Annotated in this window: 84 protein-coding genes and 2 pseudogenes (2 of these 86 only partly in view); 21 read left to right on the forward strand and 65 right to left on the reverse strand. The window is 64.4% G+C overall.

Features of this window, described 5'->3' with window-relative positions; all coding sequences use genetic code 11:
- On the reverse strand, nucleotides 1–675 hold the 5' portion of the coding sequence (locus HAV22_RS01635) for a benzoate/H(+) symporter BenE family transporter (protein WP_166855816.1). The gene continues 603 nt to the left of window position 1, outside the view; only the first 675 of its 1,278 coding nucleotides appear in the window; the start codon lies at nucleotides 673–675; the stop codon falls past the left edge of the window.
- Nucleotides 676–831: 156 nt separating this feature from the next.
- Entirely contained in the window at nucleotides 832–1,320 is a 489-nt protein-coding gene (locus HAV22_RS01640; protein WP_166855818.1) for a MarR family winged helix-turn-helix transcriptional regulator, read from the reverse strand.
- 110 nt (nucleotides 1,321–1,430) lie between these two features.
- On the opposite strand from HAV22_RS01640, the gene HAV22_RS01645 reads away from it, so the two are divergent.
- Both HAV22_RS01645 and HAV22_RS01650 read left to right on the forward strand, forming a co-directional pair.
- On the forward strand, nucleotides 1,431–2,474 hold the full coding sequence (locus tag HAV22_RS01645; protein WP_166855820.1) for a Rieske 2Fe-2S domain-containing protein: 1,044 nt from the start codon (nucleotides 1,431–1,433) through the stop codon (nucleotides 2,472–2,474).
- Complete coding sequence (locus tag HAV22_RS01650; protein WP_166855822.1) at nucleotides 2,471–3,424, forward strand: PDR/VanB family oxidoreductase; 954 nt, start codon at nucleotides 2,471–2,473, stop codon at nucleotides 3,422–3,424. The genes HAV22_RS01645 and HAV22_RS01650 overlap by 4 nt, the downstream gene beginning before the upstream one ends.
- 39 nt (nucleotides 3,425–3,463) lie before the next feature.
- On the opposite strand, the gene HAV22_RS01655 is transcribed toward HAV22_RS01650, so the two are convergent.
- The 24 genes from HAV22_RS01655 to HAV22_RS01770 form a co-directional block, all read right to left on the reverse strand.
- Nucleotides 3,464–4,441, reverse strand: coding sequence for a fumarylacetoacetate hydrolase family protein (locus HAV22_RS01655; RefSeq protein WP_166855824.1), 978 nt, complete (start codon nucleotides 4,439–4,441; stop codon nucleotides 3,464–3,466).
- A gap of 10 nt (nucleotides 4,442–4,451) precedes the next feature.
- Entirely contained in the window at nucleotides 4,452–5,264 is an 813-nt protein-coding gene (locus HAV22_RS01660) for a cyclase family protein (protein WP_166855826.1), read from the reverse strand.
- 9 nt (nucleotides 5,265–5,273) lie between these two features.
- Nucleotides 5,274–6,404 carry an FAD-dependent oxidoreductase gene (locus HAV22_RS01665; RefSeq protein ID WP_166855827.1) on the reverse strand — a complete coding sequence of 377 codons (1,131 nt, stop codon included), beginning with the start codon at nucleotides 6,402–6,404 and terminating at the stop codon, nucleotides 5,274–5,276.
- Nucleotide 6,405: 1 nt separating this feature from the next.
- On the reverse strand, nucleotides 6,406–6,735 hold the full coding sequence (locus HAV22_RS01670; RefSeq protein WP_166855829.1) for a Rieske (2Fe-2S) protein: 330 nt from the start codon (nucleotides 6,733–6,735) through the stop codon (nucleotides 6,406–6,408).
- Between the two features lies 1 nt (nucleotide 6,736).
- Complete coding sequence (locus tag HAV22_RS01675; protein ID WP_166855831.1) at nucleotides 6,737–7,714, reverse strand: VOC family protein; 978 nt, start codon at nucleotides 7,712–7,714, stop codon at nucleotides 6,737–6,739.
- A 25-nt stretch (nucleotides 7,715–7,739) separates the two neighbouring features.
- Nucleotides 7,740–8,900, reverse strand: a complete 1,161-nt coding sequence (locus tag HAV22_RS01680; protein WP_166855833.1) for an alpha/beta hydrolase family protein — start codon at nucleotides 8,898–8,900, stop codon at nucleotides 7,740–7,742.
- A 17-nt stretch (nucleotides 8,901–8,917) separates the two neighbouring features.
- Complete coding sequence (locus HAV22_RS01685; protein WP_166855835.1) at nucleotides 8,918–11,152, reverse strand: TonB-dependent receptor; 2,235 nt, start codon at nucleotides 11,150–11,152, stop codon at nucleotides 8,918–8,920.
- Nucleotides 11,153–11,391: 239 nt separating this feature from the next.
- A complete protein-coding gene (locus HAV22_RS01690; RefSeq protein ID WP_166855837.1) occupies nucleotides 11,392–12,537 on the reverse strand; it encodes a Gfo/Idh/MocA family protein in 1,146 nt (381 codons plus the stop codon).
- Nucleotides 12,534–13,604: a sugar phosphate isomerase/epimerase family protein gene (locus HAV22_RS01695; RefSeq protein ID WP_166855839.1), complete on the reverse strand. Its 1,071-nt coding sequence runs from the start codon at nucleotides 13,602–13,604 to the stop codon at nucleotides 12,534–12,536. The genes HAV22_RS01690 and HAV22_RS01695 overlap by 4 nt, the downstream gene beginning before the upstream one ends.
- Nucleotides 13,605–13,613: 9 nt before the next feature.
- Nucleotides 13,614–13,994: a C-glycoside deglycosidase beta subunit domain-containing protein gene (locus tag HAV22_RS01700; protein WP_166855841.1), complete on the reverse strand. Its 381-nt coding sequence runs from the start codon at nucleotides 13,992–13,994 to the stop codon at nucleotides 13,614–13,616.
- A gap of 12 nt (nucleotides 13,995–14,006) precedes the next feature.
- Nucleotides 14,007–14,996, reverse strand: coding sequence for a sugar phosphate isomerase/epimerase family protein (locus HAV22_RS01705; protein ID WP_166855843.1), 990 nt, complete (start codon nucleotides 14,994–14,996; stop codon nucleotides 14,007–14,009).
- Nucleotides 14,997–15,032: 36 nt separating this feature from the next.
- On the reverse strand, nucleotides 15,033–16,241 hold the full coding sequence (locus HAV22_RS01710; protein WP_166855845.1) for an MFS transporter: 1,209 nt from the start codon (nucleotides 16,239–16,241) through the stop codon (nucleotides 15,033–15,035).
- A gap of 170 nt (nucleotides 16,242–16,411) precedes the next feature.
- Nucleotides 16,412–17,857 (reverse strand): MFS transporter, encoded by a 1,446-nt coding sequence (locus HAV22_RS01715; RefSeq protein WP_166855847.1) that lies wholly within the window; start codon nucleotides 17,855–17,857, stop codon nucleotides 16,412–16,414.
- A gap of 19 nt (nucleotides 17,858–17,876) precedes the next feature.
- Nucleotides 17,877–18,788, reverse strand: a complete 912-nt coding sequence (locus tag HAV22_RS01720; protein WP_166855849.1) for a LysR family transcriptional regulator — start codon at nucleotides 18,786–18,788, stop codon at nucleotides 17,877–17,879.
- A 16-nt stretch (nucleotides 18,789–18,804) separates the two neighbouring features.
- Entirely contained in the window at nucleotides 18,805–19,575 is a 771-nt protein-coding gene (locus HAV22_RS01725) for a TIM barrel protein (protein WP_166855851.1), read from the reverse strand.
- Between the two features lie 19 nt (nucleotides 19,576–19,594).
- On the reverse strand, nucleotides 19,595–20,818 hold the full coding sequence (locus HAV22_RS01730; protein WP_166855853.1) for an MFS transporter: 1,224 nt from the start codon (nucleotides 20,816–20,818) through the stop codon (nucleotides 19,595–19,597).
- A 19-nt stretch (nucleotides 20,819–20,837) separates the two neighbouring features.
- Nucleotides 20,838–21,806 (reverse strand): sugar phosphate isomerase/epimerase family protein, encoded by a 969-nt coding sequence (locus tag HAV22_RS01735; protein ID WP_166855855.1) that lies wholly within the window; start codon nucleotides 21,804–21,806, stop codon nucleotides 20,838–20,840.
- Nucleotides 21,807–21,820: 14 nt separating this feature from the next.
- Nucleotides 21,821–22,765: a sugar phosphate isomerase/epimerase family protein gene (locus HAV22_RS01740; protein ID WP_229421007.1), complete on the reverse strand. Its 945-nt coding sequence runs from the start codon at nucleotides 22,763–22,765 to the stop codon at nucleotides 21,821–21,823.
- 64 nt (nucleotides 22,766–22,829) lie between these two features.
- A complete protein-coding gene (locus HAV22_RS01745) occupies nucleotides 22,830–23,477 on the reverse strand; it encodes a TetR/AcrR family transcriptional regulator (RefSeq protein ID WP_166855857.1) in 648 nt (215 codons plus the stop codon).
- 49 nt (nucleotides 23,478–23,526) lie between these two features.
- On the reverse strand, nucleotides 23,527–25,221 hold the full coding sequence (locus tag HAV22_RS01750) for a GMC oxidoreductase (protein ID WP_166855859.1): 1,695 nt from the start codon (nucleotides 25,219–25,221) through the stop codon (nucleotides 23,527–23,529).
- Between the two features lie 20 nt (nucleotides 25,222–25,241).
- A complete protein-coding gene (locus tag HAV22_RS01755; RefSeq protein WP_166855861.1) occupies nucleotides 25,242–25,868 on the reverse strand; it encodes a gluconate 2-dehydrogenase subunit 3 family protein in 627 nt (208 codons plus the stop codon).
- Between the two features lie 49 nt (nucleotides 25,869–25,917).
- A complete protein-coding gene (locus HAV22_RS01760; RefSeq protein ID WP_166855863.1) occupies nucleotides 25,918–26,538 on the reverse strand; it encodes an NADPH-dependent FMN reductase in 621 nt (206 codons plus the stop codon).
- A 13-nt stretch (nucleotides 26,539–26,551) separates the two neighbouring features.
- On the reverse strand, nucleotides 26,552–28,933 hold the full coding sequence (locus HAV22_RS01765; protein ID WP_166855865.1) for a beta-glucosidase: 2,382 nt from the start codon (nucleotides 28,931–28,933) through the stop codon (nucleotides 26,552–26,554).
- On the reverse strand, nucleotides 28,930–30,024 hold the full coding sequence (locus HAV22_RS01770) for an LLM class flavin-dependent oxidoreductase (protein ID WP_166855868.1): 1,095 nt from the start codon (nucleotides 30,022–30,024) through the stop codon (nucleotides 28,930–28,932). The genes HAV22_RS01765 and HAV22_RS01770 overlap by 4 nt, the downstream gene beginning before the upstream one ends.
- A gap of 457 nt (nucleotides 30,025–30,481) precedes the next feature.
- Between HAV22_RS01770 and HAV22_RS01775 the strand changes: the two genes are divergently transcribed.
- The 4 genes from HAV22_RS01775 to HAV22_RS01790 all read left to right on the forward strand — a co-directional run bounded on the left by HAV22_RS01775 (nucleotide 30,482) and on the right by HAV22_RS01790 (nucleotide 34,853).
- A complete protein-coding gene (locus HAV22_RS01775) occupies nucleotides 30,482–31,216 on the forward strand; it encodes a GntR family transcriptional regulator (protein ID WP_166855870.1) in 735 nt (244 codons plus the stop codon).
- A gap of 94 nt (nucleotides 31,217–31,310) precedes the next feature.
- Complete coding sequence (locus tag HAV22_RS01780) at nucleotides 31,311–32,618, forward strand: MFS transporter (RefSeq protein WP_208296010.1); 1,308 nt, start codon at nucleotides 31,311–31,313, stop codon at nucleotides 32,616–32,618.
- Nucleotides 32,619–32,667: 49 nt separating this feature from the next.
- Nucleotides 32,668–33,948, forward strand: a complete 1,281-nt coding sequence (locus HAV22_RS01785; protein ID WP_166855872.1) for an MFS transporter — start codon at nucleotides 32,668–32,670, stop codon at nucleotides 33,946–33,948.
- The gene (locus tag HAV22_RS01790) at nucleotides 33,945–34,853 is read left to right on the forward strand and encodes an amidohydrolase family protein (protein WP_166855874.1); all 909 of its coding nucleotides are present in this window, start codon (nucleotides 33,945–33,947) and stop codon (nucleotides 34,851–34,853) included. Before HAV22_RS01785 ends, HAV22_RS01790 begins: the two co-directional genes overlap by 4 nt.
- Nucleotides 34,854–35,021: 168 nt before the next feature.
- On the opposite strand, the gene HAV22_RS01795 is transcribed toward HAV22_RS01790, so the two are convergent.
- The 8 genes from HAV22_RS01795 to HAV22_RS01830 all read right to left on the reverse strand — a co-directional run bounded on the left by HAV22_RS01795 (nucleotide 35,022) and on the right by HAV22_RS01830 (nucleotide 43,623).
- Nucleotides 35,022–36,437, reverse strand: coding sequence for an efflux transporter outer membrane subunit (locus HAV22_RS01795; protein WP_166855876.1), 1,416 nt, complete (start codon nucleotides 36,435–36,437; stop codon nucleotides 35,022–35,024).
- 9 nt (nucleotides 36,438–36,446) lie between these two features.
- Nucleotides 36,447–37,652, reverse strand: coding sequence for an efflux RND transporter periplasmic adaptor subunit (locus HAV22_RS01800; protein WP_229421008.1), 1,206 nt, complete (start codon nucleotides 37,650–37,652; stop codon nucleotides 36,447–36,449).
- 360 nt (nucleotides 37,653–38,012) lie between these two features.
- Nucleotides 38,013–39,326: an MFS transporter gene (locus HAV22_RS01805; protein WP_229421009.1), complete on the reverse strand. Its 1,314-nt coding sequence runs from the start codon at nucleotides 39,324–39,326 to the stop codon at nucleotides 38,013–38,015.
- Nucleotides 39,327–39,393: 67 nt separating this feature from the next.
- Nucleotides 39,394–40,530 (reverse strand): porin, encoded by a 1,137-nt coding sequence (locus HAV22_RS01810; protein WP_166855882.1) that lies wholly within the window; start codon nucleotides 40,528–40,530, stop codon nucleotides 39,394–39,396.
- A 46-nt stretch (nucleotides 40,531–40,576) separates the two neighbouring features.
- Nucleotides 40,577–41,026, reverse strand: coding sequence for a type II 3-dehydroquinate dehydratase (gene aroQ, locus HAV22_RS01815; RefSeq protein ID WP_166855884.1), 450 nt, complete (start codon nucleotides 41,024–41,026; stop codon nucleotides 40,577–40,579).
- On the reverse strand, nucleotides 41,023–41,907 hold the full coding sequence (locus tag HAV22_RS01820; protein ID WP_166855886.1) for a sugar phosphate isomerase/epimerase family protein: 885 nt from the start codon (nucleotides 41,905–41,907) through the stop codon (nucleotides 41,023–41,025). The genes aroQ and HAV22_RS01820 overlap by 4 nt, the downstream gene beginning before the upstream one ends.
- Nucleotides 41,904–42,749, reverse strand: a complete 846-nt coding sequence (locus HAV22_RS01825) for a shikimate dehydrogenase family protein (RefSeq protein WP_166855889.1) — start codon at nucleotides 42,747–42,749, stop codon at nucleotides 41,904–41,906. Before HAV22_RS01825 ends, HAV22_RS01820 begins: the two co-directional genes overlap by 4 nt.
- The gene (locus HAV22_RS01830; protein WP_166855891.1) at nucleotides 42,742–43,623 is read right to left on the reverse strand and encodes a 4-hydroxyphenylpyruvate dioxygenase; all 882 of its coding nucleotides are present in this window, start codon (nucleotides 43,621–43,623) and stop codon (nucleotides 42,742–42,744) included. Before HAV22_RS01830 ends, HAV22_RS01825 begins: the two co-directional genes overlap by 8 nt.
- Before the next feature lie 133 nt (nucleotides 43,624–43,756).
- Between HAV22_RS01830 and HAV22_RS01835 the strand changes: the two genes are divergently transcribed.
- Nucleotides 43,757–44,539 (forward strand): IclR family transcriptional regulator domain-containing protein, encoded by a 783-nt coding sequence (locus HAV22_RS01835; protein ID WP_166855893.1) that lies wholly within the window; start codon nucleotides 43,757–43,759, stop codon nucleotides 44,537–44,539.
- 866 nt (nucleotides 44,540–45,405) lie between these two features.
- Here the strand turns inward: HAV22_RS01835 and HAV22_RS01840 are convergent.
- Nucleotides 45,406–46,314 carry a LysR family transcriptional regulator gene (locus tag HAV22_RS01840; protein WP_166855895.1) on the reverse strand — a complete coding sequence of 303 codons (909 nt, stop codon included), beginning with the start codon at nucleotides 46,312–46,314 and terminating at the stop codon, nucleotides 45,406–45,408.
- A 126-nt stretch (nucleotides 46,315–46,440) separates the two neighbouring features.
- Here HAV22_RS01840 and HAV22_RS01845 point away from each other — a divergent pair, with 126 nt between their 5' ends.
- The 3 genes from HAV22_RS01845 to HAV22_RS01855 all read left to right on the forward strand — a co-directional run bounded on the left by HAV22_RS01845 (nucleotide 46,441) and on the right by HAV22_RS01855 (nucleotide 48,985).
- Entirely contained in the window at nucleotides 46,441–47,193 is a 753-nt protein-coding gene (locus HAV22_RS01845; protein ID WP_166855897.1) for an SDR family oxidoreductase, read from the forward strand.
- A gap of 183 nt (nucleotides 47,194–47,376) precedes the next feature.
- Entirely contained in the window at nucleotides 47,377–48,054 is a 678-nt protein-coding gene (locus HAV22_RS01850) for a glutathione S-transferase family protein (protein WP_208296011.1), read from the forward strand.
- Between the two features lie 88 nt (nucleotides 48,055–48,142).
- A complete protein-coding gene (locus HAV22_RS01855; RefSeq protein WP_166856361.1) occupies nucleotides 48,143–48,985 on the forward strand; it encodes a LysR substrate-binding domain-containing protein in 843 nt (280 codons plus the stop codon).
- A gap of 801 nt (nucleotides 48,986–49,786) precedes the next feature.
- Here HAV22_RS01855 and galA read toward each other — a convergent pair.
- Both galA and HAV22_RS01865 read right to left on the reverse strand, forming a co-directional pair.
- Complete coding sequence (galA, locus tag HAV22_RS01860; RefSeq protein ID WP_166855899.1) at nucleotides 49,787–52,264, reverse strand: beta-galactosidase GalA; 2,478 nt, start codon at nucleotides 52,262–52,264, stop codon at nucleotides 49,787–49,789.
- A 47-nt stretch (nucleotides 52,265–52,311) separates the two neighbouring features.
- Nucleotides 52,312–53,805 (reverse strand): family 43 glycosylhydrolase, encoded by a 1,494-nt coding sequence (locus HAV22_RS01865; RefSeq protein WP_166855900.1) that lies wholly within the window; start codon nucleotides 53,803–53,805, stop codon nucleotides 52,312–52,314.
- Nucleotides 53,806–54,078: 273 nt separating this feature from the next.
- Here HAV22_RS01865 and HAV22_RS01870 point away from each other — a divergent pair, with 273 nt between their 5' ends.
- Nucleotides 54,079–55,101, forward strand: coding sequence for a LacI family DNA-binding transcriptional regulator (locus HAV22_RS01870; protein WP_166855902.1), 1,023 nt, complete (start codon nucleotides 54,079–54,081; stop codon nucleotides 55,099–55,101).
- Between the two features lie 16 nt (nucleotides 55,102–55,117).
- Here HAV22_RS01870 and HAV22_RS01875 read toward each other — a convergent pair whose 3' ends face one another.
- The 6 genes and pseudogenes from HAV22_RS01875 to HAV22_RS01900 form a co-directional block, all read right to left on the reverse strand.
- Complete coding sequence (locus tag HAV22_RS01875; protein WP_166855905.1) at nucleotides 55,118–57,742, reverse strand: TonB-dependent receptor; 2,625 nt, start codon at nucleotides 57,740–57,742, stop codon at nucleotides 55,118–55,120.
- A gap of 287 nt (nucleotides 57,743–58,029) precedes the next feature.
- The gene (locus HAV22_RS01880; RefSeq protein WP_166855907.1) at nucleotides 58,030–59,130 is read right to left on the reverse strand and encodes an arabinan endo-1,5-alpha-L-arabinosidase; all 1,101 of its coding nucleotides are present in this window, start codon (nucleotides 59,128–59,130) and stop codon (nucleotides 58,030–58,032) included.
- 309 nt (nucleotides 59,131–59,439) lie between these two features.
- The gene (locus HAV22_RS01885; RefSeq protein ID WP_166855909.1) at nucleotides 59,440–61,737 is read right to left on the reverse strand and encodes an ATP-binding protein; all 2,298 of its coding nucleotides are present in this window, start codon (nucleotides 61,735–61,737) and stop codon (nucleotides 59,440–59,442) included.
- A 99-nt stretch (nucleotides 61,738–61,836) separates the two neighbouring features.
- Nucleotides 61,837–64,125 carry an ATP-binding protein gene (locus tag HAV22_RS01890; protein WP_166855911.1) on the reverse strand — a complete coding sequence of 763 codons (2,289 nt, stop codon included), beginning with the start codon at nucleotides 64,123–64,125 and terminating at the stop codon, nucleotides 61,837–61,839.
- A 338-nt stretch (nucleotides 64,126–64,463) separates the two neighbouring features.
- Nucleotides 64,464–64,645: pseudogene (locus tag HAV22_RS01895) on the reverse strand (IS110 family transposase); the annotation flags it as partial.
- A 447-nt stretch (nucleotides 64,646–65,092) separates the two neighbouring features.
- On the reverse strand, nucleotides 65,093–66,019 hold the full coding sequence (locus tag HAV22_RS01900) for a LysR family transcriptional regulator (RefSeq protein WP_166855913.1): 927 nt from the start codon (nucleotides 66,017–66,019) through the stop codon (nucleotides 65,093–65,095).
- A gap of 137 nt (nucleotides 66,020–66,156) precedes the next feature.
- On the opposite strand from HAV22_RS01900, the gene HAV22_RS01905 reads away from it, so the two are divergent.
- The 7 genes from HAV22_RS01905 (at nucleotide 66,157) to HAV22_RS01935 (ending at nucleotide 72,701) form a co-directional block, all read left to right on the forward strand.
- Nucleotides 66,157–67,473 (forward strand): cation:dicarboxylate symporter family transporter, encoded by a 1,317-nt coding sequence (locus HAV22_RS01905; protein WP_166855915.1) that lies wholly within the window; start codon nucleotides 66,157–66,159, stop codon nucleotides 67,471–67,473.
- 31 nt (nucleotides 67,474–67,504) lie between these two features.
- Nucleotides 67,505–68,065, forward strand: a complete 561-nt coding sequence (locus HAV22_RS01910; protein WP_166855917.1) for a carboxymuconolactone decarboxylase family protein — start codon at nucleotides 67,505–67,507, stop codon at nucleotides 68,063–68,065.
- A 10-nt stretch (nucleotides 68,066–68,075) separates the two neighbouring features.
- Nucleotides 68,076–68,903 carry an SDR family NAD(P)-dependent oxidoreductase gene (locus tag HAV22_RS01915; protein WP_166855919.1) on the forward strand — a complete coding sequence of 276 codons (828 nt, stop codon included), beginning with the start codon at nucleotides 68,076–68,078 and terminating at the stop codon, nucleotides 68,901–68,903.
- Nucleotides 68,903–69,727: an amidohydrolase family protein gene (locus tag HAV22_RS01920; protein ID WP_166855921.1), complete on the forward strand. Its 825-nt coding sequence runs from the start codon at nucleotides 68,903–68,905 to the stop codon at nucleotides 69,725–69,727. The genes HAV22_RS01915 and HAV22_RS01920 overlap by 1 nt, the downstream gene beginning before the upstream one ends.
- A gap of 111 nt (nucleotides 69,728–69,838) precedes the next feature.
- Entirely contained in the window at nucleotides 69,839–70,633 is a 795-nt protein-coding gene (locus HAV22_RS01925) for a substrate-binding domain-containing protein (RefSeq protein WP_166855923.1), read from the forward strand.
- 31 nt (nucleotides 70,634–70,664) lie between these two features.
- The gene (locus HAV22_RS01930; RefSeq protein ID WP_166855926.1) at nucleotides 70,665–71,552 is read left to right on the forward strand and encodes an alpha/beta fold hydrolase; all 888 of its coding nucleotides are present in this window, start codon (nucleotides 70,665–70,667) and stop codon (nucleotides 71,550–71,552) included.
- A gap of 81 nt (nucleotides 71,553–71,633) precedes the next feature.
- Nucleotides 71,634–72,701, forward strand: a complete 1,068-nt coding sequence (locus HAV22_RS01935; protein WP_166855928.1) for a porin — start codon at nucleotides 71,634–71,636, stop codon at nucleotides 72,699–72,701.
- A gap of 535 nt (nucleotides 72,702–73,236) precedes the next feature.
- Here the strand turns inward: HAV22_RS01935 and HAV22_RS01940 are convergent.
- From HAV22_RS01940 to HAV22_RS01960, 5 genes are all read right to left on the reverse strand, one after another.
- On the reverse strand, nucleotides 73,237–74,568 hold the full coding sequence (locus HAV22_RS01940; protein ID WP_166855930.1) for an HlyD family type I secretion periplasmic adaptor subunit: 1,332 nt from the start codon (nucleotides 74,566–74,568) through the stop codon (nucleotides 73,237–73,239).
- Nucleotides 74,565–83,777 carry a putative Ig domain-containing protein gene (locus tag HAV22_RS01945; RefSeq protein ID WP_166855932.1) on the reverse strand — a complete coding sequence of 3,071 codons (9,213 nt, stop codon included), beginning with the start codon at nucleotides 83,775–83,777 and terminating at the stop codon, nucleotides 74,565–74,567. Before HAV22_RS01945 ends, HAV22_RS01940 begins: the two co-directional genes overlap by 4 nt.
- A gap of 400 nt (nucleotides 83,778–84,177) precedes the next feature.
- Nucleotides 84,178–84,903 (reverse strand): hypothetical protein, encoded by a 726-nt coding sequence (locus tag HAV22_RS01950; protein WP_166855934.1) that lies wholly within the window; start codon nucleotides 84,901–84,903, stop codon nucleotides 84,178–84,180.
- A gap of 146 nt (nucleotides 84,904–85,049) precedes the next feature.
- The gene (locus HAV22_RS01955; RefSeq protein WP_166855936.1) at nucleotides 85,050–85,766 is read right to left on the reverse strand and encodes a hypothetical protein; all 717 of its coding nucleotides are present in this window, start codon (nucleotides 85,764–85,766) and stop codon (nucleotides 85,050–85,052) included.
- The gene (locus tag HAV22_RS01960) at nucleotides 85,730–87,889 is read right to left on the reverse strand and encodes a peptidase domain-containing ABC transporter (RefSeq protein WP_166855938.1); all 2,160 of its coding nucleotides are present in this window, start codon (nucleotides 87,887–87,889) and stop codon (nucleotides 85,730–85,732) included. The genes HAV22_RS01955 and HAV22_RS01960 overlap by 37 nt, the downstream gene beginning before the upstream one ends.
- Before the next feature lie 181 nt (nucleotides 87,890–88,070).
- On the opposite strand from HAV22_RS01960, the gene HAV22_RS01965 reads away from it, so the two are divergent.
- Nucleotides 88,071–89,318, forward strand: coding sequence for a glycosyltransferase family 4 protein (locus tag HAV22_RS01965; RefSeq protein WP_166855941.1), 1,248 nt, complete (start codon nucleotides 88,071–88,073; stop codon nucleotides 89,316–89,318).
- Between the two features lie 421 nt (nucleotides 89,319–89,739).
- On the opposite strand, the gene HAV22_RS01970 is transcribed toward HAV22_RS01965, so the two are convergent.
- From HAV22_RS01970 to fliD, 10 genes are all read right to left on the reverse strand, one after another.
- The gene (locus HAV22_RS01970) at nucleotides 89,740–91,980 is read right to left on the reverse strand and encodes a TonB-dependent receptor (RefSeq protein ID WP_166855943.1); all 2,241 of its coding nucleotides are present in this window, start codon (nucleotides 91,978–91,980) and stop codon (nucleotides 89,740–89,742) included.
- A 137-nt stretch (nucleotides 91,981–92,117) separates the two neighbouring features.
- Nucleotides 92,118–93,422, reverse strand: a complete 1,305-nt coding sequence (locus HAV22_RS01975) for an ATP-binding protein (RefSeq protein WP_229421010.1) — start codon at nucleotides 93,420–93,422, stop codon at nucleotides 92,118–92,120.
- Nucleotides 93,423–93,438: 16 nt separating this feature from the next.
- Nucleotides 93,439–94,101, reverse strand: a complete 663-nt coding sequence (locus tag HAV22_RS01980) for a response regulator (protein ID WP_166855947.1) — start codon at nucleotides 94,099–94,101, stop codon at nucleotides 93,439–93,441.
- Nucleotides 94,102–94,179: 78 nt separating this feature from the next.
- A complete protein-coding gene (locus HAV22_RS01985) occupies nucleotides 94,180–95,157 on the reverse strand; it encodes an outer membrane protein assembly factor BamB family protein (RefSeq protein ID WP_166855950.1) in 978 nt (325 codons plus the stop codon).
- Between the two features lie 24 nt (nucleotides 95,158–95,181).
- A complete protein-coding gene (locus HAV22_RS01990) occupies nucleotides 95,182–98,235 on the reverse strand; it encodes an efflux RND transporter permease subunit (RefSeq protein WP_166855952.1) in 3,054 nt (1,017 codons plus the stop codon).
- Complete coding sequence (locus HAV22_RS01995; RefSeq protein WP_166855954.1) at nucleotides 98,232–99,308, reverse strand: efflux RND transporter periplasmic adaptor subunit; 1,077 nt, start codon at nucleotides 99,306–99,308, stop codon at nucleotides 98,232–98,234. Before HAV22_RS01995 ends, HAV22_RS01990 begins: the two co-directional genes overlap by 4 nt.
- A complete protein-coding gene (locus HAV22_RS02000) occupies nucleotides 99,305–100,669 on the reverse strand; it encodes a TolC family protein (RefSeq protein WP_166855956.1) in 1,365 nt (454 codons plus the stop codon). The genes HAV22_RS01995 and HAV22_RS02000 overlap by 4 nt, the downstream gene beginning before the upstream one ends.
- Before the next feature lie 256 nt (nucleotides 100,670–100,925).
- Nucleotides 100,926–102,200, reverse strand: a complete 1,275-nt coding sequence (locus HAV22_RS02005) for an extracellular catalytic domain type 1 short-chain-length polyhydroxyalkanoate depolymerase (protein WP_229421011.1) — start codon at nucleotides 102,198–102,200, stop codon at nucleotides 100,926–100,928.
- Between the two features lie 282 nt (nucleotides 102,201–102,482).
- Entirely contained in the window at nucleotides 102,483–103,604 is a 1,122-nt protein-coding gene (locus HAV22_RS02010; RefSeq protein WP_166855958.1) for a cytochrome-c peroxidase, read from the reverse strand.
- Between the two features lie 90 nt (nucleotides 103,605–103,694).
- Nucleotides 103,695–105,095, reverse strand: a complete 1,401-nt coding sequence (gene fliD, locus HAV22_RS02015) for a flagellar filament capping protein FliD (RefSeq protein WP_208296012.1) — start codon at nucleotides 105,093–105,095, stop codon at nucleotides 103,695–103,697.
- Nucleotides 105,096–105,414: 319 nt separating this feature from the next.
- Here fliD and HAV22_RS02020 point away from each other — a divergent pair.
- Nucleotides 105,415–105,663: pseudogene (locus HAV22_RS02020) on the forward strand (IS110 family transposase); the annotation flags it as partial.
- Between the two features lie 9 nt (nucleotides 105,664–105,672).
- Here the strand turns inward: HAV22_RS02020 and tnpC are convergent.
- The 4 genes from tnpC to HAV22_RS02040 all read right to left on the reverse strand — a co-directional run bounded on the left by tnpC (nucleotide 105,673) and on the right by HAV22_RS02040 (nucleotide 110,321).
- Complete coding sequence (gene tnpC / locus HAV22_RS02025; RefSeq protein ID WP_166856366.1) at nucleotides 105,673–107,292, reverse strand: IS66 family transposase; 1,620 nt, start codon at nucleotides 107,290–107,292, stop codon at nucleotides 105,673–105,675.
- Between the two features lie 7 nt (nucleotides 107,293–107,299).
- The gene (tnpB, locus tag HAV22_RS02030; protein WP_166855960.1) at nucleotides 107,300–107,683 is read right to left on the reverse strand and encodes an IS66 family insertion sequence element accessory protein TnpB; all 384 of its coding nucleotides are present in this window, start codon (nucleotides 107,681–107,683) and stop codon (nucleotides 107,300–107,302) included.
- Complete coding sequence (gene tnpA / locus HAV22_RS02035; RefSeq protein ID WP_166855962.1) at nucleotides 107,683–108,015, reverse strand: IS66 family insertion sequence element accessory protein TnpA; 333 nt, start codon at nucleotides 108,013–108,015, stop codon at nucleotides 107,683–107,685. The genes tnpB and tnpA overlap by 1 nt, the downstream gene beginning before the upstream one ends.
- 878 nt (nucleotides 108,016–108,893) lie before the next feature.
- Entirely contained in the window at nucleotides 108,894–110,321 is a 1,428-nt protein-coding gene (locus HAV22_RS02040; RefSeq protein WP_166855964.1) for an aminotransferase-like domain-containing protein, read from the reverse strand.
- Between the two features lie 173 nt (nucleotides 110,322–110,494).
- Here HAV22_RS02040 and HAV22_RS02045 point away from each other — a divergent pair, with 173 nt between their 5' ends.
- Complete coding sequence (locus tag HAV22_RS02045; protein WP_371869514.1) at nucleotides 110,495–112,807, forward strand: FdhF/YdeP family oxidoreductase; 2,313 nt, start codon at nucleotides 110,495–110,497, stop codon at nucleotides 112,805–112,807.
- On the opposite strand, the gene HAV22_RS02050 is transcribed toward HAV22_RS02045, so the two are convergent.
- The 3 genes in view from HAV22_RS02050 to acnD are tightly spaced (at most 43 nt apart) and all read right to left on the reverse strand, a layout consistent with a single transcriptional unit that may run on beyond the window.
- Nucleotides 112,794–113,441, reverse strand: coding sequence for a TetR/AcrR family transcriptional regulator (locus HAV22_RS02050; RefSeq protein ID WP_166855968.1), 648 nt, complete (start codon nucleotides 113,439–113,441; stop codon nucleotides 112,794–112,796). The genes HAV22_RS02045 and HAV22_RS02050 overlap by 14 nt on opposite strands.
- A gap of 43 nt (nucleotides 113,442–113,484) precedes the next feature.
- Nucleotides 113,485–114,636 (reverse strand): 2-methylaconitate cis-trans isomerase PrpF, encoded by a 1,152-nt coding sequence (gene prpF, locus HAV22_RS02055; protein WP_166855970.1) that lies wholly within the window; start codon nucleotides 114,634–114,636, stop codon nucleotides 113,485–113,487.
- A gap of 9 nt (nucleotides 114,637–114,645) precedes the next feature.
- Nucleotides 114,646–115,343, reverse strand: the 3' end of a protein-coding gene (gene acnD / locus HAV22_RS02060; protein ID WP_166855973.1) for a Fe/S-dependent 2-methylisocitrate dehydratase AcnD. 1,903 nt of this gene lie beyond the right edge of the window; 698 of the gene's 2,601 nt are visible here — the last part of the coding sequence; its start codon lies off the right edge, out of view; the stop codon is at nucleotides 114,646–114,648.

Consider the following 115,343-nt stretch of genomic DNA (forward strand, 5'->3'; position numbering starts at 1 on the left):
GACGCGCACGGCGGAAAAATGCGTGGCGCCCGCCAGCCACGCGATCAGCGCGCCCGCCGCCATCAGCAGCACGACGCTGTAGCGCGGCAGCAGGCGCTTGAAGACCAGGTACGCCGCGATCATCCCGAACGCCAGCACGGGCAGCGAGCCCGCGGTCTTGAAAGCGTTCATCCCGAACGGGACGAGGATGCCTGCCATCATGCCGCTGGCGATCCCCTTCGGCACGTGCGCCATCACGCGTTCCAGCGATCCGGACAGGCCGATCAGCAGAAGGATGACGGCGGCGGTCAGATAGGCGCCGACGGCCTCGTTCAGCGACAAGGCGGGGAACAGCGTGATCAGCAGAGCCGTGCCGGGCGCCGACCAGGCCGTGATGACGGGTGTGCGCAAGCGCCAGCTGAGGAAGATGCCGGCGCCGGCGGCGCCCAGCGAGATGCTCCAGACCCAGGATGCGAACATGGTGTTCGACACATGCGCCACCTGCGCCGCCTGGTAGAAGATGGCGAGCGGACCCGCAAACGAGACGAGTACCGCGAGGAATCCGGCCGCGGCCGCGGTCAGGGACCAGTCCGACCAGCCACCCTGCCCGCGTGTGCCCGCCGCCTGACCGGCGCCGGCCGCAGCCTGCGCGTCCGCGCGCGTCTCGACGGGATGTCGCTCGCCACTTGCCTGCATCTTGTCTCCACTCGTTATCGTTGTCCGGCGCGGCCGGCCTGCGGCGGTCGCCGCTCGATTGCAGAGTAGATAAGACGCGCGACGGCGTCCAACACCGATTTGGTATCTCGTCAATACCTGGCGGGTATGGGACCGGCAGGGGCCGCCAGGACCCGGCTAGGCGTCCCCGCTACCCGGACGGGCCAGCGGCACGCGGCTCTGCGCGTTGTTGCCGTCCACGAGCTTGGTCAGCAGGGCCATGAACGTGCGCCGTTCGGCGGGAGCCAGGGGCGCCAGCAGGCGGTCGCGCAGACGCTGGGCCCCCGCTTCCAGGTCCGCCAGCAGCCGCGCGCCGGCCGGCGTGATCGTCAGCGCGCGCTGGCGCCGGTTATGGGGAATCACCTGCCTCTCGAGCAGTCCCTTTTCCTCGAGGCGCACGCAGACCGTGGCACCGGTCGACGTGTCGATCGCGGCGAGGCCCGCGAGCGAGACCTGGTCGATGCCCGGGTGCTCTGCAAGACGGCTCAGGATCGCATACTGCACGGGCGTCAGTTCGGAGCCCAGTTCGTCATAGAACAGCGCCACCGAAATCTGCTGGGCGCGGCGCAGCAGGTGCCCGGGATGCTGGTGGAGGTCGAGATGCTCGGGGATGGGTGTGGTGCTCATGGGCGCGGCGTGATGTGTGAAACCGCAGTTTACTTCTTCACGCAAAAGGATGATACTTCCTCCAACATTCAGTACACTGAAGATTAACGACCGGAGACAGGAGACGAACGATGTTCCCGAAAAACGCATGGTACGTGGCATGTACGCCCGATGAAATCGCGGAGAAGCCGCTGGGTCGGCAGATCTGCGGCGAAAAAATCGTGTTCTATCGCGGCGAGAAAGGCAGGGTCGCAGCGGTCGAGGATTTTTGTCCGCACCGCGGCGCCCCGCTGTCGCTGGGCTTCGTCCGCGACGGCAACCTCGTGTGCGGCTACCACGGCCTGGAAATGGGCTGCGAAGGCAAGGCCGTCGCCATGCCCGGACAGCGCGTGCGCGGCTTTCCCTGCATCCGCAGCTATGCCGTCGAGGAGCGCCATGGTTTCGTCTGGGTCTGGCCCGGCGACAGGGAACTGGCCGACCCCGCGGCCATCCACCACCTCGAGTGGGCGGACAATCCCGAATGGGCGTATGGCGGCGGGCTGTATCACATCGGTTGCGACTACCGGCTGATGGTCGACAACCTGATGGACCTGACCCACGAGACCTATGTGCACGCGTCGAGCATCGGCCAGAAGGAGATCGACGAGGCGCCCGTGACGACGAAGGTCGAAGGCGAGCAGGTGATCACGAGCCGCTTCATGGAGAACGTCATGGCCCCGCCCTTCTGGCGCGCCGCGCTGCGCGGCAATGGCCTCGCCGACGACGTGCCGGTCGACCGCTGGCAGATCTGCCGCTTCAGCGCGCCCAGCCACGTGATGATCGAGGTGGGCGTCGCCCATGCCGGCAAGGGCGGCTACCATGCTCCCGCGGAATACAAGGCGTCGAGCATCGTCGTCGATTTCATCACCCCCGAAACCGAAACGTCGCACTGGTATTTCTGGGGCATGGCGCGCAATTTCAAGCCGCATGACGCGGCGCTCACGGAATCGATCCGCACCGGCCAGGGCAGGATCTTCAGCGAGGACCGCGCCATGCTCGAACTCCAGCAGCAGAACATCCTGCGTCATCCGCAACGCAAGCTGCTGATGCTGAACATCGACGCGGGCGGCGTACAGTCGCGCCGCATCATCGACCGCTGGCTGGCGCGCGAGCAACAGGCGGAGCGGACGGCATGAGCACCATCGACGTCATCGTCGCCGCCCGCACGCGCGAGGCCGACGGCATCTTCAGCTATGAACTGGTAAAAGCCGACGGCGGCGCCCTGCCGGCGTTCGAGGCCGGGGCCCATATCGACGTGCATCTCGGCGACCGGCTGGTGCGCCAGTACTCGCTGTGCAATCCCCCATCCGAGACGCACCGGTACGTGATCGGCGTCCTGCGCGATGCCGCGTCGCGCGGCGGCTCGCAGGCGATGCACGAGCGCGTGCAGGCGGGCACCCGGTTGGCCATCAGCGCACCGAAGAACCACTTCCCCCTCGTGCCGGCGCGGCGCACGTTGCTGCTGGCCGGCGGCATCGGCATCACGCCCCTCCTCGCGATGGCCGAGACGCTGGCCGCGCGCGACGCGGCGTTCGAGCTGCATTACTGCGCCCGCTCGGGCGCGCTGGCCGCGTTCAGGGAGCGCATCCTGGCGTCCCCTTTCGCGCGCCGCACGCATTTCCACTTCGACGACGCGCCGGGCGGGAAGCTCGATGCGGCCGCCCTGCTGGCGCAGCCGGAGGCGGACGCCCGTCTCTACGTCTGCGGCCCGGCCGGCTTCATCGAGCACGTGCTGGCGACCGCACGGGCGCAGGGTTGGGTGCAAACGCAGCTGCACGTCGAGTATTTCGCCGGCGCGGCCGTCGACACGCGTGCCGACCACGCCTTCGACGTCGAGCTGGCGTCCAGCGGCAAGGTGGTCACGGTGCCGGCCGGCCGCACGGTCATCCAGGTGCTGGCCGCGCATGGCGTCGACATCCCGTATTCGTGCGAGGAAGGCGTGTGCGGAACATGCCTGACCGGCGTCCTGGACGGCGTCCCCGACCACCGCGACATGTACCTGACCGACGAGGAACACGCGGCCAACGACCAGTTCACGCCGTGCTGCTCGCGCGCCCGGAGCGCGAAACTCGTCCTCGATCTTTGACGCGCGCGCCCTGCGCCGGTCGACCGGCGTACGCGAACCTTAGGCGCGCACGACGCGCTGCTCGATGACGCCGAACGGCGCCTCGCCCTCCGCGCCGCGTGCGCACATGCGCACCCGGTCACCGAAGCGCATGAAACCCGTGCGCGGTTCACCGTGATCGATGATCTCGATGACGCGGCGCTCCGCGATGCAGGCCGAGCCCACGGCACGGTCGGCATTCGACACGGTGCCCGAACCGACGATCGTACCCGCGCCCAGCCTGCGCGTGCGCGCCGCATGCGCGACGAGTTCGCCGAAGCCGAAGTTCATCTCGCGGCCGTTCGGACGGCCGAACGACTGGCCGTTCCACTCGACCTGCAAGTCCAGATGCACGCGGCCATCCCGCCATGCCCCGCCCAGTTCGTCCGGCGTGACGGCGACGGGCGCGAAGCTCGTCGACGGTTTCGCCTGCAGGAAGCCGAAACCGCTCTTCATTTCGCGTGGACCCAGCGCGCGCAGGCTCCAGTCGTTCAGCTGCACGACCAGGCGCACGGCGTCCAACGTCCGCGCGGGCGTCGCGCCCATCGGCACGTTGTCAACGATGACGCCGAACTCGCCTTCGAAGTCGATGCCCAGCGCCTCGTCCGGCAGCGGCACGTCGTCGTGCGGACCGAGAAAATCGTCGGAAGCGCCCTGGTACATCACCGGCACCGTCTCGAAGTCGGGGATCGGCGGCGTGTTGAACGCCCGCTCCATCAGGCGGCCGTGGTTCAGGAACGCGGACGCGTCGCACCATTGAAACGTGCGGGGCAGCGGCGCCATGCAGCGCCGCGGGTCGAAGTCGACGCTGCCCGCGGCCGCCCCCTCGTTCAGCATGTCGGACAGGCGCTGGAGCGCGGGCGCGGCGCTGTTCCAGCGCTCCAGCGCGACGAGCAGATTCGGCGCGATGGTGCCCGCATCGACGGCACGTTGCAGGTCGCGCGACACGACGACCAGCCGGCCGTCGGGCGAGCCGTCGCGATAGGTGGCAAGCTTCATCCTCGCCTCCTCAACCGCGCGGCAACGCGAGCAGCGCGTCGTCGACGATGGCCACGGCGCGCGTCCAGCCGGCCGACCCCGCGCGCACCTTGTGCGGGAAGCACGAGACGTAAAAGCCGTGGCCCGGCAGCGCTTCGAGGTTGTGCAGCTTCTCCAGGTGGCAGTAGCCGATGTCGCGGCCGGCCTTGTGGCCTTCCCAGATCAGCGACACGTCGCCCGTCTCGGCAATTTTCTTCGCCGTGTACGAAAACGGCGCGTCCCAGCTCCACGCATCGGTGCCCGTCAGCCGCACGCCCCGCTCCAGCAGATACATCGTCGCCTCGTAGCCCATGCCGCAACCGGCCGACACGTAGTCGTTGTGGCCGTAGCGGCTGCCGGCGCGCGTGTTGACCATGACGATGTCCAGCGGCTGCAGGTCGTGGCCGATGCGCTTCAGTTCCGCTTCCACGTCCGCCGCGGTGGCCACGTAACCGTCCGGGAAGTGGCGGAAGTCCAGTTTCACGCCGGGCTGGAAGCACCATTCCAGCGGCACTTCGTCGATGGTGATGGACTTTTTCTTCTCGCCCGTCTTCGCATCCATCGTCGAGTGGAAGTGGTAAGGCGCGTCCAGGTGCGTGCCGCTGTGCGTCGTCATCGTGACCCACTCCGCGGCAGCCGCTTCGCCGTCCGGATAATCCGCCGGCGTCGTGCCGGGGATCATGGCCATGAATTCGTGCAGCGTGTCCTGGTGCTTCTGGTACGTGATCTTCGGCGCCAGCGGCGGCGGATCCGACAGGGGTTCGTTTTCCAGGTAAATCGACAGGTCGATGAATTGGCGGGTCATGGTGTCTCCTCAGATGGGCGCCGCCAGCGCGGCCAGCGTCGCGCGCATGATGCGGGCATGTTCTTCCTTGTCGCCACCGGCGATCTCGATCTCGCCCAGGCGGCTCGAGTTCTGCACGACCGTGCGGCAGCGCTCCCAGCGCCGTGCCAGGTAGCGGTCCAGCGCCTGGTCGATGCTGCCGGCCTTCGACAGCTCGTCGGCCAGCACGAGCGCGTCCTCGATGCCGATGCAGGCGCCGGACGCCATGTGCGGCGTCGTCGCATGCACCGTGTCGCCGATCAGTACGACTCTTCCTTTGTACCAGGGGCTCGGCATCAAGAGGCTTTCCAGCGGGCGGTAGATGATCTGCGAATCCTCGTTCAACGCATCGCGCACGCGCTGCAGCCGCGGGTCGGGGAACGGTGCCAGCAGTGCTTTCACGCGCTGCAGGAATTCGGAGGGGTCGATGTAGTCGTTCGTCGCGCGGTCTTCCGTCACGAACAGATACATCGCGTCCTTCGACACGGGGTTCAGGCCCGGCTTGATCTTCGCTCCCAGCCACATCATCGTGCCGTCGATGTCGGCGGGACGCGGCAGCACGGCGCGCCACACGCCCTGGCCGGTGTACTGCGGCTTCGGCGCGTCCCGGAACACGGCGTCGCGCACTTTGGAATACAGGCCATCCGCGCCGATCACGAGGTCGTAGCGGCCGCCGGTACCGTCCGTGAACGTCACGTCCACGCCGCACGCATCCTGCTCGATGCGCGTGAACGTGCAGCCGAGGCGTACGTTCGCGCCGGATGCGCGCGTCGCATCGGCCAGGATGCGTGCCAGCGTCGGGCGCATGATGGCGCCGTTGCCCGGCACGTCCGGGCCGGCCAGGCGCGGCGTCGGCAGTTCCGCGACTTTCTGGCCGGTCGGGATATGGATCGCGACGCCATCCGACGCCGCCCCTTCCGCCAGATACGCGTCGATGACGCCCAGCTGCACGAGCGCGCGCATCGTCGCGCCGCCCAGGCTGATGCCGGCGCCGTACGAACGCCAGCCGGGGTCGATCTCGACCAGGTCGACGCCGATGCCGCGCTTGCGCAATTCGATGGCGGCGGCCATGCCGGAGAAGCCGCCGCCGATGATCAGAACCTTGTTGACTGGCGCTGCCATGTCATGTCTCCCGAATGTGGATCTCGTTATCGTCGACAACCAGTCCGACCGAGTGCAGGCGCTGCCCCAGGCATGGCCCGAGCGTGCAGATGCCCGTCGCGACGTCGAACTGCGCGCCGTGAGCCGCGCACACGATGCGGTCGCGCGCGGCATTCAGGTATTCGTCCTTGCGCCAGGCCATCGGCGTGCCGCCGTGGTGCGGGCAGGCGTCGCGCCAACCGAACACGCGCTCATCCTGGCGGACGACGAGCACCGTGTCCTGCCCCGTGCGCGCCGGATCGAAGCCGCGTGAATCGCCGTCCGGCAGCTCGTCGAGCCGGCAGAGGAACACGTCAGTGCCTTTCGCCGGCGCCGGCGGCACCCCGCGGCGGACCGCCCGCTCCGGGTGGTGGTCCACCCGGAGCCCACTTGTCCCGCTGCTGGAACAGGAACAGCTGCGACGCGTCCGCACTCATCGGAATGGCGCGCGCCGCCCACTGGTCGTCGTGCAGGTCCATGTCGGCATCGTACTCGACATGGCAGCCGAGCGGGCTGTTGAAGTACCAGAACCAGTTCGAGCCCATCTTGTGGCGGCCCGGCCCCCAGAACGACTGGTACCCCTTGTTCACGAAACGCGTGCCGGCCTGCAGGACTTCCGTCGGGCCGCCCATGTGGAACGTGAAGTGTTCGCAGCCTTTCATGAACGGCGGGGTCTGGATCAGGAACAGCGTGTGATGGTCGTCTGTGCCGGCGGGTTTCAGGAACGGACCGGCGCCCAGCAGGCGGTCGGTGCAGGCAAAGCCCAGCCGCTCGACGTAGAAGGCTTCCGCCTTCGCCGCATCCGGCACGAAGTAGACGACGTGCGACAGCGTGCGCGGCTTGGCGGGCGCATTCTCGTCGACGGCCGTGTGGTTGACCGGACGGTTCGGCGCACCGGGCGCGTTCACGGCTTCGGCGGGCAGGTCGAGCGGACGGCGCACCGTCACCTGGAAGCCGAGCACGAAGCCCATGTCGTCCACCGTCTCGAGGCTGCCGTCTTCCAGCGTGCGGACGTCGCGGTCGCATTGCAGTTCGGCTGCGATGGCGGCCAGCGCTGCGGCATCGGCGACGCCGTAGACCGTCTTGCGCAGCATGCTCGCCGTGCCGAGACCGGCGGGCAAGGTTGCATCGTCCTTGTGCTTAACAACGATGGCCGTGCCGTCCAGCGCCTCGAAGCGCCCGCCTTTATTGTCGACATCGACGGGGTCCAGGCCATAGTCGGTCAGGTATTGCGCGCACGCGGCGACGTCGTCCACGCCAAAGACCAGCGCGTCGGGTCCGATGATGTTCATGTGATTCTCTCTGTCGTGTCGTGGTTCAGAGGGCGGTGCGGCCGCCCAGGGTTTCGGCCACCCAGTCGGCGATGTATGCGCCGGCATTGGCCGAGTTGTCGAAGCTGGAGTGCTGCACGCCGCCTTCGCGGTCCGTGAACACCTTCAGTTCGCGTTTCGGGCTGTTGACGAGCTGTTCGTACGTGCGCTCGGCCCAGTGCAGCGGAATCTGCGAGTCCTTCTGGCCGTGCGTGACGAGGAACGGCACCTTGATGCGGTCCAGGACGCCGTCCAGGTGGACGTGTTCCGCGATCCGCATGAATTCAATCATGTCCTTCGCGCCCCACACCCAGCGCACGTGTTCCCAGTAGTGCGGCACGGGGAAGCTGCCCTCCTTCTCGACGCGCTTCTTCTGCACGTCGCGCCAGTCGTGGTTCGCGCCCCAAACGACGCCCATGGCGAAACGCGGCTCGAACGCGACGGCCCGCGGACAGAAGTAGCCGCCGAGCGACACGCCTTCCAGGCCGATGCGCTGGGAGTCCACGTCGGCGCGCGTCTCCAGCCAGTCGACGACCTTGCTGGCCCAGCGCTCGCTGTCGTAGACGGCGTGCATGCCCTGCAGGCGCAGCGCCTCGCCGGTGCCCGGCTGATCGATGACGAGCGAGGACACGCCCCGCGTCGCCAGCCACGCCGGCAAGCCCACGCGGTATTTCATCTCCTTCGTGGAGTCCAGGCCGTTGACCTGGACGAGGATCGGTGCCGGGCCATCCACGTTTTCGGCGCGTACGTACAGGCCGTAGAGATGCGCGTCGCCGTAAGGGATCTCGACGCGCTCGCAGTTCTCGCCGGTCAGCTTGACACCCCGGGCGAACACGTCGAGGAACCGGCGATACAGTTCGATCCGGCCCGGTGCACCGTGCGCCTGCAGCCGTTCCGCCGTCAGCAGGTAGATCGCAGCGCGGTTGTACTTGTCGCCGGCGGAGAAGAGGCGGCCGCGCGCCTCGTCTTCCTCGGCCAGGCCGCACAGCTTGTCGGCCATTTGCGACCACGTGTCGCGGAACGCCTTCGTGCCGACGGCGTCGGGCTGCTTCGCCGCCTCCTGCAGCGGCGCGCACATCGCTTCGATCTCGCCGATCCGGGCACCCATCTCGATCGCGAGATCGACCGACAGGTTCCAGACGTAATTGGTGGGGAAATACTTGAACATGCTCGATACCCGTGACGTCAGAAGTTGTAGCCGACACGTACGCCGTAGGTACGCGGGTCGCTGATAAAGAACCCGCCCGGCACGCGGCTCTCGATCTTGATCGTGTCCTCGATGTTGCGCACGTAGCCCTGCACGGTCCAGTGGCCCGCGCCGTCGGTCCAGGTGACCGACGCGTCCGACTTGTGCGTGGCCGGCTGGCGGTAGCGCACGTTCGCGGCCAGGTCGCTGATCAGGTACGAGCCCATGAAGTGCGTGCCGATCGTGGCCGCCACCTCGCCGCCGCTGGCGACCGCGAAGTGGTGGGTGTACGCGAGGTTCGCGGTGGAGCTCGGGGCGCGGTCGAGGTGCTGTCCCGAGTAATCGACGGTCGCGGACGGCTTGTAGTTCTTGAACTGCGCATCCGTGAGCGACAACGACCCGCGCAGCTCGCCGTCGTCGCCGACGCGGACCTTGCCTTCCAGTTCGGCGCCATCCACCTTCGAGTTCGCCGCGTTCACCGTGTACGAATCGCAGGTGCTCGGGTCGTTGGTGCGGCACGACGTCGTCGTCAGCTGCTGGTCCTTGTAGTCGTAATGGAAGACGTTGGCCGCCACCTGCAGCGTGTTGTCGAAGAAGCGGCCTTTCACGCCGGCCTCGTAGGCACGCAGCGTCTCCGGCTTGTACGAACCTGCAGCCTTGGCGCTGTTGAAGCCGCCGGCCTTGTAACCCGTCGACACGTTCGCGTACACCATCACGTTACGCATCAGGTCATGATCGAGGCCGACCTTCCAGCTCGTATTCCGGAAGCTCACGTCAGCCGTGTAAGCCTGGTCGCTGAACGTGGAGCCGGGATTCGCCGCGGCGCCGCCCAGCGGATCGTCGCCCGTCTTGCGGTCGCGGGTGCCGCGCAGGCCCAGGGTAAGGCGGGTGTCCGGACGCAGATCGTAGGTCAGCTGGCCAAATGCCGCTTTCGATTTGTTGGTGATGACGGAGTCGAACGGCTGCGTGACCGTGAAGCTGCCGAACGGCGCCGTGATGAACGTGTTGAAACTCGCGCTGCGTTCGATCGTCTCGTTGAAGTAGTACAGCCCGGCGACCCAGCGCAGCGGCCCAGTGCCCGTCGAGTTGAAGCGCAGTTCGTGCGAGATCGCATGGCTGTTACCCGACAACGGGTTGGTGAACGGGAAACCGAAGTAGACACCATTGTTCACCTGGTCCAGGTACAGGTTCATGCTGGCCAGCTGGTACGTCATGTCGACGGCGCCAATGCGCGTCTTGAATTCGCCGCGGAACGAATCTGCGCGGTTGTCGCGGTGCGCGTTCGCATCCTGCTTGAACAGCGCTGCGGCCGTGCGCTGCGTATCCGAGCCGCGGTCGACGTAGACCGGGTTCGCGATATTGTTGCCGGTGCCGGGGGGCGAGAACGGCAGGTTCTCGACCAGGGTGCCGGTAAAGAAGTTCGTGTTCGGCACGGGCGCGGGCGGGCCGCCCTGGATCTTGCTCGACTCGGCCGTGAGCAGCAGGCTCGTGTCGGCGCTGAACTTGCCGAGCAGGTGGATGCGGGCCGACTTGTCGTCCTGGCTCTCCAGCGGCACTTTGTTCGGGCCCGGGTTCAGGTAGGTGTCGTGCTTTTGCAGGTCGACGGCGGCGCGCAGGGCCCACATGGCGTTGATCGGCAGGTTGATCATGCCGTCAAGGCGGCGGGTGTTGTAGTTGCCGATGTCGACGCTCACGCTGCCTTCCAGCTTGTCCGACGGCTTGTTGGTGATCAGGTTGATGGCGCCGGCCGTCGCGTTGCGGCCGTACAGCGTGCCCTGCGGGCCGCGCAGCACTTCGATGCGGTCCAGGTCGAAGAACGCGGCCGTCTGCGCCTCGTAGCGCGGCACGTAAGCGCCGTCGATGTGGAACGCGGCGGACGGGTCGCCTTTCTCCGTCATGTCCAGGCTCGTCACGCCCCGGATCGCCACCTGCAGCATGCCGCTCTCCTTCGAGATCTCGACGTTCGGCAACATCTCGGCCATCGAGCGGGCGTCCGTCACGCCGGCTTCCTTCAGGTCTTCGCCGGACATCACGGACAGCGCGACCGGCGTCTTGCTCGCCGGCTGCGCGACCTTTTGCGCGGTGATGATCACTTCCGTGATGCCTTTCGACTTCACTGCGGGTGCGGCATCGGTTTTCGGTTCATCCGTCTGCGCCATGGCGGCGCTTGCGGCGGACAAGTAACCTGCCGCGAACAGGGATTGCGCGAGGACGGACAGCGTGGGGCTTTTCATTATGTGTCTCCAATTAATCCGGCAGTTCTGTGGGCTGCCGTGGGCTGATGTCATGCGAAAAATCTTATGTGTTTCCGGCCGTTTCCCCAATCCGATAATTTGGATTCGAGCTATCGATGCGGTGGATATACGGCCTGAGTGGCATCGACGCCGCGGCGAGCGACACGTGCCGCTGGGGCGTGCGCAACCGCCGGACGCGTCGAGCACGTCCGGTCGGAATCGCGTTACGACATGGGATATCAGTGCGCCGGCAACGGCACCCAGGCCCCTCCTTCGCACGACGACGCCTGCACCGTTTCGATGAACAGGACACCGCGCAAGCCGTCGTCGATGGTCGGGAACCAGGCCTCGCCCGGATCGGATCCGTCGCGCCGTCCCACCAAATGCCGCGCCACTTCCGCGTACAGCGCCGCGAACGCGTCGATATACCCTTCCGTATGCCCCGCCGGTACACGGCCCATGCGGCGCGCGGCCGGATGGGTGCCCGGTCCGTTCCGTTCGAGGATGCGCGTCGGCTCGCCCAGCGGCGTGTACAGCAATTCGTTCGGCTGCTGCTGGCGCCATTCGATGCCGCCGCGGCTGCCGAACACGCGGATGCGCAAATCGTTCGCGTGACCGGGTGCCACCTGGCTGGCCCACAGCATGCCGCGCGCGCCGCCGGCGTAGCGCAGCATCACCTGGACGTCGTCGTCGATGGCGCGCCCAGGGACAAAGGTGTTCAGTTGCGCGCACAGGGATTCTACCGGCTGGCCGACGATGGTATCGGCCAGATGCCACGCATGCGAGCCGATGTCGCCGATGGCGCCGCCGCCTGCACGGGCGGGGTCCGTGCGCCACGCGGCCTGCTTCTGGCCCGTCTGTTCCAGCGGTTCCGCCAGCCAGTCCTGCGCATATTCCACCTGCACGACGCGGACGTCGCCCAGTTGTCCCTCCTGCACCATCGCGCGCGCCTGGCGCACCATCGGGTACGCCGAGTAGTTGTGCGTGACGGCAAAGATCAGGCCTTTTTCGTTTGCCAGCGCCCTCAGCGCGCGCGCATCGTCGCTGTTGGTCGTCACGGGCTTGTCGCAGATGACGTGGATGCCCGCTTCCAGGAACGCGCGCGCCACGGGCGCATGCATGTGGTTCGGCGTGACGATGCTCACGACCCCGATACCGTCCCCGCGCACAGCTTCCGCGCGTGCCATCTGCGCGTAGTCGGCATAGACGCGCTCAGGGTCGAGTCCGAGCGCCGCGCCGGAGCGACGCGACGTGTCGGCATTCGACGAAAACGCGCCGGCGACGAGTTCGTACTGGTGGTCGAGCGCCGCCGCATGGCGGTGCACAGCGCCGATGAATGCGCCCTCGCCGCCGCCGACCATGCCGAGGCGGAGGCGGCCGTTCATTGCGCACCTCCCGCGATGCCCAGCAGGCGCGCGTTGCGGTCCGCGTCGCCGGCGCTGCCCGCGAAATCGTCGAACGCCTTGTCCGTGACGCGGATGATGTGGTCGCGGATGAAGCGCGCGCCCTCTTCCGCGCCCTGTTCCGGATGCTTCAGGCAGCACTCCCATTCCAGAACGGCCCAGCCGGGGAAGTCGTACTGCGCCAGCTTGCTGAAAATGGCCTTGAAATCGACCTGGCCGTCGCCCAGCGAGCGGAAGCGGCCGGCGCGCTCCGCCCACGACTGGTAGCCGGAATACACACCCTGGCGCGCATCGGGCCGGAACTCGGCATCCTTCACGTGCACGACCTTGATGCGCTCGTGGTAGCGGTCGATGAAGCCGAGATAATCCAGCTGCTGCAGCAGGAAGTGCGACGGGTCGTAGGCGATGTTCAAACGCGGATGGTAGTCGACGCGCTCCAGCAGCATCTCGAACGTGGCGCCGTCGAACAGGTCCTCGCCCGGATGCAGTTCGAACGCGAGGTCGACACCGGCGTCGTCGTACGCGTCGAGGATCGGACGCCAGCGGCGCGCCAGTTCGTCGAACGCCGTCTCGATCAGGCCCGCGGGCCGCTGCGGCCACGGGTACACGAACGGCCACGCGAGCGATCCGGGAAAGCTGATCGACGCTTTGAGTCCCAGGTTGGCGGACGCCTTCGCCGCCAGCAGCATCTGCTCCACGGCCCAGCGCTGGCGCGCGGCCGGGTTGCCGCGCAGCTCGGGCGGCGCAAAGCCGTCGAACGCCTCGTCGTACGCGGGGTGCACGGCGACCAGCTGGCCCTGCAAATGCGTGCTCAGCTCCGTAATGGCCACGCCGCTTTCCGCCGCGATGCCGGCGATCTCGTCGCAATACGTCTTGCTTTGCGCCCCGCGGGCCAGGTCGAACAGGCGGCGGTCGTTGGAGGGCACCTGCACGCCCTTGTAGCCGAGCGAGCCGGCCCAGCGCGTGATCGCCTTCCAGTCGTCGAAGGGCGCCGTGTCGCCGGCGAACTGCGCGAGGAAGATCGCGGGTCCCTTGATCGTCGTGGCCATGGCGCCTCCTTATGCGACGGCGAGTTCGGTCGTGCAGGACGTCACCGGACTCCAGGGCAGATACGAGATGCGCAACTGGACTGCGGCGGTCACGGTGTGCTTTCCGGACGCGAGGCGCCCGGGGACCGACACCTCGGCCACTTCGCCGAATTCCCAGCGGTCGTCGTAGGTCGTCTCCAGCTCGTCCAGCGTCCACGTCTTGCCGCGCACCGTGAAGCGCACGTCCTCGCGCGGCACCTTCGCGCCATCGACGGTGAGCGCGATGTCTTCCACGGCCGACAGCACCTGGCCGCGGTAGTAAGGCAGGCGCACGCCCACGTGCCAGCGGGCGCCGTCCGCTTCTTCTTCGTTATGCAGCGAATCCGGATAGATGATGTGTTTGTCGTACATGCCGCGCTCCTCTTAAACTTCGCCCAACAGGCGCTTGAACATCTCTTGCTGGCGGCGCACCTGCTCGCGCCCATCCACCTGGAATGCGTCCTCGATGTGACGCTGGCCCTCGTATTCGCTGGACAAGTGGCCGTCGTAGCCACCCTCGATCAGCACGGGGATGATTTCCTCGTACGGGATCGCCGGTTCCTTGCCTGTCTCGTCGATCTCGTAGAACTTGGCGTGGATGTGGAAGATCCACGGCATGAATTCCAGCATGCGGCGCGGGTTGCTCCAGATGTTGTGGCGCAGCGACTCGGCCATCTGCAGGTCGACCGGGTTGCCGCCCAGCTTGCGCACGTCCATGATCACGTAGTCCGGCAGCACGCGCGCCTCGTGCGCCTGCAGGATGAATTCGACGATCTTCGGCGTCGCGCCCATGCGCAGGAAGCGGTCGCGGAAGACGGGCGGGTAGTGCTTGATGTACATGCCCATGTCCGGCACGTAGCCCACGTGGTTCGAACCCGTGGCGCGGGTGATCTCGGTGTAGCGCAGGATCCACGGGTGGTCGAAGTGGAACGGCGAGTGCACCTCGATGCCCATGCGGATGTCGAGCTTTTCCGCCAGCGGCACGCAGGCGGCGACGACTTCCGGCGGCGTGTTGACGATGATGCGCACCGTCGGGCAGCCGATGCGCTTGGCGAAGTGCAGGTCGCGTTCCAGCGACGCGACCATCTCGTCGAAGTTCAGGCGGCGGTCCTTGTACAGCTTGATGTCCATGAACATGTCGTGGCACTGGGCGTACGCGCCGTGGCGGTCGAGCGAGGCGAACCAGTTGTCGATCTGCGCTTGCGGGACGTTCGGGAAGCCGGTAAAGGATTGTTCGCTGACGACTTCGATGCCGCGCGCGCCGATGCCGGCGGCGTGGGCGATGCAGTCGTCGAGTGTCATCGTGCGCAGGAAGGTCTCGTACTGATAGCTGTACAGCGAGACGCCTCGCTTGATGCGATGCTGGGTAGTCATGGGGTCCTCGGTTGCTGGCGTAAAAGGGGGTGGGTCTTACATGCCCGGCTGCGGGCGGGCGGCACGGGCTGCACGGTAATGGAGCAGGCAGGCCCCGGCGGCGCACGCCGCCGCGATCAGGCCGAACGCCAGGAAGGCGCCCTGCAGGTTGCCGACGGCGGCGCGCATCACGTTGACGACGGCCGGCGACAAGAATTGCGCGACGAAGAACGAGCTCGCCCACCAACCCATGCCGCGGCCGCGGTGCTCGAACGAGAATTTGCTTTGTGCCCAGGCGATCAACGACGGCACTATCAGGCCGTTGGCCAGCTGCTGCACGAACGCGAAGGCCAGCGCCACCTTGTAGTCCGGCGCGAGGCCGATGCCGGCAAGGCCGATCGCATAGCCGAGGAACACGAGGAAGATCTGCGTGCCGGCGCCGTAGCGCGTCGTCATCTTGAACAGGATCGCGCCCAGCGGCACGCCGATGCTCGGCAGCGCCATCGACAGGCCGATCGATTTCGGGTCGGCCACGCCGAGGTCCTTCAGCAGCACGGAGAAGTTGATCACCTGGACGTAGTAAATCGTCGACAGCAGCACGGTGACGCCGCAGACCATCAGCGCGACGGCGTATGGGAACGGCGACGTCGCGGCCTGCGCGGCGTGCGCCTGCTTGCGGCGCGGTTCCGGTTCGAACAGGAACGCGAAGCTGGCGACCAGGATCGGAATCGCGACGGCGTACACGAGGAACGGATACTGCCAGCCCTGCGCGGCGAGGAAGCCGGAACTCGCGATCGTGACGGTGCCCAGCACGGAACCGACGACGCCCTGGATCATCAGCCAGCGGTGGCGCGCCTTCTCTTCGAAATAGTCGGCGAGCAGCGTGTTCACGACCGTCAGCACGCCCGCCTCGCCGAAGCCGATCACGAAGCGGCCCGCGACGACAGTCCAGAAATTATCGATGAAGAACGGCACGAGGCCGCCGGCGCCGTAGAACGCCATCGACCACAGGAGCAGCTTGCGGCGGCCGAAGCGGTCGGCGATGGCGCCCGCGCCGGGGGCGAACAGGGCGATGCAGGCACTGGGCGCCGTGATCAGGAGGGGCACCATCAGACCGGCGTTCGGCACGTCGCGGAAGTGGCCCAGCAGGGTGGGAAGCGTGGGTGCGAGGGCGATGATCGCCATCACGGGCAGGAAGCCGGAGATCACGAGGATCCAGCCCTGGCGCCAGTCGGCCTGGCGTGGTTGGGAAAGGGTGTTGCGCATCGCGTGTCTCCTTGTCGTTGGCTGCGGCTTTTGCCACCGCATCCTGTCTAGTGCAGGAAATAGAACCAGAATTATGATATCGACTTCTTTTCGTTTCCCCAAGCGAAAAATCGCGGGTGTTGGGCGATTGTTTGGATAGCTGCTATCCACACCGTGGATACGCGGGCGGTCTACGGCCGCATCGCCTTCACGAGCCGACCAGCACTCAGCGCGCCGACGACCAGAAGGCCGAGCAGCAGCGGTATTACATGCAGATACGCGCGCTGGTAGCCCGCTGCTGCCGTCGCATCCAGGCCATGAAAGAACACGAGCCCCGCCAGCGCCACGCCGAACGCCGCCGCCACCTGCTGCACGGTCGTCAGCAGCCCCGCCGCCACCCCGGCCGACGCGACGGGCACGTCGCGCAACGTGGCAAACGACAGCTGCGGCCCGCACAGGCCCAGGCCGATGCCCATGCCGTACTGGGCCGCCAGCAGCAGCGGCCAGGACAGGTCGCCATCCAGCGCGAACGCGCACAGGATCAGACTCGTCGCAGAGACTCCAATCCCTGCCAGCAAGGTGCGCACGCCGATGCGCCGGTTCAGCCGGGGCCCCAGCAGCGTGATGCCCGTCATCGCGCCGAACGCGATCGGGGCGCAGGCGTACGCCATCTGCGAAGCCGTCAGCCCCCTGCCCGTCTGCAGCGCGAACGTCATCACGAGCAGGTAGCCCGGCATGATCGGGTTCACGCACAGGGTGCATAGCAGGCCCAGACCCACTTTGCGCAGCCGGAACAGCGCGGGGTCGACGAGGGCGTCGCCGTGGCCGGCCTGGCGTTTCAATAGATGGCGCCACGTGATCCAGCCGAGCGGCACCGCCGCCAGCAGCATCAGGACCAACGCCGGCGGCCAGTCGCGCGACGGCCCTTCGATCAGGGGCGTCAAAAGCGCGAACAGCAGGACGACGGACAGCAATGCGCCGCGCAGGTCGACGGCGACCGGATGCACTCCCCGGCCTGGCGGCAGCAGCAGCGCGCCGGCCACGAGGCTGATCACGCCCAGCGGCAGGTTGATGAGGAACGTGAGGCGCCAGCCGAGGCCCAGCCAGTTCGCGTCGATCAGCAGCCCGCCGACGATGGGCCCCAGCGCGGCCGAGAAGCCGCCCAGGAAGCCGAACACGGTGTAGACCTTGTAGCGTTCCTCGGGCGGATACATCACCTGCACGAGGGCCATTACCTGCGGCACCATCAACGCGGCACTCGCCCCCTGCAGCAGGCGCGCGACCTGCAGGCTCAGGGTGTCGGGCGCGAGGCCGCACGCGACGGACGTCGCCGTGAACGCGGCGATCCCCGTGAGGAACATGCGGCGGTAGCCGTGGCTGTCGCCGAGCCGGCCGCCGACGATCAGCAGCACCGCAAACGCCGTCGCATAGCCGGCCACGATCCACTCCAGCGCCGCCTTGGGCGCATGGAGGGTGGCGCCGATGGACGGCACGGCGACGTTGACGATGGTCGTGTCGAGCAGGTCGATCACGAACGCGAGGGCGACGGCGATCAGCGCCAGCGTGCGGCGGCGGTGGCTGTAGCTTGCTGCGGCATGGTGCGCGCTGCCCTCCGCGCTGGTAACGGCTTCGGTCATGTTGGAACTCTGGTAAGGATTAAACGTCGCGCGCGACGTCGACGAACAGGTCGCGCAGCCAGCGGATGGCCGGATCGTTGTTGCGGTGGCGGTGCCATTGCAGCGACTGCACGAGGCGCGGAATGCGCGGCGGCGGTTCCCACACCTTGATGGGCAAGGACTCTTGCGCGCGCAGCGCGATGCGGCGGTGCACGGTGGCGATGCGGTCGGTGCCGACAACGAGCGACGGCAGCCCCGTCATCGTCGGCGCCGTGACTTCCACGCGGCGCTTGACGTCGTAGCTCTCGATGAACCAGCCGTCCAGCGTCGGCAGCGGATTGGCGCTGGCGAACGTGGGGATCACGTGGCCGCACGACAGGTAGTCGTCGAACGTGAGCTTGTCCTGGATGCGGCTGTGGCCTTCCCACGTCACGCACAGGTAGTCTTCCTCGAACAGCACGGCGGACGGGTGCTCCTTGGCGAGGTATTGCGACGGGATCACGAGGAAGTCGGCGTCGCCCTGTTCCAGCACATCGGCGGGCTGGCGGTCGTACTGGTGGCGCAGGCTCACGCGCACGCCCGGCGCCTGGCGGTACAGCGCCTCCAGCAGCGGCGGCACGAGCACGGCCATCGTGTAGTCCGACACGAGGATGGTGAACGTGCGCGTCTCGGTGGCCTGGTCGAACTGGGGTTGCGTGGCGATGGTGCTGTCGATGCGCATGAGGACTTCGCGCACCGGCTCGACCAGGTCCTTCGCGCGCGGTGTCAGCACGAGCTGGCGCCCGGCACTGACGAGCAGCTCGTCGTTGAAGTAGTCGCGCAGGCGCGCGAGTGCGCTGCTCGTCGCCGACTGGCTCAGGTAGATCTTTTCCGCCGCGCGGCTGATGTTGCACTCGGTGAGGAGCGCGTTCAGCACGACCAGCAGGTTCAGGTCCAGTTTATTGAATCGCATCGCGCCCCTCGCCTCGTTACGCCAGGCCCAGCGCGCGCCGGGTCAGGGCCAGCGATTCGGCATCGTCCACGCTGGGAAAATATTCCAGGCCGATGGGGCCGTCGTAGCCTTTCGACCGCAGCACATCCATCACGGCCGGCCAGGCGATGGTGCCCGTGCCCGGCTCGTGGCGGCCCGGCGTATCGGCCACCTGCACGTGGCCCACGTAGCGCATACGGGCGCCGATGGCGCTCGCGAGGTCCTCCTTCGTCTGCGCCGCGTGGTAGACGTCGGCCAGCAGTCGCAGGCCCGGGCTGTCCACGGCCGCGACGATATCGAGGCCGCGCCCGATGGTGTCGACGAACATGCGCTGGCCGTGCAGCAGCATGTACACCGGCTCCAGCCACACCACGGTGCCTGCCGCGTGGGCCATCTCGGCGGCGCGACGCAGCACGGATACGGCGGCGTCGAACTGTTCCTGCTCCGGCACGTCCGGACGCGTGAAGCCGGAAGCCACCACCATGCCGGCGCCCTTGAAGCGCTGCGCGACGGGGATCGCGTCGGCGATCGCGGCCAGCACCTTGTCACGATCGGCCGGGTCGACGAGGCTGCAGCGGGGTTCCACGCAAAAGCTCACGAGGCGCACGCCAGTGTCATTGAGTGCGCGTTCGATCGCGTCCAGGTCTTTTTCGCGCCACAGGTGGAATTCCACACCCGGCACGCCGGCCGCGTGGGCTGCGCGGACGCGCGACGCGAGGTCGTCGTTCCCCTTCGTGAACATCCATTCGATACAAGCTGCAAATGTCATATCAATCTTTCGTAAAAAGTCAGGAAGCGGCGCGCCGCGCCGCGAGGCCGGTCACCGCCAGCGCGACTGCAGCGCACAGGCAGGTGATGCCGATGGCGGCGACGCTGGCCAGGAAGGTGCCGGCCGCGCCCTGGATCAGCGTGAGCAGCGGCGCGCTGAGGAATTGGCCGAGGAAGAACGCGCCGCCCCACAAGCCCATGCCGCGGCCACGATGTTCGAAGCGGTAGTGCGTGAGCGCCCACGCGATCAGCGCCGGCAGCAGCAGGCCGCCGCCCACCTGGCCCAGCGCGTCGAGCGGCAGGCCGACCGTCGCATTCGGCGCCCACGCCACGCCCACATAGCACGTGCCGTACAGCGCCATGCTGGTCGCCAGCCGCAAGGTGACGGACACGCCGCCCAGGCGCTTGAACAGATAGCCGCCCAGGATCGTGCCGAGGCTGGCGATGGTCACGAGCACGCTGATGCGCTCCGGCGACGCGACGCCCATGTCGCCGAAAATGCGTCCGTGCTGCACGGCCTGCACGAAGAACACCATCGAGGACAGCACGGTGACGCCGCACACGAACAGGGTCGAGCGCCACGGGAACGCCGACGGGGCGGTGCCTTGCATGGACGCGGCATGGTCGCGCTGCGGCTCCCAGCACACGAACCACGCCAGCGCGAACACGGCGAAGCCGATGAGGTACAGCAGGAACGGATAGCGCCAGTGGACGCCCGCCAGCACGCCGCCCGCCAGGATGATCGACGAGCCGATCAGCGGCGACAGCATGTTCTGGTAGCCGAGCCACTTCTCGCGCTGTGGGCCTTCGAAGTAGTCGCCCATCAGCGCATTGCCGACCGTGAGGATCGCCGCTTCCGCCACGCCGACGACTACCCTGCTCGCGACGATCAGCAGCAGGCTGTCGAACAGCAGCGGCGCAAGGCCCAGCAGCGCGAACGCGAACAGCGCGGCGAGCAGCAGGTTGCGGCGGCCGAAGCGGTCCGCCAGCATGCCCGTGAAGCCGGACGTCAGCGCCACGCACAGCGACGGCACCGTGATGATCATCGGGACGAGCAGCTGGAAATGCGGCACGTTCGAAAACTGCTGGAACAGCTGCGGCAGGCCGGGCACGAGCGCGGACAGCGCCAGCGACGGCATGTTCACGATGGCCATCAGCGCGATGCCCTGCGCGAGGCCGCCGTGGCGGCGCGGCGCCGCCGCGAGCGGAGATACTGCGGGTGTCGACATGGAAGTGGGATGCATGGCGATCCTCTCGTGACGGTCAGGCTGCGACGCGGTCCAGTACGTGCTGCTTGTACCAGCTGTTGAGCATCATCCCCGTTGCGATCGGCGCCGGGCCCTTGTCGCTTTCGACGATGATCCAGCCGGCGTAGCCCAGCTCGCGCATGGCGGCCAGCAGCGCCGGGAAGTCGACGAGGCCTGTGCCCATCTCGCCGAACCAGCGCTGGATCTGGCGCTCGCCACCCGCGGCGACCAGCGCGCGCTCGGCGTTCTGCAGCCTGTACTCGTCCAGCGTGTCGGTCGCCAGCGCATCCTTGAACTGGAAGTGCCACACGCGCTTGTGGAAGCGGCGGTACAGTGCGACGACGTCGTGACCCGCGATCGTCAGCTCGGCCGTGTCGAAACACAGGCCCACGTTGTCCGCGTCGCACAGGGACATCAGCCGCTCCAGCTCTTCGGCCGTGCGCAGCGCGGACAGCACGTCCACGTGCAGCACGGTTTTCAGGCCGAGTGCCGCCGTCATCGCGCCGACGGCGTTCCAGCAATCTGCCGCCGCCGCAATGCGCTCGGGGGTCAGGCCGCCCTCCTTCCACCACGACGGGAACGGCCGCACGACAAGGAACTCGCCTTTCAGCTCGGCCAGGAACTCGGCGTGGATCTTTGCCTGCGCAAGGATGCGCGGGCGGTCGGACGGCTGGGTGCTCATCAAACCGAAGTGCAGTTCCTCGAAACTCATCACGGTCGGGTCGAAGAACGTGGACGCGACGCGGTTGATGCCCCAGTCCTTCAGCCTCAGGCGGAAGTGGTCGGCGGAGCCGAAGTTGATGGCGATGTTTTCCGGACGCCCGATCGGGTCCCAGCGTCCGCTGCCCGCGTTGAGTTCCACGGCGTCGAAGCCGCAGGCGGCCGTCACCTTGAAGGCGCGTTCGATTTCTTCCGGGCGCGCGAAGCTCGTGAAGCCGGCCTTCCACTGGTTCAGGGCATAGCCCCATTTGATCTGTTTATGCATGGTGGTCATTCGATTCAGGCGTAGATTTTCTTGAGGACGTGCTGGATGTACCAGGCGGACAACGCGGTGCTCTCCGGGTAGTTGCCGCCGCCGACGTCGGCCTTGTCGTGCTCCACGCCGACCCAGCCCTCATAGCCGCGGTCCTTCATCGCAGCCATCATCGCGGGAAAGTCGACGAGGCCGCCGGGCACGCCCATTTCGTGGAACCAGCGCGGCGTCGTCGGCGCCATCACTTCGGCGTCGGGCTTGCGCCGGTAGTCGCCCGTCAGGTCGACGTGCAAGGTGTCCTTCATGTGGAAGCCGCCGCAGCGGTCGGCCAGCTTCAGGTACAGGTCGACCGGGTCGACGCCGGCGATCACGTGCTGCGCCGTGTCGCAGTAGAAGAACACGTAGCGCGGGTCGGTCCACTCGTAGAATTTGCGCAGCTGTTCCGCCGTGCGGATGCCGCAGAAGAACTCATGGTGGCAGCATGTCTTGACGCCATACTTCTGCGTCATCTCGCCCACACGGTTCCACAGCTCGGCGCAGGCGCGGATCTTGTCGTCCGTGACCGGCTCCACGTCGTAGTACAGGCCCGCAGGCATCACGATGAAGTTTTCCACGCCCAGGCCCTGGCTGGAGCGCATGATGTATTCCGCGTAGTTGACGATGTGGTCGTGCGTGGACCGCACGTGCGGCGCGCTCTGGCGCTCGTCGTACATCACGGCGTGGAACAGGCTCAGCACCTTGTCGATGCCCCGCGACTGCATGAACGCGCGCGCGTTCTCCAGGCTGCCGAACAGTTCGCGCAGCGGGCCCAGGTGGAAGTCGAACGTCTCGATCGCCTCGAAGCCGAGCGCCGCGACCTGCTTCAGGAAATCGTCGAAGCGCTGCACGGACGTGTATTGCGACAGCTGGCCCTGCGGCGTGTCGATGCGCCAGTGGTCCATGTAGGCCCAGCGGAGTTTGTTGGTCGTCATTTTTATAATCGTAATTCTGGTTATGTTGAGATTCAAAAAGATGGCGGCGAAAAGCCGCCGCCGTTCAGCGTTCCGGTACGAACAGCAGGTACGCCAGCATCATGTCGCTCAGGTCTTCCAGCAGTTCTTCCCAGCCGCGCGCCTCGCCCTTGCCGCCGAAGCTGTCCAGGCCGAGGAAACGGGCCTGGGTCGCATAGATCAGCAGCATGCTCGCCTCGATCGCGCGGTCCGGGTTCGGATGGCGGATCTCGGCCTTGCACGCTTCCACGAGGCGGCTGAACTTGCCGTGGTTCCCCTCAGCCGACTTCTTGCCCGCCGCGCCGATGACTTCATCGACGGCGCCGCGCAGCATGAACGAGCGCAATACGCTGGCGTTCTCCTTCAGCAGGTTGCCGAGGCTGGCCACGACCGCCGGCACGACCTCCGCGAGACCGTGCGCCTGCGCCGCGATGCGCTGGGCCTCGTCGGTGAACGCCTGGTCCAGGCGCTCGAAGAAGCGCACCTGCACGGCGCGCAGCAGCTCGTCCTTGCCGGTCACGCGGCCGTACAGCGCGCCGGTCGAGACGCCGGCCAGCTGACAGATCTCGGCCAGCGTGATCTGGTCGTAGGACCGCTCGCGCAGCAGGTCGATGGTCGCCTCGATGATTCGGTCGAACGATTGCCGGCTGCGGCCCTGCTTGGGCGCCCGGGCGTGGGCAGTTGCGCTCTCCATGGATGTCGTCGTCGTGGTCAGTGAAGGTAAAGGCGGATTCTAGCCGAAATCACAGCGCCCCCGCCTTCAGTTGCGCGACGGCGTAGTCGGCCGCGCGCGCCGTCAGGGCCATGTACGTCAGCGACGGGTTCACCGTGCCGGACGATGCCATCGCGGCGCCGTCCGTGACGAACAGGTTCGGTACGCCATGCACCTGGTTGTGCGCGTTAAGCACGGACTCCGCCGGGTCGTGGCCCATGCGTGCGCCGCCCATCTCGTGGATGGAGACGCCGGGAATCGCGCGCACGGGAATCGTCACGACGTGCTTGGCGCCGGCGGCGACGAGCATCTGCTCCGCCTGTTTGGCCGCGTCGAGCTTCATGCGCCGTTCGTTCTCGCCGTACGCCACGTCAAAGCTCAGTTGCGGCAGGCCGAAACCGCCCCGCTTGTTCTCGTTCAACGTCACGCGATTGTCCTTCTGCGGCAGCTGTTCGCAGAAGGCGCCGAGGAACGCGATCCACTTGCCGGGCCGCGCGATCTGATGCTTCATGTCGGCACCGAAGCCATCCGTCTGTGCGGCGGTATTTGTCCAGTCGTCGCGCATCGCGCCGCCCTGGTAGCCGTAGCCGCGTGTGAAGTCGGCGTCGGCATCCTGGCCGCCGATGTTGCGGAAGCGCGGCACGAGGATGCCCGTCGGACGGCGGCCGCTGTAGTTGCGATCGTCGAAACCGGGAATCTCGGCGAACGCGCCCACGCCGGCATGGTCGACGAGGTAGCGGCCCAGCACGTCGCTGTGGTTGCCGATGCCGTTCGGATGCAGCGCGCTCTTCGATTGCAGCAGGATCTGCAGCGTGCCGTACGTCGACGCGTTCAGGAAGATCACCTTCGCGCCGAAACGCAGGCGCTCGCCCGACTTCGCATCGATCACGCGCACGCCGGTCGCCTTCTTCGTCTGCGGATCGACGTCGATCGCTTCCACGACGCTGTCCGTGCGGATCGTGAGGAGGCCCGTCTTCTGCGCGGCCGGCAGCGTAGAACTGAGCGAGCTGAAATACGCGCCGAACGAACAGCCGCGGTTGCAGATGGCGCGCCGCTGGCACCGGCCGCGGCCGTCCAGCGCTTCCGTCAGGTTGGCCACGCGGCCGATCGTCACGCGCCGGTTCTGCCATTTCGCTTCGACCGTGCGCTTCAGGTGCTTTTCCAGTGCCGTCATCTCGAACGGCGGCAGGTAGTGCCCGTCGGGAAAGTTCTCCAGCCCTTCCGGCGCACCGCTCACGCCGATGAATTTTTCCACGTGCGTGTACCACGGTTCCAGGTCGGCGTAGCGGATCGGCCAGTCGTTGCCGTGGCCGTCGCGCTTGTTCTGCAAGAAGTCGTCCGGCCCCCAGCGGTAGGACTGGCGGCCCCACGTCAGCGAGCGGCCGCCCAGCACGTCGGTGCGGTGCCAGCGGAACGGTTTTACTTGTTCGTACGGGTTCTGGCGGTCGTTGATCCAGTACTGGCGGTTCGCCCAGCTGAACGCGCCGCGCTCGATCTTGCTCTGGATTTCGTATTCGCGCGCGTCCAGCGCGCGGTCCGGCAGGCCCTGCTGCGGCGCCTGCCAAGGCGGCGTGAATTCGTGCACGTAGCCCTTCTGGTGTTCGAGCGGCTTGCCCCGCTCCAGGATCAGGACCTTCAGGCCCTTCTCCGTGAGTTCCTTCGCCGCCCAGCCGCCGGTAATGCCGGAGCCGATCACGATCGCGTCGAATTCGGTCATTTGATTCATGGTTGTCCTTTTTGCTCCGATCAGATGACGTTCTGGTACGGCCACGTCTTGACGTCGACATCGCCGTCGAAGCGCCCCGGCACGGCCACGTAGCGCAGCTCCTTCGTGCTGCCGATCTCGGACGTGAAATAGCCATAGACGACGAAGTCGCGCAGGCGCAGGTAGAACGGTGCCTTCGGGTCTTCGATGCGCGCAGCCAGTTCGAACGTGCGGCCTTCGTACGGGCTCGCTGCACGCAGATCCTGCAGGATCGCGGTGGCCTGGGCCGAAGTGCAGGCGGCGAAACCGTGCCGGTAGCGCTGCTGCGCCCGTTTATCGAGGTCCGCGAGGCCGGCACGGAACTGCGCCAGTTCGTCCCCGTTCATCCAGTGTTTCGCCAGCGCGTCGATGAAATGCGGTACGCCGGCCGCGACGGCGCCCGGGGTGTCGGTGACGGGGATGATGGTGTCGGCGGCCACCGTCAGGATCTTCAGCTCGGGCTTGGTGAAGCCGGTCGGGCGTACCGCGCTAGCGCCGGCGGCTTGCAGGGCGGTCGCGGCCGACGCGCTGGACCAGGCACCCGCCGTGGCGACGCCGGCCAGCAGCGCGCCGAGCGCCGCCCTACGGGACGGGCTCGCCGGCCCGGTCCCTATCGGATGAATCTTCATGCTTGTGTCTCCGCGGGTATGGTTCTTTTTGATCAGGATAGCACAGCTTTTATAACAATAATTCTGATTTTTTATTCCGCTGCACAAACACACCAGCCGGGTTGACGACCTGCTCCGCCAGCACCCTCAGGCTGGCCGCCACCTGGGCGTCCAGGCACTGGCCCTGCGCATCGAACAGCTTCACGCCGGCGGTGTTCAAGGTCACGCCCAGCGGCGTCGGCCAACCGCGCAGCGCGTGCACGATCGAGCGCATCGCACCGAGCGTCGTGTTGCAGCCCTGCCACCCGGCAGCCGTGACGATGCAGCCGACCGGCATGCCGTCCAGGTACACGCGCTCGTCGGCGCGCAGGTCTTCCAGCAGGTCGATGGCGTTCTTGACGAGGCCCGAGACGCCGCCGTGGTAGCCCGGCGATGCGAAGATGACGGCGTCCGCGCGGCGCACCGCGTCGACGATGGCGCGCTGCGCCGGGCTGCGTTCGCGCACTTCAGGCGAGAACACGTCCAGCGTGCTGAGGGCTTCGCCGCCGAACAGCTGGGTTTCCGCGCCCAGGTCTTCGGCGTACTGCAGCGCCGTGCGCAGCGCGCTCTCCGTGCTGGAGCCCGGGCGGGTCGTGCCGCCGATGCCGACGATGAATGGACGGTCGGCGAAATGGGTATCGATGGCATTCATGATGATCTCCTGGTTAATTCGTATTGACTTGTACGGCAAGGGACAGGTCGGCGCTGGACCGGCCCACGAAGAGTTCGACGGGACCCGGCAGGTCAGTCCAGCCGTCCTGCCACGTTTGCAGTCGGCGGCGTTCGATGGCGATGCGCGCCGTGCGCGTTTCGCCCGGTTCGAGGTGGATCTTGTCGAACCCGACGAGCGTCAGCTCGGGTACCGTGCGGTACACCTGCACGACTTCCCCACCGGCGCGCATGCCGGTATTGCACACGACGACGGTCACGGTCCAGCCGTCCTCCCCCGCTTGAACTGTGGCGTCGGCGAGCGCGAACGTCGTGTAGCCGAAACCGGCGCCGAACGCCTGGCGCGGTGCGATGCCGCGCGCGGCCAGGCCGCGGTAGCCGACCCGCGTGCCCTCGCTGTAAGGCAGGTCGCCGTTCGCATCCGGCTGCAGCGACAGCGCCGGATAATCGGCATCGTCGCGGGCGATAGTGACGGGCATGCGGCCGCCCGGCTCGCGGTCGCCCGCCAGCACCTGCGCCAGCGCGCGGCCGAATTCCTCGCCCGGGTACCAGCAATGCAACACGGCTTTCGCCTGCGGCTCCCAGCGCGTGTCGAATGCGTGGCCCACGTTCGTGACGACGACCGTATTCGGATTCGCCGCGCACACCCGTTCGATGAGGTCGACCTGCTCGGCCGGCAGGCGCGTGTCGATCCGGTCCTTGCTTTCGACGCTCGCGTCCGACGTTTCGCCGACGACCAGCACCACGGCATCCGCCGCGCGGGCCGCAGCGACTGCGCGGGCCAGCATCGCCTCGTTGCTGTCCGGGCCGCGCACGCCGTACCACAGGCCCTGGCAGCGGGCGGGCGTGTAGCGCAGTTCCGCGACAACGGCCACTTCCTGGCCGGCACGCAGGTCGACGGCGACGCTGTCGGCATCGCCGCTCTTCAGGCGGCCCATCACGTCGCCGGGCGCCAGCTGTTCGTCGCGGCGGAAGACTTCCACGCCATCGACCAGAAGGCGCAGCGCGCCGGTGCCGCCGACGTAGAACCGGTGCGGCCCGTCGGCATTGGCCGTGACGACGCCGCTCGCCCGCGTGGCCGCCGCCTGCTGCAGCGCGCCGGCCGCGTGCACGCCGTGGAACCACGTCAACGAGTTGGTGTCGCGCGTCTCGCTCAGGATCGCCGTGCCGACGCAATCCGGATTGTCGAAGTAGTCGAGCGTCATGCCGCGCGTGCAGCCATCCACGTCGCGTGCGGGACGCGCGGGCATGCGGGGCAGCTTCGGCTGCGGATCGACGCCCGGCTCGTACGCGACGATCGTGTCGCCGAAACGGGCGCGCAGCGCGTCCAGCGGCAGCAGCGCATCGGGCCGCACGGCGATCTTGGCGAACGTGCCGCCCTGGAAGCATGGCGCAGTGGCGTTCGGGCCGAGCACCGCGATACGGGGATAGCGCGCGGGGTCCAGCGGCAAGATCGCGTTCTCGTTGCGCACCAGCGTAAAACCGGCGGCGGCGGCTTCGACGAGCAGCGAAGCGGCATCGCCGGGCGGCAGCGGCGCGCCCTTGTCCTTGCCGAAGCGCCGTGCCGTGCGTGCCACGCGTTGGGCGGCGTCGCGCACACGTTCGACGTCGACCTGCCCCTCCGCCACCGCGCCCGCGCTCTTCGCACCGAGGAAGCGCGCGGGGCCCGGCATCTCGAGGTCGAGGCCACCGTTCAGCGACGGCGCGGTCGAATGCGTGCCGAACCAGTCGCTCATGAACACGCCGTCGAACTTCCATTCACCTTTCGCGACGTCGCGCACGACCTTGCCGGCCTCCGCGCACCAGGCGCCGTTCACCTTGTTGTAGGCGGTGAGCATCCCGGCGCAGCCGGCTTGCGCGGCCATCTCGAACGGTGCGAGGTAGACTTCGCGCAAGGTGCGCTCGTCGACGACGGCGTTCATGGAATCGCGTGCCGTCTCGCTGTCGTTGCACACGAGGTGCTTCGCGACGGCGCCCGTGCCGACGAACTGGCAGCCCTGGATCCATGCCGCGCCGAGGCGGCCGCACAGCAGCGGGTCTTCGGAAAAATACTCGAACGCGCGCCCGGCCAGCGGGCTGCGGGCGAGGTTCAGGTTCGGCGCGAGCATCAGGTCCACCTTGCGGCGGATCGCTTCGCCGCCGACGAGACGTCCGACCCGCTGCACGAGTTCCCGGTCCCAGCTGGCGCCCAGTGCGACGGGAGCGGGCGTCAACAGCGACACGTCGCGCTCGTCCACGCGCGGGCCGGCCACGCCCATCGGGCCGTCCGCCATCGCCAGCGACGGGACGCCAGCGTGCGGGACGGTGGCCGTGGACCACATCGACACGCCCGCTGTCAGCGTCGCCATCTCATCCAGGGTCAACGTCGTATCGCTCATTGGAATGCCGGAATCACATGTTGAGCCAGCAGGCGCAGCGTCTGGTCAGCGTACGCGAGGCGCTGCTCGGTGAGCGGGCCGGTGACGGTGCCGCACAGGATGTTGCCGATGCCGACCTGCTGGTACGCGCGCAGCTTGTCGATGACGGTGGCCGGGCTGCCGTACAGGCACCACGTGGCCATCCATTCCTCCGTCAGCGCACTGCCCGTTCGGTCGCTCTTCTTATTGGCGTCGTCGGCTTCGGCCTTCGCGTTGAACGCGGCTTCGCGGTCGACGGCTTCCTGGTACGCCGTCAGGATCTCCAGCACTTCCTTGCGCGCCTGTTCGTCCGTCTCCGCGAGGTGCACGCACTGGTAGCTGTGCGTCGTCCACGACAGCGCGTCGGCAACGGTCCGCTCGTCGTGGCCGGCAGCCAGCAGCTGCTCGTGGTATTTGCCGAAGTATTTCTTCACGTGCGTGAGCGGTTCCAGGCCGCCGATCTGCGGCGGCGTGAACGCGGGGATGAAGGCGGGCCAGCCGTTCACCGCGGCGCGCGTGATGCTCGTGTCCTTCATCGCCACCGGCATCAGGCGCGCGTGTTTTTCACCGTACGGGCTGGGGGCGATACGCTGCAGCACGCGGCCCTTGTGGAAGCCGTCGAGTTCGATCGCCTCGTCTTCGATGCGCTTGTTCCACAGCGCTTCCGCCGCAGCCAGGTTTTCCTCGGCAATGCGGCCGGCATCCTTGTAGTTCACGCCGAAGCCGATCATTTCTTCCGGCGTCGTGCCGGAGCCCACGCCCACCAGCAGCTTGCCCTTCGTGAGGTGGTCAAGGATGTTGATGCGCTCGACGAAGCGGACCGGGTGATGCAGCGGCACGGTCGTCACGGAGAAGCCGAAGTGCATGTCCGGCAGCTTCGCGGCCAGGTACGAGGCGAACATGTAGCTGTCGCTGGCAATGGCCATGTAGCCGTTGAAGTGGTGGTCCGGCAGGAAGATGGCATCGAAGCCGAGGCTGCCCGCCAGGACGGCGTGCTTCTCCAGGTCGACGATCAGTTGGCGGTCGGCGTCCGGCGTCATGGTGCGGGCGTTGAGGAAGACGGAAAAGCGCATACAGGTTCCTTCTGGTTGGCGTGAAGAAGCTTGAGCGGACTCGGCTGTCCGATCCGGTCAAATCATAACGATAATTATGATTATGGTAGGCGGTAGACTTGTCGGCGTCAACCGTTTTGTCTGCCCTGTGCACGATGCGGCGTGCGTGGGACAACGGTCTTGACGTCTTGACAAGGAGACGTTGAGGTGTATGGTCGAAGCGAGTCGCTGCACGCGATCGATCCCGGCACCACCGCACCGGGCTCATGGGGCGCTTGAAAGTCCTGGCCTTGCCGGGGTAGCCCGCCGCCGCGGCCGCCCCGTGTCGCAGCCCAAGCTCAATCGATTCCTGCCCGGTTCGGAGTGGCTGGCTCTCTGTATGCGACACCCATAACGGATGGTCAGCTTCCTGTTGACGAACGTCCGCAGGCTCTGTACAGTGCAATTCAATTATTCATATATATGATTAGAGGTATTGATGAACTTCTCGTCAAAACACGATGACCGGTTGCCGCTGTACCAGCGCCTGCGCGACGAGCTCAGCGAGCGGATCGCCTCCCAGCAATGGCGCCCGGGCGAAGCAATTCCTACCGAGGCGGAACTGGTGAAGCAGTTCTCCGCCTCGATCGGCACGGTGCGCAAGGCCATCGACATGCTTGTGGCAGAAGGCACGCTCGAGCGCTTCCAAGGCCGCGGCACATTCGTGCGGCGCGCCCGCTTCGATTCGTCGCTGTTCCGCTTCTTCCGCTTCCAGAAGGATTCGGGCGAGCGCCAGGTTCCAGAGGGCCGCATCTTGCGGCGCGAAGTCGTGGAGGCGCCGTCGGCGGTGGCGTCCGCGCTGCGCATCGCGCCTGGCACCAAGGTCATCCACCTGTCGCGCCTGCGTGTGTTGGACGGCACGCCGCTGCTGGCCGAATCGATCTGGCTGCCGAGGGAAAAATTCGAGAACCTGCTGGACATCGACACGAGCGAATTCGGCGACCTGCTCTACCCGCTGTACGAAGAGCGCTGCGGCCAGGTGATCGCGTCGGCGGAGGAAGACCTGACTGCGGAAGCCGTCGACGACGTGCATGCGCGCCTGCTGCAGCTGCCGCGCGGTGCACCCGTCATCGTGGTCGAACGGCTGGCGCTCGGCTATGACAGGCAACCGCTCGAATGGCGCCGCTCGCGCGGCCCGGCCGACAAGTTCCGCTACCACGTAGAGATTCGCTGACCGGCTTTCCAGCCGCGCCGTAACGACAGAGGCCAGCCTGGCGACAGGCGGGAATGGCCCCCTTTTACCCATTCAATTCGCCCCGGAGATACACATGCATTCCACCACCCTCGAGACGGCGCCGCGCGTCGTCTCGGACCTCGAACGCCGGACCATGCGCAAGGTCGCATGGCGCCTGCTGCCGATCCTGATGATCGGCTACTTCATCGCGTTCGTCGATCGCGTCAACGTGGGATTCGCCGCGCTGCAGATGAACCATGCGATCGGCCTCAATGCCGCAGCGTTCGGGCTCGGCGGCGGCCTGTTCTATCTGACCTACGTGCTGTTCGAGATCCCGAGCAACCTGGCGATGCAAAAGGTCGGCGCGCGCCTGTGGATCGCCCGCATCATGATCAGCTGGGGCATCGTGTCGGCCTGCACCGCTTTCATCACGGGGCCGAACTCCTTCTACACGATGCGCATCCTTCTCGGCGCGGCCGAGGCGGGCTTCTTCCCCGGCGTCATCCTGTACATCACCCAATGGTTCCCGGCGGCATACCGCGCGCGCATCATCGCGATCTTTATGGTGGCGGTGCCGCTGTCGAGCTTCGTCGGCTCGCCGCTGTCGGCCGCGCTGCTGCAGCTGGACGGCCTGTTCGGCATGCAGGGGTGGCAGCTCATGTTCGTCATCGAGGCGGCGCCTGCCGTCCTGCTGGGCCTGATGGTGCCGTGGCTGCTGACCAACAAGCCGCAGCAAGCCGCCTGGCTGGACCAGGAAGAAAAGACGTGGCTCGTGCGCCAGCTCGAGAGCGAACACGCCGCCGCCGGCAAGGCGAATAAAGGCACGCATCGCCTGCGCGACATCCTGCTGAACCGCTATGTGCTGGCCGCGGCGCTGGTGTATGCCGGCGCGTCCGGCGCGAGCCAGTGCCTGTCGCTGTGGCAGCCCCAGATCATCAAGTCGTTCGGCCTGTCGACACTTGAGACCGGCCTGCTGAATTCGGTGCCGTTCGGCGTCGCCGCGCTGCTCATGCTGTGGTGGGGCAACCACTCGGACCGCACCCGCGAACGCGTCTGGCACAGCGGCATGCCGCTGGCCACCGTCGCCCTGAGCCTGACGCTGGTGCCGCTCACCCACGCGTCGCTCGCACTGACGGTCGCGCTGCTGGTGCTCGCCGTCACCGGCACCTACATCTTCAAGGGTCCGTTCTGGGCACTGGCCAGTGAATGGATGCCAGGTGCCGCCGCCGCGGCCGGCCTCGCACAGGTCAATGCGGTTGGCAACCTGGCCGGGTTCGCCGGCTCGGCCCTGCTCGGCGCCATCAAGGAAGCCACCGGCAGCTTCGCGCTGGCCCTGCTCCCGATCGCGGCCATCTCGGCGATCGGCTGCGTGACCTTGCGGCTGCTCGCCCGCAAGCGTTGACACCATCACCACGATAACGACAACGGGCACTGGCCCGACGGAGACTACAATGTTCAACTGGTACCGGGACATCACGTCCCAGGAGCGCAAGACATTCTGGGGCTGCTTCGGCGGCTGGGCGCTCGACGCGCTCGACGTGCAGATGTTCAGCCTGGCAATTCCCGTCCTGATCGCCACATTCGGACTGGACAAGACAGACGCTGGCCTCGTCAGCGGCGTGACGCTCGTGTCGTCCGCGCTCGGCGGCTGGATCATGGGAGCGGTCTCCGACCGCATCGGCCGCGTGCGTGCGCTGCAGCTGACGATCGTGTGGTTCTCGGTGTTCACCTTGCTGTCGGCATTCGCCGCGACCTTCAGCCAACTGCTCGTGCTGAAGGCGTTGCAGGGCTTCGGCTTCGGCGGCGAGTGGGCCGCCGGCGCCGTGCTGATGGCCGAAGCGATTCGGCCGGAACACCGCGGCAAAGTGATGGGCACCGTGCAGAGCGCCTGGGCCGTCGGCTGGGGCGGCGCCGTGCTGCTGTACGCCGTGGTCACGATATTGCTGCCACCGGACCTCGCATGGCGCGTCATGTTCGGCATCGGCGTCCTCCCCGCCTTCCTGATCGTCTACGTACGCCGCAACATCACCGAGCCGGCGCGCGGTCTGCTCGATCGCGCGCGGCGCGCACCCAACCAAGTGAATCCGTTCGCGATCTTCCGGCCGGACGTACTGCGCGTGACGATCGTCGGCGCGCTCGTCGGCGTCGGCGCGCACGGCGGCTACCACGCCCTCATGACCTGGCTGCCGACCTACCTGAAGACGGAGCGCCACCTGTCGGTGTTGGCGACGAGCGGCTACCTCGCCATCGTCATCATTGCATTCTGGTGCGGCTGCATCGCCAGCGCGTGGCTGATGGACCGCATCGGGCGCCGGCCGAATCTCGCACTTTTTGCCGCCTGCTGCGTCGTCACCGTGCTGGCCTACGTCTTCCTTGACCTGGGCAATACCGCGATGCTGGTCCTCGGCTTCCCGCTCGGATTCTTTGCAGCCGGTATTCCTGCGAGCCTGGGCGCCCTGTTCAACGAACTCTATCCGGGCGAGATGCGCGGCGCTGGCGTCGGCTTCTGCTACAACTTCGGGCGCATCGTGTCCGCGGGCTTTCCGATACTGGTCGGTCACATGAGCCGCGACATGTCGCTCGGCACGGCGATCGGCGTGGATGCCGGCCTCGCGTATGCGCTCGTCGTGGTGGCCGTCCTTGCGCTGCCCGAAACCCGCGGCAAGATGCTGCAGCAGGATCTATCTTCCGACACGGAGCGTGCCCCCTTGCCGGCACCCGACATCCGATGAACCGACGACAATTTCAAGCCGCGATGGCCAGCACACTGCTACCTCCTCTCCAGACAGGCTGCGCGAGTACCGCACAGCGCGACGAATCGCTCCACTTGGCGGCCGTCGACACGCACGCCCACGTCTTCCGCCGCGGGCTGACGCTTGCGCGCGAACGCCGCTACGCGCCCGACTACGACGCCCTCCTCGCCGACTACCTCGGCATGCTGGACACGAACGGTATCGCGCGCGGCGTGTTGGTGCAGCCGAGCTTCCTGGGTACCGACAACAGCTTCCTGCTCGCCGCCCTGGCGCAGCAGCCGGCACGCCTGCGCGGCATCGCGGTCGTGGCGCCGGCGACGCCGATGGCGGAACTCAGGCGGATGGACGGCCTGGGTGTCGTGGGCATTCGCCTGAACCTCGTCGGCGGCGCCGCACTTCCGGATTTCGCCGACGGGGCCTGGCGCGGCCTGCTGCGACGCGTCGCCGATCTCGGGTGGCAGGTCGAGGTGCACCGCGAGGCGGCCGACCTGCCGCGCATCCTGCCGCCGCTGCTGCAGGCCGGCGTCAATGTCGTCGTCGACCATTTCGGACGGCCGGCGCCGGCGCAAGGCGTGCGCGATCCTGGTTTCCAGTTCCTGCTCGACGCCGGCGCCAGCCGGCGCGTGTGGGTCAAACTGTCCGGCGCTTATCGCAATGGCGGTAACGAAGCCGGGCAGCAGATCGCGCTGGCGGCGACGCCGCTGTTGCGCAATGCATTCGGCCTCGATCACCTGGTGTGGGGGAGCGACTGGCCGCACACGCAATTCGAGAGCAAGGTCGACTATGCGCATGCACGCCAGGCCCTCGACGCTTCCCTGCCCGATCCCGGGGCGCGCCACGCGGTGCTGGTCGATACGCCGGCAACCCTGTTTCGCTTCACTTGACCGGACGATGTGAAAATTCGCTCAACCCGTGTCGCCGTCAACGCGCTTCGCTACCGCAACAGGATGGCTAATGGTCGCTGCTAGCGGAACCAGTGGCTCAGGAGCGTGATCGCCGAACCGGCGATCGGACCAGGCGTCAGTCCTGACTGGGCGCCCTGCCACCATTGATCAAGTTTTTGCGGCAGGCTGATTGCCTAAGCGTTGATCGTCCTTCCAACCGCCGCCGAGTGCCTTGTACAAAGACACCGTCGCCTGCAGGCGCTTCAATTTCAATTTCCCCATATCGTTCTGCACGTCCGATAACGCGCGCTGCGTATCGAGCACCGTCATCAAATCTTCGGCGCCCGACTTGTATCGGATTTCCGCCAGGTCGTACGCCTGGCGCGCCTGCTCCAGTTCGGCTGACTTCAAGCGCCGCTGCTCATCCAGGCTGCGGATCTGGCCCAGCGCCGTATCCACTTCCGACAGGGCGGCGATCACGGTCGCACGATACACCTGGACCAGTTCCTGTTTTCGCGCGATGGCGAGGTCGCGTTCCCGCTTCAGTCGGCCGCCATCGAAAATTGGCGCCATCAGCGAGGCACTGACATTGGCGAGCAGATTCGGTGCATTGAGCAGCGACAGCAAGGCGCTGCTTTGCGCGCCCATCGCCCCGGTGAGGTTAATGCTGGGGAACAAGTTCGCCCGGGCGACGGCGACGTTCGCATCGGCGGCAGCCAGGTTGGCCTCGGCGCGGCGGATATCGGGCCGGCGCGACAGGAGCTCGGACGGCAAGCCAGGCGACACCTCGGGCAAGGTAATCGTGTCCAGTCCAACCTGGCCGACGGAGAATGTCTGCGGCGTTTTACCGAGCAGGATTGCCAGCGCCGACTGCGCTTCGCGCTCCTGCTGCATTAAGTCCGGTATGTCCGATTTTTGCTGCGCCACGACGGACCGCTGGCGCGCCAGATCGAGCGTCGAGGCGGCACCCGCGCTTTGTTGTACCTCGACCAGCTTCAGGACATGTTCGGCGTTCGCGACGTGCTCGCGCGCGACGACAAGCCGGTCGTGCAACGACAACACCTGCAGATAGGTCGACACGATGCCGCTGGTGACCGTCAATGCCACGGTTTGACGGTCGAAACGATTCGCCTCGAGCGATGCTTCCGCGGATGCCACGCTCGCCTTGTTCTTGCCCCAGAAATCGACTTCGTAGGATACCTGCAACGAGCCGCCGGCGGAGGTGCTCGCGCTGCCGCTTCTGATCGGCACGGCGCGGCTGGCGTCGCTGTAGAAATTTGCAGTCGGCAGCAAAGACACGCCGGCAATGCGCGCCTCGGCCTCGGCCTGCTTCACGCGCGCCAGTGCGCCCGCGAGTTCCAGATTGCTGGACTGGCCTTCATCGACAAGATGCGTCAGTTCAGCACTACCGAACCGCTGCCACCAATTCTTGTCAGGCCACTCCGGATGGTTCGGCGGTCCAGGGACGGTCCAACCGGCAGGCAAGTCGACCTTGGGCGGCGGTTCGGCGATGGGTGCATGGCTGGCACATCCCGTCAGCACAGAGCAAGCCAACAATGTCAGCGTCAAGGCGCGGTGCGTCATCGGCGTGCCTCAGGAGCCCGATGCCATGGCGGACGTCGTGCCGGCATCCGGCGCAGGAAGCACATTCGGCACGGGGCCGACCAGCACCTTGTCGCCTGCAGCCAAGCCGGACAGGATCTGCACCTGCTGCGAATTGCGCAATCCGACCTTCACCTTGCGGGCGGCAACGTGTTGGCCGGCGTCGAGCACATTGACGTTGTACTGGCCGTCCTCGTCCTGCGCACCGAGGCCTTTCGCGGGCAGCAGCAATGTATCGCGCGCCTGCGCGACGACGAACTGGACCTGCGCACTCATGCCGCTCATCAGTTCGCGGTCCGGATTCTTGACCTCGAACAGGACAGTATAAAAGGCCTGCTTGCCCTGCTCGCCCGTGCCGTCGGCCGGGATGGGAATGACTTGGCGCAGCTTTCCCGACCAGTGTTTTCCCGGATAGCCAGGGGTCGTGAAACTCGCTGCCATGCCAGGCCGCAAGCGCGTCACATCGTCTTCCGCAACGCGCGCGGCCACCGTCATTTCCGACAGGTCGGCAATCCGGAGCAGCGGTGCGGCAGGTTGCGCGGCAGCGAGCATTTGTCCCGTGCGCGCCGCCATCGACACGACGGTGCCGGCAATCGGCGACCTTACCAGCGTTTTCTGGCGCGCTTCCTCATCGATTTTCAGTGTTGCTTCGAGTTCGTGGATCTGCGCCGTGATCGCATCGACGCGCGCGGTTGCCGATGACGCGTTCATCCGCGCCGATTCGAAGGCCTCCTCGCGGGTCGCGTTTTGCGCTTTCAACTGGGTCTGGCGCTTGAACTGAAGCTGGGCGAATTCAAGTTGCGCGCGCTGGTCGGCCAGATCCGCCTGCAGTCGGGCCATCTGGGCACGATTGCTTTCGACTTTGGCGGGTTGTTGGGTCGGCGTGATGTCGAGCAGGGCCTCGTCGACCTGGACCGTGTCACCGATGGCGACCAACACCTCTTTCACCTGTCCGCCAATCTGGGCGTACACGTCGGCCCATGTGTGGAGTTGAAGCTTGCCGGCAGAGTCGACCGTTTGCCGGATGTCGCCGCGGCGCGCGGTGACAGTGTCGAGCTTGACGGGCGCGGCTGTGGCCGCAGGCGGTGACGGTTTGGTTGCTTGCGCCAACACGGGACTGGCTCCGAGCACAGCAGCCAGAGAAAGCAGAGCCGCCGCCAGGTCGCGGGGAGACACGCGCTGGGCGCGGCTGGTCAAGGGCGATGTTCTGTCTTGTCGATCAGCAGGCATGGGACCACATCAGAAAAATTTCGAGTATACACACATTCGGGGAGCCGGCTGATCGCCTTGCAAGACTCATCCCGTCCTCCCGACGGCAGTCGACAACAACTCGGGAACTAGGATGGAGGCGAGGATGGGAGTCGGGCCCATCGTACACTGTGCGGCAACACCGCCCAAACAAGGACGTTCGGTCGCTGCATCAAAGCCGGCAACCCTGATGAACGCGGACCTCGGAGTGCAACCAGACTTGGGACGATTACGTCAGCAAGCCACTGGATGCTGACGAATACGGCGGCATTGCGCCGCCGTCAAGGATTCGCAGTTCACCGCAACAACCTAGACCTGCTTGCCCAGTTCCGCCATCGGCGTGCGGCACGTCTCGCGGCACGTGGCCACCGTCAGCGCGGCGGCGCCGGCAGCCGCGGTCACGAATGCGGCCACGGGCACCCAATTGCCGGGATCGTTGCCCTGGAGGGCGGCGCAGATCGTGGGCGCGAAGCCGGCCAGCGCGAAGCCAAGCTGGGTGCCGACGGCCATGCCGGACAGGCGCACGCGTGTGTTGAACATCTCGCCGTACAGCGCCGGCCAGACGCCGTTCGCGGCGCTGTAGACGACGCCCGACAGCAGCAGGCCGCACGCGAACACCAGCGGCATATTGGCGTGCGCGATCGCCCACAGGTACGGCCACGCCAGCAGGCCGGAACCGAGCGCGCCGGCGATGAACACAGGCTTGCGGCCGATGCGGTCCGACAGCGCCGCGAACAGCGGGATCGCGCACAGAGCGACGAGGTTCGCGCAGACCAGCAGGGTCAGCATGGCGGCGCGCGGGAGGTGCATGGTATTCACCGCATACGACAGGGTGTACACGCTGAACACGGTCGACACGACGGCGACGAGCGCCCCCAGGATCACGCGCAGCACACACGCCTTGTGGTGGCGCGCCAGCTCGACGAGCGGTCGCCGCGCGGCCTTGCCTTCCGCGGCCTGGTGCTCGAACGCGGGCGTTTCGGGTAACGTGCGTCGCACCCAGAAGCCGATCATGACGACGACCGCGGAGAGAAAGAACGGGATGCGCCAACCCCACGCCAGCAACTGCTCTTCCGGCAGCGCGGATACGGGCAGGAACACGAGCGTTGCCAGGATCAGGCCCGCCTGCGTGCCGGACAAGGTAAAACTTGTGTAGAACGCACGCTTGTCGGCGGGCGCGTGTTCAAGGGTCATCGAGTTCGCGCCGGCCTGCTCTCCCGCGGCGGACAAGCCCTGGAACATGCGCAGCACGACGAGCAAGCCAGGCGCCCACAGGCCGACCTGGTGATACGTGGGCAGGCAACCGACGAGGAACGTCGCGAGGCCCATCAGCAGCAGGGTGAGGGTCAACACCTTCTTGCGCCCGTGGCGGTCGCCGATGTGCCCCAGCAGCAGCGCACCGATCGGCCGCGTGACGTAGCCGACGCCGAACGTGGCGAAGGCGGCGATGGTGCCGGCGGCCGGGTCGAACGCCGGGAAGAAGATCTTGCCGAACACGAGGGCCGCGGCCGTCCCGTAGATGAAAAAATCGTAGTATTCGACCGCGCTGCCGATCCAGCTGGCCAGCGCGGCCTTGCGTGGAGCGGCACCGCCCGGTGCCGGCGCCGCGGTTTCGGTTGCCAAGGGCGTCGCGCCCGATTCGTTGCTTAGCGTCGTTGAAGCCATGTCGTCCTCCAGAATGTTCAAGTTATCAGAATCGGTGCAGGATGCCGAGCTGCAGGCCGGCGAGCGCACGGCCGTTGACGTCGGCGCCGGCCAGGTTGGCCGACGGCGCCGCCGAGCTGCTGAAGCGGAAGCCCGCGCGCGCCTCGTTGGCCAGCCGGCTCGCAAAGCCGTACAACGTCGTGCGCTTCGAGAGTTCGTAATAGGTGCCCGCGTTGCAGCCGGCCGCGCCGGCGCCGCCGCCGCTCGTGTCGCGCAGGCGGCCATATAGGACCCCCACCCGCAGCCTGGGCGTGACGCGAAAGTCGGCCGACAGCTGCCAGATGTTGTAGAAGCGGCGCGCGTGCGGGTCGGTGCCGGCCACGCCGTTGTTCGGCGAACCGATGTTGCTCAGGATGGACGCGGCATTCCAGCCGTTGGCGTTATTCGTCGAATTATTGCTGCGCAGGACGGCTGCGTACAGCGTGCCGCGCCCGTATTTGTAGTTCAGGTAGGCGTTGTCGTAGCGGATGGCCGTGCGCACCGTTCCCGCATCCTCGGCCCAGGCACGCAGGCCGGCATAGCCGGCGCGCCACGGACCGCCCTGCCAGTCGACCGCCAGCTGGACGACCGGATGGCGGCCACGCACGCTGACGCCGTCATTTTCCGGCAGCGCGTAATGCACGCTGCCCTGCAACCCGGCGCGGCGCACGGTCTTGAACGACACGTCGTTCTCGTAGCGCGACGGCACGCCGAACGTGTTCACCACGGAACCGAACGTCGTGCGCTCCGTGTAGTCGATGGCGCCGCCGATCAGGAAGATATCGGTATTCTGGCGGCCGAGCCGCAGTTCGCCGATGGGTGTCTCGATGCCGATCCACGCCTGGCGGTCGAACAGGCGCGTCGACTCGGCGCTGGTCCCGGTGTCGGCGTTGTGGCCCAGTTCGAGCGTGTAGCGGACCTGCCAGCCGTTGCCCAAGTCTTCGGCGCCGCGAAAGCCCAGCCGGCTGCGCAGGATCGCGCCGTCGTTCAGGCCCAGTACGTGGGCGCCGCTGTCGCTGCGGATGTAGCCGATGTACTCGTCGAAATTACCGTAGATGGTCACGCCGGAATCCGGTCCGGTGCCGGCCAGCGCCAGCGTCGGGCAAGCCGCCGCCAGGCAAGCGCACAAGGTGCTCACTTTCATGGTTGTCTCCTGATTGTCGTTATAGGTCTTGTTTTGTCGTGCGTGCTCAGGCGGCCAGCGCTGCGATCGCCAGCGCGTAGCCGCGGATGCCGAATCCCGCGATGACGCCTTCCGCGACGGGCGCAATCCACGAGTGGTGGCGGAAGTCTTCACGCGCATGCACGTTCGTGATGTGCAGCTCGATCGTACGTACCCGCGCACCCGCGATCGCGTCGCGCAGGGCGAGCGACGTGTGCGTGTGCGCGCCAGCATTCAGCACCACGCCGGCCAACCTGCCCTCGGCCTGCGCCACGCCCGCCTCGTGCAGCGCGTCGATCAGTACGCCCTCGTGGTTCGACTGGCGGAAGTCGAGATCGAAACCGTGCTGCGCGCACGTGTCCATGCAAAGGCCCCGCACGTGGTCCAGCGTGTGCGCGCCGTACACGGCCGGTTCGCGCCGGCCCAGCAGGTTCAGGTTCGGCCCGTTCAGCACCAGCACTGCCTTCCTTGTCGTCATGCCGGGACCTCCACGCATGCTGCCTGGCGCACCTGCAGGCTGCGCCGCAGCACCTGGTCGGTCACCCACTTCGCGCTCGCATGCGCGCGCCGCGCGACGAAGTCCGGCGACAGCTGCTGGTAGTCGTCGTTGAACACCTCGAAGCTGTAGTCGCCCCGGTAGCCGGCGCGCGACAGGCAGCGCAGCATGCGCGCCAGCTCGTCCGAGTGTGCGCCTTCGCCGGGGTAGACGCGCAGGTGGCGGGCCGTTTCGAGCCGCTCCTCCGGGCTGCGCAGCTCCCGCCACATGTAGTCGGAAAGCTGCACCAGCGCGATCCGGTCGCTGGGGATTTCGTCGATGCCGTCGATGTCGCCGCGGTTGGCGAGGATGTGGTACGAGTCCAGCACGACGCCGAGGTTGGCGTGGTCCGCCAGCGCGACCGCGTCCCACGACTGCGTGAACTGGTTCACGTGCCGGCCCCACGACAGCGCCTCGTAGCCGATGCGCACCCCGAGCGGCACCGCGAGCGTGGCCAGCTTGGCGAGCTGGCGCGCGATCAGGCCGATGTCGCCGCTGGCGTGGCTTGACGTGCTGGAACACACCATCAGCAGTGGCGCGCCCACGGCGCGGCAGACCTCGAGCATCTGGCGGGCGACATCGAGCTTGTACTCGTGCAGGTTCCCGTCGAGGCCCTCGTAATCGCGCATCACCTGGATGCCGGTCACGCGCTGGCCGCTCGCGCGCACCAGCTCCACGGCCGCGGCAAGGCCGCCCGGATATCCGGTCAGGTCGCGCGCCCACAGCATGATCTGCGCAAAGCCGGCCGCGCGCGATGCCGCCAGCTTGGTCGCCAGCGAGCCGCCGAGGGTAATGGTGTCCATGCCGAAGCTCGCGAGATTCATAGCACCTCCAGTGCGCGGAATGCGGATGCGGGCACGCCGGGCCAGCCGAACAGTTCCAGGTACAGCGGCGACTGCTCGATCATCATCTCCTTGCCCTTCTGGATGCGGCAGCCGCGCGCCTGCGCTTCCGCCAGCAGCCGCGTCGTCTCGATCTTCATGCCGCAATCGGCCACGATGCACGCGGCATCCACGCCGCGCAGGTCGATCGGCAGCGGGTCGTCCGTGTGCATGCCCAACGGTGTGCAGTTCACGACGACGTCGTAGCCTTCAGCGACGGGCCGTCCCAGGCCGACGACGGTGCCGGGATAGGCGGCCTGCAGCCGGGATCGCAACGCCGCCGCCTGATCCGCGCGGTTGTCGCACACGTCGAGACGTGCGATGCCACGCGCTGCCAGGGCGGCCGCGACCGCGCAGCCGACGCCGCCGCTGCCGACGACGAGCGCACGTCCCTGCTCCCAGGGAAACGCGGCGCCGCCGCACGTGCGGTCGAAGGCGCGAATGAAACCTTCGCCGTCGATCAGATCGCCGTGGACGACGCCCTCGGGCCCCTTGTAGATGGCATTGCAGGCGCCGGCCAGCGCGGCGCGCGCGCTGACGACGTCGACCGCCCCCACGCTCGCGGGCTTGTGCGGAATGGATACGAAAATGCCGCCCACGTTCTCGACGGCCATGAGCATACGCACCGCGGCAGCGTATGCGTCCGGGGCGATCTTCAGCGGGACCACGCGCGCATCGATGCCGTGCCGCTTGAAATACGTGTTGAACAGGATCGGCGCCTTGACCTGTTCGACCGGCCAGCCGATGACGGGGAAGATTTTCGTGGTGCCGGAGATCTCAAGCATGACGGCCTCCCGGTTGGCTTGCGACAAGCTCGAAGCTGACACCCTGCACGAGCTGGGTCAGCGCGCCCTTCGCATCCTCCGTCGGCGCGGTGGGATCGAGGAACGGCACGCCGCGGGCCTGCAGTGCGCGCACGGCTTGTGCCACGCCCGGCACGCCGAAGCCGACGCGGATCAGCTGCTCTTCCCAGCGCAGGCCGGCCGCGCCCTCGGGCGGTTCGACCAGCTGGACGTAGAACCCGCCGCACGGACTTTCCAGCAGCGTGCCCTTGTGGACGACGCCGAACCAGTGCCCTTCCGCCAGCGGGCGGAACGCCATCAGCTGGCGGTAAAAATCCGTCCATTCCGGCGTGCGGCCGGCGCCGATGGCCTGCACGACCCCGAACAGGTGCATGCCTGCCAGTGCCGGCGGCGCGGGAGGCGCGCCCGGAATCGGGCGGAAGTCCACGTCGTAGATCGAGAAGTCGCGGAAGCTGTCGACGAAGTAGAGGATCGAATCCCCGGGACCGTGCACGCCCGGGATGTTCAGTTCCATCACGCCAGCCCGCGTCGGGATGGGCCAGGCGCCGAGGTCGAGCGCACGACGGTAAGCCTGGCTCGCGTCCCGCACGCGCAACGCGACGGCGCCGATCACGGTGGCCTGCGGATCGCCGTCCGACTGCGGGAGCGAGCGGCGGTCGGCGTTCACGATCAGGTGCATGTTGCCTTGGCGGTAAAGTGTCACTTCGCGCGAACGGTGCCGCGCGGTGGCCACGAAGCCCAGCTGCTCCAGCTGCGCGCCGAGCGCCTGCGGCCGGGTCGTGGCGTATTCGATGAATTCGATGCCGTCGATGCCGAGCGGATTGTCGGCGTCGGGTGGCGAAGGTTGCCTGTCCATGGTGTTCCTTGCGTAACGATGTACGACGCAGTATAGGAAGGACAATTCGACAAAAATACGGGGGCAAACCGGAGAAAATGCGACAATCGCTCCGTTTGCGCGATTAGCGCACAAAATGCCCGAAATCTAAACCATGAAAAAAACCGAACCCATCGACATTGAGGTCGCCCAGCGCGACATCATCGAGGCTCTCGTAACAGGCATCGACGTGATTACCGCGTTCAACGACGAGCACGCGCGCCTCACTGCCACGGCCGTCGCGGAACGGATCGGCATCAGCCGCAGCGCCGCGCGGCGCTACCTCCTCACGCTCGTGCATACCGGCATGGCGGTGACGGACGGCCGTGTCTTCTGGCTGACCGCGAAAGTGCTCACGCTCGGGCGCGCCTATCTCGACTCGGCACGCCTGCCACGCGCCATCGTGCCCTATCTGCAGCACTTGACCGCGCAGTTGCAAGAATCAACCAATTACTCGGTGCTGGAGCGCGACGACGTCGTCTACGTCAGCCGCGTGAACGCGCCGCGCCACGTGACGCCGGGCTTCGAGCCGGGCACGCGCCTGCCCGCCTATGCGTCGACCGCCGGCCGTGTGCTGCTGGCGGCGCTCCCGGACGACGAATTGCAGGCCTACCTCGCGCGCGTGGAACTGGTGCCATTCACGCACATGACGGTCCTCGACAAGGACCAGTTGCTGCGCGAGTTGCAGGGCATCCGCGCACAGGGTTTCGGCGTCACCGAAAACCAGTACGAGATCGGCATGCGCGGCATTTCGGTGCCGCTCAAGAGTCGGCGTGGACGCCTGATCGGGGCACTGTCCGTTTCGATGTCGAGCGCGAACGGCTCCACTGCGGAAGCGACCGCGAAATGCGTCCCGGCGCTGCAGGCGACTGCGAATACGCTCATGTTGTGGGTCTGAGTGCCAATCGCGACGGGCTGTCAACCCGGGATGACATCCTGCGCTCTGCATCGTGGTCCGTCTCGTACTGCCGCCACTCGATGATCAATGGCTGAGCTAAGTGCCCGAGTTTCCAAGGCTTTTCAAATTGGCACTTCGACAACACCGTTGGCTGTACGATGCTCTCATCGACCCGACATGCGCTCGCCCCGCCTTTTAGCAAGAGTTTCGAACAAATTATTGTTCGCGTGCGGCGGTATCCGCCATGTCGCCTATGAAAATGGCGATTTTCGGACTTACCCCGGCGCCTATCCACGCGGCCTTCGCCAAATGCTGCGCCGTCGTTCTCGCGAAACCATTACAAAAAATAGTTACATAACAATATCGATGACCACGTAACCGCGGCCAATCAGTATTGCCACCAAGCGGCGCACCGCAGTCTCACATCGAGTACGCGAGGACAGAATCGCAGCCCGTCTAAGTAGTCACGAAAAATTTACTGTGAACTCTGCCCAGAATCCTTTCATCAAGGATTGGATTTCGTCGAGCCGCGCCGCGCCGTTCATGGCGACGACATGACGCCAGAAGTCTTTCTATCTCGCCTGTCAGGCTCGCCTGCACATTGCGTGTGCATCGGCTCCCTCAACTAGACGCAGGCATTCGCTAAACCGACCGGTCGAATAATATGGGACGTCATCGCGCAAGGCATGCCACAGGAAACAATTTTGCAGTAGGACGTCGGCTAAACAAATGGCGATGTGCCGGCGCGGCAAGCCGCTCTCTGGAGTGCAACGAGACTGCAAAAACCAGATCGCCGCACAGCGACGAGACAACCTGACGTATTGTGACGACGACAACCAAAATCGCCAACAATTCAATCGGGCCTCTTAACCCGCCGGCAAAGAGCCGCTACCGTTCAGGGCTGGAATTTTCGAAAACACGTCAGCCATGAAATCCATGAAAACGAGCGCCCGCGTCGGCAGCAGTCTGTTTGCAACATAAACGATCTGCACCGGAACAGGTGGCGCAGTGTAACTCGTCAGGATGAACTGCAAGCGGCCGCTGCGCAGCCCGCGCTCGAACAGCCACGCCGGTCCATGTCCGACGCCTAAGCCTGCCTCGACGGCAGCACCCACGGCGTCCGGCGAGTTGACCCTGAACCTTCCTGATATCGGAATGTCGACATCTCGAAAACGCCAAACCGCTCCAGACGACAGCAGCGTGTAAATGACGCAGTCGTGGTCACGCAGGTCATCCGGTGTCTGCGGGACTCCACGTTTGGCTAAGTAGTCGGTGCCCGCCACAAAGACGCGTTCGTAGCATCCTAGACGGCGCGCACGCAGAGCGCTGTCCTCCAGGTTGCCGATGCGAATGGCAAGTTCGGTCCCTTCATTGATCAGGTCCACGTAGCGATCGTTAAGCTGAAGATCCAGCGTCAACCGAGGATACCGCTCCAAAAATGCCGGCACATGCGGCAACACGAATGCGTGCGCAAGCGCTGTTGGACAGGCGACACGCAACAGCCCCGAAGGCTCGACGTTGTTCCTGAAGGACGATTCAGATTCATCGACAGCATCGAGGATTCGCCGAACGTCGGCATAGTAGCGCTCCCCCTCCGGGGTCAACGACAGCTTGCGCGTGGACCGGTAAAGCAGTCGTGTCTGCAAACGGTCCTCCAACGCCGCCACGTAGCGGCTGACATTCGGCTGCCCAAGGCCCAGGTCACGGCCGGCAGCAGAAAAGCTTCCTGTCTCTACGGCACGCGCGAAACATGTCATCAAAAGAAAGCGGTCCATAGTCTGCCCATATTCATGCGAAAAACGCATGAATTATATACAGAATCGTTGTCTTCTCGATGTTTCAGCATGAGAACATCATGTCTCTTCCACGACCAACTTGGTCGTCATTTACAGGAGAAATCAATGTCGCGCTTACAAGGCAAACGTACTCTTATCACCGGAGGCACCAGTGGCATCGGGCTCGAGACGGCAAAGCAGTTTCTGGCGGAAGGCGCCCGTGTCATCGTCACGGGCGTGAATCCCGAGTCGATCGCAAAGGCGCAGGCCGAACTGGGACCGGAAGTCCCGGTATTGCGCGCTGACTCAGCAAGCGTAGCCGCACAAAAGCAGTTAGCACAAACCATCAAGGACCACTACGGCCAACTGGACATTGCCTTTCTGAACGCCGGCGTGTCGGTCTGGGTGCCCATCGAGGAATGGACGGAAGAGATGTTCGACCGCTCTTTTGACATCAACGTCAAAGGTCCCTACTTCCTGCTGCAGGCATTGCTCCCGGTCTTCGCCAATCCCGCTTCAGTCGTACTCACCACCTCCGTTAGCGCGCATGCCGGCGCTGACCGCTCGTCGGTCTATGCTGCCACGAAGGCCGCGCTCCTGAACATGTCCAAGACCCTTTCTACGGAATTGCTGGGACGTGGCATTCGTGTGAACGCGGTCAGCCCGGGCCCGGTCGAGACGCCGCTGTACGACAAACTCGGGATTCCGGATGCCTACCGCGAACAGGTCAACAAGGATATTGCCGCGAGCATTCCGCTTGGCCGCTTCGGCACGGCCGACGAGGTGGCCCAAGCCGTCCTGTATCTGGCTTCGGACGAGTCTCGCTGGACGGTAGGATCCGAAATCGTCGTTGACGGCGGGCGCCTGCTGAACGGTTAGGCACACAGCACAGGCGTTCGGCGAATGCGGCCCGGCTTCGGCCGAGTCGACGACACGCTGAACGTCTGCTGCGGGGCTGGGCGACAAAGCCTCCAGTCCAACCATCAGGCGACAGCGGTACGCAATAAATAAGACCTCGTCCGCTGTTTCCTCTCCATGAGCGATTGACCGCATCACATCACTATGACTGCACTTACCCTGATAAGCCACCCGCTTTGCCCCTTCGTCCAGCGCGCCGCGATCGTGCTTCTCGAGAAATGCGTAGCATTCGATCGGATAGACGTCGACCTGTCGGCCAAGCCGGACTGGTTCCTGGCACTTTCGCCGACGGGCAAGGTACCGGTACTCAAGGTGCGCCAAGCGGATGCCGAGGACGCGATCCTGTTCGAAAGCATCGTGATTTGCGAGTACCTCAACGAAACGCAAGGCGGAGCGCCGATGTACCCTCATGACGCGCTACTACGCGCCCGGCAACGTGCTTGGATCGAGTTTGCCGGACAGACGTTCGCAGACGCCTGGCAGTTTCTCCACGCTCGCGACTCCGCGACCGCCGCGGCGAAGCGCGCGGCATTTCGCGAGCGGCTTGGCAAACTCGAGTCTGCAATGAACATCGGGCCGTTTTTCGATAGCGCGGCCTTTGGCATGGTCGACGCGGTTTACGCCCCGCTCTTCCGTTACTTTGACATCATCGACGCCGCGGTCGCGCAGCCGATTTTCGACGGTCTTCCGCGCATTTCGGCATGGCGTACTGCGCTAGCAAAACGTCCCAGCGTGCAAAATGCCGTCGTTGAAGACTATGCCAGTCGTTTCCTGAAGCATCTCCATCAGCAAGGAGCACTCATCGTTGCTGCCCGGCCGTAGCGAATCGCTTCTGCTTGCTGGCTGCGGCCGAGCGACACCAACATCTGCCGGTTAGCCGGTATTACGTAGTCCAGCAGCGACGCCGCCGATCGATAGGTGGATTACTGCCGCGGCAGATGAACTGGCGGTTACGCACGGGGCCGTAAGCCGGCAGGTGCGCCTACTTGAAGAAACACTCGCGGTGCTATTGCTGCCGCGCACTGCTCAGGGCGCAGAACCAACGAACGAGGGGCAGCGGCTCGCGGATGGCCTGAAGCGCGGGTTCGATGAAATCCAAGCCAGTCTTGATCAACTCAAGCCGGGGCCACTTACCCTGGCTTGTTCAACGTCAATCATGATGTATTGGGTGCTACCTCGGTTATCTACCTTTGACCAAGAAAATCCGGACGTCGATTTGCAGTACCACATGACATCAGGACCACTCGACTTTACACACGACAAAATAAGCGTAGCCATTCGCTTATCGTCACAGGAGTTGCCACGTGATGTTGTTCGTACCGATATCTGTGACGAATGGGTCGGGCCCGTGTGCTCACCGGAATACCTGAGGACCAATCAAATACACACGACGGCGGATTTGCATCGAGCCCGGTTGATCTATTCACGAACGCGCGAACGGGCTTGGTCGGAATGGAGGCAATGCTATGACCCAACGATAGGAGAGCTAGTTCTGGACGAAGGCTTTCCGCATTTTTATCTACTTATTCAAGCCGCTCGCTGCGGATTGGGCATCGCTAATGTGCCGCGTATGCTGGTGCAGGACGATCTCAACAGTGGCGCATTAGTCGCGCCGTTTGGCTTCGTTCCTGGACCCAACAAGCTGACGATCTGGGTGGCATCGCATCTGACGGAGCGCTCTGAAACCAAACGACTGGTCGCCTGGTTAAGCGGCGAACTTCGTAAGGACGAGAAGTACAATCGGCTGTCGTAATCAGTCCAGTGACCTCATCGATAATTTACCCACTACCCTTCGCGATGCGGCCCTGTGGCCTGCTGGCGGTTCCACCGACACAGAGTTGAGATAATTGACCCGCGGCTCATGTAGCGGCGTTCTCGATATATGCAAACGGGAGGTGCATGCAGTCTTCGACGGCGGCAAAGTGTGCCGCTGACGTAGATCAGCGCTGGGGCGCCGATCTACAGCTATGCTATAGGCGAGGATAGGAGTCGAACCCGTCCAGACGGTTGTGCAGGCCGCTGTTAGAGCACTTTTCTACCACAACGGGTGCACATCGATCTCTCGCAACATTCGTGCGCTCAGTCGGCGCGGCAGATCCATCTGCTCAACAAGCTTGAGTGAGCTCAACGAGACAGACTTTCCCTGCGCTATTCTGTAAAAAAGCCCGCCAAGATAAAGCGGGCTTTTAAAGACGGCAGGACTAAATTTCTTTTGGGAAACTCACTCCCACTCGATGATCAATGGCTCGGCCAACTAACTGAATTTTCATGCCGTTTAGGATTGATGCTTCGACAATACCATTAGCTATACCATGTGTCGAAGGCACCTCAACGGCGTGCAAAAGGGCATGACTGCTTGCACGACATTGAGGACGAACGCGTTCGAGGCCGACATGGAGAAGCGACTTGGGTGCAGGAGACGATGGCACTGCGCACCTTGCTGAGCGGTCTCGTTGCCAGAAGCGAAACTGAATCCCTCTTAAGGTGGCTCTGGCAAGGTTCCGGCAGTGGCGCGGCAATCCGGGACACTGCCGTCGAATTGAGCAATTCAGCTCTACGGCTTGTCGTCGACCGGCGGCGCCCCCGCAGGCACGTACGCTACCGGCGCGGCTGCCCTGACTGGAATCGTCAGGTGCGCGGCCCGCAACCCGGGAGCGCTGGCGTCGACTTCGATCGAACCGCTGCTGGCCCAGTTGCTCTGCACGAGCAACTGGGCCAGGCCGTTGAACAGCCTGCGCGTCCTGCCCTTCTCGTCTTCGTGCGAATTTGGATCACCGTTGCCATGACCGATCGACTTGCCCGCACCGGCGGTCTCGAAGGTCACTTCATCGTTCGCGATCGGCACTGCCCTGCCTTGCGCATCGAGTGCACGCACGGTAATCGGCATGGCGTCGTCGCCATCGCCATTGAGCATGCCGCGGTCAGGTACGAGTTCCAGCGCAACGGCCGGGCCGGTGGTCTCGACACTCGTCCGCGCCACCTCCTTGCCACCGGTGTAGGCGATCGCGTCCAGCTTCCCTGGTTCATATTTCACCTTGAAATCGTTCATGCGATAGTGGTCGACCTTCTGTTCGCCGATCTCGCGACCATTGAGCAAGAGCTTCACCCGCTCGGCGTTGGACATCACTCTGACCACGATCTCCTGACCCTCCTTGCCCGCCCAGTTCCAGTGCGGCGCGATGTAGATGAGCGGCCGATCCTTGATCCACTGGACCTGGTGCATGTAGTACGCCGTCTTCGGAAAACCGTTCAAGTCCATGATGCCGAAGAACGAGCTGACCGACGGCCACGATGCGTAGGGCCAGGACTCGCCGTGATAGTCGAAGCCCGTCCAGACGAAGCCGCCGGCGACGAAATCACGCGTGCCGATCGCTTGCCAGGCGTCCCGATGGGTATTGCCCCAGGCTGGCGCCTCAGTGTCGTAGCTGGTCTCGATATGACGCGCCTTGTCGGTCGCGAATTCGCCGCGCGTCATGAATGCCGACGTATCTTCCGAACTCGTAAACGGCTTGTCTGGACGGGCCGCATGGAATTTGTCGTACTCGGGAATCTGGTAGTTAGCGCCGACGACGTCCACCGCATGCGAGACGTTCAGGGGCGTGAGCAAGCCATTGCTCATGGCGGCCGTGGTTGGACGCGTGCCATCGAGCGCCTTGGCAACGGCCACCATGCGCCGCGCCATTTCGTAGCCGGCCTCGGTCGCCTGCACGGGTTCTTCATTGAACACCGACCACAGGATCACCGAGGGATGATGGCGGTCGCGCTTGAGCATCCACTCGAACTGCTTCATGTAATCCGGCGAGGGATTGAAATTGCGGTTCTCGGCCATCACCAGGAAGCCCATGCGGTCGGCCAGGTCCAGCACTTCGGAGGCGATCGCATTGTGCGAAAAGCGGATCGCATTCACCCCGAGTTCTTTCAGGCGGCGCAGACGAAATGCCCAGATCGAGGTCGGCACGGCGACGCCGACGCCGGCATGGTCCTGATGCAGGCACACGCCCTGCAACTTGACGTGCTCGCCGTTGAGGAAGAACCCTTTTGCGGCGTCGAACCGCAGCGTGCGAAAGCCGGTATCCAGTGCCAGCCGGTCCACCACCTTGCCATCGCGCCGCACGGTCGTCGTCACGTGGTACAGCGTGGTCCGGTCGAGCGACCACCGCGCCGGCCGGCGTATCGCCATCGGCAGCGAGGCCGTCACCTGCGTAAGCACCGGCACCGCGATCGACGTGCTGCGACGTGCCACCTGTTTGCCGTCCGGCCCGGTGACCACCATCTCCACGTCGACCCGCGCCTCCTGCTTGCCGTCGTTATCGAGCGTGACGGTGGCCGGGATCTCCCAGTTGCCGGCCGCGACCTCGCGCGGCGTGACGCGCACGCCGTCGGGCACCACGTGCACGGCATCGGTCTTCACCAGCCAGGTGTGACGGTACATGCCGGCCCCCTCGTACCACCAGCCTTCCATCGCATCCGCGTCAACGCGGACCGCAATGACATTAGCGTGCCGGTCGCCATAATGCAGGTACGGCGTAATGTCGATGCGCACCTCGTTGTAGCCCGACCAGTTATGGTTGACGAGGTTACCGTTCACCCATACGGTGGCATGCGTGGCGATGGCGCCGAATTCGAGTTCGACGTGCCGGCCACGATCGCTTTCGGGCAGGGCGATATAGCGCCGGTACCAGCCGATGCCGCGTGGGCGAAAGCCTTGGGCCATATTCGCTTTCGGGTCGAATGGCTGTTCGACCTGCCAGTCGTGCGGCAGGTCGAGCTTGCGCCACGCGGTGTCGTCGAATTTCACGGCTGCCGCACCTGACGCCATGCCGGCCTTGGTGGCGTAATAGGTTTCGTCCTGCGTGGCGGGCACGTGGAATGGTACATCCCCAAGATGAAACAGCCAGCCGCGATCGAGCGACAGCCGTTCGCGTCCGGCGTCGGCGTACGCCGGCATGACGAACAGCCCGCCGAGCACTGCGAACAAAACATGGCGAACCAAAATCCGCCAGCCAGGAAAAGCAGACTTGTGCAGCTTCATTGCGTCGTTCCTATACAGATAAAAAATCGGCGTATCGAATCAGGGCATCAATACACGTAAGGCCAGCCATCCGCCGTAAAGGCGATACGGTTGATGCCCAGCGTCGGATTGCCATTGTTATTGGCATCGTAGTAGTGGTAGACCATCAAAGGGCCGTCGCTGTCGGTCATGAGGCTCTGGCCGCCGGGTCCCTTGATGTTGCCGTGCGCGCTCAGGACGATCGTGCCGCCGCCGCTCAGCAAATTGACACCGCCGCGGTCCAGGTAGGGGCCGGTGACCGAGCTCGAACGGCCAACGATGATCCGGTATGTGCTGTTCGCACCGCTGCAGCAGTTATTGATGGACGCGAAGAGGTAGTAATACCCGTTGTAATAGTAGAGATACGAACCCTCCAGTCCCTTCGGACGCTGGGCCAAGTGGTAGTTCGTCGTATTGGCCGTCGATTGCTTGCCGGTGGCCGGGTCCAGCTTGATCAGGTAAATGCCGTTCCACCACGATCCGTAGGACATCCACCAGGCGCCCGCCTGATCCTGGATGATGCTTGGGTCAATGGCATTGTAGGGCGTCGATGCGCTCGACGTGACCACAGTCCCCAGGTCCGTCCACGCCGTGCTGTTCGGCGTGGACGCACTGGCGACACCGATGGCCGAGGTCTGCGATCCATAGCTGGATGCGGAATAGTATTGGTAGTACGTGTTGTTCATCCGCGCCACATTCGGCGCCCACAACGTGCCGCCCTTGGTATAGGTGCCGGTCCACGCAGGTATCGGCGCCAGCGCGCTGCCGGCACTCGTGAAATTGATCCTGTCGCTCGACGACGCCAGCGTATTGTTGGTGCCGTACAGCCAGTAGGTCCCGCCGCCGTCGCGCAGCATGAAAGGATCGTGCACGCCCGTCCCGTTGCCGCTCACGGTGCCGGGTGCCGGACACGGATCGATGCCGGTGCTCACCAGCTGCCATTCCTGGCACAGGCAACCGGACGCACTCCATTGGTCGATGACGGCGCTCGTCGAGGTGTTCCCCTGGTAGACGTCGAGGTACAAGCCACTGTTGACGTTCTTGATCAGATAATTGCCATCGGACGCCTGGGCGACCATCCACAGGTGATCCGCCGTGCCGTTATCGGCCCATTGGATGATTTGCGCGCCGACCGATTTCGATCCACTCGACACGCCCAGCAGCTGGTGGGTCGCGAGGTTTTCGATGTTGTACTGGCCGCTGCCCATCGAAATGAAATGCCACAATTGCTCGCTACCGCCGGTGTCGCTCCATTGAATCACGTTGGTTCCCGCGGCCTGGCTGGCGCCGGGAATCGCGAGCACCAATCCGCTATTGACGTTTTTGATCTTGAACTGCACGGCGTCGCTCACTGCTACCTGAGCGCGCGCCTGGGTCGCCAATGCCATCAGTAATACGAGTCCCACTGCAAATCGATTCATGACCATCCTCCTGTGAGTGACGGCGCGATCAGGCGCAGGAAAAAGCAGATCCCGATTGCCGTCGTGTGATCGTACAAAAGCGAAAAAACGTGCGTCGAGCACGTTCGCCCTCCTACAAAAAAGTGGCAGCCGAGGCTGCCACAAAGGCCAACATGGCCAAGGAGACGAAAACGGTTTATATGATTTCAAGAGCCGACGTGTATGCACGCGTGGTCGCGGGCGCGCGCCCGTAATCCACTACTCCTGAGCCAGAAAATGAAAAACTCTTCAAGTGCTTTAACGTTAAACCAAACTTTGATAATACTAGTTGAACGTGAAACTAATTTCAAGGAAAATCCCGACATCCATTCACATGCAAGGCTTTCGAATCAATTCATGGCAACCATCAAGGAAGTAGCGGCCCATGCCGGCGTCACTCCGACCACCGTGACCAACGTTTTACGCGGACGCGGCAGGACGGGCGAGTCGACCCGACAACGGGTACTCGACGCTGTCGCGCACCTGGGCTACCGCCCCAACCTCGCGGCACGTGCGCTGGTCGAGCGCAAAGCCCCCACCTTCGCCCTGGTGCTCACCTGCATCACGAATCCCTTCTATTCAGAGCTCATGCTGTACGTGGACCAGGCAGCCCGCAAGCACCAGCGCTATCTCATCGTTTGCAACACCGACTACGAAGCGGAAAAGGAAACCCGCTTCCTCGACGAAGTGGCCGGTTCGCTGTCCGACGGCGTCATCGTCGCCAACAATCCGGGCCTGGACGTCGGGCACCTCCAGCAGATCGTCGCGCAGGGCACGCCCGTCGTCCTCAACCTGTGGGAAGACCCGGCCACGCATCCGGGCCTCCCCTGCCTCGCCTTCGACGGCCGCGAAGCGGGACGGATGGCAACCGCCCATCTGACCGGACTCGGCCACCGCCAGATCGGCGCGATCATCGCTAGCCCAAAAGACGGCATCCACAACCTGCGCTACCTGGGCTTCCGCGACGTCATACGCAAGGCCCGCTTGGCCTGCCCTGCTGCGGCGATGCGTTTTTGCGCGGACACCTTCGAAGGCGGAAAAGCGGCGGCGCTCGACCTGCTGTCCGCCATGCCGGACCTGACGGCGGTCTTCGTCTCGAACGACCTTGCCGCACTGGGCGTCCTCGACGCCGCTGCTCAGTTGGGCCGTCCGGTCCCTGCCGAAATTTCTGTCGTCAGCATCACCAACATCATGGTGTCGAGCCAGTCGCGCCCGGCGCTGACAACAGTCGCCATCCCCACTGCCGCGATGGCCGCGCGCGGCGTGGAACTGCTGATCGAAATCCAGGAACGCAAGTACGACGCCCCGCCGATGGAGTGCGTTCCCGGCCTCGAACTGATCGTCCGGGAATCAACGGCGGCGCCGCACCCGCGCGCGTAACACATCGACCGTGCGATCAGTTCTTCCAGTTCAGCGCCAGCCCGAACGTACGGTCGTAACGGCGCGTATCGCGTGGATACAGCCGCTGGTCGGTCCAGTAATCGACATACTGGAAGTTCAGCAGGTTGGTGCCGGTCAGAGTGACCGACAGGTTCGGCGTGAACTTGTAGCTCAGTGAGCCATCCAGCGTGGACATTGGCGCAGCAATCAAATCGCGCGCCGGCGCGTTGCCCGAATTGCTCGGGTGATCGCCGTAGACTTCGACGAACTTCGAGCGCCAGTTATAGGCGAGGCGCGCCGAAACGCCTGCCCTTTCATACAGCGCGACCAAGTTGTACGAATTCTTTGACATGCCACTGAACGGCTTGCCCTGCAACCCCGGCACGATGGATGACGTCAGGCCCCCTTCCATATAACTGGCATTCGCCTCCATGCCGAAGCCGCCCAGCCAGCCCGGCAGCCTGTCGTAGAACTGGCGGTACGACATTTCCAGGCCCTGCAAATGGCCTTTGTCGGTATTGAACGGACGGCTGGTGTCGTACTTGATGCCCTGGAACATTTCGGGCACCGATTTGTTGATGATGTAGCCGTCGAAGTTATGCCGGAATACTGTCACGCCAAGCATGCCGGTCGGGGCGAAATACCATTCCAGCGCCGTATCCAGGTTCTGGCCGGTGAATGGCTTCAGGTTCGGATTGCCGCCACTGGCCGTCGCCTGCACTGTCGTGCCGTTCGCCGCGACGTAGGCCGTACCCGGATTGAGCTGTGCAAAGCTCGGACGCGTCAGCGTCTTCGCATAGGCAACGCGCGCGATGACATCATGCGGCAGCCTGGCCTTGAAGTTCGCGCTCGGCAGCACGTTGGTGCCGCTCGCGCTGACCGGCGTCTCCACGTACTGGCCGTTGACCTGGCTCTTGCCGATCAGGTCGGAATCGGTCCGCGTCACACGCACGCCCAGCAGACCGTCAACGGGAATGGCGCCGACATCGAAGCCGATCTTGCTCGACACGTACATCGACACGTTCTTTTCGACGTCCTTGAAGAACGACCCCGGATCGAGTCCCTTGGCGGCCGGGTTGCCCGTCACCGCCTGCCGAACCGTCGCGGTATCGTCCAGCAAATAGCTCGCGCATGGCGTGTACCAGGTCTGCGTGCCGTAATCGCGCGACAACGTCGGCGTGTTGCAGGTCATGGCAGGCAGCGTCGATGCCTTGACGTTATTCGGCGCTGAAACGCTGCCCTCGAACGACTTGATTGACTCCGCGGTGCGGCGGTTGGCGCGCACGCCGGCCAGGAATTCCTTGAACAAGCCGTCGTTCGCCGGCGTAAAAATGGCGTCCGAGCGGAAGTCGGTCGAACTCCCCTTGTCGTTGCCGTAACGGTCGAACAACTGCAACAGGTTGATATTGGCCGCATTGCCGATATCGAAACCGCTGTATTTCACGTACGCGCCGCCGTCGACGTTGGTCTTGCCATACGCGTTCGGAACGTTGGTGATCACGTCCAGGATCGGATTGCGCCAGACGTATTTCGAGTCGGTATGCGCCAGTTCGGAGGTCAGACGCAACCCGGGCGCGACCCGCCACTTCGCACCAAGGGCGACCTGGGACGTCTTGTTGTCCGCGTAGCGTGCCTGCGTCGACAGGATCGTGTTGGCGTTCTGCGATGTCACCGTATCGACTTCCTTGGTGCCGGGAATCATGGTGGCGCTGCTGCTGCTGGCCCAGAAGGGAAAGCCCACCAGCAGGTCGGTCTGGTCGTTACCCTGGAAATGGGACGCAAGGCCCTCGGCGTAGAATTCCAGGTCGGCGTTGGGCTTGTACTGCGCGGCGAAATTGGCGGCCGTGCGTTTACGCTTGCCGTAGATCGTCTGCAGCCCCAATACGTCCGGACCGGTCGCGCCTGCCCCGAGCCAGTCCTTGGAGATCGGGAAAGACTGGAAGCTGCGCTCTTCCCAGTAATCGCTCTTCACGTACGACAGACCGACCAGCGCGCCGAACTCGCCGGCATCCGTCTTCCAGCGATTCGAGAACAGGGCGTTCGCGTCCGGGTTGGTACGGTGCGCCTTGTCCAGGTGGCGCGCGCCCGCATTCACGCTGACGGTGGCTCCCTTGAAGTCGAACGGGCGGTTGGTGCGCACGTCGATCACGCCGGCGATACCGCCTTCGAGCAATTCCGCGCTCTGCGATTTGTACACATCCACGCGCTGCAGCATTGACGATGGAATGTCCGCCAACTGGATATAGCGGCCGGTCGTCGTGAACATTTCACGGCCGTTGAGCAGCGTCGAAATCCCCGGCAGGCCGCGGATCAACACCGAATTGGCTTCGCCGGCGTCGCGCCGGACCTGGATGCCGGTGACGCGCGCCAGCGTCTCGGCCACGTTCGTATCCGGGAATTTGCCGATATCGTCCGCGACGATCGAGTCGACGACGTTGTCGGCATCCTGTTTGATTTTCTGCGCCGTTTGCGCGGCCCGGCGCACGCCGGTGACCACCACGACGGTTTTCCCTTCCACTTGTGGCGCGTCGGCCGGGGCAGCTTCCTGTGACCACGCCGGGGCGCTGCCAAGGACGCCGGCCGACGCGAGTGCGGCCACGGTCACCTTGAGCGCGAAAGGCGCCGTTGTGTTTCTTTTCATCTTATGTCTCCTGAAGTTTTTTACTGTTATCGATCGAACCTGGACAATTACGCCGATTGGTTTATCGTTAAACCAGATTGCGCAAAAAAAATGGACGTTGCATGTCCGGTCGGAACGAATTTTAGTTTAACGTAAAACCAAAACGCAAGAAGAATCGCGGCATCCTCCACCCCCCGTGGTTTTTTGGCTTGGTCTCGACGGCGTCCGTGCCGAAGAACGCAGGCATGGCTGTGCGGCGCGCCCGCCACGTTGCGCAACTTGTTGACCAATCGCGTTTCTGATCCTGCTCACTTGCCCGCGAAGACTTTCTGCTCGAATGGCTCCATCTGGAATTTGGTTTTGGTCGGCGTGACGGTCGGCCAGCCGTCGGCGTCCATGTAAAGAGGCTTGATGTTGAGTACCGAGTTGTAATCGAACGCCTTGGTGTAGGCGTGATAGACCAGATAGGTGGTGTCGCCTTCCGAGTAGATGCCGTTATGCCCGCGACCGGGTTCATTTTCGTCGCCCGCCAGCAACAGCGAATACTTGTCGTCGACCCAACTGCCGCCGTCCTTGGCCAAATAAGGCCCGGTGATCGTCCTGGAGCGACCCATCACAATCTGGTAGGTGCTGTTCGCGCCGCTGCAGCAGATGCCGCGCGAGGCGAAGATGTAGTAGTACTGCGGGTCCTTGATCAGGAATACGCCTTCGCCGAGCGACTTCGTGAGGACGGTGGGCGTCGGCGTTTCGGACAGCAGTTTGCCGGTTTTACGATCGAGTTCGACCATCCGCAAGCCGGACTTGAAGGAACCGTACAGCAGGTACTCCCTGCCGTCCTTGTCGAGGAACGCGTTCGGGTCGATGACGTTGACGCCTTCGCCGCCATTTTTGTACGAAATGACCTGACCCTGGTCTTCCCATTTATAAGCCGGGTCTGACGGATCCAGCGTGGTATTGGTGGCTAGGCCGATGCTGGAATTGAAGTTCATCCAGGCCGATACCGCGTAGTACATCCAGTACTTGCCGTCGTGCCAGGAGATATCGGGTGCCCAGATCTGGGCGCCTTGCGGGATATCCTTGCTCCACCAACCGAGCTTGACGCCCTCCGGGAATACGGCACCGGCATTCGTCCAGGTGGTCATGTCCTTCGACGTTTTGATGCCGGTAAAAGTGCCGAACACGTAATAGGTATCGCCGCCCTTGATCATGACTGGATCGTGCACGCCAAGAGCACCTTTGAGGCCCCCGCTTTCGATGTAGTCCGGCAATGATTTATCGGCCACGACAGGGACGGCATTGGCCATCGGTACGGTCACGGCGCCGCTTGTGCTGCCACCGCAAGCGGCGAGCAGAAGTATGGGGAACAAACGGATGGCCAAACGGAGTGTGTTGGAGGAATTTTTCGTCATTCGCGTGGATCTTTCTCAAGCGTGGGGAAGCGAAGCCAGCAAGCCACGGCCGGGTCGCTGTGAGTTTAACGTTAAATCAAACGCAGTTTAGCGTAAAACTGCATTTAAAAAAATCCCCTGGAGCTGACCGGTGACCCGGCGCCGACCAGAGCAGGGAACGTCGTGGATCGACCGCGTGGTATCAGTGGCCCGGATTGGACAGCAAGGCGTCATGCTTCGTTCAACGTCACCGACGAACGGGATCGACACACCCCACGCTCTGGCAATCGCGGTGTCGCGTGGTCAAGTTTCTTGAGCAAAAACAGGGCGTCAAACTGGCGGCACGACGTTTTCGCTCCGGTAGCGCGCCACGAAGGCCGCCAGTTCCTTCGAATGGTAGCCCTGCGCGAGCGTACGCACGCGCGCCGCGAACGGCGCATAGGCCGGCTCAAGCGCCTGCAGGCAATTGGCCCATTCCCGGATCTCGCGCATGCTTCCGATGCGCGCCAGGCGCCAGAGCACTTCGATCTCTTCGGCTGGCGGGCCGACCAGGTCGGCGCTGTCGGCAGCTTCCAGCCTAGCCGGTTCCAGCGTCGGTTTGCCGATGATCCAGTTCAGCGACAACTGCTTGCCGATGGTGCGAAGCAAGGCGTCGTGTTCGACCGGCTTGGCAAGGAACGCGGTGGCGCCGGCCTCCAAGCTCCTAAGTTCGTCTTCAGCGCCGATGCTGGCGGTCACGGCGATAATCGGGATAGCGCCCCAGCCCGGCATCCGGCGTATCTGCCGCGTCGTCTCGTTGCCATCCATTACCGGCATCATGACGTCCATCAGGATCAGGTCCGGCCTGAAGCTGTCGAGCAGGACCAGGCATTCGAGGCCATTCGTGGCGGAAGCCACGATGAAGCCGGCGTCCTGCAGCAGGTCCAGCATCATCGCGCGGTTCTGCGGCACGTCGTCGACGACAAGCAAGCGCTTGCGCTCCCCTTCATAGCCCGTCAGCGTGTCCTGCGGCTGCACGGCGGCCGGGCTGCAGGTCGCCACCGGTATGGTGATGTCGAACCAGAATGTGCTGCCCTTGCCCGGTTTGCTAGCGACCTCGATCGTGCCACCCATGAGGTGCACCAGTTGCTGGCTGATGGCCAGCCCAAGTCCGGTGCCGCCCTCGCGCCGCCGCGTGGTGGCCACCTGTTCGAACGGCTGGAAAATGCGCCCGAGCTGTTGCGCGGTCATGCCGATGCCGCTGTCGGCCACTTCGAAGCGCAGTCGCGCGGTGGCCTCGCCGTCCTGGCCCTCGGGCACCTCGGCCGCAGAGGCCGGCAGCACCCGTAGAGAGACTGTGCCGCTATCGGTGAATTTCACCGCATTGCCCAGCAGGTTGAGCAAGACCTGGCGCAGCCGCGTTTCGTCGACCGTCACCGCGGCCGGCAGACCTGGCGCGAGTTCATGGTTGAATGCCAGGCCCTTCTCTTCGGCCTTGACGCGCATGATGTTGGCCAGGACCTGCAGGAAGACGCGGAGGTTGACGGCGGCCGGATGCAGCGTCATCTTGCCGGCCTCGACCCGCGCAAGGTCGAGGATGTCGTTGATGAGGGTGAGCAGGTGCTGGCCGCTCTCGTGGATGGTCGCGAGGCCGGACGCTTGACGTTTGGTCAGGGACTGGGGATCGCGTCCGAGCAGCTGGGTATAGCCGATGATGGCGTTGAGTGGGGTTCGCAATTCGTGGCTCATCTGCGCCAGGAAATTGCTTCTCTGGCGCGCCAGCGCGACGGCCTCGGCCAGCCCCCTTTCGCGCGCCGCCTCGGCTTCCTTGCGCTCCCGCTCGATGGCGGCCAGTTGTTCCAGGCGAGTATTGCTGGCCAACACGTTGGAGCGGAAGTGCAAGAGTCCCAGAATCAGGCCGAAAATACCGGCGGCGATCCATGCGAACACCAGCCAGGTCAGAAGGACGGTTTTCGAGATCCATTTCCCGCGAAACTCGATCTTGCGCATTTCGAGCGTTACGACTTGCCCAGCGGCACTGTTTTCGCTCGCCTCCAGTTCTACGACCGTGACATGATCGAGCCGGGGATCGCTCTTGGACAGCGGGATGTGGCGTTGGAATTGCCACCAGTCGGCGGTGCGCACTGCATCCATCGGGATCGCGAATCCGGGCTCGGCGGGAACATCGATGAGCGCTTCGTTGAACCGCTGGGCATCCCAACCGCCCCGCGCGGCGAACTCCGGTTCGAAATTCAGCAGGTGCAGCTTGACGATATGCCGACCGCGACCCGAATAGCGAATGTCGAATGCAATCGAGTCGTACCCAGTCAGATCGATGCCCTTGTCCGGCCCGCCTACCTGGAACTGCAAGTCGCAGAACGGATATTCGATGGTTGGCCCCAGATAGCAACGCATGATGATTGCATCTTGAGTGATGGTCAATGAAGCGACCGAACTGCCGCCCGTGGGGATGCCGCGCGGGGCGGTGCGGTCATCGTTCACCACGACGCCATACGGGTGCTGCGGGGAGATCTCGAGGGTGCGCGTCATCCCGTAGTGCTGCCAGACCAGCAGGACGGGGGTCGCCAGCAGCAGGAGGGCGATCAGGACGTAACCGATCCTGGTTGCACGGGAGAGCCATCGCTTCATGTGAGTACCGACGGGAAATCGGATAATGCGGATTCAGTATATACCCAAGCAATACATGACCGGTCACCCACAGCCGAAAGCTTGGACACCAGCCGCGCGTCACGCCCGCGGCACCGCGTCCTTGGCGCGGAAGCGCGCGACGAAAGCCACCAGTTGCTTCGAATGGTAGCCCTGCGCCAGCGTGTCCAGGCGGCTCGCGAACGATGCATAGGCCGGATCGAGCCCCCGCAGGTAGACGGCCCGCTCGCGGATCTGCCGCATATTGCCGATCAGCACGATCTGCCACAGTTCCTCGATCTCTTCGGCCGGCGGGCCGGCCATGCCGGCTTCGTCCGTTTCGGCCGGGGCGAATGCCTGGGGCGCCGGCCGCTCGGTGATCCACTTCAGCGACAACAGCCTGCCGACTGTGCGCAGCAGGACGCCCAGGTCGATCGGCTTGGCGAGGAAAGCGTTGGCGCCTGCGTCCATGCTCTTGCGTTCGTCTTCCGCGCTGGCGCTGGCGGTCACGGCGATGATCGGGACGGTGCTCCATCCCGGCGTCCGGCGAATCTGCCGCGTCGTCTCGTTGCCATCCATGACCGGCATCATGACGTCCAACAGGATCAGGTCAGGCTTGAAACTGTCGAGCAGGGCCACGCACTCCAGGCCGTTCGTGGCCGCGCCCACGATGAAGCCGGCGTCCTGCAGCAGGTCCAGCATCATCGCACGGTTCTGCGACACGTCGTCGACGACGAGCAGGCGCTTGCTTTCGCCTTCATAGCCCACGAGCGTGTCTTGCGGTTGAACGGCGCCCGGACCGCTGGCAGCCACCGGCACGTCGATCTCGAACCAGAACGTACTCCCCTTGCCGGCATCGCTCACGACGTCGATATGGCCGCCCATGAGACGCACGAGTTGCTGGCTGATCGCCAGGCCCAGGCCCGTGCCGCCCTCGCGCCGCTGCGCACTCGCCACTTGTTCGAACGGCTGGAAGATGCGCCCGAGCTGTTGCGCGTTCATGCCGATGCCGCTGTCGGCCACTTCGAAACGCAGCCGCGCGGTGGGCTGCCCATCTGGCGCATCGGTGGTTGGCGCGGGCAGCACCCTCATGCAGACTTTCCCGCTGTCGGTGAATTTCACGGCATTGCCCAGTAGGTTAAGCAGCACCTGGCGTAGCCGTGTTTCGTCGATCGTCACCGCGGCCGGAAGGCCGGGCGCGAGTTCGCAGCTGAACGTCAGACTCTTTTCCTCGGCCTTGACGCGCATGATGTTGGAGAGCACTTGCAGGAAGGCGCCGAGATCGACGGCGGCCGGATGCAATGTCATCTTCCCGGCTTCGACCCGGGCCAGGTCGAGGATATCGTTGATCAGCGTGAGCAGATGCTGGGCGCTCTCCTGGATCGTCGCCAGACTGGATGCCAGCCGTTCGGTCAAGTGCCGGCGGTCGCGTGCGAGCAGCTGGGCATAGCCGATGATCGCGTTGAGCGGGGTGCGCAATTCATGGCTCATCTGCGCGAGGAAACTGCTGCGCTGGCGTGCCAGGGCGACGGCCTCGGCCATCGCCGTTTCGCGCGCTGCCGCGGCTTCCTTGCGTTCCCGGTCGATGGCGGCCAGTTGCTCGAGGCGGGTCTTGTTGGCTAACAGGTTGGAGCGGTAGTGAAGCAGGCCCAGCGAGAGGCCGAGGATGCCGCAGGCGATCCATGCGGACACGAGCCAGATCAGAAGGGTCGTCTTCGATATCCACTTTCCGCGGAACTCGATCTTCCGCAACTCGACCGTAACGACTTGCCCAGTGTCGTTGTAGTTGTCGGTCGACAGTTCGATGGTCGTGACGTGATCGAACCGGGCGTAGCTCTTGGATAGCGGGATCTGGCGTGAGTATTGCCACCAGTACGCGGTGCGCGCGGCACGCATCGGAGCCGTGAACCTGGTCTCGGCGGGTACGTCGATGAGCAATTCGTTGAACCGCTGCGAATTCCAGTCACTCAGCGTGGAAAATTCCGGTTCGAAATTCATGATATGAAGCTTGAGGGAATGTTGACCCCGGCCCGAATAACGCATGTCGAATGCGATCGAGTCGTAACCGGACATGTCGATGCCCTTGACCGGATCGCCCATCAGGAACCGGAATTTGCAGAACGGATATCTTGCCGCCGCGCCCAGATAGCAACGCATAATGAAGGCATCCCGGGTGACGGTCAGGGAAGCGACCGAATTGCCATATGAGCGGTTGCCACCCGTCGTGTCGCGGTCGTCGGTCACCGTGACGCCGTACGGGTGCTGCGGGGAAATCTCGAGGGTGCGCGTCATCCCGTAGTGCTGCCAGACCAGCAGGACGGGTGTCGCCAGCAGCAGGAGGACGATCAGGACGTAACCGATCCTGGTCGCACGGGAGAGCCATAGCTTCATATTCGTACCGACGGGAAATCGGATAATACGGGTTCAGTATATACCCAAGCAATACATGGCCAGCCAATTCATTGGTGAAAGATCGGCGACCAGCCGAGCGCCGCGCCGGGGCACCGCATTCTCGGTCCGGAAGCGCGCGGCGAAGGCCGCGAGTTGCTTGGAATGGTAGCCCGGCAGGAAACTTTGTATGGCTTCTATATGGACGCCTGCCTTTTGCAAGGTATTTTTCAGGTCTGTTCAGACGAGGAAAGTCGCTGTTCTACATCCGGCCTTGTGCGCGGCAAAGCCGCTGGCCCCCATGAAATCCGCTGGCCCACGCCTCATTCTCCTAACGGGCGCTGCGAGCCGCCGCATGCCTCCATGCCGACCAGGCAGGGAGCGCGGTTGGCGAACCACCGCAGGAACTGCGCGCGCTTGATCTGCTGGTTCATCACTTCGCCTGTTTCCTTGTCCACCGTGTACAGCTGGAACACGCTTTTGGCGTATCGACACCGACCACCGATTTGGGAGTAGCATTCATGATGTGGATCCTCCGGTTAGCCTTGAAAGCATTGCGCTTTCACTTTAGGCGCTTCTGACGCCGTTGGCCCGCGAGGGTCCACCTTCCGCTTTCCCTCAAACGTTCACCCTGCTACTCATCCTTTCCTCGACGCACGTCGCTTGAACGGCAGAGGTGGGAGGCGTCCATTTCATTCTCCTTTGGCTCGAGACTGCGCAGGGCAGCATCTGTCAGCATATGGGCCTCCCGATACCGTGTCTGCAGGGGCTAGGTTTGACCCGGATTTCCTAAATAGATTCAGCCACTTAGCATATCCACGTACCATGTTTGAGTGTGTAGGTGTGCGATGCCGTGGTCGTCGTAACCCGAATACACTGCCGCCAGCATGTTCCCGAGCTCGGACGCGCGATCCATGTGGCGCACGCTGAGAAAGACCGGCGCGACCGCGCGCGTTGCGCAGCAAGTCGCCTATGCCCAGATCACATCGTTCTTCCATGCCTCGCTGGCGATCAGCGACTGCAGCTTTTCCTGCAGCATGGTCGACCACGCATCGACAAGCCTCGATGGCCGGCTCTCGCGCAGCGTCGTGATGGCCACGGTCGACCGGATCGAAGGACGTTCTATCGCATAGGCGACCACGTCGCCGCGTGACACCTCGTCCTTGATCGCAACCTGGGTGAGAATGGAATAGCCCAGTCCCGCCTTGACGAGCTGCTTCGTCAGAGCAACGCTGTCGACTTCGATTTCGACGCGCAAGCGGACACCGTGCTGGATCGCTGCCTGCTCGACGAGGCGGCGGTTGCTGTGGGGCAGACCGGGCAGGATCAGGGGAACGTCCGCGAGATCGCGGATATGATAGCTGCGCTTGCGCCCTGGTGCGCCGGCGGGACCGATCAGGATCATCGGTTCGCTGAACAGCGGGCGGACGTCGAACGCATCCAACAGCGGCTGGTTGTACACGACGGCCAGGTCGACCCGCTTGTCGAGCACCCACTCCTGCAGCGAACTGCTGAGGCCTTCGCGCAGGTGCAGCGTGACGCGCGGCCAGCGCGTGCGGAAATCCTTGATCAGATCGGCACCGATCAGCGCCCCGATGGTCGGGGGCAGGCCGACGGCCAGATGGCCACCCTCCTCGTCGGTGCTCGCACGGACCTGTTCGCCGGTCTCGTTCACCATGTGCGTGATCATTTCGGCCCGTTCCAGCAACCTGGCACCGGCGGCCGTCAAGCGCACGCCGCGGCCGTGGCGGATCAGCAACGGTACGCCTATTTCCTCTTCTAGCTTCGCGATCTGCCGGCTCAAGGCCGGCTGGGCGATGTAGAGCTCGGAGGCCGCACGGCTGAAGCTTCCCGACCGCGCCACGTGAATGAAGCTCCTGAGTTCTCGTATATCCATGTCAACCGCCAGCCATGCCGAAGAAGCATAGGATCATATATTCATACGGTCTTTGTCAAAGTTTTTGCATGCACCTATGCTTCATACAAATAGCAGGCCAATCAAAACAGGACGCCCCGGCGACCTTAGGAGACGTGATGAACCAACTGAAAAAACTGCATGTGCAGGTGTTGATCGGACTCGCATGCGCTGTCGTGCTCGGTCTCGTGGCACCGGCAACCGCCATCTCGATGAAACCGCTGGGCCAAGGGTTCATCGCGCTGTTGAAGATGATGCTGGCACCGATCATCTTCTGTACCCTGGTCCAGGGCCTTGCGCACGTCAAGGACATGGGCAAGCTGGGACGGCTGGGCCTGAAATCCCTCCTCTATTTCGAAGTCGTGAGCACCATCGCGATGATCGTCGGTTTCGTGCTGGTGAACGTCTTCGAGCCCGGCGCCGGACTCCACGCGACGAACATGGCGGAAAGCGCCGACGCGCTGAAGGCCGCCTCGGGGGCCGGCCAGATTTCGGTGGTCAATTACCTGCTCGGCCTCATTCCGCACACGCTCGTCGATGCATTCGCCAAGGGCGACATCGTGCAGGTCCTCATCATTTCGATCCTCGCGGGCCTCGCGTTGAACGTCTCGGTCGGCGCGGATTCCGTGCTCCTGCGGGGTATCGACGAAGCACAAACCGTCCTGTTCCGCATGCTCGCTTTCATCATGAAGCTGGCGCCGCTGGGTGCGTTCGGCGCCATGGCGGCTGCGATCGGCAGCTACGGCGGCATGACGCTCGTGTACCTGCTGAAGGTCATCGTTGTCTATTACGGCGCATCGCTGGTATTCGTGTTCGGCGTCCTGAGCTCGATCAGCTGGATGATCGGCCTGCCCTTCTTCGCCGTGCTGAAGCTGATTCGCGACGAGATCCTGCTGATCTTCGGCACCGCGTCCAGCGAAGTCGCCTTCCCGCGCCTGATCGAAAAACTCCAGCGCGCCGGATGCGACGAAGTCGTCGTCGGTTTTGTCCTGCCGGCCGGTTACAGCTTCAACCTGGACGGCACGTCGATCTACATGGCGATCGCGATCGGTTTCATCGCCCAGGCAACGGACACGCCGTTCTCGCTGTGGCAGCAGCTGGGCCTGCTCGCCATCCTGAGCCTGACTTCGAAAGGCGGCACAACTGTGGCGGGCGGCGCGTTCGTGAAACTCGCGGCGACCCTGCAGTCGGTGCACACGCTGCCGCTTGGCGGACTGGGACTGCTGTTCGGCATCGACCGCGTGATGGCGACGGCTACCGCTCTCGTCAACGTCGTGGGCAACACGATCGCCGTCTTCACGATTTCGCGCTGGGAGAACGGTTTCGATGCGGAAGCCTTCGCTCGCGAAACGGGAACGCGTCCCCGCGGCACCCGCCTGCAGCGGGACGCAGCCGCCGCGCAGTCCCAGCCGGTCCAATCGAGTATCGGCAATTGAGCTGCAACCGATCTGCAACCAAGGAAACGACATGTCACGCATTGCACCTATTGATCCCGAGCGCCTCGACGCCGAGCAGCGCGCGGTCTACGACGCCATCGCCAGCGGCCCGCGCAAGGGTGTCCGCGGCCCACTCGCCGTGTGGCTCCACCGGCCGCGCCTCGCCGACCGCGCCCAGGCGCTGGGCCGCTACTGCCGCTACGACAGCAGCCTGCCGCCGCGCCTGTCGGAACTCGCCATCATGCTGATGGGCCGCCACTGGCTCGCCGAATACGAGTGGGCCGCACACAAGCCGTTCGCGCTGGAAGCGGGCCTGTCGCTCGACGTGCTCGATGCGATCCGAGACGGCCGCGAGCCCGCCTACGCAAGGCGCGACGAAGCGCTGGTCCATGCGTTCATGCGGCAGCTCCACGATCACCGCGCCATCGACGACACGCTGTATGCCGAGCTCGAACGCGAAATCGGCCGCGACAGACTCGTGGACCTGGTCGGCGTGGCCGGCTACTACACGCTGATCTCGATGACGATCAAAGTCTTCGAGGTGCCACCGCCCGCGGGCGTCACGCCCGAACTTCCCAACGCTACGAATTAAGGAAAGCAGCATGGAAACACCAGTCACACATCCGTCCACGCTGGGGCGCCTGAACAACAAGGTCGCTATCGTCACCGGCGCCGGCTGCGTCGGCCCGGGCTGGGGCAACGGACGCGCTGTCGCCGTCCTGTTCGCCCAGGCGGGCGCGCAGATCTTCGCCGTCGACAAGAGCATGGAAGCGATGGAAGAAACCATCCGCCGCGTGCGCGAAGCCGGCGGCACGATCACGGCGCACACCTGCGACGTTACTGACAGCGCCGCCGTCGAAGCCATGGTCGCCGCGTGCAAGGCCGAATACGGGCGCGTCGACATTCTCGTCAACAACGTCGGCGGCTCGGCGGCCGGAGGTCCGGTCGCGCTGTCCGAAGACAAATGGGATGCCCAAGTCGCGTTCAACCTGAAGAGCGTGTTCCTGACCTGCAAGCACGTACTGCCCGTAATGGAGGCGCAGGGCTACGGCGCAATCGTCAACACGGCGTCGACGTCCGGCCTCCGCTGGACGGGGTCTGCGCAAGTCGCGTATGCCGCGTGCAAGGCCGGTGTGATCCAGCTGGGCAAGGTCGTCGCCGTCGAGTATGCGAAAAAAGGCATCCGCGTGAACACCGTCGTACCGGGCCAGCTGCATACGCCGATGGTCGAGGCCCGCCTCGCCGGCCAGCGCAGCGGCGGCGACGTCGACAAGCTGCTGGAAAGCCGGCTCTCGCGCATTCCGCTCGGCTTCATGGGCGACGGCCGGGATACCGCGAACGCGGCGCTGTTCCTGGCGTCCGACGAGGCGCAATTCATTACCGGCACCGAGATCGTCGTCGACGGCGGCATGACCGCAAGGTGCGATTGATGAAACGGCCCACGCTCACCGGCGGCGTATGGGACTGCCATACCCACATCTACGGACCGTGGGATGCGTTTCCCCTGCCCGCCAACGCAGCCTACAGGCCGGCGGCCGCGCCCATGGCCGACCTGCTGGCAATGCACGAACGGCTCGGCATCGGCCACGGCGTGCTGGTGCAGGCGGCGTGCTACGGGACGGACCACCGCGCGCTGCTCGCGGCGCTCGCGGCGACGGATGGACGGTACCGCGGCGTGGCGCTCGTCGACGAGACCGTGCGTGACGCGGACTTTCAGGCGCTGCACGAAGGCGGGATTCGCGGCGTGCGCTTCAATTTCATGGGACACCTGCCCGGCGATCGCGACATGGACCGCTTGCGCAGGGTCGCCGAGCGCGTGCGTCCGCTGGGTTGGCATGCCCTGCTGCACGGCCACCTCGCGAAGATGCTCCCCGTCCTCGACGCCTGGCGCGACCTCGACATGCCGCTCGTGATCGACCATATGGCGCGCCAGGACGCGACGGGCGAATGGGACGACGCGCTGCAGCGCCTCGTCCGCCATCTGGCGCACCCGCAACGCTGGATCAAGCTATCCGGCGTCGACCGCGCGATGCAGGGCGCGCCGGCACCGTGGGACGCCGCGCTGCCGCTCGCGCGCCGCCTGCTCGACGCCGCACCGCAGCGCGCGATCTGGGGCACGGACTGGCCGCATCCGAACATCGAGGGCCCCGTGCCCGACGACGCCCGGTTGCTCGACTTCCTGGTGGACGTCTGCCGCGACGCGGCGACCGCCCAGGCGGTACTGGTGGATAACCCGCAGCGCCTATACGCCTGACGCCGCGGCCACGCCGGCCTCGTTTTTTTGTTTTGCACGACGTACCACGACGGCGCGTCGCGGCGACGCACGCCCGCCGCGCCACTCGAATAACGATAAGGAGATGATGAAATGAACAAGTCGATGACCCGCCATTGCGCGACGGCCCTGCTCGCGCTCGGCTGCACGGGTTGGTTGCCCGGTGCGGCGCAGGCCGCGGATATCCACGTACTGGCCACGGGCGCGCTGTCCGCGGCGTTCAAGCAGCTCGGCCCCGACTTCGAGAGGAAGTCCGGCCACCACCTGATCGTCTCGTGGGGCCCTTCGTACGGCAGCTCGCCCGACGCCCTGCCCATGCGCATCAAGGCCGGCGAAGCGATGGACGTCTGCTTCATGATCAAGGCGGCGATGGCCGATCAGGTCAGACAGGGCAACCTGCTGGCCGGTACCGCCATCGACCTGGCCGGGTCGCGCGTCGGCGTCGCCGTGCGGGCGGGCCTGCCCCGGCCGGACATCGCGTCGGTCGACAGCCTGCGCGCCACGCTGCTCGCGGCAAAGTCCGTCGCATTTTCCGAAGGCGCGAGCGGCAAGTACATCGTCGGCACGCTGTTTCCGGAGCTCGGCATCGCGGACGCGATGAAGGCCAAGAGCGTACCTATCCAAGGACGCGAGCTGGTCGGCACGGCCATCGAACGCGGCGACGCCGACCTCGGGCTGCAACAGATCAGCGAGCTGCGCGCCATCCCCGGCATCCAGTACGTCGGCCCGCTGCCGGAAGCCGTGCAGAAGGTCAGCGTCATCTCCGCGGCGATCGGCAAGGACGCCAAGGAGCGCAGGGCGGCCGAGGCATTCCTCGCCTATCTGAAAACGCCCGAGGCTGCCGCAACGTTCGTGAAGACGGGCCTCGACCCGATCGGCGCGCAATAACGCGAATAAACACATCGATAAGGAGACTCACATGAAACTTCGTAACCTCAGCTACGCATTCGTCCTCGCCGCCACGTTGTCGGCATCCGCATTCGCCGGCACGGCGGTCACGGCGGATCATCAACTCGTCAAGTACGGCACTGTACAAATCGACGTGATGCGCGAGGGACAAGGCCCCATCATCGTCATGCTGCCGTCGCTCGGGCGCTCCGTCCGCGACTACGACCAGGTCGCCGAGCGCCTGGTGGCGGACGGGTTCCGGGTGCTGCGCCCGGAACCGCGCGGGATCGGGCTCAGCAAAGGCCCCATGGACCACCTCAGCGTGCACGATTTCGCAAAGGACGTCGCCGCGGTGATCGAAAACGAAAACAAGGGGCCGGTCGTCGTCGTCGGCCACGCATGGGGCAACTTCGCGGCGCGCCAGCTCGCGGCCGACCGTCCCGACCTGGTGCGCGGCGTCGTCATCGCGGCGGCATCGGCGGGCAAGGTGCCGCCAGGGTCCAACGAAAAGCCGATCGGCCCGGAAATGCGCAAGGCCATCGATGGCGCCGGCGACATGAAGCTGCCCGTAGCCCAGCGCCTCGAGTACCTGCGCAAGGCGTTCTTCGCTCCAGGTAACGACCCGCATGTATGGCTGACCGGCTGGCACGCCCAAACGCACGAAGCCGAATCGCACGCGCGCAACACGACGCCGGTCGACGATTACTTCGCCGCGGGCACGGCTCCCATCCTCGACCTCCAGGCCGAAAGCGATGCTGTGGCGCCGCGCCGCTTTTCCCAGGTCCTGAAAAACATGCTGGGCGATCGCGTCACGGTCGTCGTCATTCCCAATGCCGGCCACGCGCTGGCGCCCGAACAGCCGCAAGCCATGGCCGACGCGATCGCTGCGTTCGCGCACAAGGTCTTCGCCGACAAATAACCGGCTCCCGCTTTCCGGCGGCATGGGTACGCCCGGCATGCAAGCCCGGCGTACCCCCTATTCACCTGTTCGGTCAACACAATGAAAACACCAATCATCGCAGCGGGACTACTCGTCCTGGCGAGCGGCGCGTCGTCCGCGCAAAGCAACGTCACGCTCTACGGGATCGTCGACGTCGGCCTCCGCTACGGCAATGCCGCCACGTCGAACGACGACACGCTGTCGGTCGGATCGGGCCAGCAAAGGGCGTCGCGCCTCGGTTTCCGCGGCACGGAAGCCCTCGGCAACGGACTCTCTGCCAGCTTTCAACTGGAAAGCGGATTCAATGCCGACGACGGCACGCTGGGCTACGGCAACCGTCTCTTCGGCCGCCAATCCTGGGTCGGATTGAACGGCGCGTTCGGTTCGATCCGGTTCGGCAGGCAAACGACGGCACTCTACGATGTGCTGTTCACGGTCGACCCGTTCGTCATCAACGGCACCGGCAATGCGCAACGGGTGTTCGGCTACGGTCTCGGAAAAACGGACCCGTTATCCCGTGCAGACAATTCGGTCACATATCACGTCGACATGCGCAACGGCTTCGGTTTCTCCGCAGGCCATGCGTTCGGCGAAAGGACAGGTGGCTTCGCCAGCAACAGCAGCGACTTCGCCTCGGTATCGTACGTGACCGGCCGCTGGAACGTACGCGCGGCGTACCAGCATTCGGATGGTGTCGACCTCGGCGCGTCATCGACGCAACTGGGCGCGCTCGTCCCCGCGGTGCATCTGGCAGCCGCGAGTGTCAAGGTGAAAGGCGCGATCGCCGGCGCCGTGTACGACTTTGGGTCGTTCAAGCTTCACGGCATCTACGGCGATACGCGTGCCGGCAATGGCGGCGCAGTGGTCATGCGCAGCTACATGACCGGGGTGACCGTCGGCGCCGGACGCGGCACGATCTGCGCATCGTGGAATCGCAACGACATCCGCAATCTGCGCGACGGGGTCTCCGATCAGTATGGCCTCGATTACACCTATCCGCTCAGCAAACGGACGTTACTCTACGCCGCCGCCGGTTATACGAACAACGGTGGTGACGTCCGCCTGAACTCGGCAAGAAATGGTTTCAGCGGGCGTGAGGTAGAGACTGGGATACGTCACACGTTTTGATTATCGGGCAGTAGCTTGCCACATCTGAATCAGGCAACCGGAACTGAAGCGACACAAGTGTAGCCGGCGCATAAATCGCACCTGTGCTTGAAGTCGACACGTTGTTCTCTGAGAGTCGCATTTCGCCGTAGAAATAAAAAAGCCGTTGATCATTCGATTCGAAAGATCAACGGCTCGCCCATTCCTACTTAAAAATCAATCACTTACAAAAACACCTTCACTCCCACTCGATTATCAATCGTCGAGCTAAGTATGTGAATTACTTACGAATTTAATAGCACTCCTGAGTCAGTACCATTCACGATACCATGCCAAGGTTATCAATCCATGAACCGGCAATAACGGGGTATCACGTCAATTGTCTCCCTGCTGCGCCCCCCCCCCCGCTCTTGAGCCCTACGTTCATGGTATCGCGAATGATCTGCTACCGGCTGGACTCAAACAAACCGCTCCCGCAACAGCAGCGGCGGTCACCAGCATCTGCGGCCACCGTCGGCCGTTTGGAACGACGTCTCACCGTCCCACCACTCAGCGGTTAGCGCTCGCGGGCGCTGTCATGTACCGCCTCCCATATTGGCGAGAGCAGATACTGCAGCACAGTCCGGTTGCCCTCCCTGATCTCGGCCGTCAACTGCATCCCGGCCACCAAGGGATGCGTCGTGCCGTCCGGCGAGCGCAGCCTTTGGGTGTCGAGTGCGACGATTGCGCGGTAGCCTTGGGGCTTTGTGCTCTTGTCGCCAGTGTCCGATACGTCGGGATTGATCTGAATAACCCTCCCCGGCATTAAGCCATACTGCTGAAACGGGAACGTACGCAGCTTCAGCGATACGGGCATACCTGTCTCAATGAAGCCTACGTCCTCATGCTGGACAAAGATCTCGGCAATCAGCTGCTCCTGGACCGGAACGACCGACAGCAGCACCGTCCCCGGTGCAACCACTGCGCCGACGGTGTGGGTTGCCAAGTCCTTCGCGGTGCCGTCCTGTGGGGCACGCAATTCCATCAGGCCGCTCCGAAAATCCTCCTTGACCATTGCCTGCTGGAGCTTGTCGATCTGTCCGTAGACGTCGACCCGTTCGTTGCGCAAATCACTCGTGTACCGCGACGTCAGTTCGCGCTCGCGCTCCCGGGCCTGGGCCACGGCAGCCTTGAGGCTCGAAAGGTTGGCAGCCTGGGCCCGTGTGTCCTCGGTCTTTTCGAGATACTCGCGTTGCTTGTCGCGCGCCATCAGTTCGCCGGCGAAACCTTGGCGGGCCAGGTCGGCGTAGGCATCGGCCTGCTGCTTCAGCAGTGGCGCCACAGCATGCAGCTTGGCCAGCGTGGCGTCGGCAGACGCCTGGTCGTGCTCCGCGCGCAGCACAGTCTCCCGTTGCTGGGCCAGTTGGTCGTTCCACGCTTGACGGTGTGCCTGCAGCTTGGCCTCGACCTGGGCAAATAGATTCCGGTCGTCGCCCGGCATCGCCTTCCAAGGCGCGATGCCCAGCTCTGCGTCTATGCGGCGCAGTTCCAGCCGCTTGAGGGCCAGTTCGCCGGCGAGCGACTGCCGGTCGGCCTCGCTGGAGCGCGAGTTCATGCGGATGAGGACATCGCCACGCTTCACCTGCGCGCCCTCGCGCACGAGGATCTGCTGAATGATGCCGGCTTCGGCCGGCTGCACAATCTTTACGTACGATTGCGGCACGAGACGGCCGTCCGCGCTCGCGACAATGTCCAGCCGCCCGACAGCGGACCAGCAGATCAGCAGGAGGCAGAGGATGGATACACACCACAACACGCGGCGCGGCAGTGTTGGCGGCGGCGCGTCCTGGAGGGCCAGCAGGCCGGGAGAGAACGCCGTTTCGACGAGGGAAGCGTGGATCTTGCTCATGCCAACGCTCCCGGGGTTTGCCTGACCCCGCTCCAAATCAAGCCGTTCGGCCCAGCCACGCCAGCGCTGGCGTCCGTCGGCCCTCCACCCGCTGCAACGGCGACACCGTCCATCTGGGTGCGCTGGACATCGAGATACGCCATCTCCACGACCCCCATCGCCGGACCGCCGAGATGCGCGGCGAGCAGCGTATCGGCGATGGCCCAATGATTCGCGATCGTTTCCCCTGCCTGCGCGGCGGCGTAGGCCTGCGCGAACCTGACGGCATCGAACGTCGGCACGACTTGACCGTCAGGCATGACCGACTCGATGATTGCCGCGGTGGCGACGCGCGCGCTGCCGTCGGACTGATGCGCCGTCGCCGTGCCGGCGGAATCAATGTCGAGCTCGATAGGCGCGACGCCCGTCAGGCCACCGCGGTCGGTTGCCACCACCTGCAATTGCAGGGCTCCCGCGCTGCCCGCGGCGGGCGTGCCACTCAAGGTCATCGTCGCCGGGTCGAAGTGCAACCAGTCGGGCGGCGCGGTACCGTCTGCGCCACGGATGCTGTAGCCGAGCACCTCGCCCTCATCCGGGTCGCTAAACAGCGCTGTCGGCAGCACATAGCTAAACGGACTGGCTTCCTGCGCGCGCTGCGGGGTCAGCTCGACGACGGCCACAGGAGCCCGGTTTGGTTCGAACACGTCGCTACCCGTTGAGCCGTCGGCATGCGTCCACGTATCCCTGAGCTTGTACCCGTATTGGTCGTAGTACGTCACCACCGAATTTCCTGCAGCGTCATTTACTGTCGTGGTGTAGGTCTGGTCGACGGCGTAGTCAGTGGACGAATTCGAGCCGTCCGGATACCAACTGCTGGTGCCATGGCGTCCGTCCGGCGCCGTGTAGTTGTAGAACGCCACGTTGTCGGTATTGATCGTGTAGGAGTAGGTCGTCGCGTCAGACGCCGAATAGTTGCTGCCGGAGGAACTGCCATCGGGCTCATAACGATCGCTGCCGTAGCTACCGTCGGACTGGTACCAGGTATCGCCGCTGAGGAAATCGCCCGTGTACGTATTGGTGTAACCCGAGAACTGACCATTGGCGTATTTCTGGTAGCCGGCGAGCGCATGGCCGGCGGCGTCGTAATCGGTCCAGCGCGCTTCCCCGTTGGCGCGGTTCACGTAATCCCGGTGGCCGCCGTCCGCACGAATCGCCGTGCCCTCGGTTGTGCCGTCGTCGCCGAACGTGTCGCTGCCGTGGCTGCCATCGTCCGCCGTCCACGTGTCGCTCGTCACGACGCCGAATACATTGATGCGCCTGACAAGATGGCGTCCGTCCGCATCGGTCACCTGCGCCTCGTCGACCAGCCCGTCGCCGCTACCGCTGGTGCCGTCGCTGCGGGTCCAGCGTTGCTCGATCAGGACATCGGACGCGTCCCAGCGCTGCAGCGTGCTGTTGCCGTGACCATCGCTGAGACCGGTGGCATGTCCCAGGTACGTCCCGCCCGGACCAAAATAGGTGCTGGTCGCGGTAACGATACCGTGCGCGTCCGGCACAGTCGTGTCGGTCGAATCGCTGCCGCCATCAGAATGGAACAGGGTGACGTACGACGATCCGTCGGGTCTCGTCATGGCGAACCGGGTCTGGCGTCCGGTCGCGTCCCAGGCATATGTTCGCAGGACGCCGTCGCTGTCGCGTTCGCCGGAACCGTGGGCGCCGTCAGGAGTCTGCCAGGATTCCGTCGTTTCGTTTCCGGCGGCATCGTAGTTCGTCACGAACAGGTTACCCAGGTTGTCGAACACTCGGATGACGTAGGTGCCGTCCGCGGCTTGCTCCTTGACGTGGGTCATGGAGTCGCCCGGACTCCAGAGCGTCTTCTGCGTACCGTCGGCGTAGTGCCAGCCGCGCTCGATTTCCACCCCAGCCGCGCTCTTTTTGATCCAGGACGTATTACCATGAGCGTCGTCCGTCGAATCGACCGTGGAGCCGTCCGCGTTGACCGCGTGGCCGACGCTGGCCCCGAACGCATCGAAAAGATCGTTGCCGTACGCCCCATCGGCGAGTTTCCAGATCCGCTTCGTCTTGTGCTTGGCGGCGTCGTAGAACAGCGTCTCGACATTGCCCTTTGCGTCGTCCGTCATCACGCTCGACGTGCCGTCCGCGATCTGGCGCGTTTCGGTACGTCCCCCGTCAGCGACATAGATCACATTCACGGTCGTGCCGTCCGCCTCGCTCCAACGTGCCGACTGGGGCGCGCCGTCTGCGCCGTAGAACGTCGTGCGCGACGCACCGTCGACGATTGCGGTCACGGTGGTGCCAAGGACGGCGCCCACGTCCGACCAGCGCGTCGTCGTGCGCGTCCCGGCTGTGTCGGTCACGAACGTGGAGCGACTGCCATCGGTCGCGACCGCGTCGCCCGTGACGCGCCCGTCCGGCTCGTAGCGATCGGTGCCGTGGCTGCCGTCCGACTGCTGCCATGCGCGCGCGGTCATCACGTGTCCGGACGAATAGCTGATCACCTCGCGGTTGCCACGACCGTCGTCATGCGTGACGTCGCTGCTGCCATCTGGCCGATATTGCACAGTGGCGCCGGCATTGTCGCTGGAAGTCAGCACCGCATCTGGCCCGACAGCACTGGACCGCAATAAGGTGCCATGTGCATCGTAGACGGACAAGACGGTACTGTCGCCGTCGAATCCGAGTACGGTCGAACTGGTCAGCTTGCCGGCGGCGTCGTAGTTGCCGGTTCGGTAGGCGCCGTCGGTGTTCGGCATCGCGGCCACGCTGCCGGTCAGCCTTCCTGCGGCATCGTAGTTGGAGGTCGTGATGTTGCCGGCGGCATCCACGGCCATCATGTACGCGCCGGTCTGCGCACCGGACGCGTCGAACTGGGTGATACGCACCGTACCCGGGGCGAGGACTTCGACCCGCGACGACGCGCTGACATTGCCGGCGGCGTCATAGACGATCGTGCCGCTGCTGCCCGCGCCGTCGCTCGTCGTCACCCGGCTTCCGATGGCGGCACCGGCAGCATCATAGAGGAGCGTGGTCGTCACGGTGCCCGCTACCGTCGTCGTGCTCGATCCCACGGCCCGGTCTGCCGCATCATACTGGACCGTACGCACGCTACCGTCCGCCATGGCGATCGTCAGGCTGGAACCCGTCAGCCTGCCCGCGGCGTCCAGCGTCTCGGTAGTGGTCACTCCATTGCCGTCATCGACCGTGCGCGCCAGCAAGATGCCGGCGGGATCGTAATTCCAGCGGTAGGTCTTGCCGTCGATCGAGCGCTGGAGGCTGTAGCCGGGGTCGGTATCGACGGTCGCGGCAACGACGCCGTTCACGCTGACGACGGCACTGCCGAGCGGCGTGACCACGGACTCGACGGTTTGGCCGTCCACGCGCGAGAACGTGCGCGTGGGCTCGACATAGCCGACGCCGACCACGGCGCTGCGGTCGTCGTGCGTCACCGGCGCCGTGGCCGCGGCGCCCAGCTGGGCCGGCGCGGACGGCGTCGGCGCGTCGGGCGCGACGCCCGTGCCAGTGGGGTCGCCCACACTTGTCGGCCCTTCCTGGCCGACGACACCGCCGCTGTCGACCGTTGTCACGACGCCGTGGACGTCAACGACCTGCCCATGCCAGCTGCCATCCGCGCCATAGAACGTGTAGCCGGCGGAGCCATCGTTGTGGAACCACATGTCGCTGACGCGGTGGCCATCGCTCGCATAGCCGGTCATGACGCCGTTGCCGAAGCCGTCCAGGTACAGGCTCTCCTTGCCCTTCTGGCTGAAGCGCCAGGACGTGCCGGCCGTGGTGGTGTCGGTGCCGGTGAAGACGATGCCGGTGAGCGCATCGTACATTTCCAGCGTGGTGCGGGTGGGGGAACCAATGGGATTGAAGCCGCGTATGCTGTAAGACGTCCCGGCGACGCCGTTGACGGTGATGAACATCTCGGCTTCGGCGCCCATGCGCGCGGTGGGCGTGTCCTGGGGAATGCGGATCGTCACGCCGTTCATGACCGTGCCGGCCGTGCCAAACGTGACCATGGTGGCCCCGAACTGCAAGCCGAACATGTCGCGGGCGCCGGCAGGGTCGCTGCCGGTGCGGCCGTCGGCATGCCGCCACGTCTCGCCGATCAACCTGCCGTTCGCGTCGAACTGTTCGGTGATGGACTGCACGCCGGCATTGGTCAGTGTATAGGTGCCCCCCGTCTTGTTGCCGTTGACGTCGTAAAAGGTCTCCGTGGACACGCCGCTGCCGTCGCTCGACCGGATCGCATAACTGCCGTCCGGCCGGTACGTGCGGCCCGTGACGACGCCGCCGGCCTGGAACACATCGCCACCGCTCGAACCGTCGGCGCGCGACCAGCTGTCGGACAGCTTCACGCCGGCCGCGCTGTAGGTCGTCCAGGTCAGGTTGCTGCCGCTGCCGGTACGCACCACATACGTGCCGTCTGGGTTGTCGGTACGGACACCGCCGCTGTCGGCCGGCGTCGTCGTCGTCACACCGATCGCGACGCCGGCCGCGTTGAATGCGGTGGTGCTCGTCGTGCCCTTGCCGTCGTCGACATAGGTCGTATAACTGCCGTCGGGCGCGTAGGTATAGCCCGACGACGAACCGTCCGCATTGAAGAAATCGCCGCCATGCGCGCCATCCGGGTGGCGCCAGGTGTCCGATACCGTCGCGCCGGCGGCGTCGGCATTCGTCGTGGTGACGTTGCCGGCAGCGTCCGTGCGCGTCACCACCGTGCTGGTCAATGCGCCGGCCGGGTCGAGGTGGCGTTCCGTACGCAAGCCCTTGCCGTCGTCACTGTAGGCCACCTGCGTGCCGTCGGCTCCGACGGCCGTACCAGAGGCGCTGCCGTCGGCGGCGAACACGTCTGTGCCGTGGCTGCCATCGGCGCGGGTCCAGGTCGTGCTCAGCTTCGCGCCATTGGCGTCATAGGTGGTGACCGCGCGCCCCTGCGGGCCAGTCGTGGCGACCGTCGATCCGGTGAAGGCGCCCCGCACATCGCGCAACTGCGTGGTAACCATGCCACGGCCATCGTCCTCGTAGGTTGCCGTACTGCCGTCGGACTGACGTACCGTGCCCGTCGACGACCCGTCGATGCGATAGGTATCGCTTCCGGACGAACCGTCGGCCCTGCTCCACGTGCGGCTCTGTTTCACGCCGGTCGAGGAATAGAAGGCGACGGTCACGTTGCCCTGGCTGTCGTGCCGCATCAGCCCGTAGGAACCGTCCGCATTGTCAAACCGCACGCCGTTGCGCGTGGCAAGGTCGGTCATGGTCGTCCGGGTACCATCTGCAAACTGGACGGTCTGCAATGTCTGGGCAGGCGTGCCCTCCACGCGCACGGAGCCGGACGCCCCGAAGCGCAGTTCCTGGAAGCCCCTGCCCGGGACGAGCTGCACGTCGTCCGCGTTGGCGACGGTCAGTTGCAGGACATCGTCCGCCGCGCTGGACCGCACGACAGTGTGGCTCTCCAACGTCTCTACCGCGTAGGTGATGTCCGCGCCACCGCCAACCAGCGTAGAACTGCCGCTGGCCGCGTGCACCACGCTGCCGTCGCCGTACGCGAATGCGGTGTAGGTGGTATCCGTGCCGCGCAAGTCCTCGCCATCCACGTTGCTGACCAGGAGCTCATGTCCGTTGCCGGCAAGGTCGAGCGTCCCCATCTGCCCGCCATGCATCAGCTGTGTCCTTGATAGGACGGTACCGTCGTCGAACTGGAAGGCGTCGACGCCGTCGCCGATGCCGCCGACGAGCGTTGCGCTGCCCCCGGCGTCGATGACGAGCGCCGTACTGCCATCGTCGTACAAGGTCGGCGTCAACGTGACGTCGTCGAGCGTGATGCCGGGCCCGAAACGGATCACGTCGTCCTGCTTGGCGCCGAAGATGGTGGTCGTGCCGCTGCCGTCGAGCTCGAAAGTATCGGGCCCCGTCCCGGCAATCAGTTGACTGACGCCGCTACCGCCCACCAGCGTCGTGCGGCCGACGCCGCCATACAGTACGGTCGGCGCATCATACGTGCCGCCGTCACCTGCGTAGAGGACACTGTCGCCGCTGCCGCCATGGATCTGGGCGACGCCCGTGCCGCCGTAGATCGTGGTCGGTCCGCTCCCGGCAACGAGGACGTCCGGCGCGGCCGCGCTGCCGCCGTCGCCACCGAAGATGACGGTCTGGCCGCTTCCACCCTGCACCGAGGCAAAGCCCGAGCCGACGTGGATCGTCGTGTCCCCGCTGCCGCCGACGACGGTCGTGCGGGCGTCGGGCGTGCCGCCGTCGCCCGTATAGATCAGCGTCGTACCCGCCCCCCCCTGGATCACATCGACGCCGCGACCGCCATAGATGGTGGTATCGCCGGTGCCAGCGAGGATCGTGGTCGGCATGTCCGTGGTACCGCCATCGCCGGCCCAGATGACGTCGTGACCGGCACCGCCCTGGATCACCGTGCTGCCCGTGCCGCCCACGATGGTCGCGTTGCCGTCGCCGGCCACGAGGGTCGCGTGGCCCGAACCGCCCATCAGCGTGTCGTTGCCGCTGGACCCGTAGACGATCGTGTCGCCGCTGCCGGCTTCGACATAGTTGTCTCCGTCGGCCGATGCCCGGTCGGGACTGCTGCCTGCGTAGATCGTCGCGTTGCCGCTGCCGCCATAGATGGAGTTGTTTCCGGAGCCGCCATACACGAGGTCCTTGCCGCTTTCCACATGGATGACGTCGTCGCCGCCCATGCCATCGATCAGCACGTCGCCGGTGCCGCCAAAGATGGTGTCGCCTTTGCTGCCGCCCCAGATACTGCTGTTGCCGCTGCCGGCGTCGATGTAATTCAAGCCGTTGCCGGCCATGATGACGTTGTTCCCGCTGCCACCGAAGATCGTCGTGTTTCCGCCGCCGACAGCGAGCCCCTGCATCGTGTTCCCGTCGTAGCCGTCCTGGACCGGTGTCGTCGACGTGCTCGTGACGTTCATGTCGAGGTAATCGATGTGGTACCCATCCTGGTCGCGCCGGAGCCGCGTATTCCAGGTGTCCACCAGCTGCGAACCGACGACGCCGCCCGCTACTGTCGAATTTCCAGCACCCAGCACGACTACCGCGTCCGCGTCGCCAAGCAGGTACAAATCGTTCCCGGCGCCTGCAACCACGGTCGCCTGGCCCCCACCGAAAGTGACGAGGTTGCCCTTGCGGCTCCTGGGCGTCCCCGTCTCGGCGGCGTCCAGCGCGGCCGCCAGCCCGACCTCGCCGTTACCGTAGAAACGGTTGTGGCCGTAGCCCAGGTAGCCGATGGCCGTGCTGCCCTGGGCCTCGACTACATTGTCACCGTTCGCGGCCCAGAAGATATCGTTGCCTCCACCCAGCGCCAGACGGTTGTCGCCATTCCCCACGACGATCGCGTCGTCGGCCGCGCCGGCGGCGACGATGTTGTTACCGTTGCCCAACTTGACGGAGATCGGGCCGCCACGCCCGTCGACGCTGTACGAGCCGTCCCCGCCTTTGTACGCGTCGATCGTCACAGGCACGCCGTTGCGGTCGACCGTCATCTGCTCGGGCGCCAGCCCCTGGTTGTGAGAGAAGTCGGGCGCCGCCGGGGTGTCGCTGCGGTCGAAGGCCACCGACAATGTGGAAGCATCAGCCGCATCGCCCTCGTCGCCGACGAGGCCGACCCGCAGCTGCGCCGTGGCGCTGGCGGCCGGGTCGAGATAGACCAGACCGAGCGTGACACCGGCTTCGCCGGCACCGACAGTGATCGTGACCTTGCCGTCCGTGACCTGGAGATTGTCCGCGCCGGTATTCAGACGCAGCTTGTCCAAGTCGATGCCGCTCAGGTCGAGTTCGACGGTACGCGCGTAGTCGACGGTCGTCGCAAACGAGATGTCGAGCGGGGCGAGCGTCCCCTTGACAGTGGTGCCGTCAACCGACTGGCCCAGCTTGACCTGTGGCCGGTCCGTGAGGTGGATGCCGAGATAGCCCGCTTGCTGGGCCTGTCCCAGGTCGAAATCGTCGATGACGATCTGCGCATTCCCCGCCCGGCCGCCGCTGATCGTCAATGTTCCGACGCCGCCCTTGGCCGCGCCGGGAACGAAACGATAGGTCATCGCCGGATCGGCCGCATCGGTCCAGGTCATGGCCTTCCCGGCGACGGCCACGGTCTTGCTGCCGAACGTTATGCCCGCCTGTAGGTTATCGATGAACAACGCGTCCCGGGCCTTGGTCTGCTTGACGTGGACCACGCCGCCATTGCGCGTCAACACCTCGTAGTTGACCGTGGCGTTGGCATTGCCTTCGAAGGTCTCGGCGCCGCCGTCCGCGACCAGCGTCTCGTTGCCCGTGCCGGCGCGCAGCACGTCGCCGTCGCCGCCGAACATCAGGTCAGATCCCTTGCCGCCTACCAGCGTGTCGCGCCCCATCTGGCCGACGAGCAGGCTGGCCGTGCCGCTCGCGAACGTGCCGGTCTCGTTCGGGCTAACGTTGAGCGAGGCGCCCGCGTCCCAGGCCACGTAAATGTTCGACGGGTTGCGGACGGGGCTCCAGGCATCGGTTTGCAGGATCTTGCCGATCAGGTTGATGCCGGCGTACCGCTGGTTCAGATTGGCGACATATGCAGTGGCGGCGGGCGCCAGTTCTTCGTTCAGGGTTTTGATCGTGGGCGAAAATCCGGCCTTGATCAGGTCTTTGAAATCAACGTTCGCTGCATTAAGGGGCGACATGCCCCGAATCAGGTTCGCCTTCGGAATAGGTTTGCCATCGGGCGGCTGGCCGAGTGCGTGCTCGTACTCCATGATCTTGACACGCTTCTCGGACAGCATTTGCAGAACGTTGGTCGCCTCGGCGGCGGTAACCTTGCCGGGATCATCATACAGGCCGAAGACTTCGGCTTCAAAAAAGCGGCGCTTCTGAAGCCCCCTGTCATACCGCTTGTTACTGCCGTAGCGAATTTCGTACCATGCTTCTGCACGATTACCCTGGCTCAGTGCAGTTGGAAGTTTTGTACCGAGAAGGCCTACGCCACCATTCCACGTCAACGACGACAGTGTCATGATCTCGCGTGAGGTTTTGGAGTCAGGTTCGGATTCGAGTTGCGGAACCGGTGCTTTCATTTTCTCCAAATACGCGGGCCATGCAAGCGGAAAAATGCTTTTCACCTCCTCCTCATTAGCAAAAGCAAAACTGGGGCGCAGATTCGATCCAACCACGCGGAGGAAGTCAGGATCCGTCTCTTTGGCGCGGGCTGCCATGATATCGTTGATACGGCCACGATTGCCTCCCGTGTGAAATTCCTTTCTGATTAGAGTGAGATAATCGTAATCAATCGCTGCCCCACGATTGCCTGGGGGGCGTGACGTAGATGTAATCGCAGCATCCGAGAATCCCATGACTCTCAGAATTCTATTTTTTTCTTCCGTGTCACCAGTAACGAGGTCGTATCCGACCCCAATTGTAGGATTGCCTCTCACATCCGTCAGGACCAGAGGCCCATCTTCGCCGACCTCGAGAGGATAAAGGAACTTGTACAGGTTGCTCACGAAGTCGCCGCTGACCGGGCTCTTCTGCCAAGAAAACCGATTCGTCATATAAATTCTTTCCGTATTGAACGTGAAACATTGCAATGATCATGCACAGCTTCCGAGACGATAGCTATCGCGAACGCACTTTGATGGTCTTAAATGAGCACATCGGCGCAAGCCCATACTGCGTCTGTCTAAACACCTTTGGTCCGACGATAAAAACTGGGGCTCCTCTGTAAACCCGCAGTCGCGCATTGGCGAGCAAATTATCGATGACCGATGCATCGAGTCGTAACGGGCCCGACATATCGTCGGCCATCAAAACATTTTCCTCGACATATCGCTGGTCCGGCTTGCCATCACATCCGCCGCTCGACTTCATCCGGCGAAGTTGCAAGATCGTTTTTGTTTTTCCCGGCACTGTCCCATACGGCGAGAACTGATCGGCCATAGGACCGCGCCAAATAAACATTTGCTCATTATTCTTTTTGAAGATGCTGGCCCGGTATTCATACATGTCTTCTGGAGCGACACCACGATCCAGGTCGGCGAAATAGGCGCTGGCTCCTACCTGCAGGTATTTTTCGATATGCGCGACGAAATCGAGGCTCGGATTGGAAACTGGCTGAAGCGGCGGCATCTCAAACGCACCGCTCAGCGCCGCGGCAACACATGCCTCCGGCATCGCGGGATAGCGCCGGAAATACGTCTGGATTTCCTTGCGCAAATTGGCGCAAATCGGGTCATCGGGTATGGCGGAGCTTTGAACCGCCCAGTGACCTCCATGCTCGGCAGACATGGCGCCATGCTGCATCAGAATCAATACAGCGCTGGTGATGGCAAGTATGGTACGCATGGCATGAGCCTCCTGATAAGTGGACTGGGTCTTGTGAACAGCACGGGGCATCAGTAAATTCTCCAGACATTTGCGACGGCCTCCACAAAAATTATTAGCAGTCTTTGTCCTATAAAATTTTTATTCAACCAACAAATATTGGATCGCTACTTCTTCTTAAAACTGCATATCGGAATAAATCCTATAGGCGACTGGCTATAAACATCTGGACCGGAAATCAGGATCGGCTGGCCATTGTGGAGACGCAGGCTGGAATCGACCAGCAGATTGCGAGCGGTCGAGTCTTCGAGCTTTAACGGCCTGGACAGATCCGGAGTCATCAGGATCAAATGCTCGTTAAAATCGCGATCCGGTTTGCTGACGCATCCTCCGAGCGGGTTTGGAACCCGGTATTGCAAGATGGTCTTCACTGCCCCGGGGACGTTTTGATACGGCGTGATGGGGTCATCAAATTTCCCCCTCCAAACGAAAAATGCTCCGCCTTCTTTCCGCGTCACGTCCGCTCGGTAAAAATACATGTCTTCCACCGGCTTCCCAGCATCCTGGTCGGCAAAAAAGTCTTGCGAGAATACCTGCATGTATTTTTCAATGACGGCAGCAAAGTTCCGGCCGGGATAGGCTATCGGTTCCCATGGAGGAAGATCGAAGGCACCTCCCAGTGCCGTCCCGATACACACCGCAGGAAGCTTCGGGTAACGATGAAAATAGTCGTCAACGACCTTTTGCAACCTGTCGCACAACGGATCCTGCGGAAGGTCAGGGTTGGGAATATCCAGCTTCCATTTTGGCCCGGCCCCTGCCTGCGCAATGCAATGCAACGTGAGAATTAAAACACCGGCGGCGACGGCACGGAAGGCGCGCATGGCATCGGTCTCCTGGCAAGTGGGCCGGAACGGCCGATTGCAACGGTCCTGTGCACGACCAGGCTGCGCGGCAATTTATGGGTGATGAACAACACGATGCGCTCGCGTCCCAGCACGTTGATGGTCTTGGCGACCTGGTCGGCCGTTTCTTCGTCCAGGCTGCTGGTCGCCTCGTCGAAGATCAGGATGCGTGGCCGCTTGAGCAGGGCGCGGGCGATGGCGAGGCGCTGGCGCTGGCCACCCGACAGGCCGACGCCGCGTTCGCCGAGCACGGTCTGGTACCCCTGGGGTTGGCGTTCGATCGCCTCGTGCATTTCGGCCATGCGGCAGGCCTCGACGACATCATCGAATGTGGCGTGGGGATTCGCGGCCATCAGGTTGTCGAGGATCGTTCCCGAAAAAAGCACGGTCTCCTGCGGTACGACACCGAAGTGCGACCGCAGTTCGTTCGCCGATAACGTCGAAATATCGACGCCGTCCAGCAGGATCCGCCCGCCGGCGGGGCGATAAAAGCCCTGCAGAAGTTTCGTCAGTGTGCTCTTGCCGCTGCCGGACGGTCCGGTGATCGCCACCGTCATGCCCGGCTCGACCCGCAGCGAAAAGTTTTCGTACAGCAGCGGCTGCTGTTCGTGATAGCGGAAGCTGATCGCTTCGATATCGATGCGGCCAGGGCCACCGCCCTGCCGCGAAGGCGTTACAGAATAGGGCTCGACGGGCGCGTTCAGGATATCGCCGAGGCGCTGCACGGACATCCGGGCCTGCTGGAATTGCTGCCATAGACCCACCAGGCGCAGCACGGGTTGCGACACCCGCCCTGCGAACATCTGGAATGCCACCAGCATGCCGATGCTGAACGCGGGATCGTGAATGACCGTATAGGCGCCGAGTACGAGCACCCCGAGGGTCATCGCCTGCTCGAGCACGTTGGCGACCGTCGAATACGTATTGGCCGTCTGCCGCGTTCGAAAACTGGCCTCCAGATAGGTCGCCAGGAAGCCGTCGTAGCGCTCCCGCAACTGCGGCTCCATCTGCAGGCTTTTCACGGTGTCGATCCCGGCCACGTATTCCGTCACGAACGCCTGGTTGCGGGCGCCGAGGGCGAACTGTTCGTTCAGTTGCTTGCGGAACAGCGGGGCGACCGCCGCACTGCATGCCGCCAGCAGCACGAGCACGAAGCCGACGAGTACGCTCAGCTTGATGCTGTAGCACAGCATGATGGCAACGAAAATCGCGAGGAAGGGAATGTCCAGCACCAGGGCGACGGCGGCGCCCGCGAGGAACTCGCGTATCGATTCCACCCCATGCAACCTTGCCGCGATGACACCCGTCGCCCGCTGCTCGAAATACCGCGGCGGCAATTTGAACAGGTGCTGGCACACCGCGCTTCCCAGCACGGCGTCGACGCGGTTTCCGGTGTGAAGAATGAGCGTTTGTCGGGTCCAGCCGAGGATCGCGCTGAAGACCATGAACAGGCCCATGCCGGCGGCGATCACCCACAGTGTGCTCTCGGTGCGGTGCACGACCACCTTGTCGATGATGACCTGGGTGAACAATGGCAGCCCGAGTGCCAGCAACTGGATGCCCAGCGAAGCGAGCAACACCTCGCGCCAGACCTTGCGGTGTTTCAGCAATTCCGCACCGAACCAGCGGAAACCGAACGCGGACGCTTCGTTGCGGGGCATGTCCGGGTCGGTCACGGGTTCTGGCACCGCGCTGCACCACATGCTCCACGGCAGGAGCCTCTCGCCGAATGCGGTTAAGGGCAGCGTCACGGGCATGTCGCTGCCAGCCTCGAACACGACAACATCCATGCCCTTGCGCGCGACGACCAGCGCGGGCACGAGCTTGGCGTCGAGCGCGAGCAAGACAAGAACGGGGCCGCGTACCGCTGAAAGGTCCACCGTGCCCAAGCGCAACTCCGCCTTGAGTCCCAATTTGCGCGCTGCATGGACCAAATCGTCCGGCTTGTAAGGCGGCGGAAACTGTTGCAGCAGCAGCGGCGGACTGAACGGCACGCGATGGATCGTGCAAAGGCACCCGAGGGACGAGACAAAATCACTTTGACCGATGGTCGGCACGCTGGGCGGGACATGGTCCTCGTCCGTTTCGATCATGTCGCGCATATGTCGCCCGCTGTGACTTGTCGGTTCGTGAGAATCCCGGGTTGGGCGCGTCGTAAGTTCATTTGTACATGATTAAAAGAAATCTTCCAACGAACATACTTGAACTGCAACTTATTGTCTAGTTGCAACATTGCAACAAGAACGTTAATTGTGTCTGATAGAATTTCCCCAAAGGAAACTCATGAACTACTTGTTCGTCCACCAAAATTTCGCTGGCCAATACCTCCACTTGGTGCGCCATCTTGGCGCTCAGCCGGGCAACCAGGTCGTTTTCCTGACCCAGCATCAGCATTTCACGCTTCCTGGGGTGAGGGTGATTCGCTATCGTCCACCGCGTGCGCCCTCGCCCGGCGTGCATCATTACCTGCAGGACACGGAAGCGGCCATCCTGAACGGGCAGAGCGTGGCCCGCATTGCCCTCGACCTGCGCGCGAGCGGGTTCGTTCCGGACGTCATGGCCGGGCACAATGGCTGGGGGGAGATCTGGTACTTGAAGGACGTATATCCGGACGTGCCGCTGATCGGCTACTTCGAGTTCTTTTACCGCCAGTTTGGCGCCGACGTCGGCTTCGATCCCGGTGATGTGCACAGTCCGGATACCGGACCGCGCATCCGCAGCAAGAATATGGGTAATCTGCTGGGTCTGGATACGGTCGACATCGGCGTATGCCCGACGCATTGGCAGCGGTCAGGCTACCCTGCTCGTTATCACGACAAACTCAGACTCATGCACGAGGGAATCGACACGGCATGGGCGAGCCCATTGGACAGCGCGACGTTCACGTTGCCCGGCGGGCGCATCCTCAGCAAGGAGGACGAGGTCCTGACATACGTCGCGCGCAATCTCGAGCCGCACCGGGGCTTTCCGATGTTCATGCGCAGCCTTCCCGGCATTCTCAGCCGTAGGCCCCATGCCGAGGTATTGATCGTGGGCGCGGACGGCACGTCGTACGGCCCTCCCCGCGCAGATGGCCGCAGCTACCGCGAAGCGATGCGCGCCGAACTGGAGGACGACGTCGACTGGACTCGGGTGCATTTTCTGAATCAAGTGCCCTATGGGCAGTTCCGCGACATGCTGCGCGTATCGCGCTGCCACGTCTACCTGACCTATCCCTTCGTGCTGTCGTGGTCGATGCTGGAAGCCATGTCGATGGGCTGCGTCGTAGTAGGCTCTTGCACCGCCCCGGTCACGGAAGTCATCGTGGATGAAGACAATGGCTTCCTGGTCGATTTTTTTGACACCGACATGCTCGTTCGAAAAGTGGTCGACGTGCTGGAGGCCGGTCCCGCGCTCGCCGCCATGCGTAGTTCCGCACGATCGACCATCGTCGAGCGCTACGACTTGCAGGCAGTCTGCTTGCCACGGCAGCTCGCATTGCTCACGGAAGCACGAGAACTGCTGCGTGGCCGGGCGCACACCTTCTCGTGACGAGTCAGCGAAGTCACTCAAATTGACGACCTTGAACCCGGTCAAAGCAGGTCCGCACAGGCGATTTATGCTGCAAAAAAGCTCGCCGAAGCGAGCCTTTTTCAATTCCCAAAGCAGAGTTTCCAAGGGGAAACCTCACTCCCACTCGATCATCAATGGCTGAGCAAAGCTGTTGAATTTCAGAGTCATTCTCGAGCCCTCTCAGGGCCATGCCACGAATGATACCATGATGAACGAGCCACGATCCGAGACGACTTTGCAGGCCGTTTTGACGTCTAAAAATCAAAGAGTTGGCTCTGCACCACACCGTTCACCACATGAGTTCGCGGAGCGTGACCTGTCAGGCCGCCCGAGAGAGCTCTGCAGCTGGCCATCACAAACAGCGGAGCCAGCGCGGCCAGCGAGACCGTTCGCCGCATCGTCAGAAGTCGGCGCGCGCGGACACCTGGAAGCTGCGCGGCGCCTGGAACGTGTACTGGTCGCCGGACACCGTCTTGCCCGGCGAGATCGAGGTCACGTCCTGCTTTCCGGCCAGGTTGAACACGTTCAGCTGCAGCTTCAGCGCCCGCAAATTCATGCCCGGGTTGGCGAAGCGGTAGGCGAGCGATAAGTCGATGTTCGTGTACGCGCCCGTGCGGTACGCCTCGTAGGCCGCCGGCTTTGCGGGATCGTAGTCGGCCTGGTACACGGCGCCCGTGCGCTTGCCGATCAGCGAACCCGCCCAAGGACCGGCGTTGTACAGGAGGCCCAGAGCGGCTGTCATGTCGGGCGAGCCTGAAATCGTCTTGCCCGTGTCGTTGGCCTCCGCCTTGTTCTTCGAGCCGTTGGCGTACAGCGCGACGCCGCCGCCGACCAGCCATGTGGCCTGGCCCTCGATGCCCTTGTAGGTGGCGCCGCCCACGTTGACGTACGCGGCGTCGGTGCCGCCGAGGCCGTTCGATACGTACTTGTTCTTGAAATCGATCTTGTACAGGTCGACGTCCCAGGTGAGTGCGTTCGATTCGCCGACGATGCCCAGCTGGTAGTTGGTCGACTTCTGCGGGTCCGAGCTGTTCTTCGTCGGGTCGGCGATATAGAACGACTTCAGGTCGGGGATCTGGAAGCCTTCCGCGTACTGTGCGTACACGGCCAGGCCATCGCCGATGCGCTGGTTCGCCGTCAGGAACGGCAGCGTCGCCTTGTACTCGACCGACGTGTGCTGCAGCACGCGCGTCGTCTGGTTAACGGCGGCGTCCACGGCGCGGCGGATCTGCACGCGCTTGACGCCCGGGGTGACGGTGAGATCCGGCGTGACGGACCACTCGAACTGCGCGAACGGCTGCACGTTATGGATCGTCGACTGCTGGTCGAACAGCACGTCCGGGAACGTCACCGGCACCGGCTTGGTTTCGCGCGGGTCGCGCACGCCCAGCGTGAGGTCGAGGTCATACTGATGGCGGTCCGTGTCCGACCGCTCGTACCACACGCCGGTGCGGAAGGTGCCCGCCTCGAACGACTTGTTCAGGCGCAGGATGTCGCCCCAGACGCGGTACTTGTTGCGCTTGTCGATGCCGGGGATGTCCGCATTGCCCTTCGGGCCGGCCTTGGTGCCCGGTGCCGTCAGACCGGTCGGGTCGGTCGACGAGATCGTTTCGTTGTCGTATGCGTAGGTGTAGAGCTGGTTGTCGGTCGCCCAGCCCGCGCCCCAGTTGGTTTCCAGGCGCAGGTAGTCGAAGTCCGTGTTCTTGGACGTGTGGTTGAAGCCGGCGTAGTTGAAGCTGGCCGGGTCGTCGTTCAGGCTGTAGTTCTTGCCGTACTTCGCCACCTGGGCCAGCGTGGGTCCCTTGTTGTTGTCCGGCTGGACGTAACCGATCTGGTTGGCCGACACGAAGAAGGTCGCCACCGTCGACTCGCCGAGCGGCCGGCGCACCTTCAGCATGTAGTTGTCGCTGTTGATCGTGTTGCGGGTCAGGTAGCCGTCCGACTGCAGGTGCTGGTAGTTCAGCTGGATCGTCCCGTTGCCCCAGCCGGCCAGCTGGCCGCTTTCCCACGACACGCCGCCCAGGCGCGTGTTCCAGGTGCCGGCCGAGCCGAACACGCTCGTGTGCTGCTCCTTCGACGGCTTCTTCGAGAACAGGTTGATCGAGCCGCCGAAGGTGGCATAGCCCAGGTTGTCCGCATTGCCCGGGCCACGCTCGACGATGGCGCCGCCGATCACGGAACCGGGGAAGAACGACGTCGAGTGGTGCGCCGGATTGTTCGTGTCGCCCCAGGGAATGCCGTCGAACGTGATGTTGTACTGATCGTCGCCGAAGCCGCGCATCGTCGTCTTCGTTTCCGACAGGCCGGGACCGTTGGCGGAATCGCCCGACAGGCTCGGTGCGATATTCACGATGCGGCTGTACTCGGCGGCCGGCGTCACCGACAGTTCGATGAAGTCGCGCGTGATGATAGATTGCGGCTCGGTAGCCGCCAGGCTCGACTGCGTGGGCGCGGCGGCGGATGCCGTGTGGTTGCCGAGGTAATCGCCGTTGCGGGCGCTGACGACGACGGTCGGCACGGGCCCGGCGTCCGCGGCATCGGCGGCGGGAGCGACTTCAGGAGCGGCCTGCGCCGACAGGGTGGCAAGGGCGAGCGAAACGGAGACGGCAAGGCGCCGGCGCGAGAACGGATGCGTGGTCATTGGTGAGGATGATGAGTTGGCAAATTTATGGAACGCTAACGTTTTGAAATTTGGCAACTATATGCACGCAATATGACCCGGTCGTTACGGTGCGCCGACATGAACGATTGGTAATGTTGGCGTTTTGCGCACAGCCGCTAGCGGCGCGGGAACCGCACCGTCACCATCAACCCGCGCCCTGCCGGCCCGTCGTCGAGCGTCACGGTCGCCCGATGCGCATTGGCGACGCTGCGCACGATCGACAGGCCCAGTCCACTGCCCCATTCGGCATGCCCCGCGCCCCGGTAAAAGCGGTCGAACACCCGTTCGCGCTCCGCCGGCGCGATGCCGATCCCGTCGTCGGCAACCTGCAGCGTAATCTCGCGATCGGTCTGGGTCATGGTGACGTCGACGCGGCCGCCGGGCGCCGTGTAGCGCAACGCATTGTCGAGCAGATTGCCGACCAGAATACGCAAGCCGTCGGCGTTACCGGACAGGCATGGACCGTCGAGGTCCGCTTCGGTCTCGACGATGCCCAGATCGATGCCCCTGGCGCTGGCCTGGTCGTAGCGCTCGCCGATGCAGGCGCGCGCGAGTTCGAGCAGATCGACCGGTGCCGGGGCCGCTTCGCCTGCGTCGCCTTCCTGCCTGGCGGCCGTGAGCAATTGCTGCACCAGATGGATGGCACGATCGAGGCGTTGGTGCAGTTTGGTGAACGCGGCCGCGCGCTGTACGTCGTCGGTGGCGCGCTCTGCGAGCTGGAGCTGCAGTTGCAGGGCGGTCAAGGGCGAACGAAGCTCGTGTGCCGCATCCGCCACGAAGGCGCGCTGGCTATGCAATGCATGGTCGAGCCGCAGCAGAAGGTCGTCCATCGCCGCGACGACGGGCCTGAGCTCGGGCGGCTGGTCGCGCTCGGCGAGCGGCTGCAGGTCGCTCGGCGAGCGGCGGCCCAGCGCCTGCGCGAGCCGCGTCAGTGGCGTCAAGCCGCGTCCCACGACGGCATAGATGAGCACGCCCAGTATCGGCAGCATGGCCAGGAACGGCAGCAGCGAACGCAATGCCAGGCGCGCCGCGAGTTCCTCGCGCGCCGACACGGATTGCGCCACCTGCACCCGGTCGCCGCCGCGCTCGGCGAGATAGACGCGCCAGGTATCGTCGTTGCCGGTCAGCGTCGCGTAACCGGGCCGCGCGGCGGCCGGCAGTACGTGCGCGGTGGTCGAGATGTAGCCGAGCCGCCCGGACCGGTCCCAAACCTGGATCACCACCTCCTCTTCGGGATCGCCATGCTCGCGCCGCGCCGGCAAGCCGGCTTGCGTGGTCGGCAGCGTCGTCGCCATCTGGCGCAGCTGATAGTCGAATAGCTCGTTGGATTCTTCCAGGACCTTGAAGTAGATGGCGCCGCCGGCAACGAGGGTGCACGCCAGGGTCCCGCTTAGCAGCCCGAGCAGCAGTTGGCTACGCATTGTCCTCATGAGGTCCTCATGAGGACAGCGGTGCCACATAGCCGACGCCGCGCACGTTCCTGATGAAATCTGCACCGAGCTTCTTGCGCAGGCGGTGCACGTAGACGTCCACCGTATTGCTCTCGACCTCCTCGTTCCAGCCGTACAGCTTCTGCTCCAGCAATGCCTTCGACATCACGCGTCCGGGCGGGTCAAGCAACGCGGCCAGCAGCGCGAATTCGCGTGCCGACAGCGGCAGCGGCTGCCCGTCGAGCAGGGCCTCGTGCGCGGTCAGGCGCAATGTCACGCCGCGGTGCACGATATCCGGTTGCGCGCGGCCGGCGCCGCGCCTGAGCAGTGCGCGCACCCGCGCGAACAACTCTTCCAGGTCGAACGGCTTGACCAGGTAATCGTCGGCGCCGCCGTCCAGCCCCTGCACGCGGTCGGCGGTACTGTCGCGCGCCGTAATGATCAGGACCGGCGCCCGGCCGCCGCGGTCGCGGTACTGGCGCAGCACGTCGAGACCGTCGCGACCGGGCAGGCCGAGGTCGAGCAACAACAGGTCGTAAACGTCCGTCACCAGCGCCAGCTGCGCGGCGCCGCCGTCCCGCACCCAGTCGAGCGCATAGCGTTCCGCGCGCAGGCCTTCGGCGATGCTGTCGCCGATCATCGGGTCGTCTTCGATCAGCAGCAGGCGCATGGGTGGTCGATGCGGGAGCGTGAATTTGTCATGGGACACCTGGAAAATCGCGCCGCCAGCTTACCGCAAACCGCGCGCTCATGGGCCGACGACCACCATGGTGAACGTTTTGTCGACGACGGCCGGCAGGAACACCCGACGGCTCGCCGGATCGAACGCCATGGTGCGCGCGCCCTTCACGGTCGGCACCTCGACCGCCGGCGCATAGTGGTCGGCGTCCAGCTGGCGCACCACGCTCAGCGTACCCGCGCCGTTTGAGGAAAACACGGTGGCGGTGCCGGCATCGTAGTGTGCGGCGTCCGGATGGTCGCCGATCGCGATGCGCGCCACCACCTTGCCGCTCGCGCTGTCCGTGACCATCATCGCACGGTTGCCGCACACCGAGAACAACCGCGCGTGCGCAGTGTCCAGCGCCAGTCCGCTCGGTTCGTCGCAGCCGGCCAGGGGCCAGTGCGACAGCACGCGGTCCGTCGCGGCGTCGATCGCAACGATCTCGTCCTTGTCCTCGATGTTCACGTAGACGCGTTTGCCGTCGGTGGCCGCGAACTCCGGCTTGCCGCCGACCGGAATTGTGGCGACCTGCTTCCCGCTCGCGGCGTCGAACACGCTCACGTCCTTGCTCTTGCCGTTGAACGTGTACAGTTTGCGGGTGGCGGGCTCGTACAGGATCGCGTCCGGATTCGCGCCCTTCACGGCAAGCTCGCGCTCGACCCGCAACGTGTCGAGGTCGAACACGGTAACGGTGTTGGCGCGGCCATTGCTGGTGAAGCCGAGCTTCAGGTCCTGTGCGAATACCACGCCATGCACGCCGGCCGTATTGGGAATCTCGCCGACCGACTTGCCGCTGGCGGCATCGAGCACCTGCAACCGGTCGCCGCGCGTGACGAACAGGCGGTTGCGCTGGGTGTCGATGGCGAGATAGTCCCAGCGTGTTGCCGGGCCGAGGTCCCAGCGCTGTTGTACGGCGTAGTGGACCGGCTCGGCGGCGGTGGCCGGGGACAGGCAGGCCGCCAGCGCAGCGCCGACGAGGAACGGTTTGATCAGGACAGGTTTCACGGTTTCTCCATATGAAGGACAGCGTCAGGCTTCGTCCGCGCCGGACGAGCGTCCGCGCATCAGGTGGAACAGGATCGGCATCAACAGCAGCACCAGCGGCAGTTGCACGACCAGCCCGGAAATGATGGCGATCGCCAGCGGCTGCTGCATCTCGGAGCCGCGCCCGAGTGCGAACGCCAGCGGCAACAGGGTCAGGATCGCGGCCAGCGTAGTCATCGCGATCGGCCGCATGCGGTTCAATCCGGCCTCCAGCAAGGCCTGCTCGCGTGGACGGTCGGCGACGAGTTCCTGCTGCTCCGAGTAGTAAAAGATCGCGACCTCCGTGGCCATACCGATGATCATCGTCATGCCCATCATGGCCGAGATGTTCAGTTCGATCTTCGTCAGCCATAGGCCGATGAACACGGCCGACACCGCCAGCAACGCGGTGACGAGAATCGACAACGCCAGACGGAAGCTTTCGTACATGAACAACAGCAGCAGGAACACCAGCGCGCTGGCGGCTGCGAATACCGCCATCAACCCGTGGAAGGCGATCTGCTGTTGTTCGTACAGGCCACCCAGCTGGTAATAACTGTCGGCGGGCAGCGTGCGCGGCCGGGCCATCATTGTCCGGACGTCGGCGATCACGGAGCCGAGATCACGCCCGCTGATACGGGCGGTGACGGCGACCATGCGCTTGAGGTTTTCACGCGTGATCTGCGCCTGGCCGGTGACCGCATGGATCTCGGCCACGCGCTGCAGCGGAAACGCGTGGCCGTCCGGTGCGACCACGCGCAGCCGGCGCAGATCGGTCTCCGTGGCACGCTGGTTCTGCGGCACCCAGATACGCACGTCGACCATCTTGACGCCGCCCGGTACGTGCGTCGCGACCGTGCCCGAGAGGACGCCGGAAACGTAGCGGGTGATTGCATCGGCGTCCATGCCTTCGAGCGCGCTTCTCGCCGGGTCGACGCGGATGTCCATCGCGTCGCCGGCGGGGTTGATGCCGTCCCTGACGTCGACCACGCCATCGATCCTGGCCAGGCGCGCCGCCACCGCACGCGCGCTGGCGGCCAGGGCGTCAGGACGGTCGCCGAAGATCTTGATCTCGACCGGCTGCGGCACCGCCGTGAGGTCGCCGATCAGGTCTTCCATCAGCTGGGCCATCTCGACCTCGACGCCTGGCACCTCGTGCTCGATGCGGCCACGGATGTCGTCCATCACCTGGTCCACGGGACGCCGACCCGACGGTTTCAGGCGCACGAAGAAGTCGCCCTGGTTGGCCTCGTTGAGGCCTCCTCCCAGGCCGGCGCCGGTGCGGCGCGAATACGTGGCGACGTCGGGCGTGGCACGGATGATGGCCTCGACCTGGCGCAACAGACGGTCGGTCTCGGTCAGCGCGGTGCCGGGCGGCGCGCGGTAGTCGAGCACGAAGCCGCCCTCGTCCATTGCCGGCATGAAGCCCGAGCCGACCGCGCGGTAGGCGATAAAACCGGCCAGCAGCAGCGGCGCCACGCCGACCAGCAGCAGCCAGGGTCGCGCCAGCAGCGCGCCGAACACGCGTCGGTAGTGGCCGTGCAGCCAGCGCACCAGACTCGAATCGGGCGCGTGTTCGGCGTCCTTCGCATTCAGGAAGCGGTCGGCCAGCAGCGGCACCGCCAGCCAGCTGATCAGGAAGGAGATGAACAGCGCCGCCGCCATCGTCAGCGACAGGGCCTTGAAGAAGGCGCCGGTCACGCCGGAGAGGAATGCGAGCGGGACGAAGATCACCAGGGTCGAGGCGCTCGAGCCGGCCAGCGGGCGCAGGAACTCGAGCGCGGCGGCCATCACGCGCCTGTGCACCTCGCCGTCTCCGCCCTGCAGGCGCCGCATGATGTGCTCGATCATCACGATCGCATCGTCGATGATCAGGCCGACCGCGGCCGCCATGCCGCCCAGGGTCATGATGTTGAAGCTCATGCCGAGCACGTACAACAGCACGACAGTACTGGCCAGCACCGCAGGCACGACGACGATCGCGATCAGCGTCACCTTCAGGTTGCGCAGGAACAGCAGGAGCACGGCCGCCGACAACCCGATGCCGATCAGGACGGCGTCGCGCACGCTGCCTGCCGACGCCGTCACCAGTTCGCTCTGGTCGTACCAGCTGGCGATCTGCACGCCTTGCGGCAGTTGCTTGCGCAGACCGTCCAGGCGCGACTTGATATCCTGCGCGATCTGTACGCTGTTACTGCCCGGCTGCTGGTAGACGGAGAACAGCACGGCGTCGCGGCCGTCGGCGGTGACGCGGGTCCAGTTCGGGGCCGTGCTCGTATCGACGGTGGCCACGTCGGCGAGACGCAGCATGGCGCCGGCGGGGTTGCGCAGCACCAGTGCGCGCAGCCGCGCGAGCGAATCGAGGCGGGTGTCCGACACGGCGAGGTACAGCTTGTAGTGGTCTTCCAGGCGACCGACCGCGCTGATCACGTTCGCCGCCGACACGGCCTTGGCAACGTCGTCCAGCGCCAGTCCGACCGCCGCGAGGCGCGCCGGATCCACCGTCACCCGGTATTCCTCGATCGCGCCGCCCTGAACCTGCACGCGCGCGACGCCATCCACGCTCGACAGCGCAGGACGCAGCTGGAACTCGGCAAGGTCATGGAGGGCGACCTCCGAAAGCGTGCTCGAGACCAGGCTGTAGGCGATGATCGGGAACACGGTCGGGTCCATGCGCCGTACGAGCACCTGCGTCGTCGCCGGCAGCGTGCCCTGCACCTGGGCGATGGCGGCGTTCACCTGCAGCGCAGCGGCCGCCATGTCGAGGCCCCAGTCGAAGTTGATGGACACCTCGGCCGAGCCGCGGCTGGTGGTCGAGCGCACGTTGCGCACACCCGGCACCCGGCGCACCGCTTCCTCGACCGGACGCGTGACCAGCATTTCCATCTGCTCGGCCGGCTGGTCGCCTGCATCGATCGAGACGACCACGCGCGGGAAGTCCACGGTCGGGAATAGCGATACCGGCAGCCGGAATGCCGCGACCAGGCCGGCCAGCGCCAGCATCGCGAGCAGGAACAGAATGGAGCGCCGATGCGCCTGGGTCCAGCCGGCCAGCGTCATTGCTTCCCCTCGCGCACCGGCATGCCGTCGTGCAGCTCGTAGTTGCCGAGCACGACCACCGGCAGTGCCGGGTCGATCCCACCGTCCACGCCATAGGTCTGCGCGGACTCGCCCAGCACCTTCACCGCGACGCGATGCGCATGGCCGCCCGCGACCTGGAACAGGTAGCTGCCCTGCTCGTCGCTCAACACCGCCTGGCGGGGCACGCTCCAGGCATTGCCCTCGCCGAGCGTGATCGCCGCCTCCACGCGCGTCCCGACCGCCAGGCCGGCGGCCGCGCTGGCCGGCAGGTTCACGATCGCGGTCACCATCTGGGTCTTCGGATCGACGACGCCATCGACCGTCGCGACGTGCGCCGCGATCGGGGCGGCACCGTCCAGCAGCGGCTTGAGCGTGACCGGCATCCCCGGTTTCACCGCCGCACTTCGGGCCGGCTCGATCGCCAGCAGCGCGCGAGGGTGGCCGGTGGGACCGAGTTGGGCGACGGGTGCGCCGGCGGCGACACGTTCGCCCTGCGCGGCCGCCAATGCGGTCACGACGGCGTCGAACGGGGCCGTCAACGTCACGCTCGCGTGGGCGCCACCCAGTTTCGCTTGTGCCGCCAGCGCGGCCTGGCTATCCTCCACTTGCTTGCGCGCGGCATCGACCTGGGATCGGGTGGCCAGTTGCAAACCCTCGAGCTCCTGCTGCCGCTTCAGTTCGCGCTGGGCGAAGCCGACCGCGTTGGATGCCTGCGTGTAGGCAGCCGTAGCATTCGGATCGGTACCGATCACGGCAACGGTATCGCCGCGGCGCAGGCGCTGGCCCGGCACCAGCGGCAGCTGAAGCAGTTGGCCTGGCTGCGGAAAGCTGACGGATTCCGGTTTGCCCGCTGCAATTTCACCGAAGGAGTCGAGGATCTGGGCCATGGTCTGCCGGGACACTGGCTGCACCCGGACCAGCGCGCTGGCATCAATCGCTTTTTCCGGCGCAGCGTCGGCAGCGCCGGCGCTGGCGCCGGCATGCCAGTGCCAGGCCGCCCCCGCGCCCAAGGCCACGACCACGGCGCCGATCACGAGAGTGGAAATCTTCATTGTTGTTGATGTCCTGACGAAGATGCATCGGGCGCGATCCCGAGCAAGGTTTGCAGCGCGACGCGCTGTTCAGCGATCTGCTGTAGTAGGTTGATTCGCTCGGCCTGCTTCGCGAGCAGCGCCGCACGTGCATTCGCATACGCGAGCGCGTCGATCAATTCGGAGCGGGCCGCCAGGTCGCTGCGCTGGATGGCCGGCTCCAACTGGTCCAGCGCGGTTTCGATGCTCCCCAGCTGTTCGCGATCAAGGCGCTGCTGGTCGAGGATGGCGCGGATATCGTTGCGCGCCGCCTGGACGCGCACCTGATATTCGTCGTGCAGTTTCTGGCGTGTGGCCTGCTCGATGACGATGTTGCCGCGGTTGCGGTTAAGGAGAGGCAGCGACAGCGTGATGCCCAGGCTGTTCGAGTACACGTTGCTATTGTCGCGCGAGCGGGTCAGGCCCACGTTCAGCGCCGGGAACTGGGCCAGCAGCGCGGCGCGGTAACGCTGGTCCTGCGCGGTATAGCCTGCGACCAAGGCGCGCAGGTCGGGGCGGCGTCGGGGAAGTTCGGCTAGCGCGCCATCCGCCGCGCCCTCGTCCGCGAACGCGGCCGGTGCTCCGTCCTGCAGGCGCAGATCGACGCGGGCGTCCAGGCCGAGCAAGGTGTTCAGATCATGCGCGGTCTGGCTCAGCTGGCGCTGCAGATCGTACATTTGTTTATTGATGTCCTGCAGCGCCGTCAAATTTGGCAACACCGCATCGCCGGTGAGCAGGCCGCGTCGCTGCGCCTGTCCCGTGCGCGCGGCGCGGTCGGCGAACAACCTGCGGTTCGCGTCCAGCACGGCCAGCAGGCGCCGGCCATAGGTCAGCCGGACAAAAGCCAGCCGCGCCTGCGAGGCGACCTGCCATTCCTGCCACAGCAGCGCCAGGTCGGTCTTCTGGACGTCGGCCTGAGCCGCACGGCGGCCGGCGGCATGACTGATCAGCGCCCCGACGTCGTAACTGAGACCAAAGCTGAACGCACGCGTGGCGCCCGGACCGGCATCGCTGTTCGACAAATCGCCGGCCAACGCCAGCTGCGGGTCCGGCAACAGGCCGGCAGCGAAGGCCTGGGCGCGCGACACGGCCAGATCGTCGCGCGCCAGTCTTAGATCGGGATTGTTTACCACTGCCAGCGTGGCGACCTCGATCTCGTCGAGGCCGTCGCGCGGATCGAAGGGGTGCGCGGCCAGCACGGGAAACGGCAGGCTGCGCGTGTCGACCTGGACTTGGGCAAGGCCCCCGGGCAGCTCGGGCACCGCCCCGAGCGGCAATGGCCGGTAGGTCGCACAACCGGCCACCGCCAGGCAACACATACACGAAAAGAATCGGTAGACCATCGTAGCTGGACCCAAATTACATTGATGCCCAGCCTACCAGTCGAATAATGAATAGATAATTAAAGGAGCGAGGCGGACTCTGCACAACATAACCGCCGATCGGTTTTGTGCCGAGGAAGTGAACGGCACTTACCGTACACTCCCTTATGAATGAACGTGCTGGCGGGATCGCACGTCCGGGTTCGAGGGATAGATGCACGATGCCGTTACCGGTCATTTGAGGGTCACAGTCGACAAAGCCCGACTTATACGAACCTCAGGCAGATTTCAGGAAAAAGCGCAGCATTTCCTGGCTGGCGTCGGGACCACTCTCGTCGCTGTAGCTGCCGCGCCCCGTACCGCCCGACCAGGCGTGCCTGCCGCCCTTGATGATCCAGTGCTCGACTACGACACGGCCATCCACTCCTTGATGCACCTGCCGCTCATACATGCGCCCGCGAGCGCTTCTGGCTTCCGTTGTTACCGACACTGCCTCGTAGTTGTCGAGAAACTGCCGTACGATACTTGTACTATTGCTGGGATGGACCGTAAAGTCCGCGTCGCCGTGAAACACAATGATGGGCCGGCTGTCTGCAGGTGCCGCGTGGACCCGCGCGTTCGCATCGACGCCGCCATTCATCACTTGCATTGCACCATAGCTGTCCGTCGCACTCCCATGCGCCAGGCCGGAGTGGCAGCCGACAGCGGCGAACAGTTCGGGGTAGGTCCTACCGAGTATCACCGCCATCGCCCCGCCTGCGGAGAGCCCCGCGACGTACACACGTGTCTCATCGATTGCATGAACATCGATCACTTTACGCGTGAGCGCCGCGATCAGGCCTGGTTCGCCCTGACCGCGGTAATGATGATATTCCTCGAACCAGTTCCAGCACATGCTCCAGTTCGCGCGCGACGACTGTTCGGGGTATAGGACAACACAACCGTATTCTTCCGCCAATGCGTTCATGCCTGTCCCGAGTGCGAAATCATCCGCATCCTGACCTCCTCCGTGAAGCATCACGACCAGCGGCAGTGGATTACCCGAATACCGGGCGGGGACGAACAACTTGTACTGCAGCGAACCCGCCTCATCGTCAAAGTGTCGTGTGACAAAATTTTCCTCCGCCGACGAAGTCGACGGACCTTCCCGTGACCATTCGAATTGGCCGCCCCACGGCGGCCGGACGAAACTCGACCAGGTATCCAGCATTGCATTTAGCATATTCAGCTCCAAAGGACATACCGGAATTGTCGCGCGATGCTGCATTGCAGCAAAGAGAGCTGTGCTCGTTACCGTGTAGGACGATGACCGATGTCGGCACAGGTCTTCTCTTAGTGCCACCTGGAACGTCTGAGAGGCATCGGAGGCGTGGCGCTGAAGACGCCGATGGCGGAACTCAGGCGGATGGACAGCCCGGGCGGCGCCCTGCTTTCCGATTTCTTCGACGAGTCGTGGCACGACCGGCTGCGACATGTTGCAGAACGAGAGTTGAGGGTCGACGCGCATTTCCAGGCCGCTGACCGGCCGCGCATCTTGCGGCCGCTGGTGCAATGCGACGCCGCTGGTGTGCGACGCGCTTGGGATCGGCCGCCTGGCGTGGGAGCGACCGGCTGGCGTGGGAGCGACCGGCTGCACACGCAGTTCGAAACCCGAACCGACTATCACCTGCGAGACGGGAGCTCGACATCCGGCTGCCGGATACCGAAGCGCGCCGTGCGGTGCTGGTCGCTACGTCAGCGGCCCTGTTCCGCTTCGCATAAGCCACCAGCCCGGCTCCGGCGTCACGTGTATCAGGTTGTACACACCGCTCGCCGACGTGACGTTGACACGTTTTTATCGTCTGGACTGGGAGCGCGCACGGTGCGCCGTCGTGCCCATTTCGGCCGGGCCCGTTGGTAGCGCATCCGCGTCAGTGAGCGTGCGCAGGAAGGCGACGATGTCGCGGATGTCCGCTTCGTTCAGAGCTGGCTTGCCGCCGGGTCGGCGATCCATTGGCGCGGTCAACTGGTCGACGTTCTTGCGGTAGGCCGGCGGCAGGTCGTCGTACCGCTCGACTTGTCCCGACTTGCCGCGCCCGTACCAGCGTGCTGGTCGGATATCGCGTTCGACATAGAAACGGACGGCATCGGCGAGGTCGGTGAACACGCCGTTGTGCATGAATATGCTGCGCGTCGCCACATTACGCAGGCTCGGGGTCTTGAATGCGCCGCAGTACTTGTCGTCGATGCCCGTGCGGGATATACGCAGCGGACCGCACAGACCCAAATCGAAGAAAGCCGGATCGGCGTTGGAGCGCAGGGTCCGGTTGCGCGGCACGCCCAGGTTAGCGAACGAGTAGTCCGTCAACAGCGGCGGCGCGCCGTTCGCGCCGGGCGCCACCGTGTGACACGACGCGCAATTTCCCTTGCCGGGATCGGCGAACAGGCGTAGTCCACGCTGCTCCGGTTCGCTCAGCCGAGCCTCACCTTTGAGGTAGCGGTCGAACTTGCTGGTGTACGGCGCGAAGCTCGGGTCGTCCAGCTGGAAGCGCTCCAGCGCCATCGTCAGACCTGCCACTGCCTGTGTGTCGTCGGCCAGGGCGGCGCGGCCGAACACGCGCGCGAATTCGGCCGCGTAAGGTGCGACGCGCAGCCGGGCGGCCAGGGCCGCCTCGTCGCGGTTGGCCATTTCCGCCGGATCGAACAGCGGGGCACGTGCCTGGTCGCGCAGCGTGTCGAAGCGGCCGTCGCGCGTGAAGCCGCCGGTCGGCACCGAGTCGACCTCGATTTCTCGCTCGATCGGGTCGCGCTCGTGCTCCTTGAACCAGCGCGGCGTGCGCGGCAGAACGTAGCGCAGCGACGGGACCGCGCGAAATCCCTGCGCGTCCAGCCGTAAGCGGTTCCTGAGAGGCGTTATATTTTTCGGTTTCGCAGGCCAGCACAATCCTGTCCGAGTTCGACACACGAAGCCGGACATGGACAAGGTGGAATCGCAAAGTTCGAAGGCGGCCACCTGGCGAAAGCACTTGCTTCGGCAGTATCCAGTATTCCAAGAGGCAGTGCCCCTTCAGGACTTGCTACCGAACATGGCATCGAACATAGACAAGTTGCTGCTCATGGTCGACTGCAGCGCTTGCAGATCCGTAAATTGCTTCAGGTAACGTTGATAGGCAGTGTCATATTGCGTACTCAGATCGGCCTGACGCTTAGTCAGGTCAGACTGCAATTTAGTGTTAGCATTGGTGCGCTGCTGGATTTGACCAGTAGCGCTATTGCTCCACGTATTCAGGTATGTGTTCAAATTGCCCGCGATACCACTCGGACTGCCGATGCTGCTCGAGCCAATCAACTGGTCCAGACCGTTCGGATTGACGGCCAGCTGCTTGGTCAGGCGCGTCGAGTCGAGCGCGAGGCTGCCATCGCGGTTCGCGGTGATGCCATAAGCGGCCAGCGACAGGCTGCCGGTCGGGCGCACCAGGTCGACCAGGCGACTTTGCAGTGCCTTGACCCCCGAATCGTTGACGAAGGCGCCCGCTGCCTTGTTGCTGCTCGCATTGCCCGCATAGACCAGGCCGTCGACCGCACTCTTGAGCTTGTTATACGTGTCGACAAACGACTGAACATTCTTGATCGTGCCGGCGGTATCGCTGCTCACCGTCAGCGTGACCGGATTCTCGGTCGAGCTTTGTGCGCGGGTGAAGGTCGCCGTCACGCCATTGATGTTCGTAAAAGTGTTGGACGATTGCTGCATCGGCGTGCCGGTCTTGCCGCCGAACAGGACGATTGCATCCTGGGCCGCGGTCATGATGTTACGGGTGCCCAGACCAGCCTTCAACGTCGCGTCGGTCACGAGAGAAGGATCAAGCGAAACCGTATTGGCTGCGCCAGTGTTCTTCGAGGTCAGCACCAGCCGCGTGTCGGTGCCGATGGTCACCACGCCGGCCGAGACCAGACCGTTATTGCCGGAAGCACGGTTGATCGCGGCCGCCACCTCGGCGATGCTCAGCACACCGTCCTTGTTCGTATCGGCGGACGCCGCCGACAGGTCGACGTTGAACGATGCCGTGGGAGTCGCGGTGGTCTCGTTGGACAGTTTCACCGTCAGCGTCCCCCCCGGCGTCCTGCCGTCGGAGAGGCCGTTGTACGAGACCTGGCTTGCCGTGGCCAGCTGCTGCACGAACAGGCTGTAAGTGCCGGCGGCGGCGGTCGGCTTTGCGGTGGCACTGCCGATCGTGGTATCGGAGAAAGTGGCGGCCTGAGCCAGCATTGAACTGTTGAGGCCGGTCAGCGAGCTCAGGCTTGTCTGAAAGGCCGAGATCGCGGACCTGAGGGCCGACAATCCACTCGACGTGGCGTTTGCCACGGCGGTCTGGCTGGTGATCTGTTGCTGGGTCCCGGCGACGAATTTCTGGGCCATTGCGGCGGCAGTAGTGGTCGGGTCATAGGCTGGTGCGGTAATGCTCGACATGATTTCTCCTCAAGGATTTTGTACTACGCTGCCATAAACTGCTGGGCTAACGAAAGCTGGGTAACACTACGTTTCCGCGTTTGTCTGAATTCCTATGGAGTGACCAATGCGAACCAAGCATTGGTCAAGGAACTTGCAATCCAGGTTTCATTCTTATAAAGGCGACCGTTCAAGCCGAGTTGTTAAGAGGGCTCTGGCGTAAACTGCGAGTAAGGGAGGATTTGGCGGCTCTAATGGAATGGACGCATCCTTCCTGAAACGGCATCGACGTGCCAAAGTGGATGTGTAAGCGATCCACGACCAGAAAGGAGCGTCCAACATGAAGCTGAGTGCATGCGGTATTGATCTGGCAAAGACGGTATTTCAGGTACATGGTGTCGATCCTCACGGCAAGCCCTGCCTGCGAAAGCAGCTCAGGCGTGCGGAGATGCTAACGTTTTTCGTTAAGCTCGAGCCGTGCCTGATTGGGATGGAAGCCTGCGGCAGCGCCCACTACTAAGCACGCAAGCTGAGCGAAATGGGGCATACCGTAAAGCTAATGGCCCCGCAGTTCGTGAAGCCCTACGTCAGTAAGCGATCACGCGGCGGCGCATGTGCGTCGGCCGCCGAGGTCATGCAGGTCCGACCGTAGCGGATTCTCGGCGAACATCTGCTTCCAGTTCCGTGGCGTAAGCTGATGGATGAGTGACGCCGGATGCTGGCCAACGCGTTGCAGCACATCTACGAAGTAATCGTACGGATTGATGTCGTGCAGCCGACAGGTCGCCAGCAGGCTCTGCACAATGCCGATGTGCTTCGCGCCCAGCTCGGTCCAGCTGAACAGCCAGTTCTTTTTGCCCATCGGGATGACCCTCAGCGCGCGCTCGAGGTGGTTCGTGTCGATCGATACCTCCGGATCGTCCAGGTAGACCGACAGGCCGACCCGACGCTCACGGATATACGCCAGCGCACCGAGGAAGGGACTGCTCGGCAGGAAGCCGCGCTTGTCGAACTGCTCGTCGATCCAAGCGAAGAAGCGTTCGAGCACGGGTTTCGATTGTTCTTGGCGGCGGACGAGCTTGGCTTGCCCCGTCAGGGCATCGTCGCGGATCTGCTGCTCGACCTTGTACAGAGCGGCGATCGCGTGCAATGCCTGGTCGGCCTGCGCCGGCTCGATATCCCTGGCGTCAAAGATTTTACGGCGTGCGTGAGCCCAGCACTGTGCGTGCGTGATCCCCGTCTTCTTCGCGTAATGCTCATAGGCGCTGTAGCCGTCGCTCTGCAATACGGTGCCATTGGGCCGCTGCAGGCCAAGTGCGGTCTCGACGTGCTTGGCCGCACGGCTGGGGTAGTACAGGAAGCAGATCTCGTCCTGTTCGCCCACGACGGGCCAGAAATATGCCGCCTTCATCTTGCCTGGGCCGGCACGTCCCGCCTTGATTGGCGTTTCGTCCATCGCGATCACGCGCGAGCGCCGCACCGACTCCAGTTGGGCGTTGAAGATCGGCTCGAGCAGCGATACCGCAGCCGGCATCAGCTTCGTGATCCAGGCACGGCTGACGTTGATGCCCGAATCCTGCAATTTGACGTGCTGGCGGTACAGCGGCTGGTGGTAGGCGAACTTGTTGATGATCATGCCGGCAATGAAGCTGACGTCGGCGCGGCAACCGTCCAGTACGCCGACCGGAGCCGGAGCGCAGGACAGCGTTTGACTAGCACGCAGCTTGATGACCGGGCGGACGTACTTCAGGATGACGTAGCTGCCTGGACGCTGGGCCAGGCGATAGCTGATCTTTTCGCCGATCACCTCGAAGTCCACCGGGTCCAGTCCTGCTGTCTCGTCATTGGCAACGGTGATGACCTCGACCGGCACCTTCGATTCGTCAAAGAACAGGGCCGCGTCATCGTTGCCATCGATGAGTTTCCTGTTCTTGTTCTTGGGTGCGCGCTCGTGCGCCTCGATCCTGGTCGTTTTGGCGGGCGCCACATCATCGGGAACGACGTCAAACGCCTCGCCCAGCGTGCCCTGGACACCTTCCGGTTCAGGCATCCGACGCTCACTCTTCTGTCCAAAAATCTGCCGCTGGAACCACGCTACCTGGCGGCGCAGGCGGATGATTTCGCGCTCTTGCGCGCCGATCAAAGCGCTCATCTCCGGCGCGGTCAACCCCGCCGCCAGAGTAGCGATTTCGGAAGCGGATTGTGGGTCGGAAGGCATGCCAAGATTATAAAGTTTTCGTTGAGTGAACAGGCGCATTTTGGGCGTGGTCGAGAGGTTTTTTGTAACGCTTGCGCACCTGCTTCGGCTCGATCCCTTCAAGCAGAAGTTTCAGGCCCGTCCAGTCCATTTCCCGGCTTGCGACGTTGTCCCAGTTGCTCACGAAGCGCCCTTGCTCCAAGCGTTTGCTCCACACGCACAGGCCGCTGCGGTCGAAGTACAGGACGCGGATCTGGGTGGCGCGCCGGTTGATAAATGCGTACAGGTGGCCAGACAGTGGGTCCTGGTGCATGACGTGCCTGGCCAGCGCATACAGACCATCGAACGAGAGGCGCATGTTGACCGGCTGCCCATACAGGAAGACGCGCACCTGACCTTCTGGGAAGAACATCAGCGTCTCGTGATCGTCAGGACGATGCCGTCACCGAGATCGATCCGGACGTCGATTCCAGCAGGCGACGTCGTCGGTGTTGGAGGGCACGCCGCCGGCGTGACGCCGGCGGTATTCTTGACGGCGCCGAGGTCAATGAACGTCGCTGGCTGCGCGGGTGTAACTGAATGCGCTCCGGCAGCGGCCAGCTTTGCTCGCCAAATATGAAAGGTAGCTGTCGACACCGATTCATCACGGCAGAAAGCTGCAATGGTCTTGCCGCTTTGCGCATGCCGTTGTAAGCGGCTACGCCACACCGCATCCTTTGAAGTAGAAGATTCCAGCTGATCCATGTCCGGCTCCGTGTCGTTGAACTCGGACAGGATTGTGTCGGGATGGGAATTCGAAAGATACAACGCCGCTCACGAACCGGTTACTTGCAGGCCGCTGCATAAACGCTTGCTACCCCAATGTGATTCACAGCGGCCTTGAGTAGACGGTCGCGTGTTCAGTTGGGACGGCAGCTTCACCTAATCACTGAGCTTGAGTGAGCTCAACGACGGAGTATTCACCCGCAGTATTCTGTAAAAAAGCCCGCCGAAACGAGGCGAGCTTTTAAGTACTGCAAATTAAGTTTCCAGAGTGAAACTCACTCCCACTCGATTATCAATGGCTGAGCCAAGCCATTGAGACCAAAGGAATTCTCACGAATTTGCCTGGTCCATACCATGGTCGATACCATGATATGGACCATGGGGTACAAATCGTGTCGCAGCGCAAGCGACCCTCCCCAGGCGGCCGGATCCGGCCGTGCCACGCCCTCGAACCGTGCAGCCTTTGGGGATCACGCACTGGACGATCCTTTCATTCCTACGAGCCGTTCGAATAGCACCAGATCGGCAGCGCGCTGCCGGCATCGCGCCTCATCAAGGCATTGGCGAAGTTCTGCGCGCCGACAGTCTTAATGTCCTAAATTGCGCTGATTTTGTCCCAGCTCACGTCCGGCTGGAGGTCAAAATAAGTGTCGCTCAATTCTTAAAGACGACACATGAAAATTTCCGGCAACACTATCTTCATTACTGGCGGCGCCTCCGGCTTTGACATCTAAAGCGTACAGATTCTCGCAAGCTGGCGCCATACGGGCATCAACAGGACACACTTCCATAGTTGGATTAAACCGCTCAAATGACGAAAAGTCACAGCACTTTCAGTCACCGGATTGTCTGCCCAGTCAAGAGGTCTCGAGCGCGATCTCCGCAACAAGGGCCCCGAGCCGCATGACCGCGGCTTCAAGCTGTGGCGTCCACGGATAACTGTAATTCAGTCGAATGAAATGATTGAAGTTGCCACGCGCTGAGAACATATTGCCAGGCCCGATCGTAATACCCTCTCCGAGCGCCCGCGCATACAGCGCCATGGCGTCGACGCTGCCCGGCAATTCGACCCACAAGACGTACCCGCCCCGCGGCGTCGACACCCGCGTGCCGGGCGGGAAAAAGCGCAGTACGGCAGCCGCCATGATGCGGGCCTGCTGGGCAAAACGCTTACGCATACTGCGCAGGTGAGCATCGTAGCTGTTGTTTTTCAAATATTCTGCGATGGCCAGTTGCGGCAGGGACGAGGTGGCCAGCGTGCCGAGGAATTTCAGTTTCTCGACCTGGGCCGTATAACGCCCGGGCAGCGCCCAGCCTATCCGGTAGGCCGACGTAAGGCTTTTCGAAAACGATGCGCAATGCAGGACCAATCCCGCACGGTCGAACGACTTCAGCGAAGCTGGATGACCGCCGTCGTAGTACAGCTCGCTGTAGACATCGTTCTCGATGACGGGCATGCGGCGCCGGGCAGTCAGTTCGACAAGCGCACGCTTGCGCTCGTCGCTCATCCGGAAGCCGAGGGGATTCTGAAAGTTCGGCATGACCATGCAAGCCGCGATCGCATACTCGTCGATCGCACGCTCCAGGGCCGCGAGATCGATTCCCTCATCCGGACGCGTCGGCACTTCGATGGCGCGCATGCCCAGGCGTTCGATCGCGTGGAGCATGGCGTAATACGTCGGGGACTCGACCGCGATCACGTCGCCTGGTTGCGCCACCGCCTGCAGGCAGAGATTGATCGCTTCGGTCGCGCCCACGGTCACGACGACTTCGCCCGGATCGACAACGAGACCGGTTTTCAAGTGCCGCCGCACGATCTGACGGATCAATTCTGGATGCCCCGGCGGCAAATCGTTGATGACGCCCCATTGGCCCTGACGCCGCGCGATGGCATTGGCGTACCGGCTCAGCCGTTCGTGCGGAAAGCAGGCGGGATCGGGATAGGGCGAACCCAGCGGGATCGCGCCGTCGTTGCCGATCGAGCGTAGCGTTTTCAGCACCAGGCGGCTGACATCCACGTCCGCCGACAGTGTCATGTCCGACGCAAGTGGTCGTGAAGGCGCGATCGAATTTGCGGCCCGTACCCGCACAAAATAGCCGGACTGCGGCCTGCTCTCGATCACGCCCCGGCTCTCCAGGAGCGCGTAGGCCCGCAGGACCGTGCTGATGCTGACCTTGTGGTGCACGCTGGCCTGCCGTACGGACGGGATTTTGTCATCCTCCCGCAGCACACCGCGAGTCACCAGTTTTTCGATTTCCGCCGCCAGCGCCTCGTACAGATTCAATGCCCCGCCCACACAAAATGACGACTATAACCCAACGGGCATCTGTGCTCATCCAATTGCCCAACTGTACTCATCCTCGAACGGGACTTGTGTACACCCCGGCCAGCACAGTTTCCCCGTACGCTAGCGCTTTCCCGATATTCGAACAATACGGGCAACACGGAAGGAAGACAATCTTGAGCAAGCCCGCAGCGAAAGGACACATAGCCCCCTACGATCATGCGGCCGCCGGCTGGGGTGCAGTGAAACAGGTCGCGATCAACCTGGTCAGGGAGAAGGTCAGCGGCGTCAACTACAAGACGCTGTTCAAGCAGAATCAGCCGGACGGCTTCGACTGCCCGGGCTGCGCCTGGCCAGATCCGGTCCATAGGTCGACCTTCGGCTTTTGTGAAAACGGTGTCAAGGCGGTTGCTGCGGAGACCACGAGCAAACGCGCCGGCCCGGACCTGTTCGCCCGCTATAAAGTGGCCGAGCTCATGGCGCAGTCGGACTACGAACTGGAGCAGCATGGCCGGCTGACCGATCCGCTCGTCTACGACAGCGCGACCGACACCTACGTGCCGATCGCGTGGAGCGACGCTTTCGCTTTGATCGGACGGCATCTGCGCGCGCAGGATGATCCGGACCGTGCCGCGTTCTACACGTCGGGCCGCACCAGCAACGAAGCGGCCTTCCTGTACCAGCTGTTCGTACGCATGTACGGCACGAACAACTTCCCCGACTGCTCCAACATGTGCCATGAGCCGACTAGCCGGGGGCTGCCCACGACAGTGGGTATCGGCAAAGGTACCGTGACCCTGGAAGATTTCGAACACGCAGACACGCTGTTGATCTTCGGTCAGAACCCGGCCACCAACCACCCGCGGATGCTTGGCGAACTGCGTGCCTGTTCCAAGCGCGGTGCGACGATCGTCTCGATCAATCCGTTGCGCGAACGCGGCCTGGAACGTTTCACCGATCCGCAGGCGCCGCTCGAGATGCTGACGAACGGCAGCACGCCTATCAGTTCGATGTTCGTGCAGCCCAAGCTCGGCGGCGATTTCGCGCTGATCAAGGGCGTCGCAAAGCGCCTGCTGGAACTGGACGACGAGGCACGTGCCGCCGACGCTCCCCGGCTGGTCGACATCGCATTCATCGAAAGCCACACTTCAGGCTATGACGCCTTCTGCGCCGACCTGCGCGCCGAGTCCTGGCAGGACATCCTCGCCGAATCCGGTGTACCACGCGAAAAACTCGAGCACCTGGCGCGCATCTACGCAACGGGCAAACGCGTTATCGCGACCTGGGGCATGGGTCTTACTCAGCATAAGCATGCGGTGGCGACGATCCAGATGCTGTCGAATCTGATGATGATGCGCGGGAATATCGGCCGGCCTGGTGCCGGCCTTTGCCCTGTGCGCGGCCATTCCAATGTGCAGGGTGACCGCACCGTGGGCATCGAAGAAAAACCGACCCAGGCTTTCCTCGACCGGCTTGGCAAGGCATTCAACTTCGAACCGCCGCGCCGGCACGGCTACGATGCCGTCGAGACGATCAAGGCCATGCTGGACGGCCACGTCCGAGTCTTCGTCGGGTTGGGAGGCAATTTTGCCGCGGCCGCGCCGGACACGCCTAGGACTTACCAAGCTTTGCGGTCGTGCGCGCTGACCGTCCATGTCACGACCAAGCTCAATCGCAGTCATCTGGTACACGGCAAGGATGCTCTGATCCTTCCCACGCTGGGCCGCACGGAGATCGATCTCCAGCAGGGTGTTTCCCAAGGCGTGACGGTCGAGGATTCGATGAGCATGGTCCACATGTCGTATGGGATCGTCCGTCCCGCCTCCCCTGACCTCCTGTCGGAAGTCGCGATTGTCGCCGGCATGGCCAAGGCAACGCTGGGATCGGCACACGTGCCGTGGGATTGGTATGTGGATGACTATGCACGCATCCGCGACGCGATCGAACTGTCCATTGCCGGCTTTGACGACTACAACGCGCGCGTCGCCGCACCGGGAGGATTTCACCTGAAAGTCGCGTCGCGCGAACGCGAGTGGATCACCGCAACGGGGAAGGCGCAGTTCGTCGTGAATGCAATCGACAGGGACACACCGATCCACCGTGCCCGTGCGCGTTACGGAGACCGGCTTCTCGTGCTCATGACGATGCGTTCTCACGACCAATACAACACGACGATCTACGGCATGGACGACCGCTATCGTGGCGTGTTCGGCATGCGCCGTGTCGTGTTCGCAAATCCGCTCGACCTGGCGATGATCGGCCTGGCCGCAGGCCAATGGGTAGACATCACGAGCGTCTGGGACGACGGTATCGAACGACGTGCCGATCGATTCATGCTGGTGGCCTACGATATACCGCGCGGCTGCCTGGGTGCTTATTATCCGGAGACGAATCCGCTGGTTCCCCTCGACAGTGTAGCGAACGGCGCCGGAACGCCCACGTCGAAATCGATACCTGTGTTGCTCACACTCTCTACTGGTCAATAGCACACTGCGGTACGAGAATAGCCACCGAAGTCAGAAACCGGCGCGTCACGTCGGCCGCCACCGCTCGCAACGCCGGCTCATCAAAAAGGGAAGCCGGACTCGCCTTGAGTGCTCTCGACTGGGCTCCGATAACACACCCCAAAAACATATCGGACATCACATCCGCCTCACATGCAGGACCAAAACGCTCTGCCGATATGACCGTGGCGAAGTATTGCTCCAGGTGCCGCCGCCATGGTCCGCAGTGAACAGGATCGATTTTCTCCGCGACAGCGACGTCACGCGCGGCCATGGCGTCGGCGTACAACCGTCGCGCCACGGGTGAAAGCGTGTGGCGAAGCAGGTTGAATGCCATTGTGCTCAAGGTGATGTCGACGCCTTGTTGCGCGTCCCAAAGCTCGGCCGAACAGGCGATGTCGCGCCCGAGTTCACGATCGATGATCTTGCACAGCACGCCATGTTTGCCGCCGAATTGTGTATAGATCGTCCGCGTGGCCACGCCCGCAGCACGTGCAATCGACTCGATACTGACCTGAGCGAATCCCCGCTCAAGAAACAGATATTTGGCCACGTCGAGCAAGGCATCGTCGCGTTCCGCCACCCGGCACAGTGGCGTCCTTCCCGCTTTACCCATGCTCAACGTCCCGGGATCGACTGAAGGGAATGGCCGGATCGATTCAGACCGTTTGGTCCGGCACGCCAACGTGGCCTTCCATCAGCACGCGCACGCTTTGGCGCATCATGGTTTTGATCACGATCCATTCTCCGCCTATCCGACGCACGTCACCGCCCACGAGCAAGGTGCCGGATGGATGGCCAATGCGTACCTCGCGTTTATCGCCATTCGCAGCCTGGCTGACCACCGTGCCGTGAATTGCGGCGGCGCTGCCGATCGCCGCCGCCACTGTGTCCATCACGGCGTGGTGCAGTTTACCCATGGAGAGTATGCGCGCCACCAGGTCGATGTCTCCTGCGGCAATCCGCTGGCCGCTCGACGACACGTAATCGGCAGGCGCTGCCACAAAGGCGACAATTGGCGCGTGCTTGCTTGACGCGACCTCCTCCGCTGGCGCGATCAGGCCCATGCGCGCGGCGCCCTCGGCGCGGACCGACTCGAACAGCGCCAGCGCCTTCGGGTCGTCGTTGATGGCTTCCTGGACTTCCGTACCCGTGTAACCGATATCGGTCACGTTGACGAAGATCGTCGGGACGCCGGCGTTGACGAGGGTTGCGGGCAACGAGCCGATCCCCGGGACGTCCAGTTCATCGACCAGCTTCCCGGTCGGGAACATGGCGCTGCCGCTTCCTTTGACTTCGACGACCGGGTCGATGAATTCCAGCTCGACGTCGTCCGTCTCCTGCGCCTGCCCATGCGTAACAGGGATGCGAACGACGATCGTCTTGCCGATATTGGCCTGCCAGATGCGTACGTTCACGATGCCGCTTCGAGGGAGACGCTCCCGATGAATGAGGCCGCTGCCGATGGCGAAAGCGCCCGCGGCCGCCGAGAGGTTGCCGCAGTCGCCGCTCCAATCGACAAAGGATGCGCCGACGTGGACCTGGCCGAACAAGCAATCGACGTCGTGGCCGGGACGTGCGCTCCTCGACACGATGACGGTCTCGATCGCGCCGGACGTCGCGCCGCGCATGTCGTCGCCATGCCTGGCATCGGGGTCGGGGCTGCCGATCACGCTCAGCAGGAAGTTATCGCGAGCTTCGCCGGGGACCTGCGCCGCCTCCGGCAGGTCTTGGAGGCGGAAGAACACGCCTTTGCTAGTACCGCCGCGCATGTAGACGGCGGGGATCCTGATTTGGGGTGCGTGGGCCATGGTATTCCTTTACGCCGCGACTTTGGAAGACGCGAGGAAGTCCTGCGCGAACCGCTGCAGCACCCCGCCCGCCTCGTAGATCGACACTTCCTCGGCCGTGTCGAGACGGCAGATCACCGGCACCTCGACAGTCTCACCGCTGCGAGGATGAATCACGAGCGTCAAGGTCGCGCGCGGCGTGCGCTCGCCGACGACGTCGAACGTCTCGGTGCCGTCGATGCCCAGGGTGAGGCGCGTGGTCCCCGGCTGGAATTCCAGCGGCAGCACGCCCATGCCGACGAGGTTCGTGCGGTGGATGCGCTCGAAGCCTTCGGCCGCGATGGCTTCCACGCCCGCGAGACGCACGCCTTTCGCGGCCCAGTCGCGCGACGAGCCCTGGCCGTAATCGGCACCAGCGATCACGATCAGCGGCTGCTTGCGCTCCATGTACGTCTCGATCGCTTCCCACATCCGGGTCACGGTGCCTTCCGGTTCGATGCGCGCGAGCGACCCGGCACGCACGGTGTTGTCCGCGTTGCGCACCATCTCGTTCTTCAGCGTCGGATTCGCGAACGTGGCGCGCTGCGCCGTCAGGTGGTCGCCGCGGTGCGTCGCGTACGAGTTGAAGTCTTCCTCCGGCAGGCCCATCTTCGCGAGGTATTCGCCCGCGGCGCTGTTCAGCATGATCGCATTCGACGGCGACAGGTGATCGGTCGTGATGTTGTCGC

Source organism: Telluria antibiotica (assembly GCF_011682055.1).
GTDB lineage: Bacteria > Pseudomonadota > Gammaproteobacteria > Burkholderiales > Burkholderiaceae_D > Telluria > Telluria antibiotica.

Coding starts and splice junctions, on each gene's coding strand:
- HAV22_RS01825 (WP_166855889.1), bottom strand. CDS start 42,749: ATGCTTGAGATCTCCGGCACCACGAAAATCTTCCCCGTCATCGGCTGG.
- HAV22_RS01935 (WP_166855928.1), top strand. CDS start 71,634: ATGAAAACACCAATCATCGCAGCGGGACTACTCGTCCTGGCGAGCGGC.
- HAV22_RS01990 (WP_166855952.1), bottom strand. CDS start 98,235: ATGACGCTGGCCGGCTGGACCCAGGCGCATCGGCGCTCCATTCTGTTC.
- HAV22_RS01970 (WP_166855943.1), bottom strand. CDS start 91,980: ATGACCACGCATCCGTTCTCGCGCCGGCGCCTTGCCGTCTCCGTTTCG.
- HAV22_RS01885 (WP_166855909.1), bottom strand. CDS start 61,737: ATGAAGCGATGGCTCTCCCGTGCAACCAGGATCGGTTACGTCCTGATC.
- HAV22_RS01835 (WP_166855893.1), top strand. CDS start 43,757: ATGAAAAAAACCGAACCCATCGACATTGAGGTCGCCCAGCGCGACATC.
- HAV22_RS01995 (WP_166855954.1), bottom strand. CDS start 99,308: ATGAAGATTTCCACTCTCGTGATCGGCGCCGTGGTCGTGGCCTTGGGC.
- HAV22_RS01905 (WP_166855915.1), top strand. CDS start 66,157: ATGAACCAACTGAAAAAACTGCATGTGCAGGTGTTGATCGGACTCGCA.
- HAV22_RS01775 (WP_166855870.1), top strand. CDS start 30,482: ATGAACTTCTCGTCAAAACACGATGACCGGTTGCCGCTGTACCAGCGC.
- HAV22_RS01960 (WP_166855938.1), bottom strand. CDS start 87,889: ATGCGCGACATGATCGAAACGGACGAGGACCATGTCCCGCCCAGCGTG.
- prpF (WP_166855970.1), bottom strand. CDS start 114,636: ATGGCCCACGCACCCCAAATCAGGATCCCCGCCGTCTACATGCGCGGC.
- HAV22_RS01655 (WP_166855824.1), bottom strand. CDS start 4,441: ATGAAGCTTGCCACCTATCGCGACGGCTCGCCCGACGGCCGGCTGGTC.
- HAV22_RS01730 (WP_166855853.1), bottom strand. CDS start 20,818: ATGCATCCCACTTCCATGTCGACACCCGCAGTATCTCCGCTCGCGGCG.
- HAV22_RS01890 (WP_166855911.1), bottom strand. CDS start 64,125: ATGAAGCTATGGCTCTCCCGTGCGACCAGGATCGGTTACGTCCTGATC.
- HAV22_RS01785 (WP_166855872.1), top strand. CDS start 32,668: ATGTTCAACTGGTACCGGGACATCACGTCCCAGGAGCGCAAGACATTC.
- HAV22_RS01745 (WP_166855857.1), bottom strand. CDS start 23,477: ATGGAGAGCGCAACTGCCCACGCCCGGGCGCCCAAGCAGGGCCGCAGC.
- HAV22_RS01700 (WP_166855841.1), bottom strand. CDS start 13,994: ATGTACGACAAACACATCATCTATCCGGATTCGCTGCATAACGAAGAA.
- HAV22_RS01710 (WP_166855845.1), bottom strand. CDS start 16,241: ATGCGCAACACCCTTTCCCAACCACGCCAGGCCGACTGGCGCCAGGGC.
- HAV22_RS01725 (WP_166855851.1), bottom strand. CDS start 19,575: ATGACATTTGCAGCTTGTATCGAATGGATGTTCACGAAGGGGAACGAC.
- HAV22_RS01740 (WP_229421007.1), bottom strand. CDS start 22,765: ATGACGACCAACAAACTCCGCTGGGCCTACATGGACCACTGGCGCATC.
- tnpA (WP_166855962.1), bottom strand. CDS start 108,015: ATGGATCAGCTGGAATCTTCTACTTCAAAGGATGCGGTGTGGCGTAGC.
- HAV22_RS01650 (WP_166855822.1), top strand. CDS start 2,471: ATGAGCACCATCGACGTCATCGTCGCCGCCCGCACGCGCGAGGCCGAC.
- HAV22_RS01950 (WP_166855934.1), bottom strand. CDS start 84,903: ATGCGTACCATACTTGCCATCACCAGCGCTGTATTGATTCTGATGCAG.
- HAV22_RS01705 (WP_166855843.1), bottom strand. CDS start 14,996: ATGACTACCCAGCATCGCATCAAGCGAGGCGTCTCGCTGTACAGCTAT.
- HAV22_RS01810 (WP_166855882.1), bottom strand. CDS start 40,530: ATGAAAGTGAGCACCTTGTGCGCTTGCCTGGCGGCGGCTTGCCCGACG.
- HAV22_RS01660 (WP_166855826.1), bottom strand. CDS start 5,264: ATGACCCGCCAATTCATCGACCTGTCGATTTACCTGGAAAACGAACCC.
- HAV22_RS01720 (WP_166855849.1), bottom strand. CDS start 18,788: ATGCGATTCAATAAACTGGACCTGAACCTGCTGGTCGTGCTGAACGCG.
- HAV22_RS01965 (WP_166855941.1), top strand. CDS start 88,071: ATGAACTACTTGTTCGTCCACCAAAATTTCGCTGGCCAATACCTCCAC.
- HAV22_RS01850 (WP_208296011.1), top strand. CDS start 47,377: ATGACTGCACTTACCCTGATAAGCCACCCGCTTTGCCCCTTCGTCCAG.
- HAV22_RS01665 (WP_166855827.1), bottom strand. CDS start 6,404: ATGGCAGCGCCAGTCAACAAGGTTCTGATCATCGGCGGCGGCTTCTCC.
- HAV22_RS01820 (WP_166855886.1), bottom strand. CDS start 41,907: ATGAATCTCGCGAGCTTCGGCATGGACACCATTACCCTCGGCGGCTCG.
- HAV22_RS01900 (WP_166855913.1), bottom strand. CDS start 66,019: ATGGATATACGAGAACTCAGGAGCTTCATTCACGTGGCGCGGTCGGGA.
- HAV22_RS01760 (WP_166855863.1), bottom strand. CDS start 26,538: ATGAATGCCATCGATACCCATTTCGCCGACCGTCCATTCATCGTCGGC.
- HAV22_RS01765 (WP_166855865.1), bottom strand. CDS start 28,933: ATGAGCGATACGACGTTGACCCTGGATGAGATGGCGACGCTGACAGCG.
- HAV22_RS01795 (WP_166855876.1), bottom strand. CDS start 36,437: ATGACGCACCGCGCCTTGACGCTGACATTGTTGGCTTGCTCTGTGCTG.
- HAV22_RS01675 (WP_166855831.1), bottom strand. CDS start 7,714: ATGAACATCATCGGACCCGACGCGCTGGTCTTTGGCGTGGACGACGTC.
- HAV22_RS01930 (WP_166855926.1), top strand. CDS start 70,665: ATGAAACTTCGTAACCTCAGCTACGCATTCGTCCTCGCCGCCACGTTG.
- HAV22_RS01685 (WP_166855835.1), bottom strand. CDS start 11,152: ATGAAAAGCCCCACGCTGTCCGTCCTCGCGCAATCCCTGTTCGCGGCA.
- galA (WP_166855899.1), bottom strand. CDS start 52,264: ATGAAGCTGCACAAGTCTGCTTTTCCTGGCTGGCGGATTTTGGTTCGC.
- HAV22_RS01920 (WP_166855921.1), top strand. CDS start 68,903: ATGAAACGGCCCACGCTCACCGGCGGCGTATGGGACTGCCATACCCAC.
- tnpB (WP_166855960.1), bottom strand. CDS start 107,683: ATGTTCTTCCCAGAAGGTCAGGTGCGCGTCTTCCTGTATGGGCAGCCG.
- HAV22_RS01840 (WP_166855895.1), bottom strand. CDS start 46,314: ATGGACCGCTTTCTTTTGATGACATGTTTCGCGCGTGCCGTAGAGACA.
- HAV22_RS01790 (WP_166855874.1), top strand. CDS start 33,945: ATGAACCGACGACAATTTCAAGCCGCGATGGCCAGCACACTGCTACCT.
- aroQ (WP_166855884.1), bottom strand. CDS start 41,026: ATGACGACAAGGAAGGCAGTGCTGGTGCTGAACGGGCCGAACCTGAAC.
- HAV22_RS01715 (WP_166855847.1), bottom strand. CDS start 17,857: ATGACCGAAGCCGTTACCAGCGCGGAGGGCAGCGCGCACCATGCCGCA.
- HAV22_RS01925 (WP_166855923.1), top strand. CDS start 69,839: ATGAACAAGTCGATGACCCGCCATTGCGCGACGGCCCTGCTCGCGCTC.
- HAV22_RS01645 (WP_166855820.1), top strand. CDS start 1,431: ATGTTCCCGAAAAACGCATGGTACGTGGCATGTACGCCCGATGAAATC.
- HAV22_RS01695 (WP_166855839.1), bottom strand. CDS start 13,604: ATGGCCACGACGATCAAGGGACCCGCGATCTTCCTCGCGCAGTTCGCC.
- HAV22_RS01975 (WP_229421010.1), bottom strand. CDS start 93,422: ATGCGTAGCCAACTGCTGCTCGGGCTGCTAAGCGGGACCCTGGCGTGC.
- HAV22_RS02010 (WP_166855958.1), bottom strand. CDS start 103,604: ATGTCCGGCTTCGTGTGTCGAACTCGGACAGGATTGTGCTGGCCTGCG.
- HAV22_RS02050 (WP_166855968.1), bottom strand. CDS start 113,441: ATGGGTAAAGCGGGAAGGACGCCACTGTGCCGGGTGGCGGAACGCGAC.
- HAV22_RS01940 (WP_166855930.1), bottom strand. CDS start 74,568: ATGAGCAAGATCCACGCTTCCCTCGTCGAAACGGCGTTCTCTCCCGGC.
- HAV22_RS01910 (WP_166855917.1), top strand. CDS start 67,505: ATGTCACGCATTGCACCTATTGATCCCGAGCGCCTCGACGCCGAGCAG.
- HAV22_RS01915 (WP_166855919.1), top strand. CDS start 68,076: ATGGAAACACCAGTCACACATCCGTCCACGCTGGGGCGCCTGAACAAC.
- HAV22_RS01770 (WP_166855868.1), bottom strand. CDS start 30,024: ATGCGCTTTTCCGTCTTCCTCAACGCCCGCACCATGACGCCGGACGCC.
- HAV22_RS01945 (WP_166855932.1), bottom strand. CDS start 83,777: ATGGCAGCCCGCGCCAAAGAGACGGATCCTGACTTCCTCCGCGTGGTT.
- HAV22_RS01830 (WP_166855891.1), bottom strand. CDS start 43,623: ATGGACAGGCAACCTTCGCCACCCGACGCCGACAATCCGCTCGGCATC.
- HAV22_RS01780 (WP_208296010.1), top strand. CDS start 31,311: ATGCATTCCACCACCCTCGAGACGGCGCCGCGCGTCGTCTCGGACCTC.
- HAV22_RS01750 (WP_166855859.1), bottom strand. CDS start 25,221: ATGAATCAAATGACCGAATTCGACGCGATCGTGATCGGCTCCGGCATT.
- HAV22_RS01755 (WP_166855861.1), bottom strand. CDS start 25,868: ATGAAGATTCATCCGATAGGGACCGGGCCGGCGAGCCCGTCCCGTAGG.
- HAV22_RS01845 (WP_166855897.1), top strand. CDS start 46,441: ATGTCGCGCTTACAAGGCAAACGTACTCTTATCACCGGAGGCACCAGT.
- HAV22_RS01880 (WP_166855907.1), bottom strand. CDS start 59,130: ATGACGAAAAATTCCTCCAACACACTCCGTTTGGCCATCCGTTTGTTC.
- HAV22_RS01640 (WP_166855818.1), bottom strand. CDS start 1,320: ATGAGCACCACACCCATCCCCGAGCATCTCGACCTCCACCAGCATCCC.
- HAV22_RS01680 (WP_166855833.1), bottom strand. CDS start 8,900: ATGTTCAAGTATTTCCCCACCAATTACGTCTGGAACCTGTCGGTCGAT.
- HAV22_RS01875 (WP_166855905.1), bottom strand. CDS start 57,742: ATGAAAAGAAACACAACGGCGCCTTTCGCGCTCAAGGTGACCGTGGCC.
- HAV22_RS01955 (WP_166855936.1), bottom strand. CDS start 85,766: ATGCGCGCCTTCCGTGCCGTCGCCGCCGGTGTTTTAATTCTCACGTTG.
- HAV22_RS01735 (WP_166855855.1), bottom strand. CDS start 21,806: ATGCATAAACAGATCAAATGGGGCTATGCCCTGAACCAGTGGAAGGCC.
- HAV22_RS02000 (WP_166855956.1), bottom strand. CDS start 100,669: ATGGTCTACCGATTCTTTTCGTGTATGTGTTGCCTGGCGGTGGCCGGT.
- HAV22_RS01870 (WP_166855902.1), top strand. CDS start 54,079: ATGGCAACCATCAAGGAAGTAGCGGCCCATGCCGGCGTCACTCCGACC.
- fliD (WP_208296012.1), bottom strand. CDS start 105,095: ATGTCGAGCATTACCGCACCAGCCTATGACCCGACCACTACTGCCGCC.
- HAV22_RS01690 (WP_166855837.1), bottom strand. CDS start 12,537: ATGAACGGCCGCCTCCGCCTCGGCATGGTCGGCGGCGGCGAGGGCGCA.
- tnpC (WP_166856366.1), bottom strand. CDS start 107,292: ATGCCTTCCGACCCACAATCCGCTTCCGAAATCGCTACTCTGGCGGCG.
- HAV22_RS01980 (WP_166855947.1), bottom strand. CDS start 94,101: ATGCGCCTGCTGCTGATCGAAGACGACCCGATGATCGGCGACAGCATC.